Genomic DNA, 115,343 nt, shown 5'->3' on the forward strand with positions numbered 1-115,343 from the left:
AAACTCTCCAATAAAGTTAGTTTGTCTAGCATCTAAAATAAAAATTGACGTTTCACGTTGTTTGTTTCGTTTAGTTTTCAAAGTTCAACATCGCGTTTCAGCGACTTTTATAATATATCATAGTATATTATTTTCGTCAACAAGTTTTTTCGATAAGTTGTATCTCTCATTTGCTGACTCTGCCTATTATATAGGCTTTCTCTTCCCTATGCAAGTATTATTATAAAAAAATAAAGAGAGGGAAAATCCCCTCTCTTATTCTTCTGAAGAAACCTCTTCACTCGTTTCTTCCTCTTCATCTTTTTGTGCTTTTGCTACCGTCGCTACCTCTTGGTCTTCCTCTAATCGAATTAGACGAACACCTTGTGTATTACGTCCCATTTGGGAGATTTGATCAACCGGCATACGAATAATAACGCCTGCCGCTGTAATTAACATAATATCTTCTTCACCTGTAACAGATTTAACAGCTACTAATTTACCGTTCTTATCTGTAATGTTACAAGTTTTCAGACCTTTACCACCGCGGCTTTGCAGACGGTATTCATCAATCGGTGTACGCTTTCCGTAACCATTTTTCGTTACAATTAGAACATTTACATCCTCTTCGACAATTTCCATACCTACAACTTGGTCTTCATCGCCCAACGTAATAGCTTTAACACCTGCAGCATTACGTCCCATAGAACGAACATCTTGTTCATTGAAACGAATTAGCATACCGTTACTTGTCCCGACAATAATATCCTTATCACCCGATGTTAAACGTACAGATATTACCTCATCCTCTTCACGAAGAGAAATTGCAATTAAACCATTTGTACGTATATTTGCAAATGATGAAAGTGGCGTTCTCTTAGAAACCCCTTGTTTTGTCGTAAAGAATAAGAACTGATCGTCACCAAATTCACGAATCGGAATAATAGCGTTAATCCACTCACCCTTATCTACCCCTAATAGGTTAATAATTGGTAGTCCTTTTGCAGTACGACTATACTCTGGAATTTCATATCCTTTCGTACGGTATACTTTACCCTTGTTTGTAAAGAATAAAATATGATCATGAGTAGACGTTGTTAATAAATGTTCAACAAAGTCATCATCATTCGTACCCATTCCTTGCACACCACGTCCCCCACGGTTCTGTGTTTTGTACGTAGAAGCTGGTAACCTCTTAATATAACCGTTATGAGTTAACGTAATCGCAATGTTTTGTTCAGGAATTAAATCTTCATCTTCAATAAATTCCATACCGCCAATTGTAATTTCTGTTCGTCTCTTATCATTGAAACGCTCTTTTACTTCTGTTAATTCTTCACGAATAATCTCAAGAACTTTTTCTTCATCTGCTAAAATCGCTTTTAATTCAGCAATTAACTTCATTAAGTCTTGATATTCTTGCTCAATTTTTTCACGTTCTAATCCAGTTAAGCGTTGCAGACGCATATCTAAAATCGCTTGCGCTTGTTTCTCACTTAAACCAAAACGTTCCATTAAGCCTTGCTTGGCAATATCTGCCGTTTTTGAACTACGAATTAACGTAATAACTTCATCAAGATGATCTAAAGCAATTCGTAATCCTTCTAAAATATGAGCACGTGCTTCTGCTTTTTCTAATTCATAAGCAGTACGTCTACGAATTACTACCTTCTGATGCTCTAAATAATGATATAGATTTTGTTTTAAATTTAGTACTTGTGGCTCCCCATTTACAAGAGACAACATATTAATACCGAAACTTGTTTGAAGCGCTGTATGTTTATATAGATTGTTTAATAGTACGTTTGCATTAGCATCACGACGTACTTCCATGACAATACGCATACCATTACGATCTGATTCATCACGTAAATCTGTAATACCTTCAATTTTCTTATCGCGAACTAATTCTGCGATTTTTTCAATTAATCGTGCCTTATTAACTTGATAAGGTAGTTCAGTTACGATAATAGATTGTTTACCGTTTGACTTCTCTTCAATTTCAACCTTAGCACGAAGCATAATGGAACCGCGACCTGTTTCATAAGCTCTTCGAATTCCACTTCTTCCTAAAATTAAACCTGCCGTCGGAAAGTCTGGACCGGGAATGTATTCCATTAATTCCGCGATAGTAATATCAGGATTATGACTTAATGCCAGCACACCATCAATTACTTCGCCAAGCTGATGCGGCGGTATATTTGTTGCCATACCAACAGCAATACCTGTTGTACCGTTTACTAATAAATTAGGGAAACGCGCTGGTAGTACTATCGGTTCTCTTTCGGAACCATCATAGTTATCTTGATAATCAATTGTATTTTTTGAAATATCACGTATTAATTCCATAGAAATCTTAGACATTCTTGCCTCTGTATAACGCATTGCAGCTGCTGAATCTCCATCTACAGAACCGAAGTTACCATGCCCATCTACAAGCATATAACGTTGACTAAAATCTTGCGCCATACGTACCATTGTTTCATAAACGGCTGAATCACCATGAGGGTGATACTTACCGATTACTTCACCGACAATACGTGCTGATTTCTTATACGCTTTATCAGCTGTAATTCCTAAATCATTCATCGCATATAAAACCCTACGATGCACAGGTTTTAATCCATCACGAACATCTGGTAATGCACGAGATACGATAACACTCATTGCGTAATCTAAAAATGAGGTACGCATTTCATGACTAATATTAATTTCTCGAATTCGTGCTTGTTGTTGATTGTCTGACATCAACGAGCACCTCCTCTTACATTTCCGTTACACATACATTGATTTATATGTAGAAGACAGGAATACTTAGATTCCCGTCATTACTCATTTAAATATCAAGGTTCTTCACGTATTTTGCATTCTCTTGGATAAAGTTACGACGTGGCTCTACTTTATCTCCCATTAAAATTTCAAATGTTTCGTCTGCTTCAATTGCATCTTGAAGGGAAACTTGAAGTAATGAACGTACTTCTGGATCCATTGTCGTCTCCCATAGCTGAGTTGGATTCATTTCCCCTAGACCTTTATAACGCTGAATCCCTGGCTTAGGTTGGGCCGGTAATTCTGCTAAGATTTTTTCAAGTTCCTTATCGTTGTAAGCATATTGAATTTTTTTACCTTGTTGTATTTTAAACAACGGCGGCTGTGCAATATAGATATAACCACACTCAATTATTTGACGCATATAACGATAGAAGAACGTTAATAATAGGGTACGAATATGTGCACCATCAACATCGGCATCGGTCATAATAATAACCTTATGATAGCGTGCTTTTTCAATATCGAAGTCTCCACCAATATTTGTACCAATCGCCGTAATAATTGTACGAACTTCATCATTTGATAAAATCTTATCTAAGCGTGCCTTTTCCACATTAATAATTTTACCCTTCAGCGGTAAAATTGCTTGGAAATGACGATCGCGTCCTTGTTTTGCAGATCCACCCGCAGAGTCACCCTCTACGATGTAAATTTCACTAATTGCTGGATCTTTCGAAGAGCAATCAGCTAATTTACCAGGTAAACTTGAAACTTCTAACGCACTCTTTCGACGTGTCAATTCACGCGCTTTTTTCGCAGCTACACGTGCACGTGCAGCCATCGTACCTTTTTCTACAATTTTTCGCGCTACATTAGGATTTTCTAGTAAGAACTTTTCAAACGCCTCTGAGAATACAGACTCTGTAATTGTTCTCGCTTCACTATTCCCAAGTTTTGTCTTCGTTTGTCCTTCAAATTGTGGATTTGGATGCTTAATTGATACAATTGCTGTTAAACCTTCACGAACATCCTCGCCAGTTAAATTACTGTCCGCATCTTTTAAAATGCTATTTTTACGACCATAGTCGTTGATTACACGAGTTAAAGCTGTTTTAAAACCTACCTCATGTGTACCACCTTCATACGTATGGATGTTATTCGTAAATGAGTAAATATTATTTGTGTATCCCTCGTTATATTGAAGAGAAACCTCAACCTGAATACCATCTTTTGAACCTTCTACGTACACAGGCTCTTCATGAATCGGTTGTTTTGAGCGATTTAAATGCTCAACGTATGATTTAATTCCACCTTCGTAATGGAATTCTTTCTTTTGCTTATGTTCACGTTTATCTTCAATTGTTAATTTAATATTACGATTTAAAAACGCTAATTCACGCATACGAGTTGCTAGCGTATCAAAATCGTATACTGTTGTTTCTTGGAAAATTTCCGGATCTGGTTTAAATCGAGTTATTGTTCCTGTTTGATCTGTGTCACCAATGACTTTTAAATCCGCAACCGGAATACCTCTTTCGTATTTTTGGTAATGGATTTTACCTTCACGATGTACAAATACTTCTAATTCTGTTGATAGAGCATTTACAACCGATGCCCCAACACCATGTAAACCACCAGAAACTTTATAACCGCCACCGCCAAATTTACCACCGGCGTGGAGAACAGTCATAATAACTTCTACAGCTGGACGTCCCATTTTTTCTTGTATACCAACCGGAATACCACGCCCATTATCCGTTACACGAATACTATTATCTTCTTCGATACTAACATTAATTTCATCACAATAACCTGCAAGTGCTTCATCAATACTATTATCTACGATTTCCCACACAAGATGGTGAAGCCCTTTTCCACTTGTAGATCCAATATACATACCAGGGCGTTTCCGAACTGCCTCTAGTCCTTCAAGCACCTGTATCTGACTTTCATCATATGCATTTTCTTGCATTTGCTTTTGTTCCATTGACACAAAGATCACCTACTTTTCCATTTAAACAGGGGTTATTCCCTATCTATTTCACAATCTACAGTGCCGTTCGTTACATGAATTGTTTTCGCTTCTTTTAATGTTTCGTGTTCAATTCCGTCGACACTCGTCGTTGTAACAAATGTTTGCACTTTTCCTTGAATTGTATTTAAAAGATGTGATTGACGATAATCATCTAATTCTGATAAAACATCATCCAACAAAAGGATTGGATATTCTTTAACCTCTGAATAAATCAATTCAATTTCAGCTAATTTTAGGGATAGTGCGGTTGTTCGTTGTTGTCCTTGCGAACCAAAGACTTGAACATTTTTACTATTAACGAAGAATTGTAAATCGTCACGATGAGGACCGATTAAAGTCGTACCACGGAAAATTTCACGTTGTTTCACAGATTGAAAACTTTCATAGTATACTTCTTTTATTTTCGACAAATCCATTGATTCTGATACATCTACACTTGGTTTATAGACAATTTCTAACTCTTCTAATCCACGGCTTATACCTCGATGAATTGGAGCTGCCCATTCCTGTAGCAAATGCAAAAATTCAAAACGTTTTTGCAGTATTTTCGCACCATGCTCAATTAGTTGAAGTGTAAATACATCCAACATCGTTTCCTCATTCTTACTATTCCCTTGCATTTTTTTCAACAAGTGATTTCGTTGCGTGAGCACCTTTTGATATTGACTTAATTCATACAAATATACAGGAGCTATTTGTCCTAATTCCATATCTAAAAAGCGTCTTCTTACTTGAGGGCTTCCTTTTACAAGATTTAAATCTTCTGGGGCAAACATGACAACGTTCATCACGCCAATATATTGACTTAACTTTTGTTGTTCAAGTTGATTTAATTTTGCCTTTTTACCTTTTTTCGAAATATTTAATTCCAAAGACAAAGAACTGTTTCTTTTTTGTAATTTCCCCTTTATTTGACCAAAATCTTCATCCCAGCGGATAAGTTCGCGATCATTAGAGGTTCTATGAGATTTCGCCATCGCTAAAACATAAATAGCTTCCATCAAATTTGTTTTCCCTTGTGCATTTTCGCCGATAATTACATTTACCTTATCTTCAAAGGAAAGCTCTAATTTTTCATAATTGCGATAGTTTTTTAATTGTATTTCTGAAATAAACAAAGGGCTCCCCCTTTATGCCTGAACTTGGAAAGTTCCGCTTCCTGGAATTTCAATAACATCATTCGCATATAGTTTGCGACCTCTTCTATTTTCAAGTTCGTTGTTCACGTACACTTCATATTCTTGTAAAAACCATTTTACAGCGCCACCTGTATCAATTACATCAGCTAACTTTAAAAATTGTCCTAGTGTAATATACTCTGTTGAAATTTTAATACGTTTCATAAAATCGCTCACTTTCTGAAAGTGTTCATTCTTTCATTGTACTAAATAAACTAGCATTAGGAAAGTAATACCCAAAAATCAAATAAGGGCCACTAGCATCTTTAAACTAGCAACCCTTATTCCTTACCTAGTAAGTACGAACCGGTAAAATTAATTGAATAATTGAATCATCATTTACTGTACGAATTAAGAACGGTCTCATTGCCCCAGTAAAGCTAACTTTAATCTCTGTACTATCCAAAGCTTTTAATGCATCCATCATATATTTTGCACTAAAAGATATTTTTAACTCTTCTCCATCTACTTTTTCGCATTGTACTTCTTCGACAACTTTTCCGATTTCTGGTGAATTCGAAGAAATCTCTAGCATTTCTTGCTCTAAAGTTGATAATTTAACAACGTTATTGCGGCCATCTCTTGCTAATAGTGAAGCACGATCAATTGCTTGTAGGAATTCTTTTGTATTTACAAAAATATCCGTTTTACTCTCTGCTGGAATTAAACGTGTCGTATCAGGATAATTTCCTTCTAACAATCTTGAGAAGAATAATAAATGTTTTGTACGGAATAATACTTGATACTCCGTAATAACGATATCTACCATTTCTTCAGACTCATCTAAAATTTTACTTAATTCATTTAAGCTCTTACCTGGAATAACAACATTAGCTTGGAATTCATCTGCAATGTTATGTCCTTCAATTTTTGCTTTTCGAAGTGCCAGTCTATGACTATCTGTTGCAATACAAGTTAACTCGCTGTTATATACCTTCCAGTTTACACCTGTCAAGATCGGTCTTGTTTCAGAAGTAGAAACTGCAAATACAGTTTGTCTGATCATATGCTTAAGTAAATCTGTTGGTATCTTAAATACATGATGTTCTTCAATCTGTGGCAATAACGGATATTCTGCAGAATCTAAACCATTTAAGTTAAACTCTGATTTTCCAGATTTTATTTTTGTCATAAAATGATTTTCTACAGAAATTTCGACAGTGTCTTTAGGTAGTTTTTTTACAATCTCACTAAAATATTTTGCCTGTAAAACAATGCTTCCTGATTGAGCAATTTCTACGATTTCTTTTCCATCTTCTTCGACTGGAATAAACGATTCAATAGAAATATCAGCATCGCTTCCTGTTAATGTAACCCCTTCTTCAGTAGCTACAACTTTAATTCCCGTAAGGATGGGGATTGTTGTACGAGAAGAAACTGCCTTCATTACATCTTGTACACCTCTTACAAGATAGTCTTTTTGTATTGTAAAACGCATAAAGAAAAACCTCCGGTAAGTATAAGATTTTATTTAATTAATAAAGATAAAAAAATAGTAGTAATAGTAATAGGGCTTGTGGATATGTGGATAACTCCTATAAAGGATGTAAAAACAGTCTATCTACATGTGGATAGACTGTGCGTAAAACAAGGTAAGTTATTCACACTATTCAGCTACTACTTTAAAATACCATTAATTTCTTCAACTTGCTTTTGTAATTGCGTATCGGTTTTTAGTAGTTTAGAGATTTTTTCATGGGCATGGATAACTGTTGTATGATCACGTCCACCAAATTCTTCACCTATTTTTGGTAAAGAGGAATCTGTAAGCTCGCGCGATAAATACATTGCAATTTGGCGAGGAAACGCAACTGATTTGGTACGTTTTTTCGCTTTAAAATCTTCTAATTTCACTTGATAAACATCCCCGACAGCTTTTTGAATATCATAAATAGAGATAATTTTTGGCTTAGAATTTGGAATAATATCTTTAAGTGCTTCAGCTGCTAAATCAGCATTAATATCTTTATTAATTAAAGATGAATAAGCTACAACTCGGATAAGTGCACCTTCTAATTCACGAATATTTGAATCAATTTGATTTGCGATATAAAGCATAACTTCATTTGGTATATCAAGCCCTTCAGCTTTTGCTTTTTTGCGTAAAATCGCAATTCGTGTCTCTAAATCTGGCGGCGTAATATCTGTAATAAGCCCCCATTCAAAGCGGGAACGAAGACGATCTTCTAAAGTCGGAATTTCTTTTGGTGGTCGATCACTAGAAATTACAATTTGTTTACTTTCTTCGTGTAATGCATTAAATGTATGGAAAAACTCTTCTTGAGTTTGTTCTTTTCCAGCAAGAAATTGAATATCATCTATCAATAAAACATCTACGTTGCGATATTTATTACGAAAATCAACAGCCTTATTATCACGAATAGAGTTAATAAATTCATTTGTAAATTTTTCTGATGATAAATATACAACTTTTGCATTTGGATTATGTTCAATTACATAATGACCAATTGCGTGCATTAAATGCGTCTTTCCAAGCCCAACTCCCCCGTAAATAAAGAGTGGGTTATACGCTTTAGCTGGCGCCTCGGCTACAGCTAATGAAGCTGCATGGGCAAAACGGTTACCAGAGCCGATAACAAATGTATCAAATGTATATTTTGGATTTAACATGCTCTGTGGTAAATGAGCTGAATCATCTTGTGCTGGATTCGGCTTAACTGGAGGCAGATCAATATCCTCTTCAGCTTGACTTTGAGGAATAATAAAGCGAATTGCTAATTTTGCCCCTGTTAAATCGTATAGTGTTTCTGAAATTAGTTCGGAGTAATGAGATTCTAGCCAGTCACGAGCAAATTCATTTGGAGCTGTAATCGTTAATACGTCTTTCTTCAAGTTATGAGCCGTTGTTGATTTTAACCATGTCTCATAACTAGGCTTGCTTACCTTTTTTTCTAATTCTTTTAAGGCACTATTCCATAAATCAGAGATATTTTCCAAAGGTGTCCCTCCTTTACTAAGATGGTAAAAGAATAAGGTTGCGCAACAAATGTACAACCCAATAAATATAAAATGTATATTTATACGAAACGTATTTTAAAACCTAAAAACGTCGTTTGTATATGAGATAGGGTTTTCGACAAAAAAAGCAAATGTGGACAACTATTTACCCACATGTGATTAAAACTGTCCACATGTTATACACAAACTGTGGATAAAATAAAGGTGTGGAAAACTTATTCAAAGTGAAAACACAACTATAATATCAAAAAAAAGTGGCTATAGCAATGAATTTAAGAAAGTTATCCACAAAATCAATACCTTGTGGAATAAACTTGTCCACAACACGATATACTGTGTAAAAGTGCGAAAAAAGTTTGTGGATATAAAAAACGTGAAAAAACATTTATCCACAAGGAAATATAGGTACTGTGTAAAAGTATGTGAATAGGTTCAAAATGAATATTTGATGAAAATTTCTAGAACCATTGACATTTTCCTAGTTGATTAACTATAATTTATAGGACTGTCTTTAACAGATATTCCTCAGGGAGGTGTCATATAATGAAAAGAACTTACCAACCAAATAAACGTAAGCGCAGCAAAGTACATGGTTTCCGCAGCCGTATGAGCACAGCGAACGGACGTAAAGTGCTAGCAGCTCGTCGTCGTAAAGGAAGAAAAGTATTATCTGCGTAGACCACTGATCGTTCAGTGGTCTTTTTTTCTAATAATAGTGAATTTCCGCTGATGAAATACAGGAGTGTCAATTGATATGAAGAAAAAACATCGTATAAAGAAGAATGATGAATTCCAGGCGGTTTTTCAAAAAGGAAAATCAAATGCGAATCGTCAGTTTGTTGTATACCAATTAGATAAAGAAGAACAGCCAAACTTTCGCATCGGCCTTTCTGTTAGCAAGAAAATTGGAAATGCAGTAGTTCGTAATCGAATTAAGCGCATGGTCCGTCAGGCTATTACAGAGTTAAAAGATGAGATAGATTCTGGGAAAGATTTTGTTATAATAGCAAGGAAGCCTTGTGCAGAGATGACATATGAAGAAGTAAAGAAAAGCTTAATTCATGTCTTTAAACGCTCTGGTATGAAAAGAATAAAAAAGTAGCGTAAGGAAATGAATTACACTATATACATACCGAAACAAGGAGGAGCAGGCTTTGAAAAAGAAAATAGGTTTACTGGCCATGGTTATTACATTAATGGCAATTGCTACCGGCTGTAGTGAAACGGGTCAGCCGATTACATCGAAGAGCACTGGGATTTGGAATGAATATTTCGTATACCCGCTTTCTCAGTTAATCACGTATTTTGCGACATGGCTTGGTGATAATTACGGTTTAGCGATCGTTATTACGACCCTTATTATTCGTTTTGCATTATTACCATTAATGATTAAGCAAACGAAGAGTACGAAAGCTATGCAGGCGTTACAACCAGAAATGGTAAAGTTAAAAGAGAAATATAGCTCGAAAGACCAAGCAACACAGCAAAAATTACAACAAGAAATGATGCAGCTATATCAAAAAAATGGTGTAAATCCATTAGCCGGTTGTTTACCAATATTTGTTCAGATGCCTATTTTATTCGCATTTTATCATGCGATTATGAGAACATCAGAAATTAGTAAACATACATTTTTATGGTTTGATTTAGGACAGGCAGACCCTTACTATATCTTACCGGTTGTTGCAGCGATTACGACATTTATTCAGCAAAAGCTTGCAATGGCAGGAACTGCTGGTCAAAATCCACAAATGGCAATGATGATTTGGCTTATGCCGATTATGATTTTAATCTTTGCAATTAACTTCCCAGCTGCATTATCACTTTACTGGGTTGTTGGTAATATCTTTGGTATTGCTCAAATGTACTTTATCAAAGGGCCAGAGATTAAGGCTAACAAAGCTGGAGGCTCAAGCAAGTGAGTATAATTACTGCTAAAGGACAAACAGTCGAGCTGGCAGTAGAGGATGCTTTAAGGCAATTAAACACATCAAAAGATCGAGTAGATATAAATATTGTCGATGAGGGTAAAAGAGGGTTCTTAGGTTTATTTGGGAATCGTCCTGCAGTAGTAGAAGTTGTATTGAAGAAAGATCCAATTCAGGAATGTGAAGAATATTTAAGAAATGTTATTCACAATATGGGTGTGGAAGTTGAAATTAGTAAAATTGTAAAAGGACGCGAGATTGAATTTACAATTTCTGGTGATGATGTAGGAGTTTTAATTGGAAAAAGAGGTAATACATTGAACTCTTTACAGTATTTAACAAAACTTGTCGCAAATCGTAACACGAAGCAGTATATCGGTATTACACTAGATGCTGAAAATTATCGTAGTAAAAGAAAAAGTACGTTAGAATCACTTTCTTATCGATTAGCGAAACAAGTATTTAATACGAAAAAAAGAGTTATTTTAGAACCGATGCCATCTTTTGAACGAAAAATTATTCATCAGGCATTATCAAATCATCAAGGTATCAATACAACTTCTGAAGGAAATGAACCACATCGGCATGTTGTAATATCTCCTAAATGACCGGTTGCTCAAATGAGTGCCGGTTTTTTTGAGCGGAAAATAGATGTGGATAACTAAAAAACACTAAACTTATCCACTGTGAATAAGTTTAGTGTTTTTTACATGGGGATATAATAAAATGAGTTATTCTTCTTTTGTAGATAGGTTCGTTATGGTATCCTAATAATTTAGTGAAAGAAATAATCATGTTGAAATAGAGATAAATAAGCAAGTGAGGTGAAAGGACATGGAATTTGATACAATTGCTGCGATTTCCACAGCGCTTGGAGAGGGTGCAATTGCCATTGTTCGAGTAAGTGGGGATGATGCGGTTGAGAAAGTTAATCGTATTTTTAAGGGGAAGGATTTAACAGAGGTTCCTTCTCACACTATTCATTATGGTCATATTGTTGATTTAGATACAAATCAAGTTATTGAAGAAGTTATGGTGTCTATTATGCGCGCACCAAGGACTTTTACACGTGAAAATATAGTGGAAATTAACTGTCACGGTGGACTTGTTTCAGTAAATAAAGTATTGCAACTTATTCTAGCACAAGGAGTACGATTGGCAGAACCGGGCGAATTTACAAAACGTGCTTTTTTAAATGGACGTATCGATTTATCACAAGCAGAAGCTGTTATGGATTTGATTCGAGCAAAAACAGATCGTGCGATGAATGTAGCAATTAATCAAATGGAAGGGCGATTATCTAAATTAATTGGTCTTTTGCGTCAAGAAATATTAGAAACATTAGCTCATGTTGAGGTAAATATAGATTATCCAGAATACGATGATGTAGAAGAGATGACACATAATATTTTAATTGAGAAAGCGACGCATGTTCGTTCGGAAATCGAAAAAATATTAGAAACATCAAAACAAGGGAAAATTTTACGTGAGGGTATTGCTACAGCAATTATCGGTAGACCCAACGTTGGGAAATCATCGTTATTAAATAGTCTTGTTCAGGAGAAAAAGGCAATTGTAACTGATATTGCAGGAACAACTCGTGATGTTATTGAAGAGTACGTTAACGTGCGTGGTGTACCTCTTAAACTTATAGATACAGCCGGTATTCGGGAGACAGAAGATGTTGTTGAACGAATTGGTGTGGAACGTTCAAAAGAAATGATGAGCCAAGCGGATTTAGTATTAGTTGTTGTCAACTATAGCGAGGCTTTAACAAATGAGGATGAAGATCTATTCCGTGCGGTACAAGGAAAAGACTTTATTGTTATTGTGAATAAGACTGATTTACCGCAAGCGATTGATATGGAACGTGTTACAGAGTTAGCCGCGGGAAATCGTGTTATTACAACATCCTTAATTGAGGAACAAGGAATAGATGAACTCGAAAAGGCAATAGCTGATTTATTCTTTGAAGGAACAATCGATTCTGCAGATATGACATATGTTTCTAATGCGAGACATATTGGATTATTAACACAAGCAGGAAAAACAATCGGTGATGCAGTTGAGGCGATTGAAAATGGTGTACCAATTGATATGGTACAAATTGATTTAACAAGAACGTGGGAAATACTTGGTGAAATTACTGGGGACACAGTGCATGAAAGCTTAATTGACCAGTTGTTCTCTCAATTTTGTTTAGGAAAATAATATAGTGAAGTTGTAGAAAGATAGAGATTATTAGGAGGAATAAACAATGGGATACAATGCCGGTTCATACGATGTCATAGTAATCGGTGCAGGTCATGCAGGATGTGAAGCTGGTCTTGCGGCAGCACGAATGGGCTCAAAAACATTAATGTTAACAATTAACTTGGATATGGTAGCATTCATGCCATGTAACCCTTCTGTTGGTGGACCAGCAAAAGGGATTGTTGTTCGTGAAATTGATGCATTAGGCGGAGAAATGGGACGTAATATTGATAAAACTCATATTCAAATGCGTATGCTAAATACAGGTAAGGGACCAGCCGTACGTGCACTTCGAGCGCAAGCTGATAAATTCTCTTACCAACATGAATTAAAGAAAACAATTGAAGAAACACCAAACTTAACGTTGTTCCAAGGAATGGTAGAGCGTTTAATCGTTGAAGAAGGTGTATGTAAAGGGGTAGTTACACAAGCTGGTGCAGAATATACAGCAAAAACAGTTGTAATTACAACTGGAACATTTTTACGCGGCGAGATTATCATGGGCGACTTAAAATATTCAAGTGGTCCAAATAACCAGCAACCGTCTATTACATTATCTGAGCATTTAGAGGAGCTTGGATTTGATCTTGTGAGATTTAAAACAGGGACACCTCCTCGTGTAAACAGTAATACAATTGACTACAGTAAAACAGAAATTCAACCAGGTGATGATAAGCCACGTGCATTCTCTTTTGAAACAACGAAATTTATTATGGATCAAATTCCATGTTGGTTGACATATACAAGTACAGAAACACACCGTTTAATAGATGAAAATTTACATCGTTCAGCTATGTATTCTGGTATGATTAAAGGAACAGGTCCTAGATACTGTCCTTCTATTGAAGACAAAGTAGTAAGATTTAATGATAAACCACGTCATCAAATTTTCTTAGAGCCAGAAGGGCGTAATACACAAGAAGTATATGTACAAGGTTTATCCACAAGCTTACCAGAAGATGTACAACGTGACATGCTTAGAACAATTCCAGGCCTAGAAAATGTTGAAATGATGCGTACAGGTTATGCAATTGAATATGATGCAATCGTGCCAACACAACTATGGCCAACACTTGAAACGAAAAAGATTAAAAATTTATATACAGCAGGACAAATTAATGGAACTTCTGGTTACGAAGAGGCGGCCGGACAAGGGCTTATGGCTGGAATTAATGCAGCATGCCGTTCTTTAGGTAAAGAAGAAGTTGTTTTAGGTCGCGAGGATGCTTATATTGGCGTCTTAATTGATGATCTTGTAACGAAAGGTACAAATGAACCATATCGTTTATTAACGTCTCGTGCAGAATACCGTCTATTATTACGCCACGATAATGCTGATCTTCGTTTAACTGAAGTTGGTCGTAAAATTGGATTAATTAAAGAAGAGCGCTATGAGCGATTTACAAATAAAAAATTACAAATTGAACAGGAAAAGGAACGTTTAAGCAGCATTATTATTAAACCACGTCCTGAAGTTCAAGAATTAATTCGCAATATTGGCGGAAGTGAATTGAAAGATGGAATACGTGCAAGTGACTTATTACGTCGTCCAGAGATGACATATGAGCATATTCATCTTTTAGTACCAAGTGAAGTAGAATTAAGTGATGAAGTTAAAGAACAAGTTGAAATTCAGATTAAGTATGAAGGATATATTGAAAAATCTTTACAGCAAGTAGAGCGTATGAAGAAAATGGAGAATAAAAAAATCCCTGTAGATATTGATTATGATGCGATTTCTAGCATTGCTTCAGAAGCTAGACAGAAATTGAAAGATGTTCGTCCACTTTCAATGGGGCAGGCTTCACGTATTTCTGGCGTAAATCCAGCGGATATTTCCATTTTACTTGTGTATATAGAACAAGGAAAAATTGCACGCGTATCGAACCAATAAATAGTAAGGAGATATTGCTAGATGAACATAGAACAATTTCAATCTATGCTAGAAGAGAAGGGAATCACCCTCTCTTCTAGACAGTTAGAGCAGTTCAAAATCTACTTTGAAACATTAGTAGAGTGGAATGAAAAAATGAACTTAACGGCTATTACAGAAAAAGAAGAAGTATATTTAAAACACTTTTTTGATTCCATTACAGCTGCTTTTTATTATGATTTTTCAAAACCATTCTCAATTTGCGATGTTGGTGCAGGGGCTGGATTCCCAAGTATTCCTTTAAAAATTTGTTTCCCGCATTTAAAAGTAACAATTGTAGATTCGTTGCAAAAACGTATTAATTTCTTAAATCACTTAGCACAAAAGTTAGAATTAAGTGATGTTGCATTTTGTCACGATCGTGCTGAAACGTTTGGGAAAAAAGAAGGTGTACGTGAATCATACGATATTGTAATGGCACGTGCAGTTGCGCGTCTTTCTGTATTAAGTGAGCTATGTTTACCGCTTGTAAAAGTTGGAGGAACATTCATTGCAATGAAAGGTGCAGCAGCAAACGAAGAAATTGAAAATGGCAAGTATGCTTTAGAGGTGCTAGGCGGAGAGTTAAAAGAGATGTCTACGTTCCAATTACCGTTTGAAGAGAGTGAACGTAATATTTTATTAATCGAGAAAAAGCGCAAGACACCAAAGAAATATCCACGCAAACCGGGAACACCCAATAAATTACCTATTGAAAAATAAATCTTATTAGACGTAAGATTAAATTATATAAATGAAAACGTAAATGTTTCATAGGAAACATTTTATGGAGAATAGTCAATAGGCCTAAAAGGTGGTGGAATATGTATGAAAAATACGTTTTCTCGTTTATTTGGCTTTGGAGATAAAGAGAGCGAATTCGAATTACAAGACGAAAGCCATGAAGAGATAGATAAAAAGGTATATGAAGAAATACAAGAAATTCCGATAGTAAATATTACCCCTAACCGTTATCAACCAAGAACAGTTTTTGATGATGCACGTATTGATGAGCTAGCATTAACAATTCGTACACATGGACTTATTCAGCCGATTGTTGTAAGGCAATATGAGGATGATAAGTACGAGATTATTGCTGGAGAAAGACGTTTTCGCGCGGCAACAAAGTTAGGTTGGGAAAAGGTTCCTGCAATTATAAAGAACTTAAATGATACAGAGACAGCTTCTGTAGCTTTAATTGAAAACTTGCAACGTGAGGAACTAACGGCAATCGAGGAAGCTGTGGCATATCAAAAGCTGATTGAGTTACATAATTTAACACAAGAAGCATTGGCACAACGACTTGGAAAAGGACAATCTACAATCGCAAATAAGTTGCGATTGTTAAAGTTGCCTGAAGAAATAAAAAGTGCATTATTAGAAAAAAGCATTACAGAACGTCATGCCCGCGCTCTCATTCCTTTAAAAAATGAGGAATTACAACTGAAAGTTTTACAGGAAATTGTGGAGAAACAACTAAATGTAAAGCAAACAGAAGAACGAATTGCGAAGTTACTAGAGGAAGCGAAACCGAAGCGTAAGGCAAAGCAAAAAGCAGTAAGTCGAGATACGAGGATTGCTATGAATACAATTAGACAATCTTTACAAATGGTTACTGAAAGTGGTTTGAATGTTAATTCTGAGGAAGAAGAATTTGATGAGTACTATCAAATTACAATTAAAATTCCAAAGAAAAAATAATAATGACGTGCTAGAGACCTTATCCTATTGGAGAGGTCTCTTTTACTATATTTTCTTGTTAAATGAAGAAGGAGTTTAGAAATAAATTTTGAAGTTTAATAAAGGACGTAAAAGAAAAAGTTTTATTTCATGTTACAATAAACGTAATTGTTACTAGAATAAGATAGAAAGGTTGAAAGTAGGTGACATCATGGGAAAAATCATTGCTATTGCTAATCAAAAAGGCGGTGTTGGAAAAACAACAACATCTGTTAATTTAGGGGCTGGATTGGCGCAAGTAGGTAAAAAAGTCCTTCTTGTAGATATTGATGCTCAAGGAAATGCAACGACTGGTGTGGGAATTGAAAAATCTGAATTAGATCAATGTATTTACAACGTTCTTGTGGAAGATGCAGATGTTCAAGGGGTTATACAGAAAACCGCAACTGAAAACTTAGATGTTCTACCCGCTACAATTCAATTAGCTGGTGCTGAAATTGAATTGGTACCGACTATTTCCCGGGAAGTACGTTTGCAAAGAGCATTACAGCCAGTTCGTGATGAATATGACTATATTATTATCGACTGTCCCCCATCTTTAGGGTTATTAACGATTAATGCATTAACAGCAGCAGATTCTGTTATTATTCCTGTACAGTGTGAATATTACGCACTAGAAGGGTTAAGTCAGCTATTAAATACAGTTCGACTTGTACAAAAACATTTAAATAAAAATTTAGCAATTCAAGGTGTATTGTTAACAATGTTGGATGCCCGTACAAATTTAGGAATCCAAGTTATAGATGAAGTGAAAAAGTATTTTAGGGATAAAGTATATCGCTCGATTATTCCGCGTAATGTACGCTTGAGCGAGGCTCCAAGTCATGGGAAACCTATTATGCAGTATGACGCTAAATCAAGAGGAGCAGAAGTATATATAGATTTAGCAGAGGAAGTGATTGCAGGTGGCTAAAGGATTAGGAAGAGGAATTAATGTGTTTTTTCCTGATTTAGATGTGAAAGAAGAGGAAACAATTCAGGAGATTCTTGTAACTGAATTAAGGCCGAATCCATATCAACCGCGTAAACACTTTAATAAAGAGGCGATTCAGGAATTAGCAATTTCGATTAAGGAACACGGTATTCTACAACCATTAATTGCTAGGAAGAGCATTAAAGGATATGAAATTGTTGCAGGTGAAAGACGATTTCGTGCTGCGAAAGAGGCTGGTTTAGAAAAAGTACCTGCGGTTGTAAGACAATTAAATGAACAGCAAATGATGGAATTTGCTTTGTTAGAAAACTTACAACGAGAAGATTTAAATCCTATGGAAGAGGCAATGGCATACCAGATGTTAATGAATGAGCTAAATGTAACGCAAGAACAATTAGCGAAACGTCTTGGTAAAAGCAGACCTTACATTGCAAATTATACTAGGTTATTAAGCCTACCTTCTTTCGTACAAGATATGATTGCAAATGGTCAACTTTCAATGGCTCATGGGAGAACTTTACTTACGATAAAAGATGAAGAACAATTGAAGTCCTTATTGAAACGCATTGAAAAAGAAGGATTAAATGTTCGTCAATTAGAGAAAATCGTCCAAGAGATTAATCAACACGTTTCACGTGAAACAAAAAAAGTGAAAAAAGAGCGAAATATATTTTTCGTAGAACGTGAAACGTTCTTAAGAGAAAAGTTTGGCACAGATGTGAAAATTAAAGAGACGAAAAAAGAAAAAGGTAAAATCGAAATTGAATTTTTTAATAAAGAAGATTTAAATCGTATTTTAGAACTATTAGCACAGAAAAATTAAAAAGCAAACCATCTTATTATTTATAGATGGTTTGCTTTTTTTAATGCGGATAATTTTTGATCCGTCTCTTTTATACTTTGTGCGATTACATCAGCCATTTTCATGACTAAACTTAATCTTGTATTTTGAAGAACGAAAAACTCCATAAACCCATTTAGATTGACGATACCGTGTATGTGCAAATCACCAACTGCAGGTAATTTCTTATTCATAGCAGCTCCAGGTTTACTAGGTCCCTTTCCAGTAGTGATTGATCCGATATTTTGGGACTTTCCTAAACATGCATCAACAGCAATTATAAATGCAGTAGGATATTCTTTCTGTATATTCTGAATTTTCTCTTCTAAATTTAGCGCATGTACTGGCTCATCTAGTGTACCGAATACTTGGAGGTTTTGGATGTCTATTTGTTCAAGTTTTGTACCAACTAATGGGCCGAGTGCGTCACCTGTAGAGCGATCTGTGCCGATACAAACGAGAATGAGTGGTATATTAGTTTTAATAGGAATATGGGTAAGTAAGAAATTACTGATTATCTCGGAGGCTTCTAGATCTTGGTGCATAACGTTTTGAGTTTCTTTCTCAAAAAATGGTAAGCGAAAACTTCCAATATTCATGAAGCACCCATCCTTTTAATAAATTTTCAATATATGTTATATGGTGAGGAAAATGGAAAGTTATAAGTGCGTAATTTTTGCAAAATGTGAATGAAAACGGAAATAATAGTACTAGTATATATATATTCGTTCCATTTTATACCTGGATGTCGGGGATAAAATAGGATTAAAATCATAAAATTTTTTCAGCAATTAGGGGACTTCTGATACAATAATAAGGGTAACTAAAAAGAAATTTTAGCTAGAGAGGTAGAGGTACATGGATTTATTAGCGAAGTGGTTTAATTCTATGAAACAGTATTTATTAGATGCTGATCGTTGGGCTCATATTGGAGTTGCGACATTAAAAATATGTATTATTTTAACAATTGGTGCAGTTGTTGTGCGAATTGCAAGAGCGGTTGTACGAAATGCGTTTCGCATGGGAAGTCGTTCTCCAATTCAAATTTCAGAACGTCGTACAGTTACAGTAGCGAAATTACTTGAAAATATTGTAGCGTACGTTGTTATGTTCATTATGCTAATTGCGATTTTAGGTGTGTTTGATATTAATGCATCAGGTTTATTAGCGGGTGCTGGGGTAATTGGTTTAGCAGTCGGATTTGGTGCTCAAAGTTTAGTGAAAGATGTTATTACAGGTTTATTTATTTTGTTAGAAGATCAGTTTTCGGTTGGCGATTATGTTAAAATCGGTCAATTTGAAGGAGTCGTTTTAGAAATTGGACTTCGTACAACGAAAGTAAAGAGTTGGACAGGTGAAATTCATACTTTACCAAATGGAAGTATTGTTCAAGTTACTAACTACTCAGTTAGTAATAGTGTAGCGTTTGTTGATGTATCTATTTCATATGAGGCTGATATTGCGAAAGCAGAGCAAGTTATTGAAGATTTATTAGTAGAATTACCTTCAAAGTACGAAAAAATGGTAACAACACCTCAATTATTAGGTGTGCAAACATTAGCTGCATCAGAAGTTATATTACGTGTTATTGCTGAAGTAGAACCGATGCAACATGCAGTTATTGCAAGGGCACTTCGTAAAGAGATTAAAAATCGTCTTGATTTACATGGAATTGAAATTCCATATCCACGTATGGTTTTATATAATCGTGAAGAATTAGTTAGTGGAAAAGCAATTTAGTATGGAGAGGAGTTTGGAGAGTGGAGCAAAAGGAATATAACTTGTATGATGTTGTGGAAATGAAGAAAGCCCATCCATGTGGCGAGAATCGTTGGAAAATTATTCGTATGGGAATGGATATCCGCATTAAGTGCGAGGGGTGTGACCATTCAGTAATGATTCCTCGAAGAGAGTTTGATCGTAAGGTGAAAAAAATACTTGTGAAGCACGAAGAATAGAGGGAGAGTAACAGTTATAGTAGGTAACTGTTACTTTTTTTCGTTTGGCGGAAACTTGTCATTTTTTTCGTTACTATCTATAATGATGAAAGATTGAGACATAGGAGTGAAAAATATGGGATTAACGGCTGGGATTGTTGGATTACCTAACGTAGGGAAGTCCACTTTATTTAATGCAATTACACAAGCAGGAGCAGAATCTGCGAACTATCCATTCTGTACAATTGATCCAAACGTAGGGATTGTAGAAGTACCAGATGAGCGTTTAAATAAATTAACGGAATTAGTAGAACCGAAAAAGACTGTTCCGACTGTATTCGAGTTTACTGATATTGCAGGTATTGTAAAAGGTGCTAGTAAAGGTGAAGGTTTAGGAAATAAATTCTTATCTCACATTCGTCAAGTAGATGCAATTTGCCAAGTTGTTCGTTGTTTTGAAGACGAAAATATTACGCACGTTTCAGGGAAAGTAGATCCAATTGATGATATTGAAACAATCAATTTAGAGCTAATTTTAGCGGACTTAGAGTCTGTTGATAAGCGTATCGAGCGTGTTGCGAAATTAGCAAGACAAAAAGATAAAGAAGCGGTATATGAGCATGAAATTTTAGTTCGTTTAAAAGAAGCTTTTGAAGAGGGAAAACCAGCTCGTACTGTTGAATTTACAGAAGAGCAGATGAAGGTTGTTAAAGGCCTTCATTTACTTACAACAAAAGAAATGTTATACGTAGCGAATGTAAGTGAAGACGATGTTATCGATCCTTCGGAAAATAAATACGTACAAATGGTAAAAGAATTTGCAGCAAATGAAAATTCTCAAGTAATCGTTGTATGTGCAAAAATCGAATCAGAAATCGCTGAATTAGACGAAGAAGAGAAAAAAGTATTCCTTGAAGAATTAGGAATTGAAGAGTCTGGTTTAGATCAATTAATTCGTGCAGCATATGACCTATTAGGACTTGCTACTTACTTTACAGCTGGCGTTCAAGAAGTACGTGCTTGGACATTTAAACAAGGAATGAAGGCACCGCAATGTGCTGGTGTTATTCATACAGACTTTGAGCGTGGATTTATTCGTGCAGAAACAGTTTCTTACGATGACTTAATGACAAACGGTTCTATGACAGCTGCAAAAGAAGCTGGAAAAGTACGTTTAGAAGGAAAAGAATATATCGTAAAAGACGGAGATGTTATGCACTTCCGTTTTAACGTTTAATTTAATATTTCCTAGGAAAAATAAAGATATGAGCTTGGCAAATATATTATATGTTTGCCAAGTTTTTTATGTATTGGTGAGTTGATTCATATAACTTACTATGATATAATCTAAACTCGTGAGTAATTACTATAAATTAATTGCTCCTTGCCCATTACGGGCCGTTTAGACCAAAAGGAGGTGAAAGTGTAATGAGAAAGTACGAAATTATGTACATCATTCGTCCTGGCGTTGAAGAAGAAGCTCAAAAAGCTTTAGTTGAACGTTTTGCAGGTGTTTTAACAAACAATGGTGCAGAAATCATTAACACGAAAGAGTGGGGTAAGCGTCGTTTAGCTTACGAAATCAACGACTTACGTGAAGGTTTCTACATGATCTTAAACGTGAAATCTAACGCAGAAGCGATTAACGAATTCGACCGTTTAGCTAAGATCAACGAAGACATCCTTCGTCATATCGTTGTTAAAGAAGAAGAAAAATAATTGATATATAAGGGAGAGTGGTTCGATTGATGAATCGTGTTATCCTCGTTGGTCGTTTAACTAAGGACCCTGACTTACGTTACACGCCCAATGGTGTTGCAGTAGCTACTTTTACGTTAGCTGTGAATCGCGCATTTGCCAATCAACAAGGTGAGCGTGAAGCTGACTTTATTAATTGTGTAATATGGCGTAAACAAGCAGAAAACGTAGCAAATTATTTGAAAAAAGGTAGCTTAGCAGGCGTAGATGGACGTCTTCAAACTCGTAATTACGAGGGACAAGATGGTAAACGTGTATACGTAACAGAAGTTCTTGCGGAAAGCGTGCAATTTTTAGAGCCGCGTAATGGCGGTGGGGAGCAACGTGGTTCATTTAATCAGCAACCATCAGGAGCTGGTTTCGGTAACCAAGGCTCTAACCCATTTGGTCAATCTAGTAATTCAGGTAACCAAGGTAACTCTGGATTTACGAAGAATGACGATCCATTTTCAAATGTAGGTCAACCGATCGACATTTCCGACGACGATTTACCGTTCTAATACAGTAAATTTGTTAGTTTTAACAAAGAATGGAGGGAAATAGACATGGCAGGACGCAAAGGTGGACGTGCGAAACGTCGTAAGGTGTGTTTCTTCACAGCTAACGGCATCACTCGCATTGACTATAAAGATGTTGATTTATTAAAACGTTTCGTTTCTGAGCGTGGTAAAATTTTACCTCGTCGTGTAACAGGAACAAGCGCGAAATACCAACGTAAACTTACAGTTGCAATTAAACGTGCTCGTCAAATGGCACTTTTACCATATGTTGGTGAATAATAGCGTATGAAATGCACAGTAGAGTCGGACTCTACTGTGCATTTTGCTATGCTTTTCTTTTTTGAAAGAGAGGTTAAAATGTGAAACAAGCAAGATTTATTACTGAAGGTGCCGCGTTGTTGGCTATATATGCAATGTTATTGCTTATATCTATGTATGTTCCGATTTTGGGTACAGTTGTAACTTTTGCGTTGCCGTTACCATTTATACTATTAATGATAAGACATAAACTATCTAATGTGCTCGTGGTTTTTGTAGCGGCACTTTTTGTTACTGTTATTGTGAGTCAACCGATGAATTTAGTGAAGACAATTATGTTTGGATTGATAGGGATTGTTTTAGGATATATGTATAAAACAAGAAAAAAGCCAGTGGAAATCTTAATAGCTGGGACGCTTGCATACTTAATTGGTTTTGTACTTATTTATGTTGCGAGTATAAAGTTTTTTAACATAGATATAATGAAGCAAATGCAAAGTATATTTAGTGAAAGTATGGCGAAAAGCGAAAAGATAGTAAGTGCTACAGGTATGCCGATTAGTAAGGAACAAAAAGAGTTACTTGCACAAATGAATGATATATTACAATCGTTACTTCCGAGTATACTTGTGCTAGTTTCAGTATGTTTTTCTTGGATTACAGTGATAATATCAGGTAGTGTTTTGAAAAAGTTAAAACATGACGTTATATCTTGGCCTAAATTTAAAGATATACAATTACCAAAGAGTATCATTTGGTATTACGTTATATTTATTTTGTTAGCAACTTTTATAAAAGTAGAACCAACATCATATTTACATATGGTATTTTCCAACCTAAATGTCATATTTGCACTATTGCTTGTACTGCAAGGTCTGACATTTATCGCCTTTTTAGCGTATAGAAAAGGTTTTACTAAAGGGGTTCCTATTATTAGTTTTATTGCATGCATGTTTATTCCGATGCTGTTTCCTCTTGTGACAATCTTAGGTATAATTGACTTAGGGATTTCATTGCGTTCTAAAATAGGGGGATAAAATAATATTCCTTATACTATTTTAATCTGTTTAACTAACTGGAAGGTGAGTTAGTTTTACTTTATAGGAGTTGTATACATGCCTGAATTTGATAAGAAACAGTGGTTTTTATATCCTGTTTATGTATTGGCATTTTTTGTGTTTGTGCTCATTTCAATTCTCTGTTATTTTCATTTAATTATGGGGATAGCTGCTTTTGTCATTTTTTGTATCGTATTCTTTATCGTTATACGATTTGAACTTAATTTTCAAAGGAATTTCGAAAAGCATACGACAGATATGATTACAAGAGTAAAGAAAGTAAGTAATGAAGCATTTAACCAAATGCCGATTGGTATTTTGTTATACAATAAGGATTATGGGATTGATTGGGCAAATCCTTATTTATCTTCATGTCTGGGACAGCATGCATTAGCTGGATGGCACCTTTACGATGTATCAGAAACATTACTTCTTTTCATTAAAGGAGAAACTTCTGATGATATAGTCTCTTTAAATAATCGAAAGTTTCGCGTTTTTGTAAGGAAAGAAGAAAAGTTAATTTATTTCTTTGATGTAACGGAACAAACAGAAATCGAAAAGATGTACGAGGATCAAAGGACTGTTTTAGCTGTCATCTATTTGGATAATTATGATGAAGTTACACAAGGATTAGATGATCAATTACGTACGAATATAACAAGTCTTGTGACATCGCGACTAAATGAATGGGCACTTAAGTATGGGGCGTATTTAAAACGTGCCTCTTCAGAAAGATTCTTCGTTGTGCTAAATGAAAGTATTTTGACGCAGATGGAAAAAGGGAAATTTAGCATTTTAGATCAGGTGCGTGAAGAAACATCTAAAAGGAATATACCACTTACATTAAGTGTGGGTGTCGGATCAGGTGATTTACCTTTATCAGAGCTTGGAGCAATGGCTCAATCTGGTTTAGATCTTGCGCTTGGGCGTGGGGGAGACCAAGTAGCTATTAAACAAGCGACAGGTAAAGTTAAGTTCTATGGAGGTAAGACAAATCCGGTTGAAAAACGTACCCGTGTACGCGCTAGGGTCATTTCGCATGCGTTAAAGGATTTAGTATTAGAAAGTAGTAATGTCATTATTATGGGGCATAGGGCTCCCGATATGGACGCAATTGGTGCTGCGATTGGTATTTTAAAAGTGGCTCAATTAAATGAGCGTAAAGGATATATTGTGTTAGATGAAAATGATTCCGATAAAGGAATTAAGCGTTTGATGGACAAAGTGAAACAAAATGAGGAGTTATGGTCTCGTTTTATTACTCCAGAGCAAGCGATGGAATTTGCAAATGATGAGTCGTTACTTGTTGTTGTCGATACGCATAAACCTTCTATGGTGATGGAGCAAAAACTGTTACATAAAATTGAAAATGTAGTAGTTATTGATCATCATCGCCGTGGAGAAGATTTTATTGAAGATCCATTGCTAGTTTATATGGAACCATATGCTTCTTCAACAGCAGAATTGGTTACAGAATTACTTGAGTATCAACCTAAAAATTTAAAGATGACAATGTTAGAAGCGACGGCATTGTTAGCGGGTATTATTGTCGACACGAAAAGTTTCACATTCCGGACAGGGGCTCGTACATTTGATGCTGCTTCTTATTTACGCTCACATGGTGCAGATACTGTACTTGTACAAGAACTTTTAAAGGAAGATATGGATCAGTATTTACGGGTTGCAAAAGCTATAAAAAATGCGTACATTTATAAAAATGGAATTGCGATTGCTAAAGTTGATAGTGATGATTACTACGATCAAGTGCTTATTGCGCAATCGGCAGACACGTTATTAACGATGACAGGGATTATTGCATCATTTGTTGTTGCGAAACGTGGCGAGAATCTCATTGGAATTAGCAGCAGGTCTTTAGGTGAAGTGAATGTGCAGCTAATTATGGAAAACTTAGGCGGTGGCGGGCATTTGACGAATGCAGCCACACAGATGAAAAATGTTACAGTAGATGAAGCTGAGGAGAAGCTTCGATTTGTTATTGATGACTATTTACAGGGAGGCACACAATCATGAAAGTAATTTTTCTAAAAGACGTAAAAGGTAAAGGTAAAAAAGGAGAAGTAAAAAACGTACCAGATGGCTATGCAAATAACTTCTTATTAAAACAAGGATTAGCTGCTGAAGCAACAAATAGCAGTATGAAAACTTTAGAAGCTCAAAAGCGTAAAGAAGAAAAAGATGCAGCAGCAGAGCTTGAAAATGCAAAAGAGTTAAAAGAGACTTTAGAGAAATTAACTGTAGAATTAAAGGCGAAATCTGGAGAAGGTGGCCGTTTATTTGGTTCTATCACAAGCAAACAAATCGTAGATGCAATGCAAAAATCACACAAGATTAAGCTTGATAAACGTAAATTTGAAATGGACGATGCAATCCGCGCGTTAGGTTATACAAACGTTACTGTGAAATTGCATCCACAAGTAACAGCAACAGTAAAAGTTCATGTTAGTGAACAATAAAAATAAATTAAGCAAGGAGGATTGCGTATGAGTGATGTACTTGCTGATCGTACCCCTCCGCATAATATAGAGGCTGAGCAGGCGGTTTTAGGGGCCATATTGATTGATCAAGATGCGTTAACTTCAGCATCAGAGTTATTGGTACCTGATTCGTTCTATCGAACGAAACATCAAAAGATTTTTGAAGTCATGCTTGGGCTATCTGATAAGGGAGAGCCGATCGACTTAGTAATGATGACATCAGCAATGGCTGATCAAGGATTACTAGAAGAAGTTGGTGGGGTTTCTTACTTGGCAGAGTTAGCAGAAGTTGTGCCAACTGCAGCTAACGTAGAATATTACGCACGCATCATCGCTGAAAAGGCGCTTTTACGTCGTTTAATTCGCACGGCGACTCATATTGTATCGGATGGATACGAGAGAGAAGATGATGTGGATGGTCTTTTAAATGAGGCTGAGAAAAAAATATTAGAAGTATCCCATCAAACGAATGCAAAAGCATTCCAAAACATTAAAGATGTTCTTGTAGATGCTTATGACAAAATTGAACTTTTGCATAATCAAAAGGGTGAAGTTACTGGGATACCAACTGGGTTTACTGAATTAGATAAGATGACAGCAGGTTTCCAACGAAATGATTTAATTATCGTGGCAGCACGTCCATCAGTAGGGAAAACGGCATTTTCATTAAATATTGCACAAAACGTAGCGACGAAAACGGATGAAAATGTAGCGATTTTTAGTTTGGAGATGGGTGCTGATCAGCTTGTTATGCGTATGCTTTGTGCAGAAGGGAATATTGATGCACAAAGACTTCGTACTGGTTCATTAACTTCCGATGATTGGGCAAAATTAACAATGGCAATGGGGAGTCTCTCAAATGCTGGTATATATATTGATGATACGCCAGGTATTAAAGTAAATGAGATTCGAGCAAAATGTCGTAGATTAAAGCAAGAACAAGGTCTTGGTATGATTTTGATTGACTATTTGCAGCTTATTCAAGGAAGTGGGAAATCAGGAGAAAACCGTCAGCAGGAAGTATCTGAGATTTCTCGTACCTTAAAAGGGATTGCACGTGAATTGCAAGTGCCTGTTATTGCTTTATCACAGTTATCTCGTGGTGTAGAATCTCGTCAAGATAAACGCCCGATGATGTCTGATATTCGTGAATCTGGAAGTATTGAGCAGGATGCTGATATTGTAGCTTTCCTATATCGTGAAGACTACTATGATCGAGAAACGGAAAACAAAAATACAATTGAAATTATTATTGCAAAACAACGTAACGGTCCAGTAGGTTCAGTGGAACTTGCATTCGTCAAAGAGTTCAATAAGTTCGTTAACTTAGAACGTCGTTTTGAGGATGGACATGCTCCACCGGCATAAAGGCAGTATAAAAAAGAAACACATTTCTTATAATAAGATGTGTTTCTTTTTTTTTATAAGAAAGATAAGGCTTTCATAAGTTAAATATATAATTCTTACGAACGAAAATGTTTTTTTGTGAAAAAATGTTCGCTTTTCGGTTGACTTCTCTTTCGGTTTTGGTACAATTATATTGTTTGAATAGATCGTTTGAAAATTGCGGAGGTGCTTTAATAATGTCTTCAGTAGTAGTTGTAGGAACACAATGGGGCGATGAAGGAAAAGGTAAAATCACTGATTTTCTTTCTGAGCATGCGGAAGTAGTTGCAAGATATCAAGGTGGAAATAACGCGGGACATACAATTGTTTTCGGCGGAGTTAAATATAAATTGCACTTAATTCCATCTGGTATTTTCTATAAAGAGAAAATTTGTGTAATCGGAAACGGATTAGTAGTAGATCCAAAAGCATTACTTGAAGAGTTAAAATACTTACACGATCGTGGTGTAAGTACTGATAATTTACGTGTAAGTAACCGTGCACATGTTATTTTACCTTACCACTTAAAGCAAGATGAGTTAGAAGAAGCAAGTAAAGGTGATAACAAAATCGGTACAACGAAAAAAGGTATCGGTCCTGCATATATGGATAAAGCTGCTCGTATTGGTATTCGTATGGCTGATCTTTTAGACCGTGAAGCATTTAAAGAGAAGCTTGAGCGCAATTTAGTAGAAAAAAATCGTTTATTTGAAAAAATGTACGATACAGAAGGTTTCACTGTAGAAGAAATTTTCGAAGAGTACTTCGAGTACGGGCAACAAATCGCGCAATATGTATGTGATACATCTGTTGTATTAAATGATGCATTAGATAATAATCACCGTGTATTATTTGAAGGTGCGCAAGGTGTTATGCTTGATATTGACCACGGTACGTACCCGTTCGTTACATCTTCTAACCCAATTGCTGGTGGTGTAACAGTTGGAACTGGAGTTGGTCCTGCGAAAGTTACTCGCGTTGTAGGTGTATGTAAAGCATATACAAGCCGCGTTGGTGATGGTCCATTCCCTACTGAGCTTCATGATGAAATTGGTCATCAAATTCGTGAAGTTGGTCGCGAGTATGGAACGACAACTGGTCGTCCACGCCGCGTAGGTTGGTTCGATAGCGTTGTTGTAAGACATGCACGTCGTGTTAGTGGTTTAACGGATCTATCATTAAATTCTATCGACGTTTTAACAGGTATTCCAACTCTTAAAATTTGTGTTGCTTACAAATACAATGGTGAAGTTATTGATGAAGTTCCAGCTAACTTAAACATTTTAGCAAAATGTGAGCCTGTATATGAAGAGCTTCCAGGTTGGGAAGAAGATATTACTGGTGTAAAATCATTAGATGAACTTCCTGAAAATGCACGAAAATACGTAGAACGTGTTTCTGAGTTAACAGGAATTCAAATATCTATGTTCTCAGTTGGACCAGATCGTAACCAAACAAATATTGTTCGTAACGTATACGAAGCTTAATTAATAGTATTTAGAAAAAACTCATGTCCGCATGAGTTTTTTCTTATTCTTTTATAAAAAAACAAAAAAAATATTGCAATAAATACAGAATACATGTTATGATATATCTTGTCGTCACGAAAATATGACGTTGGTGAGTATGAGCCATTAGCTCAGTTGGTAGAGCATCTGACTTTTAATCAGAGGGTCGAAGGTTCGAGTCCTTCATGGCTCACCATTTTATTTTTCGTGGCCCGTTGGTCAAGTGGTTAAGACACCGCCCTTTCACGGCGGTAACACGGGTTCGAATCCCGTACGGGTCATGTTTTTTTTGCTTATTTTTGGTCCCGTGGTGTAGTGGTTAACATGCCTGCCTGTCACGCAGGAGATCGCCGGTTCGACCCCGGTCGGGACCGCCACTTTTGTTTATACCACCATTAGTGGTTTTATATATAGTTTTGGCTCGGTAGCTCAGTCGGTAGAGCAGAGGACTGAAAATCCTCGTGTCGGCGGTTCGATTCCGTCCCGAGCCACTCTCAGGATATTAAGTGGGCCCACTTAATATCCTTTTTATTTATGTAATTTTACAAAACTGAGTAGTTATTTTAAAATAGAACGAGGAGCCTCTAGCAGTTGAAGCTAGAGGTTTTTCTATAGATCGTATAAGATGCCGTGTAAAAGTGGATCATACATGAGTCTATGAGAATAGAGGAGAAAATACTTAAACAAAGGATGCGATCATATAGGACATACTATGTAAACATCAATATGTTTAGGGATTATTGACCATATTTTTATAAGGAGGAAATAGACGATGATGGGAAAGAAAATTTTAGTAGTTGATGATGAAAAGCCGATTGCAGATATTTTGAAGTTTAACTTAGAAAAAGAAGGTTTTGAAATAGTAATGGCACATGATGGTGATGAAGCAATTGAAAAGGCTAATGAAGAGCAACCAGATATGGTTTTATTAGATATTATGCTACCAGGTAAAGACGGCTTAGAGGTTTGCCGTGAAATACGTAAAAGCTCAGAAATGCCGATTATTATGCTTACAGCAAAGGACTCTGAGATTGATAAAGTATTAGGGCTTGAGCTTGGGGCAGATGATTATGTAACGAAGCCATTTAGTACAAGGGAATTACTTGCTCGTGTGAAGGCGAATTTACGCCGCCATCAACAAGGTGGTGCTGCGGAAAAAGAAGAAAATACAGAAATGGTTATTGGACCAATTGTGATTAATCCAAATGCATATAGTGTAACGAAGCGCGAGGAAAATATCGAGCTTACACATCGTGAATTTGAGTTGCTACATTATTTAGCGAAACATTTAGGACAAGTTATGACACGCGAACATTTATTACAAACAGTTTGGGGTTATGACTATTTTGGAGATGTGCGCACAGTAGACGTTACAGTACGTCGTTTGCGTGAAAAAATTGAAGATAATCCAAGCCATCCTACTTTAATTGTAACTAGACGTGGAGTAGGGTATTACTTGCGTGACCCAGAGCAGGAATAGTATATGAAGAAAGTTGGTTTTTTTCAATCTATTCATTTAAAATTTGTGCTTATATATATGCTATTAATATTAATAGCGATGCAAGTTATTGGAGTATATTTCGTAAGGGAATTAGAGAAGAGCTTAGTACAAGGTTTTAGGGATTCTTTAACGCAGCAAACAAACTTATTATCATATAATTTGAAGCAAGAGTTTAAAAAAAGTTATACAAAAGCAGAAACAGAGTCAACAGATGAAACGATTAAAACGTCAATTCGAAAATTTGCCTCTGATCAGAAGAAAGTTATACAAGAGGTAAGTGTATTTGATTCGCACAGAAAGTTACTGGCTATTTCAGATGAATCAAAGCAGAATAAGGTGAATCGAACATCAACTGATATAGCTGTTCAGCGAGTGTTAGTACAAAAAAAGCCAGAAGTGAAAATTGAGAAGGATGGTAGTACAGGTCATCGTGTTCAAGTTATGCTTACTCCGATTCTAGATGATAACGGTAAGGATGCGCTTGGTGTTATTTACATTGTGGCATCTATGGAAGATGTATATAAACAAATGAAGGATATAAATCAAATTTTTGCTACGGGAACAGTAATTGCTTTATTAGTAACGGCCGTACTTGGGATTTTATTGGCTCAAACAATTACAAGACCAATTTCAGATATGCGGAGACAAGCAATTGAAATGGCAAAAGGAAATTATTCCAGAAAAGTAAAAGTGCATAGCCATGATGAAATTGGACAACTGGCATTATCCTTCAATAATTTATCGAAAAAATTACAACAAGCTCGTTCTTCTACAGAAAGTGAAAGGCGTAAATTATCATCTGTTTTATCACATATGACAGATGGAGTAATTGCTACTGATCGAAAAGGGGATATTATTTTACTAAATGACCCTGCGGAAAAGATGTTAAATGTTTCTCGTGAAACAGCGCTCGATCAATCTGTTTTAGAGGTATTAGGGATACAGGAAGAATTTACGCTCGATCATTTATATGAAGAGCCAGATTCTGTTTTATTAGATTTTAGTACGAGAAATGAACCATATATTTTACGTGCTAGTTTCTCTGTTATTCAAAAAGAAACAGGGAAGGCAAACGGCTTAATTGCTGTACTATATGATGTAACAGAGCAGGAACGTATAGAACGGGAACGCCGTGAGTTTGTGGCAAATGTCTCTCATGAATTAAGGACGCCATTAACGACGATGCGCAGTTATTTAGAGGCACTTACAGATGGAGCATGGCAGGATCCAAATATTGCACCACAATTTTTAACGGTTACACAAGAAGAAACAGAAAGAATGATTAGACTTGTAAATGCGTTGTTACAGCTATCTAAACTGGATAGTACAGAGCATCGTTTAATGAAAGAATGGGTCGACTTTACTGATTTCTTTAATAATATTATTGATCGCTTTGAAATGTCTAAAGAGCAAAATGTAAGTTTCAAACGATCTTTCTCTAAGAAATCTAGATTTATTGATATGGATACTGACAAAATTACTCAAGTGCTGTATAACATTATTTCTAACGCATTAAAGTATTCACCAGAAGGTGGAACAGTAACATATCGTTTACGTGATCGCGGTGATTTATTAGAAATTAGTGTAAGTGACCAAGGAATGGGTATTCCAAAAGAAAACGTTGATAAAATCTTTGAACGTTTTTATCGCGTAGATAAAGCTCGTTCAAGACAAATGGGTGGTACGGGACTTGGATTAGCAATTGCAAAAGAAATGATTGAGGCACATGGTGGCTCTATTTGGGCGAAGAGTGAAGAAGGAAAAGGGACAACTATTTATTTCACGTTACCAATGGCAGCAGATGAAGAGGACGATTGGGAATGAGTATGGAAAACTTTAAAACAATAGTTTTAATTAACCTAGTTGTAATTAGCCTATTTCTTACTTTTAATCTATGGACGTATGTGCCAGATTCTACATCCATGCAAAACGCGAAATTTGTACAGGGGAATGAAGGAATGAACCAAACTAAAATTTCCGATGTTGTCCGTCCTACTTCTATCATCGTGCATAAAGATAAAAATCATTATGGGAGCAGAAGAGAGGCAGATATAGAATCAATCTATAAGCCCCTGGAAGTAGGGGAACTACATGATTTTAGAGAGATATCAATCACTAAGGGTGATTTCCTTTCATATGTGCATGGTGAAGGGAAAGTTGAACTTGTTTTCCCTACCGATATCCCATTTGATGCAGTAAAATCCATGTTTAACATGAAAGAGAAAAGTACAGATAAGCCTAAACATTTTAATCGTATTCTCCTTGATCCTTCTAGAAGTAAGGATCAAGAAATTAAAATTAACTTTGTTTCTGATGGTGATAACTTTAAAATATACGAGGCAAAATTAAGTGGCTTGTATTTAAAAGATATTGTAAATGCCCAAAATCAATTTATAGTATCAGCAAAACCTTATTTTGATTATCAACTCAATGATATGAAAAAATTATTTTTACCAGATGGAACGACAGAGTTAAGCAATATAACATATATTTCATCTAATTTAGCAGTTGATACGTTTAAGAATGCTCTGTTTAGTGATCCTCGTTATTTAAGTCCGATTACCGAGATGTCGAAAGAAACATTTACAGATGGTATTAGATCCATGGAAATTGAAAACGATCGTCACATGCTAAAGTATAAAAACTCTTCTGTCTTAACTGAGAAAACGATAGATAATTTAATGCTTTTACAAAAAAGCTTTGAATTTGTAAGTGGTCACAGTGGGAGTTTGGATTCATATCGTTTGGACTATATGAATAAAGGAGAGACAGTATTTCGCTTAAATGAAGATGGATATCCAGTATTCAATGCAGATGGATTAGCGGAATTAAGACAAGTATGGGGATCAGAAGAAGTAATGGAATATGAAAGACCATTGCTGTCTTTAAATACTAAAGGTATAGAACAGAAGGTTACTCTTCCGTCAGGGCATGTTGTAATAGCATCCCTAGAAAATAATCCAGAGATAAAGAAACAAGTAATTAAGGATATTGGCATTGGATACAAGTTATCACTAGATGGGCAAGTGGTTCGACTACAACCAATTTGGTATGTAAAGCTTGTTGAAGATGAAACAGGTAAACAGAAAATCTATGAGTGGAGTGAGGGAGGACTAAATGGATTGGGATCGGATTAAAACCATATTTATTGTGACCTTTTTTGTTTTGGACCTCTTTCTCATTTTCCAATTCATTCAAAAGCAAGATAGTAATCAATTGGAGCTTATTGCAGAAACAAAGATAGATCAAGAATTAAAAGCAAATAAAATTACGATGGGAAATATCCCTAAAGAACCGAAAAAAGAGTCATTTATTAGAGCGGAAAATAAAGCCTTTAAAGAAGAAGATATACAGTCTTTGAAAAATCAAACGGTGCATATACAAAATATGTACAAGATAGAAAGTAAGCTAAAAGAGCCTTTTTTAAATACGAAATCATTATCAAAAGATAAGTATAATGAATTTTTGAAGAACTATGTATTGGATGGACAAAAGTATGAATTTGGAGCGGTGAAAGACTCTAAAATTTATTTCTTCCAAAAATATAAAGATAAGCCTATTTTCTATAATAATCAGGCGATGATTGTTGTGGAATTAAATGAAAAAAATGAACTTGTTTCATATACGCAGACAATGCTAACTGATTTAAAAGAAATGGGCGAAGGTGAAAAAACGAAAGAGCAAGAAATTATTACGGCTCAAACAGCTTTAGAAAATTTGTATTTAAAAAATAAAATTCATGGAAATACGCATGTTAAAGAAGCGCAAATTGGTTATGCCACTCTTACCGCATCTACTTCTAATAACCAAGTACTTGCTCCAACGTGGAATTTAAAAACGGAGCAGAAGCAGGACTTCTTTGTGAATGCAATTGAAGGACAAGTTATGGAATTAGGAGAAAAGGAAAATCAAGTGGTTGATGAACATACTGGAGTGAGAAAGAATGGGGTTGCATTTTAGCGTACTTGCAAGTGGAAGTACAGGAAATATGCTATACGTAGGAACCGATGAAAAAAAATTACTAGTCGACGCAGGTTTAAGTGGTAAAGCAACAGAGGCTTTATTTAAACAAGCAGAACTAAATATAAATGATGTATCAGGTATTCTTGTAACGCATGAGCATAGTGATCATATTAAAGGATTAGGTGTATTGGCACGTAAATATGATTTACCTGTTTATGCGAATGAGAAAACATGGAATGCAATGGAACATTTAATAGGAAATATCCCAACTGAACAAAAGTTTATTTTCTCAGTTGGTGATGTGAAAACATTTGGTGATATTGAAGTCGAGTCATTTGGAGTTTCTCATGATGCGGCAGAACCGATGTTTTATGCTTTCCATAACAATAATAGGAAATTAGCGCTTATTACAGATACGGGATACGTAAGTGACCGTATGAAGGGCGTTATTAAGGGAGCTAATGCTTTTGTATTTGAAAGTAATCATGATGTAGAAATGCTTCGTATGGGACGTTATCCATGGAGCATTAAACGACGTATTTTAAGTGACGTTGGGCATGTTTGTAATGAGGATGCTGCATTAGCGATGGCAGATGTAATTACAGATGAGACAAAGCATATTTATTTAGCCCATTTAAGCTTAGATAATAACATGAAAGAACTAGCGCGTATGTCAGTATCACAAGTACTAGAGGAAAAAGGATTTGGAGTGGGTGAATCCTTTGAAATTCACGATACAGATCCAAAAATGCCTACAAAAATTCAATACGTATAATTCTTCATTTTAGTAAACAATAAAGGTGAATATAGTTGTTTTCAGGAAGATAGGTGAACAAATATGTCCTTTATTGATGAAGAAAGTTATCGTATGAAACGTGCAGGAAAAAAGAAGCACAAAGGTATAGTTCTTTCGAGTATAGCGGGAACAATTGTAGGAGCTTCTTTATTTGCGTTTGGAGCGCCTTTATTTTCGAATTCTGCTGATACGCTTCCGCAAGCTGAAGCAAGCGGAAGTAATATGACTGAAGCTCAAGGGATTAAACAGATTAGCTTTGTAGATGCTGTTGATCGTGCATCTGAAGCTGTTGTGGGTGTTATTAACATTCAACGAGATAATTTTTCAGAGGCAGATTCAGAGGCCGGTACAGGATCAGGAGTAATTTATAAAAAGACAGATGGTCAAGCTTATATTGTAACGAATAATCATGTTGTAGCTGGAGCGAATCGTATTGAAGTAAGTCTAAGTGATGGTAAGAAGGTTCCTGGAAAAGTATTAGGAACCGATGTAGTCACAGATTTAGCTGTATTAGAAATAGATGCAAAGCATGTGAAAAAAATAATTGAAATTGGCGATTCTAATACTGTTCGCAGAGGAGAACCAGTTATTGCGATTGGAAACCCACTTGGACTGCAATTTTCTGGAACAGTTACACAAGGTATTATTTCAGCTAATGAACGTATTGTCCCTGTAGATTTAGATCAAGATGGACATTATGATTGGCAAGTAGAAGTGTTACAAACAGATGCAGCGATTAATCCGGGGAATAGTGGTGGTGCGCTTGTAAATGCAGCAGGACAATTAATTGGTATTAATTCAATGAAAATTGCTGCAAAAGAAGTAGAAGGAATCGGCCTTGCTATTCCGGTGACTAGAGCTGTTCCGATTATGAATGAACTTGAGAAGTATGGAAAAGTAAGAAGACCGTATGTTGGGATTGAACTTAGGTCATTAAATGAAATCCCAAACTATTATTGGTCAAAAACATTACATTTACCAGGTACTGTAACAGAGGGCGTTTGTATTTTGGATGTGAAAAGTCCTTCGCCAGGTGCGGATGCTGGTTTAAGAGAACATGATGTTATTGTGGCAGTAGATGGAAAACCGATTCGCGATATTATTGGATTCCGTACGGCCTTATATGATAAGGAAATTAATGATAAAATGACTCTTACGTTTTATCGTGGTACAAAAAGAGTAACAACAACAGTGAAATTAGGCATTCAAAAGTATTAAAAACAGGAGGGCCTACCTCCTGTTTTCTATTGTAGAAAAGTGAGGTGTAGAAAATGAATTTACCTTGTTGTTTAGAACATGTTGAATTAGCGTTAGATATTATTGTGGATGAGTGTGAAGTTGCACCAGTTATCAACAATGTGGATAACTCGGGAAAAGAGAAAAAAACATGTGAATTTTGTCAAAATGAGGCGACATATGTTGTATCGAACACAGATTCCCACACAATATGTGGGTAGTATTTGTGGATATGTGGATAAGTTTTGTGGATAACATGTTTGTAAGGTGGAGGATACGTGTGAATATCTCGATTATTTCAATTGGGAAATTAAAAGAAAAATATTTGAAACAAGGTATAGCAGAATACTTAAAACGATTATCTGCATACGCAAAAGTAGAAGTAATTGAATTACCTGATGAAAAGGCGCCAGAAAATTTAAGTGAAGCAGAAATGTTAATTGTAAAGGAAAAAGAAGGTATACGTATACTCGATAAAATTTCTGATGACACGCATGTGATTGCATTAGCTATAGAAGGAAAGCAAAAGTCATCAGAAGAATTTGCGGTAAGTCTAGATCGCCTTGCTACATACGGAAAGAGTAAAGTCGCATTTGTAATTGGTGGATCACTTGGACTAAGCTCAGAAGTGATGAAGCGTTCAAATGAGTCACTTTCTTTTTCAAAGATGACATTACCACACCAATTAATGCGATTAGTGTTGCTTGAGCAAGTCTATAGAGCGTTTCGGATTAATCGTGGAGAACCGTATCATAAGTAATGTATTCTATGTAAAACACTGATATTATCATATTTATTTTATTATGCCTATAATTGGAGGCTATGTGAATGGTAAGTGATCAGACGAGATATTCTAGACTCGCAAATATAACAAAAATAATAAATACGAAATTAGAACTACGTGACGTATTGCAGCGTGTGACAATGGCGATATCAGAGGAAATTGTTAGGTGCGATGCTGTTGGAATTTATTTACCCCAGGAAGATGGAACATTTAGAGGGTTTGCAGGAAAACCAGAGACTATAAATGGCGTAACGCTCGATACTCAAGTAATTGATCCTGAAATAGACTTACTGGCAAAAGAGGTTATTGAAACGAAAAAAACCATCTATATTCCTGATACCTCAAAGGATCATCGACCAGATCCGAGACCGGTTAATGCATTCAAAATTAAGTCCTTATTAGCTTTGCCTATCTCATTTGGGCAAGAGTTATTTGGTCTAGTTTTTTTATTTGATTATGGAATTCCGATGAACTTAACAGATTCAGAAATTCAAAGTGTTGAAGCTTATGTAAATATGGCTGCGGTTGCAATTCAAAACACAAATAATTTAAAACAAAAGGAAAACCTTATTGCTGAGAAGCAGCTGTTACTAAATGTTACACGTGATTTATCAATGTGTTCCTCGATACAGGAGAGTTTTGATAAATGCTTTTTTTATCTAGAACAGATTTTAGAGAGTAAAAATATGACTGCCCATCTTCTAGATCCGCTAGATAAAACAACAATTAAAACAACGAAATTAAGTAAGGGTTGTCATTGGACAGAAGCGGATTGGACACAGAAAAGCTATGAAGCCAAGATTCAAGAAGTTATTCAAACAAAAAATATAGATAGTAAGGGTCTATTGATGATTCCATTGGTTTCAATTGGAGAAGTATTAGGGGTAATCGTCGTTGGCAAAGAAGGAAAAGCTCACAATTATGATCATTCTCAACTTCAACTAGCAAAATCTATCGTTGATGCCACAGCCCCTACGTTTTCGAATTTGTCATATATGGATCAACTAGAAAGCATAGTGGAAGAGCGAACGAGAGAGCTAGCTGCTGCTAATGAAAAAGTTACAAGTGTGATTGAATGTATTACGGATGGATTTTTTATTTTAAATAATAAATGGGAATTTACGTACGTAAATAAGCACCAATATTTTCCGCAAAGAAAAACAGCAAAAGATGTATTAGGAAAGAATATATGGGATGTTTTCCCCAGTGAAATCGACACAGTTATGTATAAGGAATTTCATCGTGCGATGTCAGAGCGAACTACAGTTCATTTCGAATTTCTTTCTACTGCAGATGAATATTGGCACGAAGTTATTGCATACCCGTATGATGATGGTATTTGTTGTATTTTTAAAAACATAACGGAAAAAAAGAAATATGAACAGGAATTGAAAAGATTATCCAACATAGATTTAATAGGGCAAATGGCAGCAGGTATCAGCCATGAAATTAGAAATCCAATGACAACAGTACTAGGATTTTTACAGTTATTAAAAGAAGAGAATACCTATGAGAAACATAATAAGTACTTTCATTTAATGATTGAAGAACTTAACCGTGCCAATTCTATTATTACTGAATTTCTCTCAATGGGTAATACAAGGAAATCGGATTTGCAGATGTTAGATTTAAATTCAATTATCCGCGATATTATTCCTTTAATAAAGATTGATACGTACAATCAAAATAAATATATTCAAGTCGATACAAATGACATTCCAGAATTACTTTTAAATCGTAATGAAATACGGCAATTATTAATGAATCTATATCGTAATGGCTTAGAAGCGATGAATACAGGGAAAGTTCTAACCATTAGCACTTACAAGGAAGGTCAAAATTGTGTGGTGCTTGCAGTGCGGGATCAAGGAAAAGGTATCAGGCCTGAAGTGTTAGAGAAACTGGGTACGCCGTTTTACACGACCAAAGATAATGGAACTGGATTGGGGTTAGGTGTATGTTATGCTATTGCTGCCCGCCATAATGCAAAAATAGAAATTCAAACAGGATCGGAAGGCACTACCTTTTTTGTTAAATTTAATTATGAAAATAATAAAAAATAACCTTATTTAGAATAGTTACGATGAACCGTATCATAAATAAATTTATTCTTTGCATATAAAAGGATAAAAAGACCATTGGACAAAAATTACCGATGGTCTTTTAAATATTATTAGATGGTATGTAGATTTCCTAAAATAAGTATGTTTCTATTTCCATAAAAATATGCTGTAATATGAAGAGGAAAAAGTATAAGTAGTTAGAGAAGTGAGGAATTAAAGGTGAAGAAGTTTAAGAAGTTTTACTTGGAGATTACGAGTGTATGTAATCTTGCGTGTAGCTTTTGTCCGCCGACGGAAAGGCAGAAGCAATTCATTTCTGTGGAGGATTTTGCTAAAAGATTAGACCAAATTAAACCTCACACAGACTACATTTATTTGCACGTGAAGGGTGAGCCGTTGCTCCACCCGAAAATAGATCAACTATTAGACTTAAGTCATGAAAAAGGGTTTAAAGTTAATATTACAACGAACGGAACGTTAATTAATAAGAGAAGACATAGGCTGTTAAATAAGCCTGCGTTAAGACAAATGAATTTTTCACTGCATAGTTTTGATGGACATCCAGGTTCGCAAGATAAAGAGGGCTATGTAAGGAGTATACTTTCCTTTATTAGGGAAGCGACAAGTCAATCAGATTTAATTGTATCGTTAAGGTTATGGAATTTAACTCAGGATAATAAAACGAATGCTGAAATCCAGAAAAATAGAGAGTTATTATCTATAATTGAAAATGAATTTGATCTATCTTATCAAATTGAAGAGAAGCTTACACCAGGAAAAGGTATAAAAATTGCAGAACGTGTCTTTATTAATCAAGACTATGAATTCCAGTGGCCAGCATTACATGAAGAAGAGGATGATGGGAAAGGATTCTGTCATGGACTTCGTAATCAAGCGGGTATTTTAGCGAATGGAACAGTTATTCCTTGTTGTTTAGATGGTGAAGGGATTATTAACCTTGGGAATATTAATAATGATTCATTTTCTAACATTATCGAAGGTGAAAGAGCAACAAACATTGTCGATGGATTTTCGAAAAGAGTTGCGGTTGAAGAACTTTGCAGGAAATGTGGATATCGCAAACGGTTTGGGAAGTAAATATGAAATAAGCCCTCATAAAGCGAGGGCTTATTTTTTATACTTGATAAGAATGCTCTAATTTATCAATTAATGAACCAACGTAAGAAACAGCTTTACGGATTGCGTCTGGTTTTGACATATCTACTCCGGCATGTTTCATTGTACCACCAGCGATCAATAGCAGGTTGTCCTTCCTCTTTAATCATTTGAGCTACTGCAGTGGATGCAGTGTGTGCTGCCTTTTTTGTAGTATTTCTAGTAACGATTTACGGAAAGGTTCAAGTTTTGTTTCTTCAGTTAAATATTTTTCAATTGTTCCTTCGCCGAATATGAGGATTTCATTATGAATAAAGGATAGTGCAGTATGTACTTTCGTCCATAAAGCAGAAATTTTGGAAGAGTTCGCTTGAATACTTGGATTTGTACGATCAGTAGATTCTTTTAAATTTGCATATGAGTACAGTTTTGTTAACGTCATTAAAAGTTCTTCTTCTAAAAGTAGGCAATTTAATAAATTGTGGGAGCTAGTATGTAAATGTCCTTTAAATGAATCAAGTTTCTGTATATCATTTTCCAATGCGTTTAATGCAGTATGCTATTCGGCATCAGAATTATACAAATCGGATAAATCCCATGTTAGTTCAGCAGGTACCTCTGCGCAATTAAGACGATTTTCTATTACATTTTTCAAGTCGTATATCCTCCTTATTAAGACTATCTAAAAATATAATGATAGAAAATTCGGTTAAATTAAAATATTTTTCATTTTTATATACAAAAAAGAAGGACAAGCATGAAAATGCTTGTCCTTCAAGTTAATTTAAGAATTAATATACTTTGTCACCATTGAAAATCGAGTTTTTCACGACAACATAATCTACAGTACGAATAGCATCTAATTTTGTTCCACCAGCGTAAGAGATAGAAGATTGAAGATCTTGTTCCATTTCGATTAACGTATCTTCTAAAGAACCTTTATGCTCAACGAACATTTTCTTACCTTCAACGTTTTTCTTCTCACCCTTTTGGAATTCAGAAGCAGAACCGAAGTATTCTTTATAAAGTTTGCCATCTCTTTCAATTGTTTCCCCTGGAGACTCTTCGTGACCAGCGAATAGAGAACCGATCATGACCATAGTTGCCCCAAATCGTATAGATTTAGCTACGTCGCCGTGTGTACGAATACCACCATCAGCGATAATTGGCTTACTTGCAGCTTTTGCACACCAGCGAAGTGCAGCTAGCTGCCAACCACCAGTTCCGAAGCCTGTTTTAATTTTAGTAATACAAACTTTACCAGGTCCAATACCAACTTTTGTTGCATCGGCACCAGCATTTTCTAATTCTCTTACCGCTTCTGGAGTTCCAACGTTTCCAGCGATAACGAAGCTCTCTGGTAAATGTTTTTTAATATGTTGAATCATGTTGATCACAGCATTAGAATGACCGTGTGCGATATCAATCGTGATATATTCAGGTGTCAGTTGCTCAGCAGCTAATTGTTGTACGAATTCATATTCGTCCTCTTTTACACCAACGCTGATAGAAGCGATTAATCCACGTGATTGCATATCTCTAATGAATGAGATTCGTTTCTCTGGTTGGAAACGATGCATGATATAGAAGTAGTTGTTCTCAGCTAAATAAGTTGCAATTCTTTCATCAATAATCGTTTGCATATTTGCAGGTACGACAGGTAATTTAAATTTATGTTTTCCTAAAGTGACAGTTGTATCACATTCAGAGCGGCTATTTACAATACATTTTGCAGGAATTAATTGAATATCTTCATAGTCGAATACGTTTTCCATCATTTACACCCCTAAAATACGAATATTTTATTTTTATTAATCAAAAATGTTCGTCCATAGGATAATTTACATTATTTTTATTAAGAAGTCAAAGGATTTCTTAACGTTTTTTGAAAAAGTAGATTTTATATCTGAAAAAGAACGTTAAAAACGAATTTAAAACGTTTTTTCATTTGTATTGTTCGTTTATGAGAAGGGTTGAAAAATTAAGATAATTATACAAGGTTGTATGTATTCTTTTTATCTTTTTTGAGTGGATGTAGGATACTATGAAAAGGTTAATGCTAACAATACGAGCAAAAGATGTTATCAAGTAGTTGAACATTATATGAAATGATAAGGTTTATTTCTATATAAAAAGATGAATCTGGCATGATCCACCTTTTTATGTGAGGTTTCAAGTATAATAAGTAGGGTGATAGTAATGTATACAAAAGATAAAAAAGAAAATAATATAAAATAAAATGAGGTTAATATATGAGTAAAAAAAGTTTTTCTGATTATAAACTAAGTACGGAAATCGTAAGGGCACTTACTGGGTTAGGATATAATCATCCAACAGAAGTACAAGGTGAGGTTATTCCAGTTGCATTAGAAAAGAAGGATCTTGTTGTGAAGTCCCAGACTGGAAGTGGAAAAACAGCTTCATTTGGTATTCCACTTTGTGAAATGGTGGAGTGGGAAGAGAATAAACCACAAGCATTAGTTTTAACACCAACGAGAGAGCTTGCGGTACAGGTAAAAGAAGATATTACAAATATAGGTCGATTCAAAAGGATTAAGGCTGCGGCAGTTTATGGGAAATCTCCATTTGCACGTCAAAAATTAGAATTAAAGCAAAAGACACATATTGTAGTTGGTACTCCTGGTCGTGTGTTGGATCATATTGAGAAGGGTACCCTTTCTTTAGAGTGTTTGAAGTATTTAGTTATTGATGAAGCAGATGAGATGCTAAATATGGGCTTTATCGATCAAGTGGAGGCAATTATTGATGAATTACCTACAAAAAGAATGACGATGTTATTTTCAGCAACACTTCCAGAAGATGTTGAGAAATTGTCTCGTACATATATGAATTCACCAATTCATATTGAAATTAAAGCAGCTGGGATTACGACGGATAAAATTGAACATACTCTTTTTGAGGTGATAGAAGACGAGAAGCTTTCACTACTTAAAGATGTAACAACGATTGAGAATCCTGATAGCTGTATTATTTTCTGTCGTACACAAGAAAATGTAGATCATGTATATAGACAATTAAAACGAGCTAACTATCCTTGTGACAAAATACATGGTGGTATGGTACAAGAAGATCGTTTTGAAGTCATGGATGATTTTAGAAAAGGAAAATTCCGTTATTTAGTAGCAACAGATGTAGCTGCGAGAGGAATTGATATTGATAATATTACACATGTTATTAATTATGATATTCCACTTGAAAAAGAAAGCTACGTACATCGTACTGGAAGAACGGGACGAGCTGGAAATAGTGGAAAAGCTATTACATTTATAACACCATATGAAAATAGATTTTTAGAAGAGATTGAGGAGTATATTGGATTTGAAATTCCAAAGGCAATTGGACCTTCAAAAGAAGAAGTTATGAAAGAGAAAGCTGCATTTGAAGAAAAGATACATGCTAAACCAATTATAAAGAAAGATAAAAATGCAGATATCAACAAAGGCATTATGAAGCTGTACTTTAATGGCGGGAAGAAAAAGAAAATTAGGGCGGTAGATTTCGTCGGTACAATTGCTAAAATTAAAGGTGTTACAGCAGAAGATATAGGTATTATTACGATACAAGATAATGTTTCTTACGTTGAAATATTAAATGGAAAAGGACCACTTGTCTTGAAAGTCATGAAGACTACAACGATTAAAGGGAAACAACTAAAAGTTCATGAAGCAATTAAGTAAATAAAAAACTATCCACTTTAATAGGTGGATAGTTTTTTATTTATGATTCTTTTAAATCATCCACTAGTTGCTCCGCTAAACGTCTATACATATTACTCATAGTGACGAAGGATGTTAGTAGTAGAAATTTTTCTAGCTTTGTATCTTCTAAGGAAGAAATCTCATTTACTTCTGTAACACGGTTATTTACGTCTTGTTTAAAGCTTTCGACATTGCTTTCAGTAAGAGCAAGATAATTTTTGTATAACGTATTTAATTCGAATGAATCATCATTTAATAAGGAGTCATTTATAGTTTCTAATGAACTTTTTATGTCGTTAATGGAGAGAGCTCCCTTTAATTGATAAATTAGGCTAATTAAAATCATATGCTCTTTTGAATACTTTTTATTTTTGATAGGGATGAATAGTTTACCTTTTGCGTAATTATTAATCATCGTTTTTGTTAATACTTTTTCATCATCAGTTCTCGTTGTATCTGCATAAGTATTCTCAAATAGTTGGACAACTTGGTCTACATATAAGTCAACATTTGGAATATCCTCAAGTTTAATGTTTTTTTCTAAATGTAATGTCTTAAGTAATTCATTTATATTTTCCACGTAGAATCCCTCACTTTTATAACTTAGTGGAACTTAATGTTTAATATATCTTTAAATATGGTATTACGAAACAAATGAATTGTAAATGTTGACCTTAAAAAGAAATGTGTATATAATTACATGTAGTTATTAAAACTACATGTAATTATATGAGGGGTGTTATTATGAATGCTTATGTAAGGGAACCAGTTAATGCATTTACTCACTTAGGTGGAGCGATATTATCATTTATTGCGTTATTAGCTATGCTTGTGAAAGTTTCTATCAAGATGCCATCATTTGCTGCAATTACAGCTGTTATTTTGTTTGGTATTGGAATGATGGTCCTTTATACGGCGTCAGCTGTATATCATAGTGTTGTGGCCAATGAACGTGTTATATACTTCTTTAGGAAGCTAGATCATTCTATGATTTTTATATTAATTGCAGGTACATATGCACCCTTTTGCTTAATTACATTAAATTCAGCAAGTGGTTTGCTATTATTTTGTTTAGTCTATGCAACTGCGATTTGTGGCATTGTATTTAAAATGTTTTGGTTTAATTGTCCAAGGTGGTTATCGACAGCAATTTATATTACGATGGGTTGGTTAATTGTTTTATTCTTTGCACCGTTAGCTGAGAATTTAAGTACAGGAGGCATTATTTTCTTAGTACTTGGGGGCATTTTTTATACAATTGGTGGATTTATTTATGGAACAAAGCCAAAATGGTTAGAGTTTAAATACATGGGGCATCATGAAATTTTTCATGTTTTTGTATTATTAGGTAGTCTTGCGCATTTTCTAAGTGTATATTGTTACGTAATTTAATAAAAAAATGCCACATAATTTTTATTATGTGGCATTTTTTTATTACCTGATTAGAATCGTATATGTTATAAAATTATTATGGGATAAAATGTAAGTTTCTGTGTTCGCATGTTAAACATAGGATAAGAAATATGTGATATACTTTGAGAAGTTTATAATGAATGAAATATGGAGGACTATAATTATGGCAATACTTGTAACAGGTGGAGCAGGATATATTGGTAGTCATACATGTGTAGAATTACTAAATAGCGGTTACGAAGTTATAGTAGTGGATAATCTTTCGAATAGCTCGGTAGAATCTATAAATCGAGTAAAAGAAATAACAGGAAAACAATTTAAGTTTTATAAAGAAGATGTTTTAAATCGCGAAGCGCTTGACGCAATTTTTGAAGAAAATTCAATTGAAGCAGTTATTCACTTTGCAGGATTTAAAGCTGTAGGGGAGTCAGTAGCGATTCCATTAACATATTATCATAACAACATTACAAGCACGTTAGTGCTATGTGAAGTAATGCAGAAACATAATGTAAAGAAGATAATCTTTAGTTCATCTGCAACTGTATATGGTATCCCGGAAACGTCACCGATTACGGAGGAGTTTCCATTAAGTGCAACAAATCCATATGGTCAAACGAAATTAATGATTGAGCAAATTATGCGTGATGTAGCATTTGCAGATGCAGAATGGAGTATCGCATTACTTCGCTATTTCAATCCATTTGGTGCACACGAAAGTGGGCGTATCGGAGAAGATCCAAATGGAATCCCAAATAACTTAATGCCATATGTAACGCAAGTAGCGGTAGGTAAGTTAAAAGAATTAAGCGTATTCGGAAATGACTATCCAACGAAAGATGGAACAGGAGTCCGTGATTACATCCATGTTGTGGACTTAGCAAATGGTCACGTAAAGGCGCTTGAGAAAGTACTGAGTACAACAGGAGTAGATGCTTATAACCTGGGCACAGGCATGGGCTATAGTGTACTAGAGATGGTTGAAGCGTTTGAAAAAGTTTCGGGCAAGAAAGTTCCTTATAAAATTACAGAGCGTCGCCCAGGTGATGTGGCAGTATGTTTTGCTGATGCATCGAAAGCAAAGCGTGAATTAGGCTGGGAGGCAACACGCGGATTAGAAGAAATGTGTGCTGACTCTTGGAAATGGCAATCAAATAATAAAAATGGCTATTTAGAAGTTTAATGATGAATATAAAAAATGACCTTTGCATAAAAGCAAGAGGTCATTTTTTATATTCATTTTCTACTAAGTTTATTAGCGAACCTAGAAAAGAACGTTCGCTGTTTTAAATGATATGATTTTACAATATCTTATGCTAGAAGGTAGTAGAATGAGATAGAGTAATGTATTATTTTATTAATTTTTTATGGGAATTGAAAGCGTATTATTGAAATGTATTCCAACACTTGTATCATTGCTAGAGTACGTTTATAATCAAGGAATCCTAGTTCATGTTTTGATAGGATTATTTATTATTGAAAGCGTTTTAAGTTCACTCCTTTTTTGAGGTAGGAGGTCTGACTTATTTAGGTGAAAAATTATGTATGTAGTTTTAAATGGGAAGAAAAATAATATAAGTATCATTTTATAGTGTGGGGAGGTTAAAAGTGTGAAAGGTAAAGATTTTCACACGAATATATATGGGTTATGTAGGATTATTACTTTCAGGGGCAGCTTTATTTTTAAATAGTCTTGTTATATTAGGGAAAGCAGAGATGAAAAGTGCGGGTGTTTTTAATTTATTTGTGGGTGCACTACAAATTATTATTCCGTTTTATTTGATTATGATTTCTGACCAAAGCAATTGGACAGTGTATTCATATGCGGCTACTTTCTTATTTGGATTAACTTATTTATATGTAGGTGTTACTTTTATAAAAGGAATGGATAGTAGTGGTCTAGGATGGTTTTGTATTTGGGTAGCAATTATAGCCTTATTCTATATGGTTGTTTCATTTGTTCAATTCCATGATGTTGTTAATGCATTAACGTGGTTTATGTGGGCATTACTTTGGTATTTATTCTTTGTATTAAATACACAAAAGAAGAACATTAATCAATATCTTGGAAGGATTGCCTTCGTACAATCATGGGTAACATTGACTTTACCTTCACTCTTTTATTTTATGGGAGTGTGGGGAGAGGGATTCGTATATGAATTATGGGTTTATGTATCTGTAATTTCTATTTTATACTTCTGTTATTGTATTTATAAATATCGAGTGCGTTAATATATTATCTGTATAAAGGCATGGAATCGTTAAACGAATTCCATGCTTTTTATATGTTAGCACTTATAATAGAGAGGTAGTATTTTACAATTTGCTAAAGTGGGGATGATGAAGTTGAAAAAAGTATTGGTGCTAGGGGGAACAAGATTTTTTGGTAAACATTTAGTAGAAGCACTTTTGCAAGAGGGGCACGATGTAACGATTGCGACGAGAGGAATTACGGAAGATTCTTTTGGCAGTAGAGTAAAAAGACTTATTGTAGATAGGGAAGATGAAAAACAACTAGCAGAGCGTCTAGGAGATAAAAGTTATGATATTGTATACGATAATTTATGCTATAGCTCGAATGCAGCGAAGGTAATATGTGAAGTGTTACGAGGGAAAACGAAGAAATATGTTATGACATCTTCAATGGCCGTCTATGAACCTGCCCTAAGCTTATCAGAAGAAGACTTTAATCCGTACGAGCATGCAATCGCGTATGGAGATAGGAATGACTTTAATTATGGTGAAGGAAAGAGATTAGCTGAAGCCGTTGTATTTCAACATGCAACATTCCCAGTCGTTGCAGTGCGTTTTCCAGTTGTTATTGGAGAAAATGATTATACGAAAAGGTTACAATTTTACGTTGAATGTATTGTGAACCAAAAACCTATCGTTGTGGATCATGTAGATGGAACTTTGTCATTTATACATGAAAAAGAGGCAGGAGAGTTTCTAGCTTGGTGCGGAATGGCAAATGTGAGAGGACCAATTAACGCCTGTAGTAACGGAGTAGTTTCTATGGAAGAAATTATTCATTTCATAGAAGAGAAGACAGGAATAAAAGCACTCATTCAGAAAGCTGGGGGAAATATAGCTCCTTATAATGAGGTAACTAACTGTACGTTACATAATGGAAAGGCTCGTGAATTCGGATTTTTGTTCCGAGAGCTGAAACTAGAAATAAAAAATATTTTAAAACATTATATAAATACAATGAAGTAATCATAAATCCCCCGGTGGCAATCCGGGGGATTCTGGAGGATTTCGACAATACTGATTTTACATTACCAAATTTACCTTATACGTACGACTAATGTTTTTGTGATTGAATTGCTTGTAAATACTTCTCGTTTACTTGGTCCCAGTTTACTGTATGCCACCAGTTGGTAACAAACTCTGGGCGCCTATTTTGATACTTTAAATAATAAGCATGTTCCCATACATCAATTACGAGTAAGGGGATTTTCCCTTCTTGCAAAGGCGTATCTTGATTTGGTGTACTCATAACAGAGAGTTCCTCACCGTCAAGAACAAGCCATCCATAGCCACTTCCAAAACGACTAATAGCTGCTTTGGAAAGTTGATCTTTTAAGTTGTCAAAGGTATTGAAATAATAATCAATTACTTTTGCAACGTCTCCATTAGGCTCACCGCCACCTCGTGGGCTCATCACTTCCCAAAAAAGACTATGACAATAGTGACCACCACCGTTATTTCGTACAGCTGTAACAATTTCCTTCGGTAAAGCATCTAAATTACATAGCAATTCTTCTAAAGATTTATTATGTAATTCAGTATAATTTTCTAAAGTAGCATTTAAATTGTTTACGTATGTCGCATGGTGCTTTCCATGATGAATGGCAAGTGTATTGCTATCAATATGTGGCTCTAGTTCATCATAGTCATATGAAAGCTTTGGCAATTGAAATGAAGACATAACATTCCCTCCTTTCGACTTAAAAAGTTGGTCTAGGTAAAAATACTTTACCTGAGTCAAAAATACACCCATTTTCCATATAAGTCAATAGTAATTCTATTAATTTTCTGAAAAATATTACAATAAAAGTAACACTCTCACTTTCATTTGTGACTCCTATCCTTTTTGCTTATACTGTAAAGTAGCAGGGTTTTGTTGAAATAGAAGGAGATTGTTTATGAGTAAAACGAAACAATTAATAGAGGAAGCAAGTAATTTTATTACGATTTGTTATAAGGAGCTTCATAAAGAACAATTGATAGAAGAACGTATAAAAGAAATTCAAATTGAGATAGAGAAGACAGGGACATATGAGCATACATTTGAAGAACTTGTTCATGGTTCACGAATGGCATGGCGTAACAGTAATAGATGTATTGGAAGACTATTTTGGAGTAAGATGCACATATTAGATGCGCGCGAAGTAAATGATGAAGAGGATGTATATAATGCATTAATTCATCATATTAAATATGCAACGAACGACGGAAAAGTTAAACCAACCATTACGATTTTTAAGCAATATCAAGGTGAAGAAAATAATATAAGAATTTATAATCACCAATTGATTCGATATGCAGGATATAAAACAGAAACGGGAGTGATTGGTGATTCTCATTCCGCTACATTTACGGACTTTTGTCAGGAGCTTGGTTGGCAAGGAGAAGGTACGAATTACGATGTATTGCCACTTGTGTTTTCTATAGATGGAAAAGCGCCTATATATAAAGAAATTCCGAGAGAAGAAGTAAAAGAAGTGCCAATTGAACACCCAGAATACCCTATTTCATCACTTGGAGTAAAATGGTATGGTGTTCCAATGATTTCAGATATGCGTTTAGAAATTGGCGGTATTTCTTATACAGCCGCTCCGTTCAATGGATGGTATATGGGAACAGAAATTGGGGCGCGCAACTTAGCAGATCATGATCGTTATAATTTACTTCCGGCTGTTGCGGAGATGATGGATTTAGATACATCGAGAAACGGTACCTTATGGAAAGATAAGGCGCTAATTGAGTTGAATATTGCCGTACTACACTCCTTTAAAAAACAAGGAGTTAGTATTGTTGATCACCATACTGCTGCACAACAATTTCAGCAATTTGAGAAGCAAGAAGCTGCTTGTGGTCGTGTTGTAACAGGTAATTGGGTATGGCTTATTCCACCATTATCTCCAGCTACCACCCACATTTATCATAAACCGTATCCGAATGAAATTTTGAAGCCAAATTTCTTTCATAAATGATATTTAGTGTAGGTTTTTTCTGTGAAATATAATTTTTTAAAATTACTGTTATGTAGCAAATGGAAGCCTTTACTCTCGGTTATTTTTGGAAGAGGCTTTTTGAACCAAGGAGTTCCTTATGTTATAATCAAAGTTCTGTTTCGAAGACCTTATAGAAATATAAGGTCTTTTGTTTTGCTTTTTTATGTAAGAGGAAGAGATTCTTTCTTTTTAATAAGGGATTTGGCATATTTTTAGGGACAACATAAGTATGTGGGAAGTCGATAAAATGTTATGCATATATAATTATTGTGTTTTGGTTTTAAACAATAAAACATAATAAAGTTGTTTTTTTAGATTGCTGAGGAAGGAGGAAGTGTAAATGAGGATGAAGAGTCGAAAAACTGATTGGCCTGTATTTATTATTAGTGGTGGTTCACTTTTATTATTTGTAATTGCAGTTTTTTTGAACAAGGATTATGTAGAGAGTGCGATTAATAAAAGTTTCGCTTTTTCAATTAAATATTTCGGTGCCTTCTGGCAAATTTTATTATTAGGTACATTTATTGTTGCGATGTGTATGGCGTTCTCCAAATATGGGAGAGTTAAGCTTGGAGGATTAGAAAAACCTGAGATTAGTACGGCAAAATGGCTTGCTATTATTATGTCTACATTACTTGCCGGAGGTGGCGTTTTTTGGGCAGCAGCAGAGCCAATGTATCATTTGATGACGGTGCCACCAATACATGATGGTATATCTGCCGGAACGAAAGAAGCAGTCAGGCCTGCTTTAGCACAAAGTTATATGCATTGGGGATTTTTAGCATGGACGATTTTAGGTACAATTAGTGCGGTAGTTATGATGTATGGACATTATCATAAAGATATGCCGCTAAAACCTCGAACGCTTTTATATCCTATTTTTGGGGAAAAATTAAGAAAGAGCCTGCTTGGAACGATAATTGATGCAGCTGCAATTATTGCAGTAGCTGCAGGTACAATTGGCCCAATTGGATTTTTAGGTTTACAAGCAAGTTATGGATTACAAGAATTATTTGGAATTTCTGATGTGTTTACTACTCAATTAGCAATTATTGTTTGTGTGGTGGCCGTGTCTACCATATCGGCAGTAACAGGTATTGATAAAGGGATTCAAATTATAAGTAATTTAAATGTTAGATTAGCAATTGTATTAATGGCATTCATATTACTATTTGGGCCAGGTGGATTTATTATTGATTCGTTTGTTTCTTCGTTTGGATTTTATGTAAATGAATTTATACCGATGAGCACATATCGTGGTGATGCAAGTTGGTTAGGATCTTGGACAATCTTTTTCTGGGGATGGTTTATTGGATACGGACCAATGATGGCAATTTTAGTGAGTCGAATTTCAAGAGGGAGAACGATTCGAGAAATCATCGTTGCAATTGGAATTATCGCACCTATTATTACAACGTTTTGGTTTACTATATTAGGTGGATCAGGCGTGTTTTATGAGTTGATGAATCCTGGGTCTATCTCGGACGCATTAAGTGAATCTGGTATGCCGGCAGCTATGATTGCAATTACAGGACAATTGCCACTTTCTAATATTATTGGACCAGCATTTCTTTTATTAACAATTTTATTTGTAGTGACAACAGGGGATTCAATGGCGTATTCCATTTCAATGGCAGTGACTGGAGACGGAGATCCTAGAATTAGTTTGCGAATTTTTTGGTCGCTTATTATGGGCGCAGTTGCAGCAATTCTTTTATATATGGGTGAAGGAAGTATTAATGCGCTACAATCGTTTATCGTGGTGACGGCAGTTCCGGTATCAATTTTGTTATTCCCAATGCTATGGTTAGCGCCTAAAGTTGCGGGAGAATTAGCATTAAAACAAGGTATTGTAAAAGAAGAAGATAAAACTGCATTCTTATTTCAGAAGGCTAGTAAATCAAAATAAATAAAAACGTAAAAGAGGAAGCATCTTAAATGAGATGCTTCCTCTTTTACGTTTAATCTAATACTTTTCCCTTTGTTTCTGGTACACATAGTAGCATTGTAATTAACCCGATTGGGTAGATGATAAAAATCAAGGACAATGCTCCAAGTAGGTTGCCACCTGTAGCGAGTAAGCCAATAATAACAGGCCCAAATCCAGCTAACCCACGTCCTGTACCGAAAATAAAGTTTTCAGCGGTAGAGCGAGCTTCAGCAGGATAGTTTTCAGCTAAAATTGCCCCAAATCCTCCCATCATTCCATTTGCAAAGAATCCAAGCAATGCACTTCCCCATAATAATAATGTTGAATCTGTGAATAAGAAGAAGTAAATGAGACAGTATACTGTACCGCCAATATAATAGATTGCAAAAGTTTTACGGCGACCAATTTTATCAGCTAGAATACCAAAGATTGCAATTCCAATTAGCATACCGATGGTAGAAATGAACATCCAGCCACTTGCTTTTGCTAATGTATAGTTATATTTATTTGCTAAAATAGTGGGCATCCATGTGAAGATTCCGTAATATCCGAAGTTTTGGATAAACGACATAATAATAAGACCAATTGTTGTAATTGTTACTTTTTTATTGGCAAATAACTTTCGAAGTGGGAATTTTTTCATATGTTTTAGTTGTTCTGCTTCAGTAGTTGTTAATTTACCTGTAGCTTCTTTTTGCAACAGTTCCTTTTTGTAGCGTTGTTTTTGCTCCCATATTTTCGGTTCACTTAAACTTTTACGGACATAGACAGCTAGTAAAGCTGGAATTAATCCAAATAAGAAAACGGCTCTCCATCCAAAGTGTGGGACAATAAATGCTGGAAGGAGTGAAGCAATCAGTACACCAAATTGCCATCCAAGTGCAACAACAGATGTCGCTTTAGCTCGCATTTCTTTAGACCAGGTTTCTGTTACGATGGCCATTCCGATTCCGAATTCACCACCAACTCCCATTCCAACTAAAAAGCGCAGAATTAATAATTGCCAGTAGTCTGTTGCGAAATAAATGAGTGCGGTTGCTAGTGAAAACAGTAAGATTGTGAAGGCCATTGTACGAATACGGCCAAATAAATCAGCAATAAATCCAAATAAATAAGAACCAATTAACATCCCTATTGTGGTAGCTAATGTTAAGTTTCCACCTTCAACAGGACTTAAGTGAAACTCTTTTAAAATATAGACAAGTACGAAAGATAATAGCAACATATCTAAACCTTCTGCTGCATATCCTAGCGCAGAACCAAATAATGTTTTATATCTTTTCGCTTTCGTCTCCTCTGTTGTTTGTTGTACATCAGTAGTGACGTTCATTATTACTCCTCCTTATTTTCTACAGTCGCTATGGAAGAATAACAAAAGGCCTTCTCACCTGATATGATGAGAAGGCCAAAAAAGCATACGTATCCCCCAAAAAGAACATACGTATATTATATTCCGACTTCCTTCTCAACCTCACGGGGTTGGGTTAAAGGACTGTATTATATTACTTTATTTTTAGCACTCTTCTATTGTATTGTCAAATAAAGAGGAAGTTATTATGTGTAAAATATTTCAAAAAATATTTCGTTCTTCTTGACGCCGACTTCATTATTTTCCCATAATAAAACTAACTAAATAAAAAGGAATGAATCAAAGATGCTAAATTTAGTACTCATGATGATTGAACGAGTCGGACTTATAGTTATTTTAGGATTTTTACTCTCTCATATTAAAACTTTCAGACGCCTCCTTCATAAACAGGATGGCTATGTAGATAAGCTGAAGCTTATTTGTATTTTTTCGGTATTTACAATTGTAAGCAATTACACTGGGATTGAAATAGCAGGAAATACGATTATGAATGAAAACTGGTTACAAGGTGTTTCTTCGTCAAGTACAATTGCGAATACGCGTATTATGGGTGTCGGTATTAGCGGCTTACTTGGTGGCCCTATCGTAGGGGTTGGAGTAGGATTTATTGCTGGTATTCATCGTTATATGCTTGGTGGTACGACAGCGCTAAGCTGCGCAATCTCTTCTATTTTAGCGGGGATTATAACTGGTTATATTGGATATATTTTCAAAAAATATAATCGTACAATTACTCCTAAGTTTTCAGCAGTTTTAAGTGTTTTTATCGTATCTTTAGAAATGCTAATGATTTTATTAATTATAGAGGATGGAATTAGCGTTGTGAAAACAATAGCGATACCAATGATTCTTGTAAATAGTTTTGGAAGTTTTATTTTACTTTCTATGATACAAGCTATTTTGCGTCAGGAGGAGAATGCAAAGGCACTTCAGACCCATAAAGTATTACGTATTGCAGATAAAACGTTACCGTATTTCCGCCAAGGCTTAACAGAAGAATCATGTAAGCATGTGGCACAAATTATTCACCGTTTTACAGGAACAGATGCGGTATCCTTAACAGATACAGAGAAAATATTAGCTCATGTTGGATTAGCATCAGATCACCATATTCCTTCACATAGTTTAATAACCGGTTTGTCGAAAGAAGTGTTAAACACAGGGAAAATAATGAAAGCGAAATCACGTGAGGTTATTAATTGTCAACATGAAGGCTGCCCTTTGCAAGCGGCGATTGTAATTCCACTAACTTCGCATGGAAATACGATAGGGACATTAAAACTCTATTTCAAAAATCCTAACCAGTTAAGTCGTGTGGAAGAGGAATTAGCAGAAGGGTTAGCAAAAATATTCTCCACGCAGTTAGAGTTAGGAGAAGCTGAGTTGCAAAGTAAATTACTTCAAGATGCGGAGATAAAAGCATTACAAGCGCAAATTAACCCACACTTTTTATTTAATGCGATTAATACAGTATCAGCTTTATGTCGAACAGATGTAGAAAAAGCAAGGAAGTTATTATTACAGCTTAGCGTATATTTCCGTTGTAATTTGCAAGGGGCACGTCAGTTATTGATTCCACTAGAACAAGAATTAAACCATGTACAGGCATACTTATCACTAGAACAAGCAAGGTTCCCAAATAAGTATGAGGTAAAGATGTATATTGAAGATGAGCTAAAGACAACTTTAGTACCACCATTTGTTCTTCAACTATTGGTTGAAAATGCATTGCGACATGCTTTTCCGAAGAAGCAACCAGTATGCGAAGTGGAAGTGCATGTTTTTGAAAAAGAGGGTATGGTTCACTTTGAAGTAAAAGATAATGGACAGGGAATTGAGGAAGAACGTTTAGAACAATTAGGAAAGATGGTAGTTTCGTCAAAGAAAGGGACTGGAACAGCTTTATATAATATTAATGAACGTCTTATTGGGTTATTTGGGAAAGAAACGATGCTTCATATTGAAAGTGAATTAAATAAAGGGACGGAGATTACCTTTATTATTCCAAAAAAAGTAGGGGAGGAAGAGCCGGGTGTTAAAAGTATTAGTAGTTGACGATGAAATGTTAGCACGTGATGAACTAAAGTATTTATTAGAGAGAACGAAAGAAGTTGAGATAATTGGTGAGGCTGATTGTGTGGAAGACGCATTAGAAGAACTAATGCAAAGTAGACCAGATATTGTGTTTTTAGATATTCAATTATCCGATGATAACGGATTTGAAATCGCGAATATATTAAAGAAGATGAAAAATCCACCTGCAATTGTATTTGCTACTGCCTATGATCAATATGCGCTGCAAGCATTTGAAGTAGATGCGTTAGACTACATTTTAAAACCATTTGATGAAGAGCGTATTGTGCAGACATTAAAGAAGTATAAAAAACAAAAACAAGCGCAAATAGAAACGAAGCACGAAATAAAGGGGACAGATGTAACAGCAGAGATGCATAAATTAGCATTACCAATTGAAGAATCAATCGTACTTGTGAATATTGAAGATATTATATATGTAGGGCTTGTAGATGGGAAAGTAACAGTAAAAACAACGAGGGAAACGTATGTAACACATGATACACTTGTAATTTTAGAGAAGAAGTTACCACAAGCAAGCTTCATGCGCGTACACCGTAGCTTTATTGCGAATATTAATCATATTACTGAAATTCAGCCATGGTTTAATTCTACTTATAATTTAATCATGAAAGAAGGATCGAAAGTACCTGTTAGCCGTACATATGCAAAAGAACTCAAGAAGCTGCTTCGTATTTAAGAAGCAGCTTTTGTATTTCATCCTTTTATATTTGTAACTGATTCTGTATATTTGACGTTCTGTTATGTAAACGCTTACTTATACGTTTGTATCCTATACAATAAAGGTACCAAATCGAAAGAGGTGGCCAAAATGAGTACGAAAAAAGTATATAGTTTCTTATCACAAGCATTCATATTCTCAGCTATTATGTTAATTTCTAATATTATTGCAACACATTTACCAATTCCAATGCCTTCATCGGTAATCGGGTTAGTTATTTTATTTAGTCTATTATGTTTAAAAGTTATTAAATTGGAGCAAGTTGAATCACTCGGAACAGCTTTAACAGGTATTATTGGATTCTTATTCGTCCCATCAGGTATTTCAGTTATTAATTCTCTTGGTGTAATGGGGCAATACTTTGTACAAATTTTAACTGTAATTGTTGTAGCAACAGTTATTTTACTTGCTGTAACAGGGTTATTTGCACAATTTATTTTAGGAAAAGATGAAAAAGAAACAGAAGATACAAAAGAATTGAAAGTAGTAAATAAAGGACGCAAGCACGGAAAGGTTGCGTAACCATTGCATTTATATATTGTTAGGAGGTAATGAATATGACAAGCACAATGACTCCATATTTCGGAATCGTCGTTTCATTAATCGCATACGGAATCGGAACATTATTATTCAAGCATTCAAAAGGGTTCTTCCTATTTACACCATTATTCGTAGCGATGGTATTAGGGATTGTCTTTCTAAAGGTAGGTAACTTTACTTTTGAAGAATATAATACTGGCGGAAAAATGATTAGTTTCTTTTTAGAGCCAGCAACAATTGCATTTGCTATCCCACTCTATAAACAAGTTGATAAGTTGAAAAAATATTGGTGGCAAATTTTATCAGCTATCGTGGTTGGATCTATTTGCTCAGTAATTGTCGTGTTCATTGTTGCAAAAGCAATCGGTTTAGATACAGCAGTAATGAATTCAATGCTACCACAAGCAGCAACAACAGCAATTGCGTTACCAATTTCAGAAAGTATTGGTGGTATTCCAGCAATTACATCGTTTGCAGTTATTTTCAACGCAGTTATCGTATACGCATTAGGAGCATTATTCTTAAAAACATTTAGAGTGAAACATCCGATTGCAAAAGGTTTAGCACTTGGAACAGCGGGTCATGCATTAGGAGTTGCGGTAGGAATTGAAATGGGTGAGGTAGAGGCAGCGATGGCAAGTATTGCTGTAACAGTAGTTGGGGTTGTAACAGTAGTTGTCATCCCAATGTTCATACCATTCATTGGATAGTAAAACTTACTTAAAAAACAAGAAAAGCAAGCTATTTGTAGGACAGATTTCTACTGATAGCTTGCTTTTTATGTTACAGTAGTGGTAAGACCTATTTAAAAAAATGTAAGTTTCCTTAAATCTTCATTAATACTATGTAGAATACGTTTTGAATTAGGTCATTGTATTGTAAAATAAGAAGTAAGCTACTATATACCTGTTAAGGTAGGCATATAATGAGTTTATAAAAATCTTAATATGAATGAATAATTAAAAGTAGAAAAGAGAGAGAAATCTACTTATTAACGTTTTAGTTTATAGGACAGGAGAGAGTATTCGTCGATTATGCAAATAAAAAACCTGTTTCAAAGTAAAGGATTTCAGAGGTTACTCGTATTAGTAATACTTGCTCTCGTGTTATACGGGCTGCAAAGTATGTTGAATTTAATATTAATTACGTTTATTCTCACGTATTTAATGGATCGATTCCAAAAGTTTATTTCCCGCAAATTAGATCATTTCATGCCTATTAATCGAAAAATTATTATAGCATTTCTATATGTAATGTTAATTGGTGGAATTGCTATTACGCTATTTAAATATTTACCAGTATTGACGATACAAATTTCACAACTGATTTACCAATTCAATGTATTTTTAAGAAACCCACCAGATAGTGAACTAATTAAGTATGCAGTTAATGCTGTCAATCATATGGAGCTTTCTAAATATGTAGGACAAGGCGTAGACATTTTGTATAAATCGATTACGAATGTTGGTAAATTTGGCCTTCAGGTTTTACTTTCTTTAATTTTGAGTTTGTTTTTCTTATTAGAAAAATCTCGTATTGTTGGTTTTACTGCAAAGTTTAAAGAAAGCAGGCTTGCAATTTTCTATACTGAAATTGAGTACTTCGGAAAGAAATTTGCACGTTCATTTGGAAAGGTAATCGAAGCACAATTTTTAATTGCTGTTGTTAACTGTGTTCTTTCAGTTATCGCATTATGGATATTAGGATTCCCGCAATTATTAGGTTTAGCATTAATGATTTTCTTGCTTGGATTAATTCCAGTAGCGGGGGTTATCATTTCGTTATTCCCACTTTGTATGATTGCTTACAATATTGGCGGTATTATGTACGTTGTTTATATTTTGATTATCGTAACAGTGATTCATGCGCTTGAAAGTTACGTATTAAATCCGAAGTTTATGTCGCAAAAAACAAATTTACCGATTTTCTATACTTTTATGGTATTAATTTTCTCAGAGCACTTCTTAGGTGTATGGGGACTGATTATCGGTATTCCAATCTTCATTTTCTTACTAGATGTTTTAGACGTGACAAGTGATGAAATGGAGAAGGATGTTGGAAAAAATAAAGTGAAGTAAGAAAAAGCATCGATGTTCGATGCTTTTTCTTTTATAACATTATGTTTCTTATGCCATACTGTAAGGAGAATATAGAATAGGGGTGAAGTAATGGCTGTAAATGAAAAGGTAGAGTTAGCTACATTTGCTGGAGGGTGTTTCTGGTGTATGGTTTCTCCATTTGAAGAGATGGAGGGCATTATACAGGTTATTTCAGGTTATACAGGCGGTCATAAAGAGGACCCAACGTATAAAGAAGTGTGCTCAGAAACAACAGGACATTATGAAGCGGTACAAATTACATTTGATGCAAATAAAATGTCGTATGAGGAATTGTTAAATATATATTGGAGACAAATTGATCCGACCGATATTGGAGGACAATTCCACGACCGCGGACAGTCTTATGAAACAGTGATTTTTTATCATAATGAAGAACAACATAAAAAAGCAGAAGCCTCAAAAGAAGAACTTGAGCAGAGTGGGCGCTTTTCAAAACCAATTGCGACAAAAATACTACCAGCAGCTACATTTTATCCAGCTGAAGAATATCACCAAGGATATCATAAGAAAAACACATTCCGCTATGAGTTATATCGTAAAGGCTCAGGACGAGATGCTTTTATTAAGCAACATTGGCCAAAGGATAATGCCCATTTAAAAGAAAAACTCAATGAGATGCAGTTTTATGTAACGCAGGAAAATGGTACAGAACCACCATTTCGAAATGAGTATTGGAACCATAAAGAGGAAGGCCTTTATGTAGACATCGTTTCAGGTGAGCCGCTATTTACTTCTCTAGACAAATTTGATAGTGGATGTGGATGGCCTAGTTTTACAAAACCAGTTATGTCAGCAAGTGTGAAAGAAAAGATGGATGTGAGTCATAATATGACACGTACAGAAGTGAGAAGTAAAGAAGGAGACTCACATCTTGGGCACGTATTTCCAGACGGTCCAGGACCAAATGGCCTTCGTTACTGTATTAATTCCGCAGCTCTTCGATTTATTCCAAAAGAGGAATTAGAGAAAGAAGGCTATGGCGATTTCCTAATCTTGTTTGGATATAAAAAATAACCTCGCAGTTAGCGAGGTTATTTTTTGTTATTTTGTTTTTTTCTTTTTAAATTTGCTTAATACTTCATAAACGATTGGAACAATAAGAAGTGTTAATAACGTTGAACTTGTTAATCCACCAATTACCGTTACACCAAGTCCTTTAGAAATTAAGCCACTACCTTCAAATCCTAATGCAAGCGGGATAAGAGCACCGATTGTTGCAATTGCAGTCATTAAAATTGGACGAAGGCGTGTTGCACCAGCTTCTAATAAAGCTTCACGTGTTGATAGTCCTTCATTTTCTTTATGAATAACGCGGTCGATAAGCACGATTGCGTTTGTTACAACGATACCGATTAACATAAGCGCACCAATCATTGCAGACACACTTAATGTTTCACCGGAGATTAATAAGGCAACAAGAGCTCCGATAATTGTAAATGGTAGCGAGAATAAAATTGCGAATGGTGCAAGGGCACCGCCAAATGTAACGACAAGAACGAAGTATACAATGGCAATCGCAGCTAACATCGCTAAGCCAAGTTGCTTAAATGATTCTTGAATATCTTTAGTAACACCGCCCATAGAAACATCTACGCCAGAAGGAAGATCCATTTTATCTACTTCTTTTTGAACAGCGGCAGATGCTTTTGAAACGTCATCAGATGTTAGTTTTCCACTTACTTCTGCATAAACACGGCCATCGCGGTGTTTCACTGTATTCGAAGTTTCACCTTCTTTTACAGTCATAACATCTTTCACAGCCACTTCATTACCAAGTGGTGTTGTAATTTTACGATTTGTTAAGTCATCGATTGTTTCATAATTTTGTTTTTCAGCTTCTACATATACATTGATATCTTTACCGTCTTTTTTAATTGTTGTCAGAACAGGGCGATCATGTTGATTAGAAAGTCCCATTCCAATTTGAGCAGCCGTTAAGCCCATTTTACTCAGCTTTTCTTGATCTGCGACTAAAGTGTACTCTGCATATGTTTTTGCAATACTAGAATCTATATCTTTTAAGTCTTTATTTTTCTTCATGATATTTTGAATATCTTTTACAACAGGCTTAATGTCTTCTGAGCTATCTCCGTAAACGTATAGTTTAATTTCGTTACTACCGCCACTTGCTCCGAAGTCTTGGTTTTTCCATTCGCCTTTGCCAGACATCTTCTGTAAATCTTTAACGACTTGTTCTTTCTCTTTTTCAAAGTTTTTCGTGTCGTTATCATATTGCACGAAGAACATTGCTTGGTTTGATTGACCAGGACTCATTGGATTTTCGCCACCTAATGAGAATTGAATTGTTTTGACGTCTTTATTATTTTGGAAGTGCTTCTCAGCTTTTGTTGCAATTTTTTCAACGTCTTCTAACGTTTGACCTGGTTCAGGGTTGTATGTTGCGATAATCATTTTTTCTTCTTCAGAAGGTAAGAAACTTACACCGATAACTGGTACAAGTGCAAGACTACCAACTAATAGAAGGACAGCGATACTTGATGTAATAATTTTGTGATTTAAAGCCCATGCAAGTATGCGTTTATACCCATTTGCTAATTTACTTGGTTTTTCTTCATGATGTACTTCTTTTTCCCTCATACTCTCTTTCTTAAATAAGGAATGAGCTAGCATCGGTACGATTGTAACTGCTACTAGTAATGATGCTAATAAAGCGAAGACGATAGTTAAGGCGAATGGTAAGAACATTTCACCAATCATACCTTTTACTAGTCCAAGTGGTAAAAATACAGCAATTGTTACGATGGTAGAAGACATAATTGGGATAAACATTTCTTTCGTAGCTTCACGAATTAAATCTTTTCCGCGCAATTTCTCTTCTGATAACGACATACGTCGGTAAATATTTTCAATAACAACAATCGAGTCATCGACAACGCGGCCTATAGCAACGGTCATTGCTCCAAGTGTCATAATGTTAAGCGTAATATCCATTTGCTTTATGACTAAAACAGCAATTAATAAAGAAAGTGGTATTGAAACGACAGAGATTAACGTTGTTCGAATATTTCGTAGGAACAGCATAATAATAACGATCGCAAAGATAGCACCGAAAATTGCTTTGCTTAGCATTGTTTCAACTGATTTTTCAATAGGTGCACCTTGGTCGAATGTTGAAATGATCTCTAAATCTTTATATTTTTTCTCAAGATCTTTTACTTTATCTTTTACTGCATTTACAACATCAACTGTATTTGCATCAGAGGCCTTCACAATTTGAATTCCAATTGCTTCTTTTCCATTTGTTCGAGAAATAGATTCTGCTTTCCCAACTTCTTTAATGTCAGCAATTTCTTCTAATGTAACTGTTGGAATCCCGTTCATAGCAGCTGGATTCATTTGCGGCGTTTGTGCACCAGCGCCAGCATTTTGACTACCTTGACCGTTAGGTGAGGAAGGTATAGCTGGGATTTTAAGTTCTTTTAATGCTTTAATCGTTGTAATATTGCCATCTACAACAACTGATTTTTCCGTGTCTTTAAATGTGTATAAGCCAAGTGGTAAAGATACATCCGATCCCTTAATCACATTTTTTACAGTATCTTCACTTAGTCCTAGTTCTTTCATTTTATCTTTCTTGAAGACAAGCTGTACTTCATCTACTTGTTGGCCAGCAATTTGGACAGATGCAACACCATCAAGTCCTTTTAATCCTGGTACAACATTCTTTTCTACATTTTCAGTTAAGGTAGCTAAAGATTCATTCTTGCTTGCTACGCTTAACGAAATAACAGGAAAGGCATTGAAGTTTACTCGTGAAACTTTAGGATCTTTAACACCTTCTGGGAGCTTTACATTTGTGAGAGCTTCTTTAATTTCTGATTCTGCTTTTTCCATATTTTTATCAAAATCGTATTCTACTTGAATAGAAGATGCGTTTTGAAAAGATGATGAGCTCACAACGTTAACACCACTTAAATTTTGTAGTTGTTCTTCCATCGGCTTTGAAACTTTATCAGCTACTTCTTCTGGTGTAGCACCAGGATAGACCGTAGTTACTGTCACAATCGGTGTTGTAATATCAGGAATTGTTTCCAGCTTCATATTGAGTCCAGAGTAGATCCCGGCAATAGTAACAATAATGGTTAGTAGCCAAACTGCGAACTTATTTTTTAACGAGAAATTGATGATTTTGTTCATGTTTGCGCTCCCTTTTTATTATATTGACCAACTGGTCAGTCTAATACATAATATAACTGACTGTTCGGTCAATCGTCAATAAAAAGAGATGGTATAATACATTTATAATAAGATGCGAGATTAAATTTAGGAGAGAAGATATGAAAGAAAAAGAGCGTTTGATTATAGAATCGGCTATGAAGTTATTTGCTACTAAGGGTGTAAATGCGACATCAGTGCAGGAAATTGTGACAGCTAGTGGTATATCTAAGGGAGCTTTTTACTTATATTTTAAATCGAAAGATGAGCTTTTATTAGCGACACTTCGATATTATTATGACAAAATCCAAAAGAAAATGCTGGATATTGAACAAGAGTCTTTATTACCGCGTGAAAAATTTGCAAAACAATTACATTGTCAGTTTAATGATATACAAAAGCATAAAGAATTTATTATTATGCATGCGAGAGAAAATGCAATTCCGTTTAATAAAGAAGTAGAAGAATTTATGATGCGGATGAAGTTAGAGTCTCATGCATTTTATCGGAATAGTTTATTGTCCATTTATGGTGAAAAGGTTATGCCATATTTATTGGATTTAGTAATTATAGTAGAAGGCATATGCCGTGGTTATTTAGAATTAATTATTTTACAAGCACCAGAAATTGACTTATCGTATGTCGCTGCTTTTATTTTAAAAAGAGTAGATCATTTAGTAGATGGCTTGGTAGAATCTTCGGAAGAACCTATTTTACATGAAGAAAAGCTTGGAGAATTCCTTTGTAAATCAGAGCTTATTAAGGAACAAGTTAAAGAGCATTTTTTAAAAGAAATTATTGTATTTAAGCGTAGTTTAGCTGATCAATTAGAGGATGATGAGTTGTTAGTAACGTTAGATGTTTTAGAGGCGGAAATACGATTGCTTAATCCAAGAATTCCAGTAATTAGAGGTATGTTAGCAAATTTAGAGGCGTATCCGGAATTAAAAGAATTTCGATTACGACTTATAGGATACTACAATATAAAAAATTCTTAATAAAAATAAGTAAAAAACTCCTTGTCTACACAAGGAGTTTTTTCTTAAAGACTATTTACTATTTTGAGACCATTCTTCAACATCCCAAACTTTTGTAATCCAATCTTCATAGAAGTCCGGTTCGTGACATACAAGGAGGATTGTTCCTTTATATGCTTTCATAGCCTTCTTAAGTTCCGCTTTTGCTGTAACATCAAGATGGTTTGTCGGCTCATCAAATAGTAGCCAGTTACTTTCCTCACCCATTAGCTTACATAAACGAACTTTTGCTTGTTCTCCACCACTTAATTGACTTAATGGGCGAGAAATATGTTCATTTTTTAATCCGCATTTTGCTAACATCGCACGAATTTGATGCTGGTCTAAACCAGGGAATGTATTCCATACATCATCAATTGGTGTTATATTGTCAGCTTTAACTTCTTGCTCAAAGTATGCAGGCTCTAAGAAGTCACCAAGGCTTGTTTTACCGCTTAAAGGCTTAATTTTACCTAAGATTGTTTTTAGTAACGTTGATTTACCAACACCGTTACATCCAACAATAGCAATTTTTTCACCACGTTCGATCGTCATTGATAGCTTTGGTAGTAGCGGATGTGTATATCCGATTTCTACATTTTCACCTTCAAAGACGAAGCGACTACTTGCGCGACTTTCTTTAAATGAGAATTCAGGTTTAATTGCTGTTTCTGGGCGATCAATAAGTTCCATGCGATCAAGTTGCTTTTGACGACTCTTTGCACGACCTGTCGTTGAATAACGAGCCTTGTTTTTTGCAATGAAGTCTTCTTGCTTTTTGATAAACTCGCGCTGCTTTTCATAAGCGTTTATATGTTGGTTTTTATTGATTTCTGCTAGTTCTAGGAATTTTTCATATGTCGCTGTATAGCGTGTCATTTTTGTGAATTCTAGATGGAAAATAACATCAACACATTTGTTCATAAATTCCGTATCATGAGAAATTAATAAGAATGCATGTGGGTATTCTTTTAAATAATTTGTTAACCAATGAATATGTTCAACGTCTAAATAGTTAGTAGGTTCATCAAGCAATAATACTTCTGGCTGTTCAAGTAATAGCTTTGCAAGCAATACCTTTGTACGTTGTCCACCACTTAGTGCTGAAACATCACGATCTAAACCAATAGCATCAATTCCAAGACCACGTGCAGCCTCTTCAATTTTCATATCTAGTAAATAGAAACCACCTGCTTCAAGTGCATCTTGTATTTCTGCCATTTGTTCAAGAAGTTCTTCTAGTTCTTCTGGTGTAGCAGTTCCCATTTTTTCTGTAACTTCATTTAAAGCTTTTTCCTTTTCGAATAACGGTAAAAATGCATCCGCTAGTACGTCACGGATCGTACGTCCAGGCGTTAAAACAGTATGCTGATCTAAGTAGCCGTAATGTGTGCCCGGTGTCCATTCTACACGACCTTGGTCATGAATAAGCTGACCAGTAATGATATTCATGAATGTTGATTTACCAACACCGTTTGCACCAACTAATCCAACGTGCTCACCTGCTAATAATCGCATAGATACATCTTTAAATAATGTACGATCACCAAATGTATGTCCTAATTTTTCAACTGTTAATAAGCTCATAGTATCCTCCGTCCAACTTGAAATAGTACCTTGAATCATGATACTAAATTCTTTCATATAATGCCATCATTTCAAAATGTATATTTTTTCAAAAGAAGTGTTTGTAAATGTTAGTATATAAAAAAGTTACTTCTACCTACAGAAGTAACTTTTTGGTTATGCCTTTTGTTTAACTTCACTAACTTTCTTTTCAGCTACAATAAAATGCGGTCTACGTTTTGTTTCATAATAAATACGACCGATATATTCACCAATAACACCTAGGAATATGAGTTGAATACCGCCAATAAATAGTATAGCGGAAATGAGAGTAAAGTAACCAGGAACTTCCACACCACCAAGGATGATTTGAACGAACGTAGTGATTACGTATAAAAGTCCTAAAATGGTTGTTAGTAATCCGAGATATATAGATAGACGTAACGGTTTATTATTAAATGAAATTACACCATCAATTCCGTAATTTAATAATTTCGAGAAGGTCCATTTACTTTCTCCATCAGAACGTAATACATTTTCATATTCAATGATTAATTCGTTATAACCGATCCAAGAAAATAAGCCTTTTGAAAATCGGTTGTATTCACTTAAAGATAATAAAGAATCTACTGCTCTTCGACTTAAAAGTCTAAAGTCACCAATACCGTCTACTAATTCAATATCTACAAATTTATTCATCACTTTATAGTAAAGACGAGAGACGAAAGAGCGAACGGGTGAATCACCAGTTCTTGTTCTTTTTGCAATGACTTGGTCGTAGCCGTCGTTATATCCTTCTAACAGTTCTTTTATTAACGTAGGAGGGTGTTGTAAGTCAGCATCCATAATAACAATTGCATCGCCTGTAGCATATTTTAAACCAGCTAACATTGCAGCTTCTTTTCCGAAGTTTCGACTAAATGATATGTAGTGTACTGACGAATCTGAACTAGCTAAATCACGTAAAATATTTAAAGTATCATCTTTACTACCATCATTAACAAAAACAAATTCATAATCGGTAGTTAATTTATGAATTTCAAGAGAAGTCTCTGAATAAAAGGCTCGAAGCACCTTTTCTTCATTGTAGCATGGTACAACGATTGAAAGAGTCATTTTTGACACTCCTTGTTTGTAGTGGGTTAAAACAATGTTATGCGTTTTTATATGAATCTATCCAATTGGATAGATTCATGATTCATTGATTGCTCATTATTGCTTTTTAAAAGAAAATTTTCGTCGTGCTTTTGGATTTTTGAAAATTAGTAAAGCTATACAGATAATTAGTGAGATGATTGATATAATCATACCTAATTTGAAGTAAGGTGTAACGTAAGTCATTTCGATTACATGTGAACCTTTTGTAATGGGAACACCGATAAAGGCAGAATTCGCTTTCGTAAATTCTGTTTCTTTTCCATCAATTTTTATAGTCCAGCCTTTACTATATGGGACAGATAAATATAAGAGCCCGTCTTTATTTGATTTGATATCCCCTTTTAAATAATTGTTCTTATAATAAATATTTTCAAGCCTATTTTCAGTTAGTTTTTTTGTTTCTTTTTGTACACTTTCATAGTTTACAATATTTGCTTGCAAGTCACCTAATTCATACTCACCTGCCATATCAATAGAGATAGTTAGGTTTTCTGGACGCTCATTGCCCAAATTGTAAACAAACCTTTCTAACGGATAAGAGTATGCACCAGCATCGTCCCCTTTTCCTATCGTTTTTCCATTAACAGTTGCATTGAATGTGCCTGCATTTTTTAATTTTAATTCTATCAGTAGATCACCAGGTGTATCAGGATAATTGATAGGTACAATCATATTTCCAAAGCCATGAACAATTAGTTTATTTTCTTGTTTTTCCATGTTTTCGAATTTTGCTTTTTCCGTTTTAATAGATACTGCCTTTGATTTGAGGTCTTGTTTATTAAAATGGTTTAATGAAAATTCTTTTGTATTATTAACGACAACAGCATGTAATAATAATTGATCACGCTGAGCGAAGTTTAATTTAGAAAATTCTTCTTCACTTATAGCCGAATCATATACATATCCTAACGGTAAAGCATAGTCATTTTTGTAAATATTATATGGTCCTACTTGCTGTAATAGTTTATATCCATAAGGTACATTCTTTGAATCTGTATCAGCACTTAATACGCGATATTTTATACCTAGCATATTTTCGAGTAGTAGTCGACTATCAGCTTGATAAAACATTGAAGGTGTATCGTACATTTGGAATACACCATATTTATTTTTCATAAAGTCATGGACATAATAATTAACTAAGCTTTGATACGTACTTACGCCATGATATCCTTGTAGCATCGGTGTGTTATATTCGCTATATGGATTAAGAATACGATAAAAGTCTTTATCATTTTCTTGTATGTAGCGAATTGCAGCAATTTCTTCTTTATTATCATAGCCTGGTTCGTGTAACTTTTCAGTTGAAATCTGGCTCTGTCCGTAAACGGTGCTAAGTATATTATTCGCATACATATAATTCATAGAAATTGTGCTAACGAGTACATTCAATACAACTAAAAATTGTATGAAAGGTTTGGAAATATAACGCCATAAACATACTGTAATAACAGAAAGAACGACAGTTCCGAGTAAAATGTTATCAACGTCTTGTAAAGGTTTATCAGTTACATTTATATTTGCTTTTCTATAAAATGCATAAATGAATAATCCAATAGACACTAATAAACTTATTAAATAAGGTAATTTGTAGTCTTTCTTATGAATAATCATCCAATCTAGAATGTATGCAATTGTTTGGGCAATTACAAATACAAATAAATAGAACCATCTAGATTGCATTGCTGAAAAACCATTAAACACAGAATATGTATATGGAAGCATAAACAGAATGAACATGAATAACGTAAAGAATACTTTATTTTTAACGAGTTTATCACGTATAAACATTCCAAATACGATTAAGAATAAAATTAAAGCTGGTAAAGCTAATTGATGATTTTCAGCATTATACATGAAGAAAATATTTTCCATTAAATCTTTATAAAATTTATCTTCAAATAATAATGGTATCTCAAACTTTTTTGATAGTCGATCAGCACTAAATACGGCATTAACTGATGGGAGGAAGCAAACGGCGGCTAAACCGAGTGATAATCCATACAATAAACCGATTCTAATATAATAAGTTAGAAAAGAGACAATCGTTTTATTTTGTTGTGTCGCAAAGTATTGGAATAATGCATAAATAAATATGAAAATACTTGTGATAAAAGCAAAATAAAAGTTTGATGCTAACATTAAAGTAGCAGCGATTAGGAAAAGTCCGCACTTCTTTTCAATAATATATTTATCAAGTCCCCATATTACTAATGGTAAAAATACAATGGCATCAGCCATGAAATCCCATAGTAAAGAGTGGCGGATGAAAGTAATACAACCACCATATATAATAGCAGCAACAAAAGATGAGAATGCTGTTTTATTATGGTAACGTAAAGAACCATACATGAATACCATAGCTAAAAAGTTTTTTAAAATACTCATGTATAATTTCACGTCATATACTTGCTCAAGACTTAGTTTAGGTAGTAACAGTGTAATCCAGAAAAACGGTGATGTGCTGTAATAATAACTAAACTCTCCAAATAAATCTCCACCTAATCCATAATCAAAAGACCAAAAAAGGTTGCCATCTTTAAAGGCATGTTGTAGAAGAAACGTAAAAAAACCAAATTGACGTAACGCATCCCCTGTACCAGAAAAGGCTTGATTAGATGTTAAAAAGAAATAATGAAAAGCAAAAGCGCACAATAATAATATTGGCATAATTATTATTGTTTTCTTGGAAAAGAATTTATTATTCGGCTTTATGCTCATAAAAATTGATAATCCTCCTTTGAAAGTCGTTACATGTAGCAACTAGTTTTTAGGTAGCATATAAAAACACACCAATTTTTAAAGGTGTGTTCTTTAGTTTTAACATGAGAAAATATATATTTTTGTTGAAGCATATATATTTTTACAAGCGTTGAAGTTCATAGTTTACATGTAATTTAGTATAAGGCATTTTCAGAAAGTAAGTCAATTTGAGCTGGAATATATAGCATTTTTTTACTGAAGAAAAATGATGGTATATAAAAAAGCAAAAAGCTTTTCCATTTTTAAATAGGAAAAGCTTTTTGCTTTTAAGCATGTTTGCGAATAAGCTTTTGTTTTATAAATCCTAAAACGAATCCACGTATTTGAGGATCAATTACAATTCCGATTATACCGTATAGTATACCAGTAAGAGTTAAAGCAACTAATGGTGGTAAGTTGATTAATGCAATTCGGTATATACCGTAACTAATAATAAAGGCTAAGGAATTAAATATAATTCCTTTAACTAATAATTGCATGCCTTTACGAATAAAGAGGGTAAATCCAATTAATAGTGTAATTTCGGTAATGATGGCTGCGGCAGCTGCCCCCATCATTCCATATTTACTACCTAATACAATATAACCTATGATGGCAACAACTAATCCAATAGTCATTGTTGTTGCACGTTTCCATTGCTGGCCAATCGTTGTTAAATTATCGGCTAGTGGATAGTTAATTGATTGTAAAATAACCATAAACGCTAGAATAGCAAGAGCGTCACCAGCGGGAGCGTATTTTTCTCCTAATAAACTAACAATCCAGAAACTTGGATCAGCAATAAAGGGGATAGAAATTCCCATTCCTAAAAAAGACATAAGTTTTAATTCAAAACTTGATAATTTTCTATGTTCTTCAATATTTTTCTCATTACCAAAAGCAAAAAGTCTTGGATAAAAAGCAGCTGCAATTACTCCAGGTATTTGATATAGTACAGCAGGTATTTTAGATGCAGCACCAAAGAATCCAACTTGCTTATATGTTGAAACCTTTTCTAATATAATAGGGCCCAATTGTGGTAAGAGCATAATAATGATTCCGTTGATCGTGAAAATAAGTAGTTGATCTAAAATGCCTTTATCCCAACCCTTATGGACTTCCGTGTAACGTATTGTCATTATAAAGGCGATAACACCTGTTACAAGACTAGATACCCCGTACATGGCAGCAACCATCATAAGTGACCATTGGAAAGACATCCCTAGTAATAGGGCAGCAGCAGCTGTTACACCTTGTAGTACAGAAATAATAGCTGTAAATTGCATGCGTTCTGTTACTTGGAAGTAAGCCATACCAACACCTTGTAAGGTTGCTCCGAACATTGTTGGTAGGACAACCCAATATACCATCGCACGTAAGTAAGCATCGGGATAGAAGAACTGGGCAAAAATAGCGAAAAGTACAGAAATTACGATAGCTAATATTAAACGAATACGTAAATAACTACTTATTAGCACACTAATATTAGCATCGCTTCTCGTTCCTTCACGCATAAACGTATGTGTTAAACCTGCATCTGTAAAGTAACAAATAACAGCTGAAACTGCTAACGCAGTTGTAAACATACCGTAATCACTTGGAGAAACATATCTTGCAAAGAAAATTGTTGCAATAGCCAGTACAAAGCGGACAGTAATGTTTCCTACAAAGAGGTAGGATGCGTTTTTTAGAATTTTATTTGTTTTCATGAGAAAAGACCTTTCTATTCTTTAGGACCCGGTTAGTTTGTCCTATTTGTAAATTTAATTTGTTCACAGAAAGAGAGAGTATCGTTATATTTTCAGTTTAAGAAAACAGAAATTTAATTCGTACAAACCAAAGCATTGCATATAGTTTTTTACTACGCTTTCCATTCTTTGAATAGATTTTACGGCAATATTTCCTTATATCTTTTTTGATTAATTGAACTTGTGATTTATCTAATCGAGAGTTTTCTTTAATATATATACAAGCGTTATTGATGACTGTATAAGGGAATAAATAAGTCTCAAGAATCTCAATCAGTGACTGAGGGTCTTTCGTAATGAAGTCTTGAGATTTATTATGTACCCAATCTTTCATACGATTGAATACTTCTAGCTCTTTTGTTGTTTTTAATTCATAATCTTTATACTTAGAAGAAAGATTTCCTTCTGATAAGATTCTATAATAAGTTAAGTATTCATCGACATAACATACATTTGTCAAACTCATAAGTTTAAATAAAAACTCTAAATCTTCTCCCCAACTACATCCTGGTGTAAAACGAATGTTATGATCCATTACGATGGATCGTTTGAAAATCCAAGTACTTGTTTGAGCAACAACTTGATGTGTTAGGAATGCTTTTGCCATATCACCTTTAATAAAGTTTGTTGTATGCTCAAGCTTTTCGCCTGTTTCTTCGTAGAAATTCATATAACCACAATAGCACGCGTCCATGTTGTTTTTATGCATACTCTCGATTTGTTTCTCAATTTTAGTTGGATGCCATAAGTCGTCACTATCAAGGAAAGCGATATATTCTCCGCTAGCATTTTCGATACCTGTATTACGGGCTACCGAAACACCTTGGTTTTTTTGATGAACGTATTTTACTTGCCCTGGGTATTTTTCAGCAAGGTTTTTCACAATAGAAGGTGATTGATCTTTACTTCCATCATCTACAATTACAATTTCAATGTTTTTATATGTTTGATCTAGTATTGACTGCGTCGTTTCTTCAATATATTTTTCCGTGTTATACAGGGGTATGACAACAGAAACAAGTTGCTTTTGTTCCATCATAGAATTTTTATCTCCTCAAGTTTTTTATGTCTTGCATCATATATACAAGCCTTTTGGAAGGAAGAAGATTACAAGAACATCTGTATAAGTTTAACGCATATAAACTTTGTAAATCAACTTTCTATTGTTGTACTTTGTATAAAAAGTATTTATTATAGAACGTATTGTGTTGTAAAAATATAGAAATATATTTTGAAAATTATGTATCTGAAGGGAGAAGATGAGATGTTAGGGCGATTTACTCGCAAATCTAATATAATCCTTTTAGGGATTATTATGATAGTCGGTTTTGCACTTCGTTTTGCAACTTTACAAACACATGGTGCAGATCTATCTATAGCTAGCGATGATATAGGTTATCAAAAAACGGCAAATATTTTATTGGAAACAGGGATGTTAACATATCATGAACCAGATAAACCAACGATTCATATTATGCCGGGTTTTCCAGCTTTATTAGCTGTTGTATTTTATTTTTTTGGAAATGGCAGTGAAGGTCTTTTTGTAGCAAAATTAATTATTATCCTATTAGGAGTACTTAGTATTTTGCTAACTTATAAGATTGGTACTTATTTATTGAATTCTGCTGCAGGATTAATAGGTGCTTTCTTATTAGCTGTGTATCCTCCAGAGATTGTTATGGAAAATTTAACTTTAACAGAAGGACCGTTTCTATTCCTTTCATTAGGATTAGTATATTGGAGTTTAAAATTAGCTGATACTCATAAAACGAAACATCTTCTGATTGTATTAATTTTCTACTTTTTAGCACTGTACCTCCGTGTACAAATTGCCTTATATCCAATCTTACTATTTGGGTATCTTTTAATGAAACGCTACCCATTCCGTATTATGATGAAGCAAGCGATTATAAGCATAGGAATAGGACTTATCGTACTTGGACCATGGTGGGCTCGCAATTACATTCAATTTGATAAATTTATCCCACTAACTGCTGGGGCAGGGAATCCGTTATTACTTGGAACGTATCAAGGGAAAGGTTACCCAGAAGGTAAGGATATGGGGGAACTTGAAATAGAGTTACATGCAAAATACCCTAATCTTGAAGCACATGAATTTATGGAATTAGAAGAAAAAATAGCGATTGATAAAATGAAGGAATGGTGGAAAACTGATAAGGAATCTATGATAGAGAGTTATTTAGTTTTGAAGCCAGAAATTCTTTGGAAAAAACCGTATTATTCTATAGAGCATAATATTGAAGTATTCAATGTTTCTGCAAAGGATATGAATGAAATATATAATTTTATTAAGACGACGTTTTTAATATGTACAGTACTTTCATTTATTTTCCTTTTAAAAAGGTGGAGAGAGACTACATTTTTATGGTCAATCCTTTTATTGCAAACAGCTTTAACATGTTTTTATGTTGCATATGAACGATATGCATTACCGTTAATACCATTCTTATTTATTATAATTGGAGTTGGGACCGTGGCAACTGTTATGAAAATTAGTAAATTATTAATTAGAAAAAAATAGTTTGCAATAAAAAACATCTTAATTTTTTTAAAAAATTAAGATGTTTTTTTGTATATATTAATATTTAAATAGAAAACTATTCTTTATCGGTTTCAGGTTGCGTTACTTTTAATTTTTGCTTTAATAACGCATAATCTTGCGTTAACGTTACAAGTTGATGATGTAATTTAGAAATTTTTCTTGTTAAGTCAAAAATTAATATGAAACAGAATAATAGTCCAAATAAGAATAAAACAGATGGAGGATATTCTACGTGTAATAGTTGGCCAATCCAATTTATAATTTTTTCAGTAGAACTTAAAATAGCCATTGCAACACAAACAAAAATCCATAAAATAGCATATTTAGTTTCTAAAGCTCCACGACGAATGGAATTAATAATTAATAAAAATAATAATAGAATGAAGATAAATGAAAAGGTAATTATAGGCATTTATTATCAACCTTTCACAATTTTTTGCATCAATATAGCAAGGCTTACTTTAATCATGTAATATGCAGATTTAAGAGGTGTGATAGAAGATTGTCCCCCTTGACGCTCTTGCATATTTACGGATATTTCATTAATGCGTAATTTTTTCTTTTTTAAATGAATAAGGACTTCTGGTTCTGGATAATCTTTTGGATAATTATGTGCAAAAATCTTAATTACTTCTCTATTGATAGCACGATACCCAGAAGTTGGATCCATAAAGGTTTGTTTTGTTAGTACTTTCAGTAGAGCAGTAAAATAAAAAATACCAATTCTTCTAGAAATACTACCTTTATAGGCTGTTTTCTCTGTAAAACGTGAACCTAGCACCATATCGCATTGGTCTTCAGCAATAGGTTTTATAATTTTGTACAAATCATCAGGATTATGTTGCCCATCAGCATCGAACTGAATCGCAATATCATATCCATTCTCATAAGCGTATTTATAACCAGTTTGTACAGCTGAGCCAATACCTAGGTTATATGGTAAGTTCACAAGGTGAACAGGAAAATCATTTACGATTTGAGCTGTTTTATCATGTGATCCATCATTAATAACGCAAATGCTTAATTCTGTAAAATGCTGTTTTAGTTTTAATAATCTTGTTAATGTATCTGCAATTGCTTCTTCCTCGTTATACGCAGGAATAATAATTAACGTTTTTGGTATTGAAATTGGTACCTCAATAGACATTATCGCACCATCCCTTATATACTTAATTATATTATAGTTATTTTTAAACGAACCTTATCTAATATACCATTAATAGTATAGCAAAATAAAGGAAAAACTGGTGGATTATTTTAGGAGACAAACAGTAAATAAAAGATAAGAGGTGGAATTTTTTACAATAAAAAATACATGCAAGGATGAAATAAACCTGTGCATGTATGAAGTGAGAGTATCGTATTATATATTCCATGGCTTACTTAAAGTTAAAACTTCAGCCATCTCTTTACTTTTTAAACGTCCCTTTTTTCGGTTTTCCGCGCGTTCTAAACCGGTTGTGTGTAACCAATGTTCTTCTTCAGTTTCAGGAAGTACTTGTGGTACGGATGAAGGTTTTCCATCTTTTATTGCCACAAATGTAATGAAGCAAGTAGCAGCAATTCTACGCTCGCCTGCTAATAAGTTTTCTGCGATTACTTTTACGAAAACTTCCATTGAAGATTTCCCTGTATAACATACAAATGCTTCATAACAAACAGAATCAGCTTGGTGAATTGGAGTTAAAAAATCAACTGAATCAATAGATGCTGTTACGCAATGTTTACGACTATGTCTTGCAGCCGCAATTGAAGCAATACTATCAATTTCTGCTAATAATTTCCCTCCAAAAAGTGTTTGGTGATTATTTAAATCGTTAGGAAAAACACGTGTTGTCTTAATTGCTTTAGATTCTCGCATGAATTTCTTTTCCATATATTCAGCCCCTATAGTCTGTTTTCAATCAGAATAATATGTGTAAGCAGATTACTCATATTAGATATTTAATGAAGTAAAGTGTATTCCAAAAGAGGATTATTTAAACTTCTGTATTTGTATTCATGTAACTGAAAGAAAATTTATTTTATCTAAAATGTAGTGTAAAAGAGGATTCGCTTACATTGCAAGTAAAAAGTAATGACTATGTATTTGTCATAGAAATTCCCTATCAGCCGTGTACCCATTCATGATAGAATCGTTTTGTTATGAATGGAAATAGAGGTGCAATGGACATATGAATCATATACAAACAAATTTTTCATCTTTCTTCAATAAAATTACAATCGGTGCGATGCTCGCATTTTTTGTTTATAGTTGTTGGGCAGCATTTGAGACAAGTAAGCAATTTTTTGGAGGAAGTACAACAAGTGTAACAATCATATTAGCAATTTTTATCATACTTATTTTGTTAGTGGCATCAATTCTACAATATCGTTTTACAGATAAACAATTTCTTATTTTTCTTATAAGTATATCTATAGTTGTGAGGGTTAGTATGCTGTTATTTGTAGATGCTCCAATAATTGGTGATATGAAAGTGATGTATGAGTCTGCAAAGCAGATTGCAATTGGTAATAATATAGGGACTGTAACTCATTTGCCTTTTATTATATATGAGTCGGTAATTATTCGTATATTTGGTGATTCATTATTCGCTTTACAACTATTTAATGTGCTATTTTGCACAGGAACAGCATTATTTATTTATCGTATTGCGGGAATGGTTTTTGGAGAAGAATGCGGTCGTATTGCTTCTATCTTTTATGCTCTGTATATTCCAAATATATTCATGAGTTCCGTATTAACTCCTGAATCACTTGCAATATTTTTATTTTATTTTGCTTGTTACATACTTTTATATAAAGGATTAGATCATCCTTATATGTGGGTGTTTTCAGCGATTTTATTTGCATTTAGTAATATGGTTTTCCCAATGGGATTATTTCTTCCTATTTTTATTACGGTATATGTATTATTAATCGAAGTATTTCAATCAGCAACGAAACAAAAGGTGTTACTAAAAATGATAGGGATACTTATTCTATTTTATAGTGCCCATTTTAGTGTGAATTATGGAATTAAGGCAATGGGATTGTCACAATATACGATTTCAAATGAGACGTATGTTCAATCCGTTTTAATTGGAAAGACGCAACATGAAGAAAAAATATCGAAAAATCAAAGTGTAACAGAGCATATTGATCAAAAGTTAAAAGAGATTGAGGGAGAAAGATTTAAACTTTTAGAACCGATGATAAATCAGTTTTCAGATGAAGGGGTAAATTCTATTCTTTTCAAATGTGAAAAACTGATATATATAGCCGTAACATTGTTTATGACTATAGCTCTATTACACTTCCTTATTAAGAAACAACAAAATGAGGGATATATGTTGTTCTTATTTTTAATTAGTGGCTACGTATTGTTAAAGCTCTTTCAAGTAGATATGGCATATTACAATGTAATTATGCCGGCATTGTTCATTTTGCAGAGCTTTGGTGTTTATATGAGTTATGTGTATTGTCAAAAAATATTTTTCAGAAAATAAAAAGAATCCATTCTGGATTCTTTTTTTGATGGAAGATGAAATTTAGTAGTCAGTGCAGATGAAAAGTATGCCTGACTTGAATTTGATCCCGCTATTTTCCAGGCAGTAAGACCCCCACCTCAAAATCAGCGAAAGCAAAGAAGTTAGGTGGGGGGCGGGCTGCCCGTAAAAGCCCGATTGGTGAGGGCTGATAATCAACGGGGGATGAACAAAACCCCCGTTGATTAAAGTTTCACTTTATCTTATCGATTTAGTTCTAGTTGTAAATTATCGGCTGTTAGAGCCATTTGTGAGGAATCATCTTGAATTCCTTTCATTACTTGTGAAATAGCTTGTAGCTCGTGTTCAATTTTCTTATTCTGTTCTTTTGAGTTAGACATATCTTTTACAATTTCTTGGAAGTATCGATCTGTTGCTGACATACTATCCGTTCCTTCCGATACGAGAGAGCTAATTTGTTTCACGGAAGACGAGACACGGGTAATTTGTTCATTTGTTTTTTCAACGAGCTTTGTAACGTTAAATATAGATTCTTTCGTTTGCTCTGATAATTTTCGAATTTCACCAGCAACAACAGAAAACCCCTTCCCAAATTCTCCAGCACGTGCAGACTCGATAGCTGCATTTAGTGCGAGTAAATTGGTTTGCTCCGCAATCGATTTAACAATATCTATGATTTCATTAATTTTGTTAGAAATATTAAGGAGTTCATGAGTATCTGTAATAATCGTTTCCATATTCATTTGAATAGATCCCATTCGTTTGTTTTGCTGGTTTAATTGTTCTTTCCCTTTATTGGCTTTTTCTTCAGATGTTGTAGCTAATGATGTACCTGTTTTAGCAATCTCTACAATAGTTTCAGATTTGGCGGTTAGTTTTTGAATAGAAGAGCTTGTTTTTTCAGATACAGCAGCTAGTTCTGTTGCGATATGCGTAATTGTCATAGCAGTTAGTTCTTTTTCTTTCTCATGCTCTTTTTGCATTCTTTCATATTCAGATTCATAAGCTGCAAGAACAAGTTCTTGTTCAAGAGTAAATAATTTATTTATAACATTTATAGAATAGGAAAAATCATCGATTGTTGTTATTTTTGTTTGCAAAATCTTCATGATAGAGCGGAACAATTCTTGATAAGCAGCAGTATACCATTTTCGATGTAAACCAATTTGTACATGCCTTTTGGCAATCCTAACACGCTGTTCAATAAAATCTTCATGCATATTGCCGCTGAATAATTCTTTAATATGTGTTTTTAAAGTTTGTTTTAGTTTTGGAATAGAGCTGTAACGTTCAATAATAGTAATTAAATTAGGTTGTTTTGTAATGTTGGCATAGAATTTTTCAGTAATCCAATCAATTTCTGCATAAATAAAAGGCTGTAGTACTTTTACAACTTGTAAATCTTCTTTTGAAATATGTAGCATATCCATTTGAATTTTTAATTCAGAATTAGTAGGGACATTAAAAGTTATTTGTTGGTCCTTACTTAATTCGATTATACTGGCATTTGTTTTATTAATATTTTTTTTGAAAACCCCAAGCATCATTCTTCCCCCTGTATATAAAACGTTTTCAATTTTAAAACTAATATAGAGTAATTATATATGCTTATATATAATTACTCTATATTAGTTCGTTGAATAGTATATAAATTAAGAGAATTCTATCTAGAATTCTCTTAATGGCCTTTATTAATTTTAGCATGTGTTTTAAAGAAAACAGGGAAATGAACATTATATATTACAGTGACGACACGAATAATGAATGTTACTAATAAACAAACATAGAAAGCTAACACGTGCGCCCCCATAGCGTGTGTGATTAGGAAGCTAATTGCTCCTAAGATAGAAGCGATTGCGTAAATCTCTTTTCGGAATACGTAAGGGATATCTTGAGCACAAATGTCACGCAAAATACCGCCTCCAATACCTGTAATGACTCCCATTGAAACAACTAGAAATGAGGCGTCAACATGATGTGACATTGCCGCATTTGCACCAATAGCTGTAAAAACACCTAAGCCAACAGCATCAGAAAGCATAATAACGACTTGAAGTTTATTGATGCGCTCAAAAAACATACAAGTAAATAATGCTGATAATACACTTACGAAAAAGTAAATGGGTTTTACAAATGCGACAGGGGGCAGGTTACCAATCATGATATCACGAATAATACCGCCGCCGAGCGCAGTAGCTACAGCTAAACAAAGGACACCAAATAAATCTAAATCTTTTTTTAAACCAACTAATGTACCAGAAATGGCAGCGGCGATAATGCCAAGAAACGTAAATATATCGATTAATAACATGGCCTTAATCCCTTCCTCTTAAAGATGTTCCAGAGAAAAAATATACACTAAAGTATTGGAAATAACAATTACTTTTCGCTACATGTAGAAAAACAGATAAAATTCATAAAGAAAGCGTTTGAAAATGTTTGGAAAATAGCCATAAAGTAATTTGAAAAAGATATGAAAAGATTAATTTTACATTTTTTGATGTTGTTTATTTGGTAAAACATTACAATTATAGGTAGGTTATTTATATTTGTATAAAATGATAAAAAAATATTTATATACTGACAAAAATAAGGGGATGGTTGTTAGATAGATTTTATAAAAATAGGGGAGTATAGCTAAAGGACGATAATTTCTATTAGTGATTAATACTTGTCCTGGCTAGTTTTAGCTGGAAAAATAGTTCTCGATTTGAATATGAGTTATGTTATAATTGCTAGGTGTGTTTGAATGATAAAAAATTATGATTAAAAGATAATGTTAAGATTTTGTATGGAGGTCTTGGAATGTTAGCAAATCAAGCTAGGGTTAGATTTGAGCATTTTTTGCTCTTTTTTATTATTTTACAGCCTGTTTTAGATTTATTAACGTCTCTTAGCATCACTTTATTAAAGTCAAATGCTACCGTTGGAATTTTAGTAAGATTCCTTATTATGGCTGTTGGTGGTATTTACATTTTAATTCAGGCAAAAGAGAAGGAAAATAGAAAGTTTTTAATTTATCTTATATTGTTAGCCGGAGTTTTAGGGATAGGATTTATTAATAACAAACTAGTTAAGGATCCTATTGTACTTAGTGAAGAGGTTAAATTCGTTGCGAAAGCATTATATATATATATCATGCTGGGATCATACATTTTAGCTTTAAAATCATTGAAAAAGACAGTTAATATTAGTGATAAGGTTCGAAATAGTATTGTATATTCTACATTAATCATTAACGCAATTATGGTTATTTCTATTTCAACATCTACTGACTTTGGTAGTTATGAATGGATGAAGGTTGGTTCTCGAGGTTGGTTCTATGCAGGGAATGAACTAGGTTCAATCTTAGCTATTATTTTCCCTATTGTAGTACTATATTCTATTCAAAAAACAAAGAGTTGGAAACACATTCTATATTGGATTCCATCACTTTTAATGATTTATTCGCTAATTCAAGTTGGTACAAAAGTAGGAATGGGCTCAATTGGTGCTACGCTAGCGGCAGCAATCGGGATTATTTTACTACAATTATTATTTGATAGAAAAAATCCGAACAAAAAATCCCTTGCACTTAATGCAGTAATTGCTATTGTCCTATTAGCTGGTGTAGTCGGAACGTTTAAACAAACGCCATTAGCACAAAATATGGGTATTCACAATAATTATTTATCAGAGCAAAATGTGGCACAGCAAGGTCAAAAAGAAAAAGAAATTAAAGAGAAGCTGAAAAAAGAGCAAGAACTTAAAGCAAAAGAAGAAAATCATCATAAAGTTGAAAAGCCAGAAGAAAAGGCGAAGATAGAAGAGGAAGTTAAGAAAGAGCTTGAGAAAGAGCAAAAGAAAGAAAATCAAGAAAATCTTATTTTCAGTGGACGTCAAGTATATGAAGAAAGACATAAGCAGTTCTTTAAAGAAGCGCCAATGTCACAAAAGTTATTAGGAATGGGTTATGCAGGTAACTTTAAATACAATGAACAAAAGCAGCCAGATCCAAAACTAATTGAAATGGACTTCCATGATTGGTTTTATGATTTCGGGATTATTGGCTTTGTATTACTAATGATTCCATTTATTTATTACGGGCTAAGAATTCTACTAGCATTTGCTACGAGATTTAAGGACATATTTAATATAAAATATGGAATGATTTCAGCAAGCTTATTGTTAGCGTTAGGTATTGCTTATATTGCAGGACATATTTTAACAGCACCAGGAGTTGGGATTTACTTTGTAGTGGTGTTAGCTTATCTAATAGTAGACCTAGAAATTGAATGATAAAAATAAAAGCTAACTTTTGTTAGCTTTTATTTTTTAGTACAGTAAAATAAAAATAGATGGAAACGTAGCGAGGATTTAAAGGAGGAAAAAATATGAAAATATTGCATATGAATGCAGGAGCAGAAGATGGAGGAGGGAAAACACATATTATTTCACTTCTCGATCAGTTTCCAACTGGTGAAGTAGAATTAGCAGTATTTGAAGATGGAATTGTTGCGAAGGAAGCAAGGGAGTTAGGGATAAAAGTCCATGTGTTTTCACAAAAATCGCGCTATGATTTATCCATTTTAAAGAATATAAGTGAATTTATTAATAAAGAAAAATTTGATGTAGTTCATACACATGGCCCTAGGGCTAATTTCTATGTTTCTTTAATGAAAAAGAGAATAAAGGCAAAATGGGTAACGACTATTCATAGTGATCCATTTCAAGACTTTACTAAACAGGGCTTAAAAGGTTGGATTTTTACGAAATTAAATTTGAAAGCCTTAAAAAATATAGACTTATTTTTCGTTGTAACAAATAGATTGAAAAAAAGCCTGGCAGCATTAGGTATTTCAAATGAAAAGATGCATGTTATTTATAATGGAATTGAATACGATAAGGAAAAAGCAGAAGGCTATAATAAAAAAGAAATGTTCAATATTGATGAAGATGTATTTACGGCAATCCAAGTAGCACGATTACATCCTGTCAAAGGACATGAAGTTTTATTCGATGCGTTACAACAAACAAAATTAGAGAAAATTAAAGTATTATTAGTTGGCGATGGCCCATTAGAAGAAAATCTAAAGTCATTAGCTACTGAAAAAGGGATTAACGATAAAGTAGAGTTTTTAGGACATCGTCAAGATGTAAAACAATTATTTGCGTCGTCACATGTAAATTTATTAACTTCCCATAGTGAAGGGTTCCCACTAGTTTTATTAGAAGCGGCAAATCAACGCGTACCATCAATTGTGACTAGGGCTGGAGAAATTGAACCATTAATCGTAGATGAAACTTACGGATGGATTGTGCCAACAGGTGATGGAAAGGCATTAGCATTAGCTTTAGAAGAAGCGTATGATAAGTGGAAAACTGGAGAGTTAGCAGCAATGGGTAAACATATTTATGAGCATGCTACTATGAACTTCTCACTTCAGAAACTATATGAAGATACAAAGGAAACATATAAGCAATTAATAGCGAAAAACTTGTAATGATAGAGAGGATAGTTAACTATGGCAGTACAAACAGTTGATATTCTAGGCGTTCCTTTTTCTACAATGACAATGGATGAAACGGTCCAATATTTAAAAGAACAACTAGAAGCGGAGCGAACTCATACGTTTCAGGTAGTAACAGCAAACCCTGAAATTGTTATGTGCGCAAAAAAGGATGAAAAGTTCTATCAAACATTATTGAATACAGATTTAATTACACCTGATGGTATTGGGGTTGTAAAGGCAAGCGGGATGCTTGGTACACCTTTAAAAGAACGTGTAGCAGGTTTTGATTTAATGTGTAATTTACTTGCGAAGTTATCAGAAGATAGTAAGCCGGTATCTGTTTTCTTATTAGGTGCAAAGCCGCATGTTGTACAAGCTGCAGCAGATCATTTAACAAAGACATATTCAGCTGTATCAATCGCCGGTATACAAGATGGTTATTTTAAACAAGAAGACGAAGAGAATATTATTTCTCGCATTCAAGAAGCAAAACCAGATTTATTACTTGTTGCACTTGGTTTCCCGAGACAAGAGAACTTTATCCAAAACAATAAGCATCGTTTAGAAACGAAAATGGCTGTTGGAGTAGGTGGAAGTTTAGACGTATGGGCTGGAGAGGTAAAACGTGCACCAAAATGGATTCAAGCGATTCATTTAGAGTGGTTTTATAGATTATGCAGTAATCCAACACGCTGGCGTCGTCAGTTAGTATTAGCGGAATTTTTAAAAGAAGTAATGCGTTCGAAAAAGTAGCGAAATATCGCTGCTTTTTTTATTTGTTCATTTTTAATAAATTGAAACTTTAATCAGTGAGGCATCCCCACAGATTATTAGCTCTCACCAATCGGGATAGACGTTTTACTTTTTGGGAATGATGAAGGAGAATTTTTTACACAAAAGTATTTTACTTATACAATTCACACATGTAAAATGATGTGTAAAGACACCTGTGTGAGGAGGACTTCTAGTGGGCAAGGTTAAAGAAATTTCGAAGCGCAAACTACTAGGTATAGCTGGGCTTGGATGGCTATTTGATGCAATGGATGTTGGAATGCTTTCATTTGTAATGGTAGCCTTGCAAAAGGATTGGGGATTAAGTACGCAAGAAATGGGCTGGATAGGCAGTATTAACTCAATCGGTATGGCAGTAGGAGCGCTTATTTTTGGGATACTATCAGATAAAATAGGGCGAAAATCAGTCTTTATTATTACATTATTATTATTTTCTATCGGTAGTGGTTTAACTGCATTAACAACAACACTTGCGATGTTTCTCGTTTTACGCTTTTTAATTGGTATGGGGCTTGGCGGAGAGCTTCCGGTTGCCTCTACACTAGTATCAGAGAGTGTTGAAGCGCATGAACGTGGGAAAATTGTTGTGTTATTAGAAAGTTTTTGGGCAGGTGGATGGCTAATTGCAGCTCTTATCTCGTATTTTATTATTCCTAAATATGGTTGGGAAGTTGCGATGGTATTGAGTGCAGTTCCAGCATTATATGCTTTATATTTAAGATGGAATTTACCGGATTCCCCAAGGTTCCAAAAAGTTGAAAAAAGGCCATCTGTTATTGAAAATATAAAATCAGTTTGGTCTGGGGAATATCGTAAAGCAACAATTATGCTATGGATTCTATGGTTTTGTGTTGTTTTTTCCTATTATGGAATGTTCCTTTGGTTACCGAGTGTAATGGTGCTAAAAGGATTTAGTTTAATAAAAAGTTTCCAATACGTACTTATTATGACATTAGCTCAACTTCCAGGATATTTCACAGCTGCTTGGTTTATTGAACGTCTCGGTCGTAAATTTGTTTTGGTTACGTATTTAATCGGGACAGCTTGCAGTGCTTATTTGTTTGGGGTTGCGGATTCATTAACAGTATTAATCGTGGCAGGTATGTTACTATCCTTCTTTAACTTAGGTGCTTGGGGAGCATTATACGCCTATACACCTGAGCAGTATCCAACGGTTATTCGTGGTACAGGTGCAGGAATGGCAGCGGCATTTGGTCGTATTGGTGGTATTCTTGGGCCACTATTAGTGGGATATTTAGTTGCCTCAGAAGCTTCACTATCATTAATATTTACGATTTTTTGTGGATCAATTTTAATTGGTGTATTCGCTGTAATAATACTTGGACAGGAAACGAAGCAACGAGAATTAGTATAAAGTGAAAATTTAAACGTATCCCTGACCGTTTATTATCCTACACTACTCGGATCTTTATAGGCAGTTAGTGCGGGATAAAAGGGGAGAGGAAACCGAAGTGGTTTCCTTTTTTCTGTTTTTTTAGATAAATAATGGTATAGTAAGAAAAAGGGATTATTTCTTATAAAAGCGAATGTATACAACAGGACATATGGACAAAGAATTAGGTGGTTGAAGAAATGAAAATTTTACTGATTATGGAAGAGGCAGAAGAGAGAAGAGAGTTAGCTGAAAATTTCACTGAAAATATGAGAAATGTAGAATGTTTTGAAGCAAAGACAGGAACAGAATCTTTATTTATGATGAAAAAACATATACCAGACTTTGTTTTTTTAAGTTCCAAATTACTAGATGGTACTGGTTTTGAATATGCAAGTTTATTACGAGAAATAAATTGCTATACAAAATTTATTTTTGTAGGTGAAAACATAGAAGAATCTATTACAGCTTTTCGTTTCCAAGCATTTTATTATTTATTGCGACCATTTCGTGAAGAAGATTTACAATTTCTTTTATATAAAATAGGTAAAGAACAAGGTGAGAAAGCAAAGAGTTATTTGCGGAAACTACCGATAGAAAGTCAAGAGGGTATACGATATATTCTCCCAGAAGATATTGTATATGTAAGTAAAAATAAAGAAAATAAAACTGTTTCAATTTACACAACGAATAATCAGTATATTTCAACATATACACTTCAGGAATTAGAAAATAAGCTAAATGCATATGATTTTTTACGTGTACATAAAAGCTATTTAATTAATATGTCATATGTAAAAGAACTGAAACCTTATTATAATGGCACGTATAATTTGTATTTAGATAGGTATGATGAGCAACCGATTCCAGTCAGTCGTAATTATGTAAAACGCCTTCGAAATAACATTGAATTATAGTAGGTAATGAGAGTATTTTAACATGATAAACTGAAAATCCTTCATGATAGGGAGGATTCAAGTTAAATATTCAGAAAATTTAGTACAATCTCCACTAAGAAATAGTATTGGGGGAATTGTATGTGAAGACATTGAAATCGATCTTACTTTGGGGCATTATTACAGCAGTAGGAGCAGGTGCTTTTGGGGTAGTAGCTTTATCACAAGGTGAAACCATTAATGCTGTATGGCTCTTAGTAGCTGCCGTATGTGTATATGCAGTTGCTTATCGCTTTTATAGTAGATTTATAGCGAGAAAGGTTTTTAATTTAGATGATAATCGGCAAACACCAGCCCATACATTAAACGATGGGAAAGACTATGTTCCAACAAATAAGTGGGTATTGTTTGGACATCACTTTGCAGCGATTGCTGGGGCGGGACCTTTAGTAGGACCGATTTTAGCAGCACAAATGGGATATTTACCAGGAACCATTTGGATTATTGTTGGGGTAGTTGTTGCGGGGGCTGTCCAAGATTTTGTCATTTTATTTGCTTCGATGAGACGTAATGGTAAATCGTTAGGAGAAATGATTAAGGATGAGATTGGACCTGTTACAGGACTAATTGCAATGATAGGTATTTTAGGAATTATGATTATTTTATTAGCAGTATTAGCGTTAGTCGTAGTAAAGGCACTAATCGGAAGTCCTTGGGGAATGTTTACGATAGCAGCAACGATTCCTATCGCTATTCTAATGGGAGTTTATATGCGCTATATTAGGCCTGGTCGTGTTGGAGAAGGATCAGTAATTGGTATTATCCTACTTATTTTATCTCTTGTTGGAGGACAGTATGTAGCAGAAAATCCAACACTTGCAAGTATGTTCACATTTAGTGGTGAAACAATTGCTATTATGCTTATTGTATATGGATTTATCGCATCGGCATTACCAGTTTGGATGCTTTTAGCACCACGTGATTATTTAAGTACATTTTTAAAAGTCGGAACAATTGTAGGGTTAGCAATCGGTATCTTAATTGTAGCACCAGATTTACAAATGCCAGCAGTTTCGAAATTTATTGATGGAACTGGTCCTGTGTTTTCTGGAAACTTATTCCCGTTCTTATTTATTACTATTGCTTGTGGTGCAGTGTCTGGATTCCATGCTCTCGTTTCATCAGGTACGACGCCGAAGATGATCGAGCAAGAGGGACACGCACAGCCAATCGGTTATGGAGCAATGTTAATGGAGTCGTTTGTAGCAGCGATGGCGATGATTGCGGCTTGTGTATTAACACCGGGAACGTATTTTGCAATTAATAGCCCCGCAGCACTTATCGGTACAGATGTTTCGCAGGCAGCCCAAGTTATTTCCTCATGGGGATTTGCTATTACACCAAATGAACTAAAAGATCTCGCTGTAAATGTTGGAGAGCAAACAATTTTATCACGTACAGGTGGTGCGCCAACATTAGCGATAGGTATGGCATATATTTTCTCACAAGTAATAGGTGGAACGGCCATGATGGCATTTTGGTATCATTTTGCGATTCTCTTTGAAGCTCTATTCATTTTAACAACAATTGATGCCGGAACGCGTGTCGGCCGATTTATGATTCAAGATATTTTAGGGCATGTATATAAGCCATTTGGGAAAACGGATTCTACATTAGCGAATGTAATCGCTACAACATTATGTGTATTAGGGTGGGGATATTTCTTATACCAAGGGGTAATAGATCCGCTCGGTGGAATTAATACATTATGGCCACTTTTCGGTATTGCAAATCAAATGCTAGCAGGTATTGCATTATTACTTGGAACGACAATTTTGTTCAAAATGGGAAAAAAGGCGTACGTTTGGGTAACACTTATTCCAACTGTCGGGTTGCTGATTGTAACGATGACGGCGGGATATCAAAAGCTATTTCATGAAAATCCTAAAATTGGATTTCTATCGCATGCAAAGGTATTTCAGGGAGCATTAGATGAGGGAAAAGTGTTAGCGCCAGCAAAAAATGTTGCTCAAATGAAGCAAATTATTTTCAATGATTATATCGATGCAGCGCTTTGCGGAATTTTTATGATAGTTGTAATCGCTGTGTTAATTTCAGCACTTCGAATTTGGATCCAAGTATTAAGAAATAAGCCAATGCCGTTAAAAGAGGCACCATATATTCCTAGAGATGAAAGTGAGTCGAGGAACTATGCTTAAAAAGTTGTGGCAAGTATGGGGTGAAAGAAAACGCTTTATTAGTTTGCTCGTTGGGGTACCAAGTTATGAAGTATATGTGGAGCATATGAAAAAGCATCATCCTGAAGAAGAGGTTGTATGTCAAAAGCAATTTTTTGCTGAGGCACAAGAAGCAAGATTTAATGCAAAGGGTGGAAAAATATCACGCTGTTGTTAATGAAAAAGGGCGAGTTTTCGCCCTTTTTATTTTTTTGCTGTTTCACGTGGAACAGCAAAAATAAACAAAATATTTGGGAATTAAAGGTATTTCGTATACAATAAGGTGAGGAAGGGGATAGATGGAAAAGTAGGGAGATTATTTTATGTTAAGGGACTTATTTGTAAATACAACAATTATTCTTTCCTTTATTTTTATTGGAGGTCAGCTTTTAAGGGATAAGCCGTTAAAAGAAGGATTCTCTTTTGGGCAGAAATGTGTAGTAGGCATTTTTACTGGGATACTAGGTATAGTATTAATGTATTTCAGTGTTCGTGTTGGTACCATTCTATTGGATTTACGCTACTTAGCTGTTATTCTAGCTGTTATTATTGGAGGACCGATAGCGAGTACCATAACAATTGGTATGATTTTAGTAACTAGGCTGTTGTTTATGGATTATTCATTAGCTTCTCAAGTGGCTTTTTATACAATCATTGCGATAGGAATAGGGAGTATCTTTATTTCGCGCATGAAGCTTTCTTTAGGGGGAAAGTGGGTATGGTTACACACATATATTTTATCTATTCTAATCCCAGCGTTATATATATGGTTAATTAAAGAGATCCACATAGTGGGATTATATTTAATTTCTAGTATTATTACAGGTTACATAACATTCATAAGTGCAAATTATGTTTTACAATCCAATGAGTTATTTCAAAAGATGAAACAATACGCAACGATAGATGCATTGACAGGTTTAGGAAACGTAAGACAGTTTGATTTAGAGATGAATCGTCATATTAGTAATAAGAACATGAAAAATGATTCGTTTTGTTTACTACTTATAGATATTGACCACTTTAAGTATGTAAATGATACGTACGGGCATCCTGCAGGGGACGAAGTGCTAAAACAAGTAGGATGTATTTTACGAGAAACTTCACAATTTCCAGATTTGGCTTTTCGAAAGGGTGGAGAGGAGTTTGCGCTTTTGATACCGAATAAGGGATTAGCTTACGGAATTCTTACGGGCGAGCAAATTCGTACAGCTGTTGAAAGTCACTCATTTCAATTGTTAGATGAAACGAAAATAAAAATTACAGTTTCGGTGGGGGTTTCAGAATATGAAGGATCACCGGAGCAATTTATTCAAGCGGCAGATGATGCGTTATACTACTCGAAACGAAATGGTAGAAATAAGGTCAGCTCTGTATCTTAAAGATAAGATGACCAGAAGACATAAAGCTTATAAAAAACACTCACAGAGGCAATGTATGAACTTTGTGAGTGTTTTTTATTTATATATTAGACAAGTTCTTTTGATACAACAAATTTACGATATGCACCATGGTGAGTTGGACCTACGTATTCGTTAATTTTGAATGAGTAACGAATAGCAGCTGTGATGAATTCTTTAGCAGTTTTTACTGCTTCTTTCACAGGTTTTCCTTTTGCAAGTTCTGCTGTAATTGCAGCAGAATATGTGCAACCTGCGCCGTGTGTATTTGTCGTATCAATTTTTTCTGATTCTAGAAGGTCGAATGTTTCTCCATCATATAGGACGTCGATTGCAGTTTCCGTACCAAGTTTGCTACCGCCTTTAATTAGGACGTATTTCGCACCTAAAGCATGGATCTTTTTCGCTGCTTCTTTCATGTCTTCAAGAGAATTAATCTTTACGCCACTTAATTGGTAAGCTTCAAATAAGTTTGGTGTTACAACTAATGCCTTTGGAACAAGAACGTCACGTAAGCAATCATTCGTTTCAGGATGTAATGCTTCATCAGCACCTTTACATACCATAACAGGGTCAACTACTACATTTTTGAAATTGTGCTTTTCGATTGTTTCTGCAACCATTTCAATAATTTCTACTGATCCAAGCATACCTGTTTTTAAAGCGTCTACGCCAACACCTTCAATTGTTGTTTCTAATTGTGGTTTTAATGTAGAAGCTGGGATTGGAAATACGTTATGTGCCCAACCGTTATGTGGATCCATCGTTACGATTGTTGTAAGAGATGTCATTCCGTATACGCCCAGTTCTTGGAATGTTTTTAAATCTGCTTGTATACCAGCACCGCCACTTGTGTCAGAACCAGCGATAGTAAGTGCTTTATTTAATGTCATTATGAAAGCCCCCTCGAGTGATATAATGAAAACTATGTTCTCACCATTATATCAATGTTACGAATAAGTACAAAGTGAAAAGTAGATGATTTATTTTTAAGAGCTATTTAAAATCTTGTATGCAGGAGACTGAGTATGTTTCGAGATAATCGTACAAATGAATTAGTTATATTAAAGGAAATTGCAGAAACATTAAATACATCAAATGATACATATCATGTATTGCAAGCTGTCCTAGAGAAATTACTAAGTGTAACAGGTTTAACGACAGGATGGATTTTTCTTGCGGATGAAAATGGGAAGTATACGAAGTTAATTGATTATCAATTACCAGAGGCACTTACATATGAAAATAAACGCCCGATGTGCGAAGGTGAATGTTGGTGTTTACGAGGTTTTGTAGATGGAAAATTAGAGAGAGCCGTTAATATTATTGAATGTAAAAGAATTAATAATGCAATTGAATATAATTGGGGGGATACGGAGGGCATTCTTCATCATGCTACGGTTCCTTTAAAAGCTGGGGGAGAAAAATTTGGGTTGTTAAATGTTGCAAGTCCGGGTAAAACACATTTTTCAGAAGAAGAATTAGTATTACTCCAATCGGTTGCCTTCCAAATTGGTACGGCTTTAAAGCGAACAAAATTATATGAAAATGAAAAGAGAAGAGCACATTATTATGTGAAATTAGAGCGTTTCATTCAAGATTTAAAAACGATTCATAAGTTTAATGTACTACCTGAAAAAGTGGTAAATCACGTAGGTGAAGTATTTCAATGGAATCAAGTAGCGCTTTTTATTAGGGAGGAAAAAGAATTATCTCTGCGAGCGTCTTACGTTCAGGAAGAGTTAAAAGAGGATATAAAAGAGGCGGCCAAGAGGGCGTTAGAACAAGATGAACCAGTTCTAATAAAACATCAAATAGGACATAATGTACATCTAAATCGAGCTGTTATTGCTACACCAATACATATTCAAAACCATATATTTGGTGTTTTATGTGTTAGCCTGAATAATGGAGAGTTTGATGCTAATACAATAGACGTAATTCAAGCATTATCGAACCATGTTTCGTTAATAATAGAGAATTTGAGGTTAAACGAGCAGCGCCGTGAACTTGTGCGAATGGAAGAAAGAAATCGGTTAGCAAGAGATTTACATGATTCTGTTTCGCAAAAATTATTTTCATTAACCTTCATGACAAAAGGCGCCGAGGCAGTTTTAAAAGGTAAAAATGAAAAGGTAGATCAATCTTTGCATGAGATGCGTGAACTTGCGCAAGGAGCTTTGAAAGAAATGAGGACATTAATTTGGCAGCTTCGTCCGGCGGGATTAGAAAAAGGATTATTGCCAGCTCTAAAGCAGTACGGTGAAAATTTGGGACTGAAAATTAGGGAGCAAGTTACGGGTGTTCGTGATTTACCTCGTGTAGTAGAAGAAGCTTTGTGGCGCATAGGCCAAGAAGCACTGAACAATGTAAGTAAGCATGCAGGTATAAAAGAAGCGACGATTTATTTTACAGTGAATGAGAAAAATGTATCATTAGAAATAGTTGATCAAGGAAAGGGATTTGTGGAAAAGAATATAAAAGAAAAGAAATCACTAGGTATGACTACGATGCGTGAAAGAGTAGAATTAGTTGGTGGAACAATTAAAATTGTAAGTAGTAATAAACGAACGAGCGTAAAAGTAAATGTACCATTATGATGTGAAAATGAGGGAAGTTTGTGAAAATAAAAGTATTGTTAGTTGATGATCATACAGTCGTTTTAAAAGGATTAGCATTTTTCTTAAGTACACAGGAAGATTTAGAGTTAGTTGGAGAAGCGAATAATGGGAAAGAAGCGTTAGTGAAAGTAGGAGAAACAACTCCCGATGTTATATTAATGGATTTATACATGCCTGAAATGGATGGTGTTGAGGCGACGGCATATATTAAAAAAGAGTATCCAAATGTGAAAGTAATTGTATTAACTAGCTTTTCTGATCAGGCGCATGTGTTACCTGCATTAAGGGCTGGAGCAAGTGGGTATATTTTAAAAGATGTAGAACCAGATCAGCTTGTTGAGGCTATTCGAAGCGCATATAAAGGTAATATTCAATTACATCCGGATATAGCAAATGCTCTTCTCTCTCAAACATTACCTGTAGAAGAAAAGGAAGAAGAACCTTCTATTCAAGTGGATGTGCTAACAGCGAGAGAAAATGAAGTATTGCAGCTATTAGCGAAAGGGATGAGCAATAAGGAAGTTGCATCTGTTTTAGTTATTACAGAAAAGACGGTTAAGGCGCATGTAAGTAGCATTTTGAGTAAGTTGAATTTATCTGATCGTACGCAAGCGGCATTATATGCAGTGAAAAATGGAATTGTATAAGACGAAAGTCGTAAGACCAAGTTCGCCTTTGGAAGGTGGACTTTTTTTATGGAAAAATACGTCTATGTGAGGACGAAATTGTCATTATATAAAGATAAAATATGTTTGTAAGCAACAAAACAACAATTACAAGGGATACCTTTTTTGAAAGCATATAACAACATAAGAGTGAGTACTAGGAGGAATAAATAATGGCAACAGTTTTATTCGTTAAAGCAAATAACCGTCCAGCGGAACAAGCAGTTAGTGTAAAATTATATGAGGCATTTTTAGCAAACTATAAAGAAGCACACCCAAATGATACAGTAGTAGAACTTGATTTATATAAAGAAGAATTACCATATGTAGGCGTAGATATGATTAATGGTACATTCAAGGTAGGTAAAGGATTTGATTTAACAGAAGAAGAGGCAAAAGCAGTAGCAGTTGCTGATAAGTATTTAAATCAATTCCTAGAAGCTGATAAAGTTGTTTTCGGCTTCCCATTATGGAACTTAACGATTCCAGCAGTATTGCACACATATATTGATTATTTAAACCGTGCTGGTAAAACGTTCAAATATACGCCAGAGGGTCCAGTTGGCCTAATCGGAGATAAGAAGATTGCATTATTAAATGCAAGAGGCGGCGTATATTCAGAAGGTCCAGCAGCTGAGGTAGAAATGGCTGTTAAATATGTAGCAAGTATGATGGGCTTCTTCGGCGCAACAAACATGGAAACAGTAGTTATTGAAGGGCATAACCAATTCCCAGATAAAGCAGAAGAAATCATTGCTGCAGGTCTTGAAGAAGCAGCTAAAGTAGCAAGTAAATTTTAATTAAAAGTATAATCGTCACTCGAAAAAACAGCATTAACATGTAAACGTTAATGCTGTTTTTTTATATTTTTAGTTCATCAGCAAGTTTTTCTAATGTATTTCGATCTTGTATATAATATGTTCGGCCTTCTTTTCTTAAATAATTTTGTTGGCAAAACTGATTTAATACATATAAAAGATGACGGTAGCTGACATTTAAATATTCCGAGGCCTCGGTATGCTTTTCTATATAACAATTATTTTGCTCTGTTAATAAAATAAAAGCAGCTAATCGATTTTCAAAAGGATAACTATAGTTTTTTGCGTGATTTTCAGTGCGAGTAATTGTCTTTTCTCCAATAAATTTACATAAGTGCTGTAAAAACGTTGCATCTTGTAATAAAAGTTGCTGACAATCTTTAAGAGGAAGTGCCAAACACACACAATCTTCTAGTACTTCAACGGACTTAGTAATATTTTCTACTCCTATTAATCCTAATTCCCCGATAAAAGATGGTGCTTGAATAAAATTAATTAATGAAACCTTCCCGTTTTTATGACTCATATATATTTTTGCTTTCCCAGAAATTAAGTAATAGAGATAAGGGAGAGCATTTCCTTCGCTACATATCATCTCTTTCGTTTGAAAAGAATGCAGCTCTACATATGGCAAGACATGAAATGAAAATAGGGTATGGAATTGATGGATTTGCATGTATTGATAAATTTCTTCCTCATTTTTGCTGATTTTCATATTTTCACCCCCATGTATAGTATGAGATATCTCCTATTATCTTTACAAGAAGGAATGATACGATTTATGTAAATTTGTTTTTGTAGAAAAGAGAGTGTGATGAATTTATGAAAAAATATAAAACATTGTTATTTGATGTAGATGATACATTACTAGATTTCCAAAAGGCTGAAAAAGTGGCTTTACGGGTGCTTTTTGAAGAGAAGGGAATCCCTTTAACAGACGAGATAGAGGCTCGTTATAAAAAAATAAATAAAGGTCTTTGGGATGCTTTTGAAAAAGGAGAACTATCACGCAATGAAGTTGTAAATACAAGATTTTCTCTGTTGTTTAAAGAGTATGGAGAAGAAGTAGATGGAATATTATTCGAAAATAATTACCGTAACTACTTAGAAGAAGGAAATCAACTCATGCAAGGTGCGTTTGAATTTATAAATCAAATTCAAGGGGAGTATGAGTTGTATATAGTGACAAATGGTGTTTCTAAGACGCAAGATAAACGTTTGCGTAATGCAGGGTTACATTCATTGTTTAAAGATGTTTTTGTTTCGGAAGATACAGGTTTTCAAAAGCCGATGAAAGAGTATTTTGATTATGTTTTTGAACGGATTCCTAACTTTGCACCTGAAGAAGGGCTGATTATTGGAGATTCATTAAGCGCGGATATTAAAGGTGGATATGTAGCGGGAATTGATACTTGTTGGTTTAATCCAGAAAGGAAATTAAATGATAGTGGGATTATACCGACATATGAAGGGCATAATTTTGAGGAGTTAGAAGCGTTATTAAAGCAGCATGTGTAATAAAAAAATAGGCAGTGGAGCTTTCATCCCCACTGCCTATTTTTATTAATTTTTATTTTCGTTATGTTTTGGGAGCGGAAAGGCATTCCCGATAGCAGCTGCACCAAGCATGGGCAATAGTAAATTAAGCGGGAAAAACATAAGTAATAGTAATGTTATAGCTATTGGCTTTCGTAACGCATAGCTTGAAATTGCTGTCGTTACGATGGCAACAGATGCTACTGGATCTATAGGAAGAATAGATGCTACAGCGTATCCGATACTTGACCCGGAAAATATAATTGGGAAGATATGTCCACCTCGCCACCCTGTGTTCAAACAAACGGCAGTAATGCACAACTTTAAAATCCCTGAAAGAAGTAGTATCCAAAAAGATAAATGGCTCCATTCAACAACTAATTCTTTTAATTGATGTTCACCTGAAAATAATGTGTACGGAAGAAAAGTTCCCGCAATTCCTAATAAAATACCACCGATAATTCCGAGTGTCAGTTTGTATTCCCTAAAAGGGTGAATTAACTTCTCTAATGTGAATTCTAACTTGAAATAAAAGAAACCAACTATAGCACCGATACTAGCAAGTGGAAGAAATGCGATCCATTCATTGAAAGAAAGTGCACCTTCCCCGAAATCAACAATAAAGGATCCACGATTATCGAGTTTACTCAGTAGTAAATAAACAGAAAAACCTGCGAAAGTAGTAGCTAAGTATACAATCGCCTTTTTTCCTTTAGAAAAAGCAGCAATTTGTTCCCCCTCATTTTCATTTGGTGCTAAATAACCGAATAATGGTGCGTTAAAAATGATACTTAAAGTAGCTCCAATTCCGATCTCGGTTAGCTCATTCATACTCTTTAAGGCAAATTTAAAGCGATCCCCTACCCATGTGCACAGTCCGCCTATAATTCCAACTAGTGCGGCTTCTGGACCAAGACTAGCACCGAAAATTAAAACAATAATCGCTGTTAAAGTAGCCTGATGGACAAAGCGATATTCGATTCGACCAGTTTTTTTATATTCAGCCATCACTTCAGGCATAAGGCGTGGGTATGTACCGAAATGTTTTTGTGATAGACCAACAAGGACCCCGCCAATTATTGTTACGCAAAGGGTGTAATAAGAGGGAAAAGAGAGAACTTCAGGCAAGTATCCCCAAATAAAGTGGATTCCAATATTTATTGTGACTAAAAATAACCAGACTGTAGCTCCTACTATAGATCCTAGAAGAATGCCATATAGAGCAAGTATGTACTGCATATCTTTTTTATTTGTCATGTTATACCTCCGTTATGTAAATCTTAGTAGGTAAAAAAGTGAAATATACTAGTGAAAAATGGATTGAATATATATAGTATCTTTTTGAGAAGATGGCCTATTCAACATATAGGCTAACTTTAGGGGAATTTGAATTTATAGGTTAAATTACTTATTTAATTTTATAGACTGATTTGAGGTTTTTAAAGGTCTTTTTTGAAATAGACTAGAATATATTTCTTTTGTTGCTTTATATGAAACTGTTAACATTTATTTTAGAACATTCAGAAAAACCGTTTGACATTAGGAAATTATTGCTATAAAATCAACGGTAATTGCATAGTCTTATCAAGAAAAGGTGGAGGGACAGGCCCGATGAAACCTTGGCAACAGCCGTATAACGGAATTGTGCCAAATCCTGCAGGTAGTAATCCTGAGAGATAAGAAAGAGCCTTTAGAGCGTGTTTTCAAACTGCTCCTTTCTTGTTTTCAGGAAAGGGGCAGTTTTTTATTTTGTATAAAAGAAAGGAGAATGAGAGATGGGAGAATCATGGGGAAAAGGAACAATTTGTGTGCAAGGTGGCTATACGCCAAAAAATGGTGAACCACGTGTTTTACCACTTTATCAAAGTACAACATATAAATACGATACTTCAGATGATTTAGCAGCCCTATTTAACTTAGAGGCAGAAGGATATATTTATACACGTATTGGAAACCCTACTCTAGCCGCATTTGAGCAGAAGTTATCAGATTTAGAAGGCGGTGTAGGAGCTGTTGCAACGGCTTCTGGGCAAGCAGCTATTATGCTCGCAGTTTTAAATATTTGTAGTAGTGGGGATCATTTACTTTGTTCTTCAACGGTTTACGGGGGAACGTTTAATTTATTTGGAGTGAGTTTGCGTAAACTGGGCATTGATGTTACGTTCTTTAATCCAAATTTAACGGCAGATGAAATTACGGCGCTTGCTAATGACAAGACGAAACTTATCTATGCAGAATCGTTAGGAAATCCAGCGATGAATGTTTTAAATTTTAAAGAATTTTCAGCTGCTGCTAAAGAATTAGAGGTACCTTTTATCGTTGATAATACATTAGCAACTCCTTATTTATGCCAGGCGTTTGAACATGGGGCAAATATTATTGTTCATTCTACGACGAAGTATATCGATGGGCATGCGAGCTCCTTAGGCGGTATTGTAATTGACGGTGGAAACTTTGATTGGACAAATGGAAAGTATCCTGAACTTGTTGAACCAGATCCAAGTTATCACGGTGTAAGTTACGTTCAAAACTTTGGTGCAGCAGCGTATATTGTGAAAGCACGTGTTCAGCTATTAAGAGATTATGGAAATTGTATGAGCCCATTCAATGCATATATTAGCAATATTGGCTTAGAAACATTGCATTTACGAATGGAACGTCATAGTGAAAATGCTCTTGCAGTTGCTAAGTGGCTTGCTAATCATGAACGTATTGAATGGGTGAATTATCCGGGCTTAGATAGTAATGAAAATTACTCATTGGCACAACAGTACTTGAAAAAAGGTGCTAGTGGTGTTTTAACTTTCGGTATTAAAGGCGGATTAGAAGCAGCAAAAGAATTTATCGCAAATGTAAAACTAGCAACTCTTGTAACACACGTAGCTGATGCACGAACTTGCGTTATACATCCTGCTAGTACGACGCATAGACAATTAAATGCTGAAGATCAGCGTTTAGCTGGTGTTACATCTGATTTAATTCGTTTATCAGTTGGTATAGAAGATGTTTCTGATATTATTGCAGATTTGGAAGCAGCTCTAGTTGGGGGCAAAACACATGCCGATCATAATTGATAAAGATTTACCGGCTCGCAAAGTGTTACAAAAAGAAAATATTTTTGTAATGACGAAGGAGCGAGCGGAAACACAAGATATACGCGCTTTGAAAATTGCTATATTAAATTTAATGCCAACGAAGCAAGACACAGAGGCACAATTACTTCGCTTAATTGGAAACACACCGTTACAATTAGATGTTCATTTGCTTCATATGGAATCACATCTGTCTCGTAATGTAACGCAAGAACATTTAACAAGCTTTTATAAAACGTTTCGTGATATTGAAAATGAAAAGTTTGATGGGCTCATTATTACAGGAGCGCCAGTGGAGACCCTTGCTTTTGAAGAGGTAGATTATTGGGAAGAGCTTAAACATATTATGGAGTATTCAAAAACGAATGTAACATCTACGCTCCATATTTGCTGGGGAGCACAGGCTGGCTTGTACTATCATTATGGTGTTCCAAAGTATCCCCTTAAGGAAAAAATGTTCGGTGTATTTGAACATGAAGTTTGCGAGCAACATGTGAAATTGTTACAAGGATTTGATGAATTGTTTTTTGCTCCGCATTCTCGTCATACAGAAGTACGAGAGAATGATATTAGAGGAGTGAAAGACTTAACATTGTTAGCAAACTCTGAAGAAGCAGGTGTTCACCTTGTTATTGGGCCAGAAGGAAGGCAAGTGTTTGCCCTTGGACATAGCGAATATAGTTGTGAGACGTTAAAACAAGAATACGAACGAGATCGTGACAAGGGATTAAATATTGATGTGCCAAAAAACTATTTTAAACATAATAATCCAGATGAAAAGCCGCTTGTTAGGTGGAGGAGTCATGGTAATTTATTGTTTTCTAATTGGTTGAATTATTACGTGTATCAAGAAACCCCTTATATATTGTAAAGAAGGATTGTGTAACACGTGGCAACGTTTTCCTTGTAAAGATTAACCTTTATTTTTCCGAATGTTCAAAATGCATTGTTTTTCAGATTTTTTACTCATATAATTTCATCTAAACACAATTTTTGAGGGGTGGACAGTACTATGAAAGAAATTCAAGTTGGGTTATTAGGTCTTGGGACAGTTGGCAGTGGTGTGGTTCGTATTATTACGGATCATCAAGAACGACTCATACACCAAGTAGGTTGTCCAGTGAAGGTAACGAAAGTATTAGTGCAAAACATTGAGAAAGAGAGAGAGGTAGAGGTACCTTCTACTCTATTAACACAAGATGCAAATGAAATTTTAGATAATCCAAATATTGATGTTGTCATTGAAGTGATGGGTGGCATTGATGATGCAAAATCATATATTTTACAAGCTTTAAAAAGCGGAAAGCATATTGTAACTGCAAATAAAGACTTAATGGCATTACATGGAGCTGAATTATTAGCGACAGCAAAAGATAATAAGGCTGATTTATTCTATGAGGCGAGTGTGGCAGGGGGAATTCCAATTTTACGCAGTATCGTAGAAGGACTTTCCTCAGATCTTATTACGAAAGTAATGGGAATTGTAAATGGAACGACAAATTTTATTTTGACGAAAATGTCAGACGAAGGGAGAGCATATAACGACGTGTTAAAAGAAGCCCAACAACTTGGATTTGCAGAAGCAGATCCAACATCAGATGTAGAAGGTTTAGATGCAGCAAGAAAAATGACGATTTTAGCTACTCTCGGTTTCTCTACAAATGTAGAGCTTGGAGACGTGAAAGTAAAAGGGATTACCTCTATTACAGAGGAAGATATTGAATATAGTAAGAGCTTAGGTTATACAATTAAATTAATCGGTCTTGCAAAACGAGATGGTGAAAAATTGGAGGTTACAGTTGAACCAACTTTACTTCCAAATACACATCCTCTTGCGGCAGTACAAAATGAATATAACGCTGTGTATGTGTATGGTGAAGCAGTTGGGGAAACGATGTTTTATGGACCAGGCGCAGGAAGTTTACCAACAGCGACAGCTGTTGTTTCGGATTTAGTTGCTGTAATGCAAAATATTAGATTAGGGGTAACAGGAAATAGTGCTGTAGTCCCACAATATCAAAAAGTATTAAAAGAGCCAGACGAAATTGTCGTGAAAAAGTTTTTAAGACTGCATGTAAAAGACGAAATTGGTGTATTTGCAAAAATTACTTCATTGTTCTCTGAGCGCGGAGTTAGCTTTGAGAAAATTATTCAAATGCCGCTTGAAGAGAAAGGAAAGGCTGAAATTGTAATTGTAACGCATCGTGCGTCTCTTGCTGATTATGATTATATTCTACATACGTTGCAAGGGTATGAAGAAATAGATTGTTTGAAAGCGAACTATCGAATTGAAGGGGATGCTAAGTAGTATCCTTACCATAAAACAGAAAGAGCCTATTAAGCAGCTTGCTTAATAGGCTCTTTTCTATTTAAAATCTGCGTACCAACTTGAATAAATGCTTGGATAATCCAGCCTGTTGTAAAGGATAAGATGATTGTTCCAAAATAGATAGGTCCGTCTAATAAAAAGCTTAACGTTAAAAATAAAAAGGCTAATGAAATCTCTGTTCTTCTAAACGTCCATTTTTTCTTCTCAGCAACCGTTAAAACGAAAGCTTCTTGAGGCGCTGTGCAAAGGTTTGTAGAGACGTAAAGACCAATTCCAGCTCCAACGAATAGATTTCCGCAAATAAGTGTTATATATTTTGGAAGAGAGCGGATAGCGTCCATAATAGTTGTAATGGAACCAATCCAATCAACAAAAAGAGAAATAAGAACCATCGTTACAATTGTACCGATTGTAATTTGTTTTTTATTCCAAAAGAGTACGATAAGTGTAAAAGCAAAGTTAATCATGAAAATCCAAAAACCAATACTTATGCCAAAATTTTGATATAGTGCAATAAAGAAGGAATCATAAGGGCTAAGTCCAAAGGAAGTAATTGTCGTCATCATATTAATACCGATGGCAAGAATGAGTAAACCGCCAATGAAAAATATATATTCTAATTTGAATCGAAGCATAGTTGTATATCCTTTCTAAATGTATTTGCTAGGAAAGGATATATTGTGGAAAGCTTACCAGGTCAAGGGAGAATTTTTGTGAGAAGGGGAAAATGAGATGACAAATATAAGAAAGATTGCTGAACTTGCTGGAGTATCTGTTTCAACTGTTTCACGTGTACTAAATAATCATCCGTACGTAAATGAACAGAAACGAAAAGAAATTTTAGCGATTATAGAAGAATTAAATTACACGCAAAATGTGAATGCAATTCATTTAGTGAAAGGAAAAACGAATGTAATTGGCGTTTTATTGCCACACGTAAATGATCAATATTATAGCGCTATTATTGAGGGGATATCAAAAGAGACAGCAAAGAATAATTATAATATGATGCTTTGCCAGACGAATTATAGCGAAGAAAGAGAACTAGAGATTTTAAATATGTTAAAAATGAAAAAGCTTGATGGGGTTATTATTTGTTCTCGGGCAAATAGTAAGGAGAAGCTTGAAGAATATACAAAATTCGGCCCGATTGTTATGTGTGAAGAAATAGATTCAAAATGCATTTCAAGTGTCCATATCGATTACTACAAAGTATTTTCACTTGGGATGAAAAGCTTAATAGATGCTGGTCATACACATATTGGATATTGTATTGGAAGAAGTAATAGTGTTAATAGCCAAAGACGAAAGAAGGCATATGAAGATTCGCTTCAACAGAGTATCGTAACACCGTTAGACACCTGGAAATTTGAGGGTTGTTTTACAGTGGAAGATGGACGCAATGTAATTAGAGAATGGGCTCATATGTCAGTAAAACCGACGGCGTTCCTTGTATCTTGTAACCATATTGCAGCGGGGATGGTTACAGAAGCAAAAAAACAAGGAATTCGTATTCCAGAGGATATTACGATTATCGGGTGTGATGATCAAGAGGTGGCAGATATATTGGGTATAACGACGATTTCGCATTCTAGTAAAAACGTTGGAGTAAAAGCGTTTGAATTATTATATGAAAAGATTAATGAAGAGAAATTAGATGTGAAGCATATAGAGTTATTACCAGAGTTAGTAAATAGAGAAACGACGTAATTGAGAAGGTGTGAAAATCGCTTTTCAAAATTTCGTTTGGTATAATTATGGACAATCTATGAGGGCTAAAAGGGGTTTTGATATGAGATCAAAAGTAGTAAAAGTAATTCTACTCATTACAATTGCATCTTTCTGTTTATTTGCATATGGCTTTGTTTCAGGTGTAAATGATGTATTAAATCCGAAAGCTTCAAATTTAATTAAAAAGACCGATGTAGTGGCAAAAGAGAAAGAGAAAACGGGAACGTTACAAATCGTTAGTTTAGGTGATTCATTAACGCGTGGCGTTGGTGATAAAGAAGGAATTGGCTATGTTGGGCGAATGAAAGAGGATTTACAAAAAGATTATAAGCAAAAAATTGCATTAACAAATTTAGCAGTTAGTGGTGCAAAAATGCCCGATTTATTAAAACAAATTGAAAGTAATGGCGCTCAATATTCAATTAAGCAAGCAGATGTAATCGTGTTAACGATTGGTGGGAATGATTTGTTCCCAGGCTGGGAATCGCTTGGGAAAATAGATTTAGAGACGTATCGTCCTGACACAGAAACGTTTCAAAATGAAGCAAAGAAAATTATAGAAGAAATTCGTAAATTAAATACAGATAGTCCGATTTTTTGGCTTGGTTTATACAATCCTTTTGAAGATGTAGAAGATTTAAAAGGGTCTTCAAACATTGTTGTGGACTGGAATGCATCTTTAGAGAAGTTAGCGCTAAACGATAAAAATGTATATATTACACCGACATTTGATTTATTCCAAAACCGTGGGAAAGATTTATTATACTCTGATCATTTTCATCCGAACGAAGTAGGTTATACGTATATGGCAGAACGTTTAGTTCAAAATGTTGTAAGTAAATTAAAACTAGAACAAGGAGGGGTAAAATGACGACGATACTTTCCGTACGAGATTTGAAGAAGGTAATTGGAAAGAAGACTCTTGTAGAGAATATTTCCTTTGATGTAAAGCAAGGAGAAGTGTTCGGGTTCTTAGGACCAAATGGTGCTGGAAAGACGACTACCATTCGAATGTTAGTCGGATTGATTAAGGCGACAGAAGGTACGATTTCTATTGGTGGTTATTCGATTAAGGAAAATTTCAGAGAAGCGATGCGTCAAATTGGGAGTATCGTTGAAAACCCAGAGTTGTATACATATTTAACGGGATGGGAAAATTTAAAGCAATTTGCTCGTATGTTAGGTGATATATCAGATGAACGTATTATTGAAATTGCTGAAATGGTTCATTTAGATGAAAGAATTCATGACAAGGTAAAAACGTACTCACTTGGTATGAAACAACGCCTTGGAATTGCGCAGGCGCTCCTTGGGAATCCAAAATTGCTCATATTAGATGAGCCAACGAATGGTTTAGATCCAGCAGGGATTAGAGAACTTAGGGAATTTATACATAAGCTTGTAAAAGAAGAAAATATGAGCGTGTTTATTTCAAGTCACTTGCTAAGTGAAGTGCAAATGATATGCGATCGCGTTGCTATTATTTATAAAGGAAAAATGATAACAGTTGCCAAGGTTGAAGAATTAATTAAAACAGCAAGTGATCGTGTAGAATGGATTGTTACACCAATTTCTAAGGCGAAAGATATGCTAGAAGCGGCCGAAGAAGTAAGGGAAGTGAGTGTAGAAGGCGATCGATTACTATGCCGCATGGATATTGCATCTATAAGTAGTTGGAATAAACACTTTGTCGAAAATGAAATAGATGTACATAGCGTTAAGGAGCTTGTATTTACGCTAGAAGATTTATTTATTGAACTCACAAGGGGTGAGCAGCATGCGTGAATTTGCGAATCTAGTTTTAAATGAATCAGAAAAGATTTACCGCAAGAAACGTATTTTTGTTGTCATGCTTATTTTAGCAATCTTGATCCCGCTTTTTGTGTATGCGCAGTATCGTGAAATAGAAACGACACAAAAAAGACTCGGTACAACTGATTGGAAGGTTTCATTGCAACAGCAAATTGTTGATTCTCAGAACCGGTTGAACAATTCTAGGTTGCCAGAAGAATGGCGTGATTGGTTAAAGGTAAGAGTTGAGCAACAACAATATTATTTAGATCATGATATTAATCCGATGGCACCGGGTGCACCGACTTTTGTCAGAGCATTTATTGAACAAGGAATTACATTATTTATTCCGCTTCTTGTAATGATTGTAGCCATTGATATCGTTTCAGGAGAACGAAGTGATGGGACGATGAAGATGTTACTTACGCGGCCAATTCGGCGTTGGAAAATACTCCTTAGTAAATACGTGACGATGTTATTTTTCATTTCGCTCATACTGTTTCTTGTAGGTTTGTTTGCTTACATATTATCAGGGCTTGTATTTGGATACTCGGGATGGAATTTACCTGTTTTAACAGGATTTGTTATTGATAAGGAAACGCTAAATACGAACTTTGTGCATCTTATTCCGCAGTGGCAATACATCTTAATGGCGTATGGACTAGCATGGTTTGTTGCTATCGTTGTCGGAACTATATCATTTATGGTCTCTGTTTTAATTCGTAATACACCAGCTGGTATGGGCGTTATGCTAGCTGCATTAATTGCAGGCGGTATTTTAAGCTCGTTCGCAACATCTTGGGAAGGCGCCAAATATATTTTTAGTGTGAATTTATCATTAACGGATTATTTATCAGGAAAATTACCTGCATTACAAGGTTTATCGATGGGATTTTCTTTGATGAATTTAACTGTTTGGGCAGTTGTTTCTCTTGTTATTTCGTTCGTAGTATTTACAAGACAGGATATGGTGAATTAATTAGACAGGAAGTGACAGTATGGAAAATGTTTTAAAGAATGATTGGGAGCCACTATTGGCACCAGAATTCGAGAAAGAGTATTATCTTACTCTATCCAGTTTTTTGACAGAAGAATACAGCACGCATGTTGTTTATCCGAAGGTAGAAGATATTTTTAACGCTCTTCAGTATACAAGTTATGAAAATACAAAGGTTGTTATTTTAGGACAAGATCCATATCATGGACCGAATCAAGCGCATGGTTTAAGCTTTTCTGTGCAACCTGGTGTTAAAACACCACCGTCATTGTTAAATATGTATAAAGAACTTCGAGATGAATATGGTTATGAAATCCCGAATAACGGTTATTTAGTAAAATGGGCGGAACAAGGAGTATTATTACTAAATACCGTATTAACAGTTCGTCAAGGCGAAGCAAATTCTCATAAGGGAAAAGGATGGGAGCACTTTACAGATCGTGTAATTGAACTGTTGAATGAACGTGAAAAGCCAGTTATTTTCATATTGTGGGGGCGCCATGCGCAGGCGAAGAAGAAGTTAATTACGAATCCGAATCATCATATTATCGAATCTGTACATCCAAGCCCATTATCGGCAAGACGTGGTTTCTTTGGTAGTAAGCCATATTCTAAAGTAAATACGATTTTAGCTAATATGGGCGAAAGAGAAATTGATTGGGAAATTCCAAATTTATAAATAGAAAAGGTAGTTAACAGTCGTTAACTACCTTTTTATTATTATTGTTGCTCGTTCTTTAATTTTGCATCTAGTACAAAAGTGCCAAATGGGATAACTGATGAAACAAATGCTCCAAGTGCCCATAAAATTGATTTACGGTGTACGATTGTTACTTGAATTACTGCAAAGATGAATAGAATAAATAGAACACCATGAGCCATGCCTGTAATTTTAACAGCTGTTGCAAATCCTGCGAAATATTTCAATGGCATTGCTACAAATAATAGTAATAGGAAAGAAATACCCTCAACTAGTCCAATTGCTCTTAATCGTCCGATTGGTGTAGATAACATAAAGTAGCCTCCTTTAACGTATGCTTGTATATAGTAAATTTGTATTCTTTTTCAAAATAAAATAGTCTATTTTGTTTCATTATATACAAAAAGAAAGTTTACACTACGAGAATAGTGCAAAGTTCAAAATATAGTCACAAAAGCATGAGAATTTAAATAAAAACCTATTTGAAGTATTTGACTTCAAATAGGTTTTGTGAATGAAAATATTAAACAAGTACATCCGTTTTTAAAACGAATTTCTCTACAACTTTTGCAACACCATCGTTCATATTTGTATCTGTTACGTAGTTTGCAATTTCTTTAATATCATCAGGTGCATTGCCCATTGCAACGCCAAGACCAGCAAATTCAATCATCGCTTGGTCGTTATAGCTATCGCCCATTGCGATAACTTCTTCACGCTTAATGCCAAGCTTTTGGATCAGTTTGTTTAAGCTCGTTCCTTTTGTAACACCAGCTTCAGTAAATTCTAAGAAGAATGGTTTCGAACGCATCACGCTTAATTGGCCTTCTAGCTGTTTTTGTAGTTTTTTTTCAACTTCAACAAGGCGTTCAGCTTCTTTATTCATTAATACTTTTACTACGGGCTCTTTAACTGCAGCTTTAAAGTCATCTACTACAACAATTGGCATACCAGTAATATCGCCCTCAATTTCAGTATAAGGATTATTTTCTTCCGTTACGATATCATCGCCCATATAAGTATGAATCCATACATCTTCAGTTTGACTAATTTCAAATAGGTTGTGAACGATTTCAGGAGATAGTGTACTACTAAAGATTTCTTCGTTTGTTTTACAGTTAATAATTTTTGCACCATTAAAAGATAAAATGAAACTGCCGTATTCTTCTAAACGAAGTTCTTTCGCTACATTGCGCATACCGAACGTTGGACGTCCAGAAGCAAGTACAACCTTTACGCCTTGCTCTTGTGCAGTCATTAACGCTTCTTTCGTACGAGGTGAAATAGTATGGTCATCACGTAATAAAGTATCATCTAAATCTAAAACAATCATTTTATAAGTCATATAGAAAATTCCTTTCTTTAATTGAAATCAAAATACATGTTCATGAAGAGATTGAGGAATAATAGTAAGACATCAAACCTCTTTGAAAAGAAGTAGATAAATTATTATGAGTGTGTTGCTCATAATATTGGTTAATAATCATTGGGGATGAATAAAACCCCAATGATTAAAGTTTGATTTTATCGTAACAACTCTAAAGGTAGAGTGCAATAATGGAAGTTTTCCAATTTAAGATATTTGTTTTGCTGTGGAACGAGAAAATAGTATTTCTAGCAAGATTGCCATTACAGATCCAAGAACGAGACCATTACTTAAAAACGATGCTAGAAATGGTGGAAGTGTGGAATATGCTCCTGCTGGAACAAACATAACTCCGACTCCTGTAAAGATTGAAAGACCGGCTACTTTAAATAATCGTTCTTTATCCTGGACAGTTTCGTATTCTCGAAAGGCGAGGCCAATCATGCTTGCGAATACAGGATAAATAGCGGCATAACCAACTGCAACAGGGATTGCTGCAAAGAATGAAGTAATCTTTGGAAATATACTAACGACAATAATAAAGCTTGACCCTAATATAAACGGGAGACGTTTATAAATATTAGTCGTTGCAATAAAACCTGCTGATCCAGAAATAGCGACAGGCCCAATAGCTGAAAATAGGCCGCCTAGCAATTGGTTGATTCCTGTTATAATGCCAGCTTGTTTAAAACGATCTGATGCAGCGTTTTCTTCATATTTAGAGACAACCTTTTGTACAACGCGAATACTTGCTAACATATTTGTTAGAAGTAAGAGCGTAACGAAAATGACCGTAATTACCATGTTCCATTCAACACGAGGCATTCCGAAAACAAATAAGGATGGAAAACGGATTATGTCTGTCACTGGTGTTATTGGATTAGATAATCCGAAGCATGCGAATAATATCCAGCCACATACGATACTGAAAAGAACGGAATATTGTCCAATAATAGGTAGCTTCATGATGAAAAAGGATAGTAAAATAACAATGAGTGAAAGAATAAATACGTTAGGTTGTACTTCTGTATGTTTTCCATCAAGGCCAAACATTCCCTTTAAGAAGGAGCCACTAAGCTGCGCGACAAGAAGAAATAAATACGTTCCAATGACTGTCGGTGTAAAATAGCGAACGAGTTTATCAATAAGTCCAAAAACGCTAAGAATAATACAAATAATACCACTTAATAAGAAAGCATATTGAAGAACTTTAAGTGTCTCATTATTTGATCCAAATAGTACGACGCCTAAACTTGCGTAAAGGGAGAAAATTCCCCACCAAAGGCCAGCAGGACCTTCTTGAATAGGAAGTTTATGCCCAAATATAGCTTGCAAGAGACCAGCAAAACCTAGAACAAATAATGTTCTTTGTACAAATGCGATGGCTTCAGCGCCATTAAGACCATAACTAGTTGCGACACTAATTGGTACAATAAGGCTTCCAGCTAAAATAAATAGTGCCCATTGTAAGGCGGAAAGAAATGTCTTCATTATATCAACCTCTTTCATAGATTCCGTATCTAGTATATACGTATTTTATTTCCACTGGCAAAGATTGTAGATAGAGAAAAGAGTTGAAACACAGTATGAATGCACGTAAGCAATTATGGATAGCAGTTATATGTATGACTGTTGTTGTAATTCTAGGAACGATAGGATTTATGACGATTGAAGAGATTAGTTTGTTTCAAGCATTTTGGATGACAATGATTACTGTATTGACTGTTGGATACGGAGATGCCGTTCCTGTAACGCAAACGGGGAAAGTATTTGCGCTTCTTATTATTCCTGTTGGCGTAGGTATTGTTACGTATGCAATTGGGGTAGTGGCAGCTATGATTATTGAAGGGAATTTATTTCATGCAGTATGGAGGAAGAAGATGGATAAACAAATAGCGCAGTTGAAAAATCATATTATAGTATGTGGTTGCGGTAGAGTGGGGCTTCAAGTTGTACATGAATTGCAAGAAAAGAATATTCCATTTGTCGTTGTTGATAAAGATGAAAGTATATTGGAGCAGGAAAAGCTTTTATTTGTACATGGAGATGCAACGGAAGATCAAGTATTACATAATGCCGGAATTTTAAAAGCAGCTGGTTTAGTTGCTATTGTTGCAAATGATGCCGAAAATGTATTTATTACATTAACAGCAAGAGGGTTAAACGATACGATTAAAATTGTGGCGAGATCTGAAAAGCCAGAAACTGAAGAGAAATTAAGGCGTGCTGGTGCAAATAAGGTTATTAATCCATCTAGTATGGCGGGTATTCATATCGCAAAAGGTATTGCAAATCCATTAACCGTTCATTATATTGATACAGTGTTGTATGGAGTAGAACAGTCATTTGTCATTGAAGAAATTCTAGTTGGAAAAGATTCAATATTAGTTGGTAAATCGTTACTAGAGAGTAATGTAAGGAATCAGTTTGATGTAACAATATTAGCGATTTCAAGAAATGGGAATATTATACATAATCCGGCAGGGCAGGAAAAATTGAAAGAACGTGATATGATAATATTATTTGGTTCAGTAGAAAAATTGGGACAATTCGAGAAAGAATTACAAAGTACGAGGTGATAAGGAATGCAAATATCTAGCGACAAGATTTTAAATAAAATGGCGAATGAAATTGCGAAGGCAAAAAGTAGTGAAGGACAAAAGTCAAAAGAACATTTATTAGTTGTGCGTGCTTTATGTGACTTATTATTAGATGAACAAGTTGAAACATCTACATATAGAGAACCGAAAATTCAATCGCAAGTAATTGGATCACAGCCAGTAACAACTATGCAACCAATTGCACCTGTGTCTGGGGAGCCAGTATATATAAAAGAAAGTGATGCAAACGGTAATTCTTTATTTGATTTTTAGAAGATAAATCGTTTGGCTTATATGCAAAAATTGCTTATGATAAAGGTAAAAAAGGGGAATTAAGATGAAAATTTTCTTTTTACTAGGTTGTATTGCAGCGGGGCTATCTGTTGCGTTAGGGGCCTTTGGAGCACACGGTTTAGAAAATAAAATTTCTGCAAAAATGTTAGAAGTTTGGAAAACAGGCGTTACATATCAAATGTTTCATGCAGGTGGACTATTCGTAGTTGCTTTATTGATGGATAAGGTTCAATCATCACTTTTAACTACTGCTGGTTGGCTAATGGTAGCTGGAATTATTATGTTCTCAGGTAGTTTGTATGCATTAAGTACGACAGGCATTAAGTTCTTTGGTCCAATTACACCTCTTGGTGGTGTAGCGTTTATTGTGGCGTGGATTCTAGTAGGGACTGCAGTTGTAAAAGGATTATAAAAAAACAAAAGCTGGCATTTGCCAGCTTTTTTTATGGTCTTGGAGTATAAGTTGCTTGTTGACTAGGTAAATACGTAATTTCTTCTGGAAACTCTACGTAATCTAAGTAGATCATTAGTAGTAAATAGCGTTTTCCTGATTGCGGTTCACTAATAACAATATGGTCACGGCCAGCTGCTTCAATAATACCTGTATAAGATTGTGTACCAAGGGAACTGCCACGTTCATAAGTCATTACAACCGTAGCTTGCTTACCTTTGTTTAAACGAAGGATATTTTCAATATAGGATTGCTCTAGAGGTAACATGCCTTGAGAAATTGCATATTGAGCTTGCGCAGCTTGAGCTGTTTGTTGTTGCATCGCTTGCTGCTGTTGTTGAGTCATTTGTTGCGGTTGTACATAAGTTCCAGATGGTTGATAAAAACCTGTTCCATAGTACGGATTTTGTTGCTGTGCCATTCAAAAATCCCTCCTCATTTTTATTCCTTAATATACGCTAGGGCAGTCTCCAGCAGATGGCTGGAAGAAGCAGTGCTTTTTAAAGCGACCAGAGTTTTGTTGGTTATACCAAGTCGGTGGACATGCCCCTTCAGGTCTAAAGAACCATAAGGCAAAGTTGGCAGGCCAAAAACGTTGCCCTTGAATGGTCCGTCTTGCTAGGGCAATATCTTGTTCACGTGCCCGTTGATAAAAGTATCCTTTTTGCGTTGCTTCAAAACCGCCGGGGTTTTGATAAACCATTTGACGTAAATTACGAATGCTTTTAAAGTCTAAACAATTTCCGCGGACACGATTTACCCCAACGTTTCCGACCATTAACATTCCTTGTTGTCCTTCTCCTTCGGCTTCAGCACGCATCAGTCTAGCTAACAACTTTACATCTTCTTCGTTATAAGCAATAACTCCCATTATGTGTCACCTCTCTTTTTGGAATACCTTTTGGAAAGAGGTTTATCTCTAGATGAAGTGTGTAACAATTACTAGTTCATACGTATGAGGAAAAGGGCTCAGATATGACAACCAAACGAAGTTTTACATTGAGAGCGGAAAATAAAAAAAGCTAGCGTGAGCCAGCTTTTTTATTAAAAAACTTTAGACCATAAGTTTGAGGAGAAATCACCAATAGAGCGCATTGTTAACACAAACCAATTTGCTTTTTCAACTTCCTCTGTCGTTTTTGCAGTAACTTTCATACTTTTACTACCGTCTAAGAAACCATATTTATCAGTTGATTCTAAAGTAATTGAGCCTACTTTGGCATCTTTCTTAATAGGAGCAACTAAATGTCCATCTTCAGCAAGAGATTTATCTAATTCAGTCCCAATTTTATAAGGTTCTTTGCTACCTTTTTTCGCAATTACTGTTATTTCTTTTTCGGGTGCAACAGTTACTTGGTCTTCTTTCCCTTTTACTACAGAGATTGTATTGTTCTTATTAACTTTTAGTTTTTGTTTTTCAAAGTTATTAAATCCATATTCGATTAATTCACGAGATTCTGTGAAACGTTCATCCATTGATTTTGTTTTAATAATAACCGAGATAAGACGTACATCACCACGTTTAGCAGTAATAGTAAATCCGTATCCAGCTGTATCAGAACTTCCAGTTTTTAAACCATCAGTACCTTCATAAGCGAAAGCAGCTCCTGGTAACATCCAATTCCAGTTTTCCATACGAATTGGTTTTGGGTGATTGTCTGGGAAGTTTCTAAATCTTTGTTTTGTATCCTCTAGCATTTCTGGATACTTTGTAATCATTGCTTTTGAAAGCATACCCATATCACGAGCTGACATAGAGTTTTCTGCATTTGGATCAGTACCCTCAGGATGTTTTCCTTTTAAGTCAGCGTTATTTAAGCCCGTAGCGTTTACAAATTTATATTTCTTTAATCCTAGCTTTTTAGCATGTTCATTTGCAAGATTTAAGAAGTTTTTCTCACTTCCTGCAAGAAGTTCTGCTAAAGCGATACTAGATCCATTTGCAGAAAATATAACAATAGAATGATATAATTCTTTTACAGTATATTGACGTCCTTTTTCGAACGGTACATTAGAGAATTCATTATTACGAGAGACTTCATAAGCGTAATCAGAAATATTTACTTTCGTATCCCATGTGATTTTTCCTTCTTTAATTGCTTCTAAAACAGCGTAAACAACAATTAATTTCGACATACTAGCAATAGCTAGCAATTCATCGGGATTTTGCTCGTGAAGTATTTTTCCTGTATCTGCATCAAATAAAAGTGCAGCGGCTGCCTCAATATGTATTTTTTCTTCCGCATGGGATGTTGTTACTCCTAAGGAAGAAATTGACAATACAAGCAATAGTAAAATAGACAAAATTTTTTTCATATAGATTATCACCTTCGCATCGTTATTTAGCATATAGCTCGTATCATTTTAGCATATCTTTACATATAAAAAGGTTACAATTTTACAATAAATTTGAAAAAATGTCGGTTTTTCTTCAAAAGTGCAGAAAAAAGGGGATTTTTGAGGATAAATATAGAGAAGAATAAAAAAAGGAACGAATTTCGTTCCTTTTCACCATTTATATGTGTAAAAATTTCTCTACTTTTTCGTCTGGTAAAATGTTTCCAACGAAGAATGTTCCAAATTCACCATAACGAGCACTTACTTCATCGAAGCGCATTTCATATATAAGTTTTTTAAATTGAAGAACATCGTCAGCGAATAATGTTACGCCCCATTCGAAATCGTCGAATCCAACAGATCCTGAAATCACTTGGCGTACTTTACCTGCGTATTGACGGCCAATTTTACTATGACTGTACATCATTTTTTTACGCTCTTCCATAGGAAGCATGTACCAGTTGTCATCACCTTGGCGACGCTTATCCATTGGATAGAAGCAAATATGATTTGCTTTCGGCAATTCAGGATATAAGCGAGCTAAAATTTGCGGGTTTTGGTATGGATCCTCATCAGCTGGAAGATAGTTGCTTAATTCAACAACAGATACGTAAGAATATGCAGGAACCATATATTCAGCTAAAGTTGTTTTATTCAATTCTGTCTCAATTTCATTTAACTCTTCCATTGTTGGACGTAAAATCATAAGCATAATATCAGCTTTTTGGCCAACAACTGTATACATTGCGTGACTACCTTTTTTCGCAGTAGCTACTTCGTTCCATTTTTCAACGACATTTAAAAATTCAGACACTGCTTGTCCGCGTTCGTCGCTAGATAATGTTTTCCATGCAGCCCAATCAATAGAACGTAAATCATGTAAACAATACCAGCCATCTAACGTTGTTGTTGCTTCACTCATTCTATTCACCTCAGTTAATGATAGTTTTACACGTTAACTATAGCATATATAGTTTTAAAATCATCTATATAAAACCTTGGCGCATAAAATTGTCACATTTAAGTGTTTAAGCAAGGTGAATTTAACGGCTGAATTTTATGAAAATATAATCATTTTTATTTTATCTATTTTTTGGGAGCTATAAGTTTAAAATATAGAAGAAAAGCAGTATTCTTAAAGATAGAGTTTTTTTAACATATGTAGGAGGGTTTATTCGTGAGCAACTTATTTACAACAGTAAAAGAAAAAGTTCAAGGAAAAGGCATTTCTATCGTACTTCCTGAAGGAACTGATGAAAGAATTTTAGGCGCTGCAGAGCGTTTAGCAAAAG

At 34.8% G+C, this 115,343-nt stretch carries 105 protein-coding genes, 4 tRNA genes, 2 pseudogenes and 1 riboswitch (1 of these 112 running past the window's edge); of the genes and pseudogenes, 75 read left to right on the forward strand and 36 right to left on the reverse strand.

Features of this window, described 5'->3' with window-relative positions:
- Nucleotides 1–255: 255 nt before the first annotated feature.
- The 6 genes from gyrA to dnaA all read right to left on the reverse strand — a co-directional run bounded on the left by gyrA (nucleotide 256) and on the right by dnaA (nucleotide 8,922).
- Entirely contained in the window at nucleotides 256–2,727 is a 2,472-nt protein-coding gene (gene gyrA, locus QO049_RS00005) for a DNA gyrase subunit A (protein ID WP_001282864.1), read from the reverse strand.
- An 88-nt stretch (nucleotides 2,728–2,815) separates the two neighbouring features.
- Complete coding sequence (gene gyrB / locus QO049_RS00010) at nucleotides 2,816–4,738, reverse strand: DNA topoisomerase (ATP-hydrolyzing) subunit B (RefSeq protein ID WP_000435982.1); 1,923 nt, start codon at nucleotides 4,736–4,738, stop codon at nucleotides 2,816–2,818.
- Between the two features lie 38 nt (nucleotides 4,739–4,776).
- Nucleotides 4,777–5,904 carry a DNA replication/repair protein RecF gene (gene recF / locus QO049_RS00015; protein ID WP_000470745.1) on the reverse strand — a complete coding sequence of 376 codons (1,128 nt, stop codon included), beginning with the start codon at nucleotides 5,902–5,904 and terminating at the stop codon, nucleotides 4,777–4,779.
- A gap of 12 nt (nucleotides 5,905–5,916) precedes the next feature.
- Nucleotides 5,917–6,129 carry a S4 domain-containing protein YaaA gene (yaaA, locus tag QO049_RS00020; protein WP_000821364.1) on the reverse strand — a complete coding sequence of 71 codons (213 nt, stop codon included), beginning with the start codon at nucleotides 6,127–6,129 and terminating at the stop codon, nucleotides 5,917–5,919.
- A 127-nt stretch (nucleotides 6,130–6,256) separates the two neighbouring features.
- Nucleotides 6,257–7,402, reverse strand: coding sequence for a DNA polymerase III subunit beta (gene dnaN / locus QO049_RS00025; RefSeq protein ID WP_001212884.1), 1,146 nt, complete (start codon nucleotides 7,400–7,402; stop codon nucleotides 6,257–6,259).
- A gap of 179 nt (nucleotides 7,403–7,581) precedes the next feature.
- On the reverse strand, nucleotides 7,582–8,922 hold the full coding sequence (gene dnaA, locus QO049_RS00030) for a chromosomal replication initiator protein DnaA (RefSeq protein ID WP_000428017.1): 1,341 nt from the start codon (nucleotides 8,920–8,922) through the stop codon (nucleotides 7,582–7,584).
- A gap of 564 nt (nucleotides 8,923–9,486) precedes the next feature.
- Here dnaA and rpmH point away from each other — a divergent pair.
- The 10 genes from rpmH (at nucleotide 9,487) to spo0J (ending at nucleotide 18,533) form a co-directional block, all read left to right on the forward strand.
- Nucleotides 9,487–9,621: a 50S ribosomal protein L34 gene (gene rpmH / locus QO049_RS00035; RefSeq protein WP_000831901.1), complete on the forward strand. Its 135-nt coding sequence runs from the start codon at nucleotides 9,487–9,489 to the stop codon at nucleotides 9,619–9,621.
- 76 nt (nucleotides 9,622–9,697) lie between these two features.
- On the forward strand, nucleotides 9,698–10,045 hold the full coding sequence (gene rnpA, locus QO049_RS00040; protein WP_000726621.1) for a ribonuclease P protein component: 348 nt from the start codon (nucleotides 9,698–9,700) through the stop codon (nucleotides 10,043–10,045).
- Between the two features lie 52 nt (nucleotides 10,046–10,097).
- Entirely contained in the window at nucleotides 10,098–10,865 is a 768-nt protein-coding gene (gene spoIIIJ, locus QO049_RS00045; RefSeq protein ID WP_000726764.1) for a YidC family membrane integrase SpoIIIJ, read from the forward strand.
- Complete coding sequence (jag, locus tag QO049_RS00050) at nucleotides 10,862–11,479, forward strand: RNA-binding cell elongation regulator Jag/EloR (RefSeq protein WP_087955266.1); 618 nt, start codon at nucleotides 10,862–10,864, stop codon at nucleotides 11,477–11,479. The genes spoIIIJ and jag overlap by 4 nt, the downstream gene beginning before the upstream one ends.
- A 226-nt stretch (nucleotides 11,480–11,705) precedes the next feature.
- Nucleotides 11,706–13,082, forward strand: coding sequence for a tRNA uridine-5-carboxymethylaminomethyl(34) synthesis GTPase MnmE (gene mnmE / locus QO049_RS00055; RefSeq protein ID WP_000393769.1), 1,377 nt, complete (start codon nucleotides 11,706–11,708; stop codon nucleotides 13,080–13,082).
- Nucleotides 13,083–13,128: 46 nt separating this feature from the next.
- Nucleotides 13,129–15,018, forward strand: coding sequence for a tRNA uridine-5-carboxymethylaminomethyl(34) synthesis enzyme MnmG (mnmG, locus tag QO049_RS00060; protein WP_000541055.1), 1,890 nt, complete (start codon nucleotides 13,129–13,131; stop codon nucleotides 15,016–15,018).
- A gap of 21 nt (nucleotides 15,019–15,039) precedes the next feature.
- Nucleotides 15,040–15,759 carry a 16S rRNA (guanine(527)-N(7))-methyltransferase RsmG gene (gene rsmG / locus QO049_RS00065; RefSeq protein WP_001019628.1) on the forward strand — a complete coding sequence of 240 codons (720 nt, stop codon included), beginning with the start codon at nucleotides 15,040–15,042 and terminating at the stop codon, nucleotides 15,757–15,759.
- Nucleotides 15,760–15,864: 105 nt separating this feature from the next.
- Nucleotides 15,865–16,737 carry a nucleoid occlusion protein gene (gene noc, locus QO049_RS00070; RefSeq protein WP_000799016.1) on the forward strand — a complete coding sequence of 291 codons (873 nt, stop codon included), beginning with the start codon at nucleotides 15,865–15,867 and terminating at the stop codon, nucleotides 16,735–16,737.
- A gap of 190 nt (nucleotides 16,738–16,927) precedes the next feature.
- Nucleotides 16,928–17,689: a sporulation initiation inhibitor protein Soj gene (gene soj, locus QO049_RS00075; RefSeq protein ID WP_000516114.1), complete on the forward strand. Its 762-nt coding sequence runs from the start codon at nucleotides 16,928–16,930 to the stop codon at nucleotides 17,687–17,689.
- Nucleotides 17,682–18,533, forward strand: coding sequence for a stage 0 sporulation protein Spo0J (gene spo0J, locus QO049_RS00080; RefSeq protein WP_001051829.1), 852 nt, complete (start codon nucleotides 17,682–17,684; stop codon nucleotides 18,531–18,533). The genes soj and spo0J overlap by 8 nt, the downstream gene beginning before the upstream one ends.
- A 20-nt stretch (nucleotides 18,534–18,553) precedes the next feature.
- Here the strand turns inward: spo0J and yyaC are convergent, their stop codons facing one another.
- Nucleotides 18,554–19,150: a spore protease YyaC gene (gene yyaC, locus QO049_RS00085; RefSeq protein WP_001020715.1), complete on the reverse strand. Its 597-nt coding sequence runs from the start codon at nucleotides 19,148–19,150 to the stop codon at nucleotides 18,554–18,556.
- A 259-nt stretch (nucleotides 19,151–19,409) separates the two neighbouring features.
- Here yyaC and QO049_RS00090 point away from each other — a divergent pair, with 259 nt between their 5' ends.
- The 25 genes from QO049_RS00090 to QO049_RS00210 all read left to right on the forward strand — a co-directional run bounded on the left by QO049_RS00090 (nucleotide 19,410) and on the right by QO049_RS00210 (nucleotide 40,892).
- Nucleotides 19,410–20,291, forward strand: a complete 882-nt coding sequence (locus QO049_RS00090) for a mechanosensitive ion channel family protein (protein WP_000364815.1) — start codon at nucleotides 19,410–19,412, stop codon at nucleotides 20,289–20,291.
- Nucleotides 20,292–20,311: 20 nt separating this feature from the next.
- Entirely contained in the window at nucleotides 20,312–20,509 is a 198-nt protein-coding gene (locus QO049_RS00095; RefSeq protein WP_000435485.1) for a DUF951 domain-containing protein, read from the forward strand.
- Nucleotides 20,510–20,624: 115 nt separating this feature from the next.
- Nucleotides 20,625–21,725 carry a redox-regulated ATPase YchF gene (gene ychF, locus QO049_RS00100; RefSeq protein ID WP_000524672.1) on the forward strand — a complete coding sequence of 367 codons (1,101 nt, stop codon included), beginning with the start codon at nucleotides 20,625–20,627 and terminating at the stop codon, nucleotides 21,723–21,725.
- Nucleotides 21,726–21,916: 191 nt separating this feature from the next.
- Entirely contained in the window at nucleotides 21,917–22,207 is a 291-nt protein-coding gene (gene rpsF / locus QO049_RS00105) for a 30S ribosomal protein S6 (protein ID WP_001233778.1), read from the forward strand.
- 26 nt (nucleotides 22,208–22,233) lie between these two features.
- Nucleotides 22,234–22,746, forward strand: a complete 513-nt coding sequence (gene ssb / locus QO049_RS00110; protein ID WP_000981966.1) for a single-stranded DNA-binding protein — start codon at nucleotides 22,234–22,236, stop codon at nucleotides 22,744–22,746.
- A 45-nt stretch (nucleotides 22,747–22,791) separates the two neighbouring features.
- Nucleotides 22,792–23,025, forward strand: coding sequence for a 30S ribosomal protein S18 (rpsR, locus tag QO049_RS00115; protein ID WP_000918873.1), 234 nt, complete (start codon nucleotides 22,792–22,794; stop codon nucleotides 23,023–23,025).
- Between the two features lie 80 nt (nucleotides 23,026–23,105).
- Nucleotides 23,106–24,041, forward strand: a complete 936-nt coding sequence (locus QO049_RS00120) for a YybS family protein (RefSeq protein ID WP_000806422.1) — start codon at nucleotides 23,106–23,108, stop codon at nucleotides 24,039–24,041.
- Between the two features lie 78 nt (nucleotides 24,042–24,119).
- Nucleotides 24,120–26,093: a DHH family phosphoesterase gene (locus tag QO049_RS00125; protein ID WP_001113788.1), complete on the forward strand. Its 1,974-nt coding sequence runs from the start codon at nucleotides 24,120–24,122 to the stop codon at nucleotides 26,091–26,093.
- On the forward strand, nucleotides 26,090–26,536 hold the full coding sequence (rplI, locus tag QO049_RS00130; RefSeq protein WP_000864228.1) for a 50S ribosomal protein L9: 447 nt from the start codon (nucleotides 26,090–26,092) through the stop codon (nucleotides 26,534–26,536). Before QO049_RS00125 ends, rplI begins: the two co-directional genes overlap by 4 nt.
- A 27-nt stretch (nucleotides 26,537–26,563) precedes the next feature.
- Nucleotides 26,564–27,925, forward strand: a complete 1,362-nt coding sequence (gene dnaB / locus QO049_RS00135; protein ID WP_001286148.1) for a replicative DNA helicase — start codon at nucleotides 26,564–26,566, stop codon at nucleotides 27,923–27,925.
- 215 nt (nucleotides 27,926–28,140) lie between these two features.
- The gene (locus QO049_RS00140) at nucleotides 28,141–29,430 is read left to right on the forward strand and encodes an adenylosuccinate synthase (protein WP_000100238.1); all 1,290 of its coding nucleotides are present in this window, start codon (nucleotides 28,141–28,143) and stop codon (nucleotides 29,428–29,430) included.
- A gap of 141 nt (nucleotides 29,431–29,571) precedes the next feature.
- Nucleotides 29,572–29,647 (forward strand) — tRNA-Lys (locus QO049_RS00145).
- Nucleotides 29,648–29,660: 13 nt separating this feature from the next.
- Nucleotides 29,661–29,732: transfer RNA gene (locus tag QO049_RS00150), tRNA-Glu, on the forward strand.
- Nucleotides 29,733–29,752: 20 nt separating this feature from the next.
- Nucleotides 29,753–29,828: transfer RNA gene (locus tag QO049_RS00155), tRNA-Asp, on the forward strand.
- 41 nt (nucleotides 29,829–29,869) lie between these two features.
- Nucleotides 29,870–29,942 (forward strand) — tRNA-Phe (locus tag QO049_RS00160).
- A 281-nt stretch (nucleotides 29,943–30,223) separates the two neighbouring features.
- Nucleotides 30,224–30,931: a cell wall metabolism DNA-binding response regulator WalR gene (gene walR, locus QO049_RS00165; protein WP_000971865.1), complete on the forward strand. Its 708-nt coding sequence runs from the start codon at nucleotides 30,224–30,226 to the stop codon at nucleotides 30,929–30,931.
- A gap of 3 nt (nucleotides 30,932–30,934) precedes the next feature.
- Nucleotides 30,935–32,776 carry a cell wall metabolism sensor histidine kinase WalK gene (gene walK / locus QO049_RS00170; RefSeq protein WP_000755367.1) on the forward strand — a complete coding sequence of 614 codons (1,842 nt, stop codon included), beginning with the start codon at nucleotides 30,935–30,937 and terminating at the stop codon, nucleotides 32,774–32,776.
- On the forward strand, nucleotides 32,773–34,089 hold the full coding sequence (locus QO049_RS00175; RefSeq protein WP_000061563.1) for a YycH family regulatory protein: 1,317 nt from the start codon (nucleotides 32,773–32,775) through the stop codon (nucleotides 34,087–34,089). The genes walK and QO049_RS00175 overlap by 4 nt, the downstream gene beginning before the upstream one ends.
- Entirely contained in the window at nucleotides 34,070–34,912 is an 843-nt protein-coding gene (locus QO049_RS00180) for a two-component system regulatory protein YycI (protein WP_000383740.1), read from the forward strand. The genes QO049_RS00175 and QO049_RS00180 overlap by 20 nt, the downstream gene beginning before the upstream one ends.
- On the forward strand, nucleotides 34,896–35,690 hold the full coding sequence (locus tag QO049_RS00185) for an MBL fold metallo-hydrolase (protein WP_000522837.1): 795 nt from the start codon (nucleotides 34,896–34,898) through the stop codon (nucleotides 35,688–35,690). The genes QO049_RS00180 and QO049_RS00185 overlap by 17 nt, the downstream gene beginning before the upstream one ends.
- A gap of 63 nt (nucleotides 35,691–35,753) precedes the next feature.
- Nucleotides 35,754–36,929, forward strand: coding sequence for a S1C family serine protease (locus QO049_RS00190; RefSeq protein WP_000008044.1), 1,176 nt, complete (start codon nucleotides 35,754–35,756; stop codon nucleotides 36,927–36,929).
- Between the two features lie 53 nt (nucleotides 36,930–36,982).
- Nucleotides 36,983–37,168, forward strand: coding sequence for a CxxH/CxxC protein (locus QO049_RS00195; RefSeq protein ID WP_001052831.1), 186 nt, complete (start codon nucleotides 36,983–36,985; stop codon nucleotides 37,166–37,168).
- A 59-nt stretch (nucleotides 37,169–37,227) separates the two neighbouring features.
- Nucleotides 37,228–37,707: a 23S rRNA (pseudouridine(1915)-N(3))-methyltransferase RlmH gene (rlmH, locus tag QO049_RS00200; RefSeq protein ID WP_001027003.1), complete on the forward strand. Its 480-nt coding sequence runs from the start codon at nucleotides 37,228–37,230 to the stop codon at nucleotides 37,705–37,707.
- A 68-nt stretch (nucleotides 37,708–37,775) separates the two neighbouring features.
- Entirely contained in the window at nucleotides 37,776–39,794 is a 2,019-nt protein-coding gene (locus tag QO049_RS00205) for a GAF domain-containing sensor histidine kinase (RefSeq protein ID WP_246961705.1), read from the forward strand.
- Nucleotides 39,795–40,013: 219 nt separating this feature from the next.
- Nucleotides 40,014–40,892: a radical SAM/SPASM domain-containing protein gene (locus QO049_RS00210; protein ID WP_000713633.1), complete on the forward strand. Its 879-nt coding sequence runs from the start codon at nucleotides 40,014–40,016 to the stop codon at nucleotides 40,890–40,892.
- A gap of 37 nt (nucleotides 40,893–40,929) precedes the next feature.
- On the opposite strand, the gene QO049_RS00215 is transcribed toward QO049_RS00210, so the two are convergent.
- The 3 genes and pseudogenes from QO049_RS00215 to guaC form a co-directional block, all read right to left on the reverse strand.
- Nucleotides 40,930–41,034 carry an oligoendopeptidase F gene (locus tag QO049_RS00215; RefSeq protein WP_009327392.1) on the reverse strand — a complete coding sequence of 35 codons (105 nt, stop codon included), beginning with the start codon at nucleotides 41,032–41,034 and terminating at the stop codon, nucleotides 40,930–40,932.
- Between the two features lie 60 nt (nucleotides 41,035–41,094).
- Nucleotides 41,095–41,565, reverse strand: a pseudogene (locus QO049_RS00220) (oligoendopeptidase F); the annotation flags it as partial.
- 136 nt (nucleotides 41,566–41,701) lie between these two features.
- Nucleotides 41,702–42,685: a GMP reductase gene (gene guaC, locus QO049_RS00225; protein ID WP_000432447.1), complete on the reverse strand. Its 984-nt coding sequence runs from the start codon at nucleotides 42,683–42,685 to the stop codon at nucleotides 41,702–41,704.
- A gap of 477 nt (nucleotides 42,686–43,162) precedes the next feature.
- On the opposite strand from guaC, the gene QO049_RS00230 reads away from it, so the two are divergent.
- Entirely contained in the window at nucleotides 43,163–44,608 is a 1,446-nt protein-coding gene (locus QO049_RS00230; protein WP_000039354.1) for a DEAD/DEAH box helicase, read from the forward strand.
- A 40-nt stretch (nucleotides 44,609–44,648) separates the two neighbouring features.
- Here the strand turns inward: QO049_RS00230 and QO049_RS00235 are convergent, their stop codons facing one another.
- Nucleotides 44,649–45,209: a DUF1836 domain-containing protein gene (locus tag QO049_RS00235; protein ID WP_000427884.1), complete on the reverse strand. Its 561-nt coding sequence runs from the start codon at nucleotides 45,207–45,209 to the stop codon at nucleotides 44,649–44,651.
- Nucleotides 45,210–45,373: 164 nt separating this feature from the next.
- Here QO049_RS00235 and trhA point away from each other — a divergent pair, with 164 nt between their 5' ends.
- The 4 genes from trhA (at nucleotide 45,374) to QO049_RS00255 (ending at nucleotide 49,258) form a co-directional block, all read left to right on the forward strand.
- Nucleotides 45,374–46,021 carry a PAQR family membrane homeostasis protein TrhA gene (trhA, locus tag QO049_RS00240; RefSeq protein ID WP_000995363.1) on the forward strand — a complete coding sequence of 216 codons (648 nt, stop codon included), beginning with the start codon at nucleotides 45,374–45,376 and terminating at the stop codon, nucleotides 46,019–46,021.
- 184 nt (nucleotides 46,022–46,205) lie between these two features.
- A complete protein-coding gene (galE, locus tag QO049_RS00245; RefSeq protein WP_000996548.1) occupies nucleotides 46,206–47,222 on the forward strand; it encodes a UDP-glucose 4-epimerase GalE in 1,017 nt (338 codons plus the stop codon).
- 458 nt (nucleotides 47,223–47,680) lie between these two features.
- Nucleotides 47,681–48,271, forward strand: coding sequence for an AmiS/UreI family transporter (locus tag QO049_RS00250; protein WP_000542569.1), 591 nt, complete (start codon nucleotides 47,681–47,683; stop codon nucleotides 48,269–48,271).
- A gap of 105 nt (nucleotides 48,272–48,376) precedes the next feature.
- The gene (locus QO049_RS00255; RefSeq protein WP_246961703.1) at nucleotides 48,377–49,258 is read left to right on the forward strand and encodes an NAD-dependent epimerase/dehydratase family protein; all 882 of its coding nucleotides are present in this window, start codon (nucleotides 48,377–48,379) and stop codon (nucleotides 49,256–49,258) included.
- Nucleotides 49,259–49,346: 88 nt separating this feature from the next.
- On the opposite strand, the gene sodA is transcribed toward QO049_RS00255, so the two are convergent.
- Nucleotides 49,347–49,973, reverse strand: coding sequence for a superoxide dismutase [Mn] (gene sodA / locus QO049_RS00260; RefSeq protein ID WP_000094035.1), 627 nt, complete (start codon nucleotides 49,971–49,973; stop codon nucleotides 49,347–49,349).
- Between the two features lie 217 nt (nucleotides 49,974–50,190).
- Between sodA and QO049_RS00265 the strand changes: the two genes are divergently transcribed.
- Together QO049_RS00265 and QO049_RS00270 are read left to right on the forward strand one after the other, a co-directional pair.
- Entirely contained in the window at nucleotides 50,191–51,261 is a 1,071-nt protein-coding gene (locus tag QO049_RS00265) for a nitric oxide synthase oxygenase (RefSeq protein WP_098022397.1), read from the forward strand.
- A gap of 361 nt (nucleotides 51,262–51,622) precedes the next feature.
- Nucleotides 51,623–53,191 (forward strand): BCCT family transporter, encoded by a 1,569-nt coding sequence (locus QO049_RS00270; RefSeq protein WP_246961701.1) that lies wholly within the window; start codon nucleotides 51,623–51,625, stop codon nucleotides 53,189–53,191.
- Nucleotides 53,192–53,243: 52 nt separating this feature from the next.
- On the opposite strand, the gene QO049_RS00275 is transcribed toward QO049_RS00270, so the two are convergent.
- Nucleotides 53,244–54,542, reverse strand: coding sequence for an MFS transporter (locus QO049_RS00275; protein ID WP_246961699.1), 1,299 nt, complete (start codon nucleotides 54,540–54,542; stop codon nucleotides 53,244–53,246).
- Nucleotides 54,543–54,866: 324 nt separating this feature from the next.
- On the opposite strand from QO049_RS00275, the gene lytS reads away from it, so the two are divergent.
- From lytS to msrB, 6 genes are all read left to right on the forward strand, one after another.
- The gene (lytS, locus tag QO049_RS00280; RefSeq protein ID WP_000933590.1) at nucleotides 54,867–56,636 is read left to right on the forward strand and encodes a two-component system sensor histidine kinase LytS; all 1,770 of its coding nucleotides are present in this window, start codon (nucleotides 54,867–54,869) and stop codon (nucleotides 56,634–56,636) included.
- Nucleotides 56,614–57,354, forward strand: coding sequence for a LytR/AlgR family response regulator transcription factor (locus QO049_RS00285; protein WP_000921841.1), 741 nt, complete (start codon nucleotides 56,614–56,616; stop codon nucleotides 57,352–57,354). The genes lytS and QO049_RS00285 overlap by 23 nt, the downstream gene beginning before the upstream one ends.
- A gap of 132 nt (nucleotides 57,355–57,486) precedes the next feature.
- Nucleotides 57,487–57,918, forward strand: a complete 432-nt coding sequence (gene lrgA / locus QO049_RS00290) for an antiholin-like murein hydrolase modulator LrgA (RefSeq protein ID WP_000104901.1) — start codon at nucleotides 57,487–57,489, stop codon at nucleotides 57,916–57,918.
- Between the two features lie 35 nt (nucleotides 57,919–57,953).
- Entirely contained in the window at nucleotides 57,954–58,646 is a 693-nt protein-coding gene (lrgB, locus tag QO049_RS00295) for an antiholin-like protein LrgB (RefSeq protein WP_246961697.1), read from the forward strand.
- A 324-nt stretch (nucleotides 58,647–58,970) separates the two neighbouring features.
- Nucleotides 58,971–60,014 (forward strand): AI-2E family transporter, encoded by a 1,044-nt coding sequence (locus QO049_RS00300; protein WP_001166008.1) that lies wholly within the window; start codon nucleotides 58,971–58,973, stop codon nucleotides 60,012–60,014.
- Between the two features lie 90 nt (nucleotides 60,015–60,104).
- Nucleotides 60,105–61,070 (forward strand): peptide-methionine (R)-S-oxide reductase MsrB, encoded by a 966-nt coding sequence (gene msrB / locus QO049_RS00305; RefSeq protein ID WP_084063827.1) that lies wholly within the window; start codon nucleotides 60,105–60,107, stop codon nucleotides 61,068–61,070.
- Between the two features lie 27 nt (nucleotides 61,071–61,097).
- Here msrB and QO049_RS00310 read toward each other — a convergent pair whose 3' ends face one another.
- On the reverse strand, nucleotides 61,098–64,214 hold the full coding sequence (locus QO049_RS00310) for an efflux RND transporter permease subunit (RefSeq protein ID WP_284489081.1): 3,117 nt from the start codon (nucleotides 64,212–64,214) through the stop codon (nucleotides 61,098–61,100).
- Between the two features lie 140 nt (nucleotides 64,215–64,354).
- Here QO049_RS00310 and QO049_RS00315 point away from each other — a divergent pair, with 140 nt between their 5' ends.
- Complete coding sequence (locus tag QO049_RS00315; protein ID WP_000659645.1) at nucleotides 64,355–65,230, forward strand: TetR/AcrR family transcriptional regulator; 876 nt, start codon at nucleotides 64,355–64,357, stop codon at nucleotides 65,228–65,230.
- A 51-nt stretch (nucleotides 65,231–65,281) separates the two neighbouring features.
- On the opposite strand, the gene QO049_RS00320 is transcribed toward QO049_RS00315, so the two are convergent.
- The 5 genes from QO049_RS00320 to QO049_RS00340 all read right to left on the reverse strand — a co-directional run bounded on the left by QO049_RS00320 (nucleotide 65,282) and on the right by QO049_RS00340 (nucleotide 73,501).
- Nucleotides 65,282–66,835: an ABC-F family ATP-binding cassette domain-containing protein gene (locus tag QO049_RS00320; RefSeq protein WP_000055410.1), complete on the reverse strand. Its 1,554-nt coding sequence runs from the start codon at nucleotides 66,833–66,835 to the stop codon at nucleotides 65,282–65,284.
- A 156-nt stretch (nucleotides 66,836–66,991) separates the two neighbouring features.
- Complete coding sequence (locus QO049_RS00325; protein ID WP_000175827.1) at nucleotides 66,992–67,930, reverse strand: glycosyltransferase family 2 protein; 939 nt, start codon at nucleotides 67,928–67,930, stop codon at nucleotides 66,992–66,994.
- 96 nt (nucleotides 67,931–68,026) lie between these two features.
- On the reverse strand, nucleotides 68,027–70,693 hold the full coding sequence (locus tag QO049_RS00330; protein ID WP_246961693.1) for a YfhO family protein: 2,667 nt from the start codon (nucleotides 70,691–70,693) through the stop codon (nucleotides 68,027–68,029).
- A gap of 308 nt (nucleotides 70,694–71,001) precedes the next feature.
- Nucleotides 71,002–72,423, reverse strand: coding sequence for an oligosaccharide flippase family protein (locus QO049_RS00335; RefSeq protein ID WP_246961691.1), 1,422 nt, complete (start codon nucleotides 72,421–72,423; stop codon nucleotides 71,002–71,004).
- 97 nt (nucleotides 72,424–72,520) lie between these two features.
- Nucleotides 72,521–73,501, reverse strand: coding sequence for a glycosyltransferase family 2 protein (locus QO049_RS00340; protein ID WP_246961688.1), 981 nt, complete (start codon nucleotides 73,499–73,501; stop codon nucleotides 72,521–72,523).
- 225 nt (nucleotides 73,502–73,726) lie between these two features.
- On the opposite strand from QO049_RS00340, the gene QO049_RS00345 reads away from it, so the two are divergent.
- The gene (locus QO049_RS00345) at nucleotides 73,727–75,004 is read left to right on the forward strand and encodes a glycosyltransferase family 39 protein (protein WP_000901470.1); all 1,278 of its coding nucleotides are present in this window, start codon (nucleotides 73,727–73,729) and stop codon (nucleotides 75,002–75,004) included.
- Between the two features lie 76 nt (nucleotides 75,005–75,080).
- Here the strand turns inward: QO049_RS00345 and QO049_RS00350 are convergent, their stop codons facing one another.
- The 3 genes from QO049_RS00350 to QO049_RS00360 form a co-directional block, all read right to left on the reverse strand.
- The gene (locus QO049_RS00350) at nucleotides 75,081–75,437 is read right to left on the reverse strand and encodes a DUF2304 domain-containing protein (protein ID WP_001121767.1); all 357 of its coding nucleotides are present in this window, start codon (nucleotides 75,435–75,437) and stop codon (nucleotides 75,081–75,083) included.
- 6 nt (nucleotides 75,438–75,443) lie between these two features.
- Nucleotides 75,444–76,172 carry a glycosyltransferase family 2 protein gene (locus QO049_RS00355; RefSeq protein WP_000021476.1) on the reverse strand — a complete coding sequence of 243 codons (729 nt, stop codon included), beginning with the start codon at nucleotides 76,170–76,172 and terminating at the stop codon, nucleotides 75,444–75,446.
- A gap of 216 nt (nucleotides 76,173–76,388) precedes the next feature.
- Nucleotides 76,389–76,901: an acyl-CoA thioesterase gene (locus QO049_RS00360; RefSeq protein ID WP_000412120.1), complete on the reverse strand. Its 513-nt coding sequence runs from the start codon at nucleotides 76,899–76,901 to the stop codon at nucleotides 76,389–76,391.
- Nucleotides 76,902–77,199: 298 nt separating this feature from the next.
- On the opposite strand from QO049_RS00360, the gene QO049_RS00365 reads away from it, so the two are divergent.
- Nucleotides 77,200–78,513, forward strand: coding sequence for an ArnT family glycosyltransferase (locus QO049_RS00365; protein ID WP_044585043.1), 1,314 nt, complete (start codon nucleotides 77,200–77,202; stop codon nucleotides 78,511–78,513).
- 242 nt (nucleotides 78,514–78,755) lie between these two features.
- On the opposite strand, the gene QO049_RS30875 is transcribed toward QO049_RS00365, so the two are convergent.
- The 3 genes and pseudogenes from QO049_RS30875 to QO049_RS00375 all read right to left on the reverse strand — a co-directional run bounded on the left by QO049_RS30875 (nucleotide 78,756) and on the right by QO049_RS00375 (nucleotide 80,824).
- Nucleotides 78,756–79,496, reverse strand: coding sequence for a methyl-accepting chemotaxis protein (locus tag QO049_RS30875; RefSeq protein WP_370512974.1), 741 nt, complete (start codon nucleotides 79,494–79,496; stop codon nucleotides 78,756–78,758).
- 15 nt (nucleotides 79,497–79,511) lie between these two features.
- A pseudogene (locus tag QO049_RS30880) lies at nucleotides 79,512–80,060 on the reverse strand (protoglobin family protein); the annotation flags it as partial.
- 131 nt (nucleotides 80,061–80,191) lie between these two features.
- Nucleotides 80,192–80,824 (reverse strand): trimeric intracellular cation channel family protein, encoded by a 633-nt coding sequence (locus QO049_RS00375; RefSeq protein ID WP_000924369.1) that lies wholly within the window; start codon nucleotides 80,822–80,824, stop codon nucleotides 80,192–80,194.
- Nucleotides 80,825–81,318: 494 nt separating this feature from the next.
- On the opposite strand from QO049_RS00375, the gene QO049_RS00380 reads away from it, so the two are divergent.
- The 8 genes from QO049_RS00380 to QO049_RS00415 all read left to right on the forward strand — a co-directional run bounded on the left by QO049_RS00380 (nucleotide 81,319) and on the right by QO049_RS00415 (nucleotide 90,705).
- Nucleotides 81,319–82,791: an O-antigen ligase family protein gene (locus QO049_RS00380; RefSeq protein ID WP_000880749.1), complete on the forward strand. Its 1,473-nt coding sequence runs from the start codon at nucleotides 81,319–81,321 to the stop codon at nucleotides 82,789–82,791.
- Nucleotides 82,792–82,886: 95 nt separating this feature from the next.
- Nucleotides 82,887–83,996 carry a glycosyltransferase family 4 protein gene (locus QO049_RS00385; protein WP_000697464.1) on the forward strand — a complete coding sequence of 370 codons (1,110 nt, stop codon included), beginning with the start codon at nucleotides 82,887–82,889 and terminating at the stop codon, nucleotides 83,994–83,996.
- A gap of 21 nt (nucleotides 83,997–84,017) precedes the next feature.
- Nucleotides 84,018–84,758, forward strand: a complete 741-nt coding sequence (locus QO049_RS00390; protein ID WP_000290748.1) for a WecB/TagA/CpsF family glycosyltransferase — start codon at nucleotides 84,018–84,020, stop codon at nucleotides 84,756–84,758.
- A 214-nt stretch (nucleotides 84,759–84,972) separates the two neighbouring features.
- Nucleotides 84,973–86,172: an MFS transporter gene (locus QO049_RS00395; RefSeq protein ID WP_061664268.1), complete on the forward strand. Its 1,200-nt coding sequence runs from the start codon at nucleotides 84,973–84,975 to the stop codon at nucleotides 86,170–86,172.
- A gap of 218 nt (nucleotides 86,173–86,390) precedes the next feature.
- The gene (locus QO049_RS00400; protein WP_000698256.1) at nucleotides 86,391–87,107 is read left to right on the forward strand and encodes a LytR/AlgR family response regulator transcription factor; all 717 of its coding nucleotides are present in this window, start codon (nucleotides 86,391–86,393) and stop codon (nucleotides 87,105–87,107) included.
- Between the two features lie 122 nt (nucleotides 87,108–87,229).
- On the forward strand, nucleotides 87,230–89,305 hold the full coding sequence (gene cstA, locus QO049_RS00405; protein ID WP_000854295.1) for a carbon starvation protein CstA: 2,076 nt from the start codon (nucleotides 87,230–87,232) through the stop codon (nucleotides 89,303–89,305).
- Nucleotides 89,298–89,501, forward strand: coding sequence for a YbdD/YjiX family protein (locus QO049_RS00410; RefSeq protein WP_000914504.1), 204 nt, complete (start codon nucleotides 89,298–89,300; stop codon nucleotides 89,499–89,501). The genes cstA and QO049_RS00410 overlap by 8 nt, the downstream gene beginning before the upstream one ends.
- Nucleotides 89,502–89,646: 145 nt before the next feature.
- Entirely contained in the window at nucleotides 89,647–90,705 is a 1,059-nt protein-coding gene (locus tag QO049_RS00415) for a GGDEF domain-containing protein (RefSeq protein WP_000942901.1), read from the forward strand.
- Nucleotides 90,706–90,791: 86 nt separating this feature from the next.
- On the opposite strand, the gene pdxK is transcribed toward QO049_RS00415, so the two are convergent.
- Nucleotides 90,792–91,616, reverse strand: coding sequence for a pyridoxine/pyridoxal/pyridoxamine kinase (gene pdxK / locus QO049_RS00420; RefSeq protein ID WP_000174252.1), 825 nt, complete (start codon nucleotides 91,614–91,616; stop codon nucleotides 90,792–90,794).
- 135 nt (nucleotides 91,617–91,751) lie between these two features.
- Between pdxK and QO049_RS00425 the strand changes: the two genes are divergently transcribed.
- The 3 genes from QO049_RS00425 (at nucleotide 91,752) to QO049_RS00435 (ending at nucleotide 94,809) form a co-directional block, all read left to right on the forward strand.
- Nucleotides 91,752–93,323 (forward strand): GAF domain-containing sensor histidine kinase, encoded by a 1,572-nt coding sequence (locus QO049_RS00425; RefSeq protein WP_025966827.1) that lies wholly within the window; start codon nucleotides 91,752–91,754, stop codon nucleotides 93,321–93,323.
- 20 nt (nucleotides 93,324–93,343) lie between these two features.
- Nucleotides 93,344–93,991 carry a response regulator gene (locus tag QO049_RS00430; protein ID WP_000695813.1) on the forward strand — a complete coding sequence of 216 codons (648 nt, stop codon included), beginning with the start codon at nucleotides 93,344–93,346 and terminating at the stop codon, nucleotides 93,989–93,991.
- Between the two features lie 191 nt (nucleotides 93,992–94,182).
- Nucleotides 94,183–94,809 carry an FMN-dependent NADH-azoreductase gene (locus QO049_RS00435; protein WP_000246735.1) on the forward strand — a complete coding sequence of 209 codons (627 nt, stop codon included), beginning with the start codon at nucleotides 94,183–94,185 and terminating at the stop codon, nucleotides 94,807–94,809.
- A 61-nt stretch (nucleotides 94,810–94,870) separates the two neighbouring features.
- Here the strand turns inward: QO049_RS00435 and QO049_RS00440 are convergent, their stop codons facing one another.
- Entirely contained in the window at nucleotides 94,871–95,542 is a 672-nt protein-coding gene (locus QO049_RS00440; RefSeq protein ID WP_246961686.1) for a transcriptional regulator YeiL, read from the reverse strand.
- Between the two features lie 107 nt (nucleotides 95,543–95,649).
- Here QO049_RS00440 and QO049_RS00445 point away from each other — a divergent pair, with 107 nt between their 5' ends.
- Entirely contained in the window at nucleotides 95,650–96,345 is a 696-nt protein-coding gene (locus QO049_RS00445) for a YjjG family noncanonical pyrimidine nucleotidase (protein ID WP_246961684.1), read from the forward strand.
- 45 nt (nucleotides 96,346–96,390) lie between these two features.
- Here QO049_RS00445 and QO049_RS00450 read toward each other — a convergent pair whose 3' ends face one another.
- On the reverse strand, nucleotides 96,391–97,620 hold the full coding sequence (locus QO049_RS00450) for a chloride channel protein (RefSeq protein WP_144502152.1): 1,230 nt from the start codon (nucleotides 97,618–97,620) through the stop codon (nucleotides 96,391–96,393).
- Between the two features lie 321 nt (nucleotides 97,621–97,941).
- Nucleotides 97,942–98,046, forward strand: a riboswitch (SAM riboswitch).
- 92 nt (nucleotides 98,047–98,138) lie between these two features.
- Between QO049_RS00450 and QO049_RS00455 the strand changes: the two genes are divergently transcribed.
- The 3 genes from QO049_RS00455 (at nucleotide 98,139) to QO049_RS00465 (ending at nucleotide 101,763) form a co-directional block, all read left to right on the forward strand.
- Nucleotides 98,139–99,437, forward strand: a complete 1,299-nt coding sequence (locus tag QO049_RS00455; protein ID WP_000504780.1) for a bifunctional O-acetylhomoserine aminocarboxypropyltransferase/cysteine synthase — start codon at nucleotides 98,139–98,141, stop codon at nucleotides 99,435–99,437.
- Complete coding sequence (gene metA, locus QO049_RS00460) at nucleotides 99,421–100,326, forward strand: homoserine O-acetyltransferase MetA (RefSeq protein WP_001121538.1); 906 nt, start codon at nucleotides 99,421–99,423, stop codon at nucleotides 100,324–100,326. Before QO049_RS00455 ends, metA begins: the two co-directional genes overlap by 17 nt.
- A 141-nt stretch (nucleotides 100,327–100,467) precedes the next feature.
- Complete coding sequence (locus QO049_RS00465; RefSeq protein WP_000659107.1) at nucleotides 100,468–101,763, forward strand: homoserine dehydrogenase; 1,296 nt, start codon at nucleotides 100,468–100,470, stop codon at nucleotides 101,761–101,763.
- A gap of 29 nt (nucleotides 101,764–101,792) precedes the next feature.
- Here the strand turns inward: QO049_RS00465 and QO049_RS00470 are convergent, their stop codons facing one another.
- Nucleotides 101,793–102,419: a YczE/YyaS/YitT family protein gene (locus tag QO049_RS00470; RefSeq protein ID WP_246961681.1), complete on the reverse strand. Its 627-nt coding sequence runs from the start codon at nucleotides 102,417–102,419 to the stop codon at nucleotides 101,793–101,795.
- 97 nt (nucleotides 102,420–102,516) lie between these two features.
- Here QO049_RS00470 and QO049_RS00475 point away from each other — a divergent pair, with 97 nt between their 5' ends.
- From QO049_RS00475 to QO049_RS00495, 5 genes are read left to right on the forward strand one after another with little or no spacing between them, the layout of a single operon-like run.
- Nucleotides 102,517–103,494, forward strand: a complete 978-nt coding sequence (locus QO049_RS00475) for a LacI family DNA-binding transcriptional regulator (RefSeq protein WP_000181958.1) — start codon at nucleotides 102,517–102,519, stop codon at nucleotides 103,492–103,494.
- A gap of 10 nt (nucleotides 103,495–103,504) precedes the next feature.
- Nucleotides 103,505–104,386, forward strand: coding sequence for an SGNH/GDSL hydrolase family protein (locus tag QO049_RS00480; protein WP_246961679.1), 882 nt, complete (start codon nucleotides 103,505–103,507; stop codon nucleotides 104,384–104,386).
- Nucleotides 104,383–105,300, forward strand: a complete 918-nt coding sequence (locus tag QO049_RS00485; protein WP_284489082.1) for an ABC transporter ATP-binding protein — start codon at nucleotides 104,383–104,385, stop codon at nucleotides 105,298–105,300. The genes QO049_RS00480 and QO049_RS00485 overlap by 4 nt, the downstream gene beginning before the upstream one ends.
- A complete protein-coding gene (locus tag QO049_RS00490; RefSeq protein WP_001206477.1) occupies nucleotides 105,293–106,285 on the forward strand; it encodes an ABC transporter permease subunit in 993 nt (330 codons plus the stop codon). The genes QO049_RS00485 and QO049_RS00490 overlap by 8 nt, the downstream gene beginning before the upstream one ends.
- Before the next feature lie 19 nt (nucleotides 106,286–106,304).
- On the forward strand, nucleotides 106,305–106,982 hold the full coding sequence (locus QO049_RS00495) for a uracil-DNA glycosylase (protein ID WP_000432520.1): 678 nt from the start codon (nucleotides 106,305–106,307) through the stop codon (nucleotides 106,980–106,982).
- Nucleotides 106,983–107,023: 41 nt separating this feature from the next.
- On the opposite strand, the gene QO049_RS00500 is transcribed toward QO049_RS00495, so the two are convergent.
- From QO049_RS00500 to QO049_RS00510, 3 genes are all read right to left on the reverse strand, one after another.
- Nucleotides 107,024–107,317, reverse strand: a complete 294-nt coding sequence (locus QO049_RS00500; RefSeq protein WP_000953396.1) for a DUF3817 domain-containing protein — start codon at nucleotides 107,315–107,317, stop codon at nucleotides 107,024–107,026.
- A 209-nt stretch (nucleotides 107,318–107,526) separates the two neighbouring features.
- Entirely contained in the window at nucleotides 107,527–108,348 is an 822-nt protein-coding gene (locus QO049_RS00505) for a Cof-type HAD-IIB family hydrolase (RefSeq protein ID WP_000221395.1), read from the reverse strand.
- A 228-nt stretch (nucleotides 108,349–108,576) separates the two neighbouring features.
- Nucleotides 108,577–109,860: a purine/pyrimidine permease gene (locus QO049_RS00510; protein WP_000847044.1), complete on the reverse strand. Its 1,284-nt coding sequence runs from the start codon at nucleotides 109,858–109,860 to the stop codon at nucleotides 108,577–108,579.
- Nucleotides 109,861–109,955: 95 nt separating this feature from the next.
- On the opposite strand from QO049_RS00510, the gene QO049_RS00515 reads away from it, so the two are divergent.
- The 3 genes from QO049_RS00515 (at nucleotide 109,956) to QO049_RS00525 (ending at nucleotide 111,675) form a co-directional block, all read left to right on the forward strand.
- On the forward strand, nucleotides 109,956–110,948 hold the full coding sequence (locus QO049_RS00515; protein WP_284489083.1) for a potassium channel family protein: 993 nt from the start codon (nucleotides 109,956–109,958) through the stop codon (nucleotides 110,946–110,948).
- Between the two features lie 6 nt (nucleotides 110,949–110,954).
- The gene (locus QO049_RS00520; protein WP_001167349.1) at nucleotides 110,955–111,242 is read left to right on the forward strand and encodes a YwdI family protein; all 288 of its coding nucleotides are present in this window, start codon (nucleotides 110,955–110,957) and stop codon (nucleotides 111,240–111,242) included.
- Nucleotides 111,243–111,306: 64 nt separating this feature from the next.
- Nucleotides 111,307–111,675 (forward strand): DUF423 domain-containing protein, encoded by a 369-nt coding sequence (locus QO049_RS00525; protein WP_000688315.1) that lies wholly within the window; start codon nucleotides 111,307–111,309, stop codon nucleotides 111,673–111,675.
- 31 nt (nucleotides 111,676–111,706) lie between these two features.
- On the opposite strand, the gene gerQ is transcribed toward QO049_RS00525, so the two are convergent.
- The 4 genes from gerQ to hemQ all read right to left on the reverse strand — a co-directional run bounded on the left by gerQ (nucleotide 111,707) and on the right by hemQ (nucleotide 114,973).
- Nucleotides 111,707–112,135, reverse strand: a complete 429-nt coding sequence (gene gerQ / locus QO049_RS00530; protein ID WP_000068652.1) for a spore coat protein GerQ — start codon at nucleotides 112,133–112,135, stop codon at nucleotides 111,707–111,709.
- Nucleotides 112,136–112,162: 27 nt separating this feature from the next.
- Entirely contained in the window at nucleotides 112,163–112,585 is a 423-nt protein-coding gene (gene cwlJ / locus QO049_RS00535; RefSeq protein WP_000538167.1) for a cell wall hydrolase CwlJ, read from the reverse strand.
- A gap of 173 nt (nucleotides 112,586–112,758) precedes the next feature.
- Nucleotides 112,759–114,030: a serine hydrolase gene (locus QO049_RS00540; protein WP_246961675.1), complete on the reverse strand. Its 1,272-nt coding sequence runs from the start codon at nucleotides 114,028–114,030 to the stop codon at nucleotides 112,759–112,761.
- Between the two features lie 199 nt (nucleotides 114,031–114,229).
- Nucleotides 114,230–114,973 (reverse strand): hydrogen peroxide-dependent heme synthase, encoded by a 744-nt coding sequence (gene hemQ / locus QO049_RS00545; RefSeq protein ID WP_001287595.1) that lies wholly within the window; start codon nucleotides 114,971–114,973, stop codon nucleotides 114,230–114,232.
- 255 nt (nucleotides 114,974–115,228) lie between these two features.
- Between hemQ and pta the strand changes: the two genes are divergently transcribed.
- Nucleotides 115,229–115,343, forward strand: partial view of a phosphate acetyltransferase gene (gene pta / locus QO049_RS00550; RefSeq protein WP_000067225.1) — the 5' portion only. Its footprint extends 857 nt past the window's final position; 115 of the gene's 972 nt are visible here — the first part of the coding sequence; it begins with the start codon at nucleotides 115,229–115,231; its stop codon lies off the right edge, out of view.

This window comes from Bacillus sp. RB3 (genome assembly GCF_030164735.1).
Taxonomy (GTDB): Bacteria; Bacillota; Bacilli; order Bacillales; family Bacillaceae_G; genus Bacillus_A; species Bacillus_A cereus.

Excerpts from the sequence above, each read along its gene's own strand:
- gyrA (WP_001282864.1), bottom strand. The coding sequence starts at position 2,727 with ATGTCAGACAATCAACAACAAGCACGAATTCGAGAAATTAATATTAGT.
- gyrB (WP_000435982.1), bottom strand. The coding sequence starts at position 4,738 with ATGGAACAAAAGCAAATGCAAGAAAATGCATATGATGAAAGTCAGATA.
- yaaA (WP_000821364.1), bottom strand. The coding sequence starts at position 6,129 with ATGAAACGTATTAAAATTTCAACAGAGTATATTACACTAGGACAATTT.
- dnaN (WP_001212884.1), bottom strand. The coding sequence starts at position 7,402 with ATGCGTTTTACAATACAAAAAGACTATCTTGTAAGAGGTGTACAAGAT.
- rpmH (WP_000831901.1), top strand. The coding sequence starts at position 9,487 with ATGAAAAGAACTTACCAACCAAATAAACGTAAGCGCAGCAAAGTACAT.
- rnpA (WP_000726621.1), top strand. The coding sequence starts at position 9,698 with ATGAAGAAAAAACATCGTATAAAGAAGAATGATGAATTCCAGGCGGTT.
- mnmE (WP_000393769.1), top strand. The coding sequence starts at position 11,706 with ATGGAATTTGATACAATTGCTGCGATTTCCACAGCGCTTGGAGAGGGT.
- mnmG (WP_000541055.1), top strand. The coding sequence starts at position 13,129 with ATGGGATACAATGCCGGTTCATACGATGTCATAGTAATCGGTGCAGGT.
- rsmG (WP_001019628.1), top strand. The coding sequence starts at position 15,040 with ATGAACATAGAACAATTTCAATCTATGCTAGAAGAGAAGGGAATCACC.
- noc (WP_000799016.1), top strand. The coding sequence starts at position 15,865 with ATGAAAAATACGTTTTCTCGTTTATTTGGCTTTGGAGATAAAGAGAGC.
- soj (WP_000516114.1), top strand. The coding sequence starts at position 16,928 with ATGGGAAAAATCATTGCTATTGCTAATCAAAAAGGCGGTGTTGGAAAA.
- yyaC (WP_001020715.1), bottom strand. The coding sequence starts at position 19,150 with ATGAATATTGGAAGTTTTCGCTTACCATTTTTTGAGAAAGAAACTCAA.
- QO049_RS00090 (WP_000364815.1), top strand. The coding sequence starts at position 19,410 with ATGGATTTATTAGCGAAGTGGTTTAATTCTATGAAACAGTATTTATTA.
- ychF (WP_000524672.1), top strand. The coding sequence starts at position 20,625 with ATGGGATTAACGGCTGGGATTGTTGGATTACCTAACGTAGGGAAGTCC.
- rpsF (WP_001233778.1), top strand. The coding sequence starts at position 21,917 with ATGAGAAAGTACGAAATTATGTACATCATTCGTCCTGGCGTTGAAGAA.
- rpsR (WP_000918873.1), top strand. The coding sequence starts at position 22,792 with ATGGCAGGACGCAAAGGTGGACGTGCGAAACGTCGTAAGGTGTGTTTC.
- QO049_RS00125 (WP_001113788.1), top strand. The coding sequence starts at position 24,120 with ATGCCTGAATTTGATAAGAAACAGTGGTTTTTATATCCTGTTTATGTA.
- rplI (WP_000864228.1), top strand. The coding sequence starts at position 26,090 with ATGAAAGTAATTTTTCTAAAAGACGTAAAAGGTAAAGGTAAAAAAGGA.
- dnaB (WP_001286148.1), top strand. The coding sequence starts at position 26,564 with ATGAGTGATGTACTTGCTGATCGTACCCCTCCGCATAATATAGAGGCT.
- QO049_RS00140 (WP_000100238.1), top strand. The coding sequence starts at position 28,141 with ATGTCTTCAGTAGTAGTTGTAGGAACACAATGGGGCGATGAAGGAAAA.
- walR (WP_000971865.1), top strand. The coding sequence starts at position 30,224 with ATGATGGGAAAGAAAATTTTAGTAGTTGATGATGAAAAGCCGATTGCA.
- walK (WP_000755367.1), top strand. The coding sequence starts at position 30,935 with ATGAAGAAAGTTGGTTTTTTTCAATCTATTCATTTAAAATTTGTGCTT.
- QO049_RS00175 (WP_000061563.1), top strand. The coding sequence starts at position 32,773 with ATGAGTATGGAAAACTTTAAAACAATAGTTTTAATTAACCTAGTTGTA.
- QO049_RS00180 (WP_000383740.1), top strand. The coding sequence starts at position 34,070 with ATGGATTGGGATCGGATTAAAACCATATTTATTGTGACCTTTTTTGTT.
- QO049_RS00185 (WP_000522837.1), top strand. The coding sequence starts at position 34,896 with ATGGGGTTGCATTTTAGCGTACTTGCAAGTGGAAGTACAGGAAATATG.
- QO049_RS00190 (WP_000008044.1), top strand. The coding sequence starts at position 35,754 with ATGTCCTTTATTGATGAAGAAAGTTATCGTATGAAACGTGCAGGAAAA.
- QO049_RS00195 (WP_001052831.1), top strand. The coding sequence starts at position 36,983 with ATGAATTTACCTTGTTGTTTAGAACATGTTGAATTAGCGTTAGATATT.
- QO049_RS00205 (WP_246961705.1), top strand. The coding sequence starts at position 37,776 with ATGGTAAGTGATCAGACGAGATATTCTAGACTCGCAAATATAACAAAA.
- QO049_RS00215 (WP_009327392.1), bottom strand. The coding sequence starts at position 41,034 with ATGAAACATGCCGGAGTAGATATGTCAAAACCAGACGCAATCCGTAAA.
- guaC (WP_000432447.1), bottom strand. The coding sequence starts at position 42,685 with ATGGAAAACGTATTCGACTATGAAGATATTCAATTAATTCCTGCAAAA.
- QO049_RS00230 (WP_000039354.1), top strand. The coding sequence starts at position 43,163 with ATGAGTAAAAAAAGTTTTTCTGATTATAAACTAAGTACGGAAATCGTA.
- trhA (WP_000995363.1), top strand. The coding sequence starts at position 45,374 with ATGAATGCTTATGTAAGGGAACCAGTTAATGCATTTACTCACTTAGGT.
- galE (WP_000996548.1), top strand. The coding sequence starts at position 46,206 with ATGGCAATACTTGTAACAGGTGGAGCAGGATATATTGGTAGTCATACA.
- QO049_RS00250 (WP_000542569.1), top strand. The coding sequence starts at position 47,681 with ATGGGTTATGTAGGATTATTACTTTCAGGGGCAGCTTTATTTTTAAAT.
- QO049_RS00255 (WP_246961703.1), top strand. The coding sequence starts at position 48,377 with ATGATGAAGTTGAAAAAAGTATTGGTGCTAGGGGGAACAAGATTTTTT.
- sodA (WP_000094035.1), bottom strand. The coding sequence starts at position 49,973 with ATGTCTTCATTTCAATTGCCAAAGCTTTCATATGACTATGATGAACTA.
- QO049_RS00265 (WP_098022397.1), top strand. The coding sequence starts at position 50,191 with ATGAGTAAAACGAAACAATTAATAGAGGAAGCAAGTAATTTTATTACG.
- QO049_RS00270 (WP_246961701.1), top strand. The coding sequence starts at position 51,623 with ATGAGGATGAAGAGTCGAAAAACTGATTGGCCTGTATTTATTATTAGT.
- QO049_RS00275 (WP_246961699.1), bottom strand. The coding sequence starts at position 54,542 with ATGAACGTCACTACTGATGTACAACAAACAACAGAGGAGACGAAAGCG.
- lytS (WP_000933590.1), top strand. The coding sequence starts at position 54,867 with ATGCTAAATTTAGTACTCATGATGATTGAACGAGTCGGACTTATAGTT.
- lrgA (WP_000104901.1), top strand. The coding sequence starts at position 57,487 with ATGAGTACGAAAAAAGTATATAGTTTCTTATCACAAGCATTCATATTC.
- lrgB (WP_246961697.1), top strand. The coding sequence starts at position 57,954 with ATGACAAGCACAATGACTCCATATTTCGGAATCGTCGTTTCATTAATC.
- QO049_RS00300 (WP_001166008.1), top strand. The coding sequence starts at position 58,971 with ATGCAAATAAAAAACCTGTTTCAAAGTAAAGGATTTCAGAGGTTACTC.
- msrB (WP_084063827.1), top strand. The coding sequence starts at position 60,105 with ATGGCTGTAAATGAAAAGGTAGAGTTAGCTACATTTGCTGGAGGGTGT.
- QO049_RS00310 (WP_284489081.1), bottom strand. The coding sequence starts at position 64,214 with ATGAACAAAATCATCAATTTCTCGTTAAAAAATAAGTTCGCAGTTTGG.
- QO049_RS00315 (WP_000659645.1), top strand. The coding sequence starts at position 64,355 with ATGAAAGAAAAAGAGCGTTTGATTATAGAATCGGCTATGAAGTTATTT.
- QO049_RS00320 (WP_000055410.1), bottom strand. The coding sequence starts at position 66,835 with ATGAGCTTATTAACAGTTGAAAAATTAGGACATACATTTGGTGATCGT.
- QO049_RS00325 (WP_000175827.1), bottom strand. The coding sequence starts at position 67,930 with ATGACTCTTTCAATCGTTGTACCATGCTACAATGAAGAAAAGGTGCTT.
- QO049_RS00330 (WP_246961693.1), bottom strand. The coding sequence starts at position 70,693 with ATGAGCATAAAGCCGAATAATAAATTCTTTTCCAAGAAAACAATAATA.
- QO049_RS00335 (WP_246961691.1), bottom strand. The coding sequence starts at position 72,423 with ATGAAAACAAATAAAATTCTAAAAAACGCATCCTACCTCTTTGTAGGA.
- QO049_RS00340 (WP_246961688.1), bottom strand. The coding sequence starts at position 73,501 with ATGATGGAACAAAAGCAACTTGTTTCTGTTGTCATACCCCTGTATAAC.
- QO049_RS00345 (WP_000901470.1), top strand. The coding sequence starts at position 73,727 with ATGTTAGGGCGATTTACTCGCAAATCTAATATAATCCTTTTAGGGATT.
- QO049_RS00350 (WP_001121767.1), bottom strand. The coding sequence starts at position 75,437 with ATGCCTATAATTACCTTTTCATTTATCTTCATTCTATTATTATTTTTA.
- QO049_RS00355 (WP_000021476.1), bottom strand. The coding sequence starts at position 76,172 with ATGTCTATTGAGGTACCAATTTCAATACCAAAAACGTTAATTATTATT.
- QO049_RS00360 (WP_000412120.1), bottom strand. The coding sequence starts at position 76,901 with ATGGAAAAGAAATTCATGCGAGAATCTAAAGCAATTAAGACAACACGT.
- QO049_RS00365 (WP_044585043.1), top strand. The coding sequence starts at position 77,200 with ATGAATCATATACAAACAAATTTTTCATCTTTCTTCAATAAAATTACA.
- QO049_RS30875 (WP_370512974.1), bottom strand. The coding sequence starts at position 79,496 with ATGCAAAAAGAGCATGAGAAAGAAAAAGAACTAACTGCTATGACAATT.
- QO049_RS00375 (WP_000924369.1), bottom strand. The coding sequence starts at position 80,824 with ATGTTATTAATCGATATATTTACGTTTCTTGGCATTATCGCCGCTGCC.
- QO049_RS00380 (WP_000880749.1), top strand. The coding sequence starts at position 81,319 with ATGTTAGCAAATCAAGCTAGGGTTAGATTTGAGCATTTTTTGCTCTTT.
- QO049_RS00385 (WP_000697464.1), top strand. The coding sequence starts at position 82,887 with ATGAAAATATTGCATATGAATGCAGGAGCAGAAGATGGAGGAGGGAAA.
- QO049_RS00390 (WP_000290748.1), top strand. The coding sequence starts at position 84,018 with ATGGCAGTACAAACAGTTGATATTCTAGGCGTTCCTTTTTCTACAATG.
- QO049_RS00400 (WP_000698256.1), top strand. The coding sequence starts at position 86,391 with ATGAAAATTTTACTGATTATGGAAGAGGCAGAAGAGAGAAGAGAGTTA.
- QO049_RS00410 (WP_000914504.1), top strand. The coding sequence starts at position 89,298 with ATGCTTAAAAAGTTGTGGCAAGTATGGGGTGAAAGAAAACGCTTTATT.
- QO049_RS00415 (WP_000942901.1), top strand. The coding sequence starts at position 89,647 with ATGTTAAGGGACTTATTTGTAAATACAACAATTATTCTTTCCTTTATT.
- pdxK (WP_000174252.1), bottom strand. The coding sequence starts at position 91,616 with ATGACATTAAATAAAGCACTTACTATCGCTGGTTCTGACACAAGTGGC.
- QO049_RS00425 (WP_025966827.1), top strand. The coding sequence starts at position 91,752 with ATGTTTCGAGATAATCGTACAAATGAATTAGTTATATTAAAGGAAATT.
- QO049_RS00435 (WP_000246735.1), top strand. The coding sequence starts at position 94,183 with ATGGCAACAGTTTTATTCGTTAAAGCAAATAACCGTCCAGCGGAACAA.
- QO049_RS00440 (WP_246961686.1), bottom strand. The coding sequence starts at position 95,542 with ATGAAAATCAGCAAAAATGAGGAAGAAATTTATCAATACATGCAAATC.
- QO049_RS00445 (WP_246961684.1), top strand. The coding sequence starts at position 95,650 with ATGAAAAAATATAAAACATTGTTATTTGATGTAGATGATACATTACTA.
- QO049_RS00450 (WP_144502152.1), bottom strand. The coding sequence starts at position 97,620 with ATGACAAATAAAAAAGATATGCAGTACATACTTGCTCTATATGGCATT.
- QO049_RS00455 (WP_000504780.1), top strand. The coding sequence starts at position 98,139 with ATGGGAGAATCATGGGGAAAAGGAACAATTTGTGTGCAAGGTGGCTAT.
- metA (WP_001121538.1), top strand. The coding sequence starts at position 99,421 with ATGCCGATCATAATTGATAAAGATTTACCGGCTCGCAAAGTGTTACAA.
- QO049_RS00465 (WP_000659107.1), top strand. The coding sequence starts at position 100,468 with ATGAAAGAAATTCAAGTTGGGTTATTAGGTCTTGGGACAGTTGGCAGT.
- QO049_RS00470 (WP_246961681.1), bottom strand. The coding sequence starts at position 102,419 with ATGCTTCGATTCAAATTAGAATATATATTTTTCATTGGCGGTTTACTC.
- QO049_RS00475 (WP_000181958.1), top strand. The coding sequence starts at position 102,517 with ATGACAAATATAAGAAAGATTGCTGAACTTGCTGGAGTATCTGTTTCA.
- QO049_RS00485 (WP_284489082.1), top strand. The coding sequence starts at position 104,383 with ATGACGACGATACTTTCCGTACGAGATTTGAAGAAGGTAATTGGAAAG.
- QO049_RS00490 (WP_001206477.1), top strand. The coding sequence starts at position 105,293 with ATGCGTGAATTTGCGAATCTAGTTTTAAATGAATCAGAAAAGATTTAC.
- QO049_RS00495 (WP_000432520.1), top strand. The coding sequence starts at position 106,305 with ATGGAAAATGTTTTAAAGAATGATTGGGAGCCACTATTGGCACCAGAA.
- QO049_RS00500 (WP_000953396.1), bottom strand. The coding sequence starts at position 107,317 with ATGTTATCTACACCAATCGGACGATTAAGAGCAATTGGACTAGTTGAG.
- QO049_RS00505 (WP_000221395.1), bottom strand. The coding sequence starts at position 108,348 with ATGACTTATAAAATGATTGTTTTAGATTTAGATGATACTTTATTACGT.
- QO049_RS00510 (WP_000847044.1), bottom strand. The coding sequence starts at position 109,860 with ATGAAGACATTTCTTTCCGCCTTACAATGGGCACTATTTATTTTAGCT.
- QO049_RS00515 (WP_284489083.1), top strand. The coding sequence starts at position 109,956 with ATGAATGCACGTAAGCAATTATGGATAGCAGTTATATGTATGACTGTT.
- QO049_RS00520 (WP_001167349.1), top strand. The coding sequence starts at position 110,955 with ATGCAAATATCTAGCGACAAGATTTTAAATAAAATGGCGAATGAAATT.
- QO049_RS00525 (WP_000688315.1), top strand. The coding sequence starts at position 111,307 with ATGAAAATTTTCTTTTTACTAGGTTGTATTGCAGCGGGGCTATCTGTT.
- gerQ (WP_000068652.1), bottom strand. The coding sequence starts at position 112,135 with ATGGCACAGCAACAAAATCCGTACTATGGAACAGGTTTTTATCAACCA.
- cwlJ (WP_000538167.1), bottom strand. The coding sequence starts at position 112,585 with ATGGGAGTTATTGCTTATAACGAAGAAGATGTAAAGTTGTTAGCTAGA.
- QO049_RS00540 (WP_246961675.1), bottom strand. The coding sequence starts at position 114,030 with ATGAAAAAAATTTTGTCTATTTTACTATTGCTTGTATTGTCAATTTCT.
- hemQ (WP_001287595.1), bottom strand. The coding sequence starts at position 114,973 with ATGAGTGAAGCAACAACAACGTTAGATGGCTGGTATTGTTTACATGAT.